The sequence below is a fragment of the Burkholderia sp. A2 genome (assembly GCF_001729305.1).
In the GTDB taxonomy this organism is placed as follows: domain Bacteria; phylum Pseudomonadota; class Gammaproteobacteria; order Burkholderiales; family Burkholderiaceae; genus Burkholderia; species Burkholderia sola.
Genome location: NZ_LZXX01000090.1, coordinates 169,511 through 284,853, shown reverse-complemented (window position 1 = coordinate 284,853; position 115,343 = coordinate 169,511). Strand labels below are relative to the sequence as shown.

Genomic DNA, 115,343 nt, shown 5'->3' with positions numbered 1-115,343 from the left:
GGCGCTCGACGTGTGGCGCCGGTACCGCGCGTATCTCGATGCGCTCGCCAAATTGAGCGATGCCGGTGCGGTCGACAAGGCTGACCTGGGCGCGTTGCAGCTCGCGCTCGACCAGCGCGCGTCGATCGCGTATCGCACGCTCGGCGACTGGAGCCAGCCGTTCTTCGGCGCGGAGCAGTGGCGTCAGCGCTATGACCTCGCGCGATTGAAGATTGCCCAGGATCGCTCATTGACCGACGCGCAGAAGGCCGAGCGGCTCGCGGCGCTCGAGCAGCAGATGCCGGCCGACGAACGCGCGGCGCGGCAGCAGGTGGACCGGCAGCGCGCCGCGATCGACCAGATCGCGCAATTGCAGAAGCGCGGCGCGACGCCCGACGCGATGCGCGCGCAATTGACGCAGACGCTCGGCCCCGAAGCCGCCGCGCGCGTCGCGCAGATGCAGCAGGACGATGCATCGTGGCAGAGCCGTTACTCGGACTACGCGGCGCAGCGTGAGCAGATCGAGTCGGCCGGCCTGTCGCCGCAGGATCGCGACGCGCAGATCGCCGCACTGCGGCAGCGTGTGTTCACGAAGCCCGGCGAAGCCGTGCGCGCGGCGTCGCTCGATCGCGGAGCGGGCAGCGCGCATTGACGAACCGGGCGCCGCCGTGTGCGGCAGGCTTCACGCGGCGCGTGTGACGTTCCGCGGCAGATGTTGCTCGATGGTATCGGCGAGCGTGTCGAACGCGGGGCGGATGCTTTCGTGCGCGACGCATGCATAGCCGAGCAACAAACCCTGCCGCGCGGTATCGAGGTTGCTGTAGTAGCTGGTGAGCGGGCGCACGATCACGCCCGCGTCGAATGCGCTCTGCGTGACCGCGCGATCGTCGCACGCGTCGGGCAGGCCGAGCACCAGATGCAGGCCGGCCTCGTCGCCCATCACCGGCAGCGCGTCGCCGAAGCGCGCGCGGATCGCGTCGATCATCAGTTGCCGGCGCTCGCCGTACAGCGTGCGCATTCGTCTGACGTGCGAAGTGAGGTGGCCGTCCATGATGAATTCGGCGAGCACGGCCTGCTGCATCAGCTGGCCTTCCCGATACAGCTCCGACAGCCCGGTGCGGAAGGTGTCGACCAGATGCTCGGGTACGACCATGTAGCCCATCCGCAACCCCGGGAACAGCATCTTGCCGAGACTGCCGACATAGATCACGCGGCCACCCTCGTCGAGCCCCTGCAGCGACGCGAGCGGGCGGCTGCCGTAACGGAATTCGCTGTCGTAGTCGTCCTCGATGATCCAGCAGCGGTGCTGGCGCGCATATTCGAGCAGCATGCGGCGCCGCGCGAGGCTCATCACCATCCCGAGCGGGTACTGATGCGACGGCGTGACGAGCACGAGCCGCGGCGGATGCTGCATGTCGCTCGCGCGCGGGTCGAGCCCTTCCTGGTCGACCGGCACCGGCGCGAGCGTGAGGCCGGCCGCCTGCAGCACGCTGCGCACGCCCCAGTAGCACGGTTCCTCGACCCACGCGCGATCGCCGATGTCGGACAGCAGCCGCACCGCGAGATCGATCGACTGATGAATACCGGTCGTGATGATCACCTGGTCCGGCGAGCATTTGACCGAGCGCGCGACGCGCAGGTAGTCGGCGAGCGCGCGCCGCAGCGGCCGGTAGCCGCCGCCCGGCGCATACGTCAGCAGTTCCGGATTGGCCTCCTTCCACAGCCGCGCCTGCAGCCGGCTCCACGTGCGGCTCGGGAATTCCGCCACGTCCGGCACGCCCGGCATGAACGCCCCCCACTGGCGCCGCGACACGCCCGCATGCTCGACCAGTTGCCGCCCGCGCATCGACAAGCTGCCCTGTGCGTCGGGCGGCGGCAGTTCGTCGACGGCCGGCGGCGGCGGCGCGGCGCCCGGCGCACGGATCGCCGCGGCGTCCGGCCGCGTGTCGGCCACGTAGGTGCCGCTGCCGGTCGTCGTCAGCACGTAGCCTTCGGCCGTCAACTGGTCGTACACGTGCAGCACCGTATTGCGCGCGATCGACAGGTCGCCCGCGAGCGTGCGCGAACTCGGCAGCTTTGTGCCGGGCCCCAATTCCCCGGTCAGGATGGCCTGCTGCATCAATTGCAGCAGTTGCCGGTACATCGGTTCGGGCGAGTTGCGGTCCAGACGGGCGGACAGCCAGTCGGCGAGGATCACGGTATCCAAAGTGGTCCTACTAGGAATATTGAAATGGTTCCCTAGTATAGAACCGTGCGGGCCGTATAGTCGGTCCGTCTCACAAGAAAACGCCGGGCCGCCCCAAGTTTTCTTGACCCCTCGGGGGGCCTGGCGCGCAGCGACAGGTTTGGGGGCGTTCATAAACGTTTTGTTGCGCAGCAAGGGGACAGCCACGATGAAGTCCGATGATGTGATCGTCAGCTTTCGCGGCGTGCGGAAGACCTACGACGGCGAGACGCTGGTCGTCAAATCGCTCGACCTCGACATCCACCGAGGGGAATTCCTGACGCTGCTCGGGCCGTCCGGCTCGGGCAAGACGACCTGCCTGATGATGCTCGCCGGCTTCGAATTCCCGACCGGCGGCGAGATCCGCCTCGACGGCGAGCTGCTGAACAACGTGCCGCCGCACAAGCGCAACATCGGCATGGTGTTCCAGAACTACGCGCTGTTTCCGCACCTGACGGTCGAGCAGAACGTCGCGTATCCGCTGACGGTGCGCAAGCTGCCGCCCGCCGAGCGCGCGGAGCGCGTCGCGCATGCGCTGAAGATGGTGCAGATGGAACGCTTCGCGAAACGCTATCCGGCGCAACTGTCGGGCGGCCAGCAGCAGCGCATCGCGCTGGCCCGCGCGCTCGTGTTCGAGCCGAAGCTGGTGCTGATGGACGAGCCGCTCGGCGCGCTCGACAAGCAGCTGCGCGAACACATGCAGTACGAACTGAAGGCGCTGCACGAAAAGCTCGGCGTGACCTTCGTGTACGTGACCCACGACCAGGGCGAGGCGTTGACGATGTCCGATCGCGTCGCCGTGTTCGACAAGGGCATCGTGCAGCAACTCGACACCGTCGACCGCCTGTACGAATCGCCATGCAACGAATTCGTCGCGAACTTCATCGGCGACAGCAACCGGCTGCGCGGCACCATCGCGCGCGTCGACGGCGAATTCTGCGAATTCCGGCTCGACGACGGCACGAAGCTCGTCGGCCGCCATATCGGCGAAGCCGCCGAGGGCGCATCGGCCGTCGCGTGCATCCGCCCCGAGCGCATGAGTCTTGCCACACACGGCGCGAACGGCGCGAATGGCACCGCCGCCAATTGCGTGAGCGGAGAGGCGCGCAGCCTCATCTATTTCGGCGATCACGTGCGCATGCGCTGCGCACTGCCGGGCCAGGACGAATGCTTCGTGAAGGTGCCGCTCGGCACCGGCGCGCTCGACGCGTTCTCGCCCGGCGCACCGGTCTCGCTTGCGTTCTCGCCCGAACACCTGCGCGTGTTCGCGTGAGCATGGTTTACCCGGTTTTCCGCAGCACGTCGTCAACAACAAAGCCTACTTCCACCACGAGAGGAGAGGAACCATCATGAAACGAGCAAGCTTTACCGCCCGCCGCACGGCGCTCGCGCTGGCACTGGTCGCGTTCGGTGCATCGGCCACCGCCGCCGAGCTCACGGTCGTCAACTTCGGCGGCGCGAACGGCGACGCGCAGAAGGTCGCGTTCAACCAGCCGTTCGAGAAGGCGACCGGCAACAAGGTCACGGCCGTCGAGTACAACGGCGAGCAGGCGAAGGTGAAGGCGATGGTCGAGGCGAAGCACGTCAACTGGGACGTGGTCGAAGTCGAATCGGGCGACCTGAACCGCGGCTGCGACGAAGGGCTGTACGAGAAGCTCGACTGGTCGAAGATCGCGAAGAAATCCGACCTGATTCCGGAAGCGCCGCAGGTGTGCGGCGTGGGCTTCTTCGTGTGGTCGACCGCACTGTCGTACAACGCGGACAAGCTGAAGTCGGCGCCGACCGGCTGGGCCGATTTCTGGAACGTGAAGAAATTCCCCGGCAAGCGCGGGATGCGCAAGGGCGCGCGGTACAACCTCGAATTCGCGCTGATGGCCGACGGCGTCGCGACGAAGGACGTCTACAAGGTGCTCGGCACGAAGGCCGGCCAGGATCGCGCGTTCAAGAAGCTCGACGAGCTGAAGCCGTACATCCAGTGGTGGGAAGCGGGCGCGCAGCCGCCGCAGTTCCTGGTGGCCGGCGACGTCGTGATGTCGACCGCGTACAACGGCCGCATCGACGCCGCGCAGAAGGAAGGCAAGAACCTGAAGGTCGTGTGGAACGGCAGCATCTACGACCTCGACTACTGGGCGATTCCGAAGGGCTCGCCGAACAAGCCGCTGGCCGAGCAGTACATCGCTTACTCGCTGACGCCGAAGCCGCAGCAGGCGTATGCGCAGCACATCGCGTACGGCCCGACGAACGTCGCCGCGATCAAGTCGCTCGACGCGAAGACGCTCGCCAACTTGCCGAACTCGCCGGCCAACGGCAAGAACGCGGTACTGGAGGACATCGGCTTCTGGACCGACCACAGCGACGAGCTCGAACAGCGCTTCGCCGCGTGGGCAACGAAGTAACCGGTCAGGCATCCTCACGGGTGTCGTGATGCAACCGGCCGCGCGACGCGTCGATCGCGTCGCGCGGCATTCCGCCGGAACGTGCCCGGCCGGAGAAAACCGTTGGATACGATGACGATCGCGCCTTCCTCGCCGTCGACCGCCGCGCTCAAGCGCGAGCTGAAGGCCGCCGAGTCCCGCAAGCGCACGATGGCGCTGCTGCTGATCGCGCCGCTCGCGATTTTCCTGCTGCTGATTTTCGTCGTGCCGATCGGCACGCTGCTCACGCGCGCGGTGCAGAACCCGGAGATCGCGACCGCGTTGCCGAACACGGTCGCCGCGTTGTCGGGATGGGACCGCAAGACGCCGCCGGCGGATGCGGCCTATGTCGCGCTCGCGGCCGACATGACGAAGGTGGCCGACAGCGAGGCGATGGGCGCGCTCGCGCGGCGCCTGAACACCGAGATTCCCGGCTATCGCTCGCTCGTCGCGAAGACGGCGCGTGCGATGCCGCTGAAGGGCGACGGTAACGCGGGCGACGCGGCGCTGACGCCCGCGCAGACCCGCGCGAAATTCATCGATCTCGATGCGCGCTGGGGCGACGTCGCATACTGGCAGTCGATCGCGAAGAACGGCAGCCAGGTGTCGCCGTTCTACCTGCTCGCCGCGCTCGATCACAAGCAGGACGGCTTCGGCCATATCGTGCAGGCCGATCCCGACCAGTCGATCTACCTCGCGATCTTCGGGCGCACGTTCGTGATCGGCGTGGCCGTCACGCTGTTCGCGCTGCTGCTCGGCTATCCGCTCGCGTACTGGATCTCGACGCTGTCGGAACGGCGCGCGAACCTCGTGATGATCCTCGTGCTGATTCCGTTCTGGACATCGGTGCTCGTGCGCGTCGCCGCATGGATCGTGCTGCTTCAAAGCGAAGGGCTCATCAACACGGCGCTGCTCGGCAGCGGGCTGATCTCGCATCCGCTGACGCTGCTGTTCAACCGCGTCGGCGTGTACATCTCGATGACGCACATCCTGCTGCCGTTCATGATCCTGCCGCTCTACAGCGTGATGAAGTCGATCCCGCCGACCTATCAGCGCGCGGCGGTGTCGCTCGGCAGCCATCCGTTCGCCGCGTTCTGGCGCGTGTACGTGCCGCAGACCTATCCGGGCGTCGGCGCGGGCGCGCTGCTCGTGTTCATCCTCGCGATCGGCTACTACATCACGCCCGCGCTGCTCGGCGGGCCGAACGACCAGATGGTCAGCTACTACGTCGCGTACTTCACGAACGTGACGATCAACTGGGGCATGGCGTGTGCGCTCGGCGGGCTGCTGCTCGCGGCGACGCTCGTGCTGTATGCGGTGTACGGGCGCTTCACGCGCACCAACGTGAGCCTCGGCTGAGCGCCGGGCACAGGGAAACGGGAAGGGGATGCCGATCATGAAACTCGCCAGGCCGCTGTTCGCGCCACACATGTCGTTCGTCGAGCGCGCGTGGTACGTCGCGCTGCGCGTGCTCGTCGTGCTGACGCTGCTGTACCTGATCCTGCCGGTGCTCGCGATCGTGCCGCTGTCGTTCTCGTCGAGCACGTTCCTCGTCTATCCGATCCCGGGTTTCTCGACGCGCTGGTACGAGAACCTGCTCGCCTCGGACGAGTGGCGGATGGCCGCGAAGAACAGCTTCATCGTCGCGCCGTCGGCGACCGTCGTCGCGACCGTGCTCGGCACGCTCGCGGCCATCGGCCTGACGAAAGCCGACTTCCGCGGCAAGGGGCTGCTGATGGCCGTACTGTTGTCGCCGATGATCGTGCCCGTCGTCGTGGTTGGCGTCGGCATGTACCTGTTCTTCGCACCGCTCGGGCTCGCGAATACCTACACGGGGCTGATCGCCGCGCACGCGGCGCTTGGTGTGCCGTTCGTCGTGACGACGGTGGCCGCGACGCTGCAGGGCTTCAACCATAACCTCGTGCGCGCGAGCCTGTCGCTCGGCGCGAATCCGGTCACGACCTTCTTCCGCGTGACGCTGCCGGTGATCGCGCCGGGCGTGATGTCGGGCGCGCTGTTCGCGTTCGCGACGTCGTTCGACGAAGTGGTCGTCACGCTGTTCCTCGCGGGCGCCGACCAGACGACGCTGCCGCGCCAGATGTTCACGGGCATCCGCGAAAACATCAGCCCGACGATCGCTGCGCTCGCAACGATCCTGATCATCTTCTCGACGAGCCTGCTGCTCGCGCTCGAATGGCTGCGCGGCCGCAATGCACGGCGTGCGGTGTCGTAAATAGCGGCGGCCGGCCGAACGCCGTCCGGCAGGCCGCGAGCCCGCCGATCGTTGCTTCTTCGATGATGCCGCGCGCGCGGCGCGGCGTGCCGAAGCTTTCGTTTCGCTGACTGACGAAGCGCTCGCCTGCACGTTCGATACGGCTCTGCAACAATACGGGTCGCGGTGCCGCGTACTCCATCGCTGCTGCACGGAGCATCCGGTGCCGCGCCGCTCAATCCGCGGCGCCACGCGTCGCTCGTCAGCCGAGCCCATCTTGTCCGAATTCGCTTCCCCCGCCGGCGCGCGCGAGCCGGCCGTCAACTGGCGCGCGATGTCCGCCGTGCTGCTGGCCGTCGCGCTCGCGACGCTCGACACCGCGATCGCGAACACCGCGCTGCCCGCCATCGCGACCGACCTGCATGCGTCGCCGGCCGCGTCCGTATGGATCATCAACGCGTACCAGCTCGCGATGGTCGCGACGCTGCTGCCGTTCGCGTCGCTCGGCGACATCGTCGGCCACAAGCGCGTGTATGTCGCCGGGCTGGCGGTGTTCACGCTGGCGTCGCTCGGATGTTCGCTCGCGGCGACGCTGCCGATGCTGACGGCCGCGCGCATCGTGCAGGGCTTCGGCGCGAGCGCGATCATGAGCGTCAACGTCGCGCTGATCCGCGGCCTGTTTCCCGCGCACCGGCTCGGGCGCGGCGTCGGCTTCAACGCGCTCGTCGTCGGTGTGTCGTTCGCGGTGGGGCCGACGATCGCGTCGCTGATCCTGTCGGTGGCCGCGTGGCCGTGGCTGTTCGCGATGAACGTGCCGCTCGGCGTGTTCGCGCTCGCGGTGGCGATTCCGTCGCTGCCGCAGACGGCGCGCGGCAAGCATGCGTTCGATCCGGTGGCCGCGCTGTTCAACGTGATCACGTTCGCGTCGCTGATTTTCGCGCTCGGCGAATTCGCGCAGCGCGGGCCGCTGTCGGTCGTGTTCGCGGCGGCCGCGGTGGCATTCGCATTCGGCTGGCTGCTGATCCGCCGCCAGGCCGGGCATCCGGCGCCGATGCTGCCGGTCGACCTGTTCCGCCGGCCCGTGTTCACGCTGTCCGCGCTGACTGCCGTGTGCGCGTTCGCCGCGCAGGGGCTCGCGTTCGTGTCGCTGCCGTTCTATTTCGAAACCGTCCTGCATCGCAACGCGGTCGAGACGGGATTCCTGATGACGCCGTGGTCGGCGATCGTCGCGCTCGCCGCGCCGATCGCGGGGCGGCTGTCGGATCGTTACCCGCCCGGATTGCTCGGCGCGATCGGCCTGGCGTTGCTGAGTGCGGGCATGGTGTCGCTTGCCGCGCTGCCGGCGTCGCCGGGCGTCGTCGACATCGGCTGGCGGATGATGCTGTGCGGCGCGGGCTTCGGCTTCTTCCAGTCGCCGAACCTGAAGGCGCTGATGTCGAGCGCGCCGCCCGAGCGCAGCGGCGGCGCGAGCGGGATCATCGCGACCGCGCGGCTGATCGGTCAGGCGACGGGCGCGGCGCTGGTGGCGCTGTCGTTCGGGATCGCGGGCCGCCACGGGCCGACGCTTGCGTTGATGCTCGGTGCGGGTTTCGCGGGCGCGGCGAGCGTCGCGAGCGGGCTGCGGCTGTTCGCGCCGTCGCATCGGACCGGCGCGCCGGTCGTGTCGGAACGCGTGGAGGAACCGGCGACGGAGTAGCGTGCGGGACGATCACAACCGGCGCGCGGCAAGCCATCGCCGCGCGCCGGTCTTCATGCATCGCTCAGAACCCGCCCGACTTGATCAGCTGGTTGAGGTTCGCGATGTTCAGGCTGCCGAAGCCGGTCGTCAGATCCCAGCCGGTGCCGGCCTTGTAGCCATACCCCTGGTAGCCGTTGTTGCCCGACACGACGTCATAGCGCACGAGCGACGGATGCGACGGAATGTCCGCATAGAAGTTGGCGGCCGGGAAGCCGAGGCCCGTGCCGTTCGCCGCGAGCAGGCGTGCCCAGAAGCCCGTGAAGATCGGCGCGGCGAGGCTCGTGCCGCCGATCTGTTGCAACTGGCCGTAGTTGTAGATGTACGCGCCCGTGCTTTGCGCGGCATCGAACGCGACGTCCGGCAACTGGCGATTGCTGCCCGACTGCCACGACGGCGCGGGCAGGATCGTGCTGACGCCGCCGCCCGTCGCCCACAGCTTGCCGTTCGAATCGAGCCCTTCGTTCCACACCGTCTCGTTCGAGAACGCGCCGGCCGACGTCGTGTAGAGCGTCGTGCCGCCGATCGCGAGCACGTGCGGCGACGAAGCCGGCCACGACACCGTGTAGTTCGAGCCGTCCGGATAGCCGCGGTTGTTGCACTCGTACACGCCTTCGTCGCCCGACGATACCGAGAACGTCTGGCCTTGCGCGGCTGCCGTCGTGAAGATCTGCTCCTCGGCGTCGAGCGTGCCGTCCGCGTCCGCATCGGTTTCGCACCAGCCGAGCGACACGTTGATCACCTTCGCGGTGTTGTCCGACACCGCGCGGTTGAACGCCTGCGTGAGGCCCGTGTTGCCGGCGGCGTTGAGATCCGCCATGTAGAACACGAGCTTGCCGACCTGGCCGCCGGCCGAGCCCACGATCGACTGGCTGTCGAGATCCCATTCGCCCTGGCCGTCCTGATCGTCGCTGTAGCTGCCGCCCGTGCCGTTGGTCTTGACGGTCTGAGTGGTGACCGTGCCGTAGCCGTTGCTCGACGTGAACTGCTTCAGGTCCTGCAGCGTTTGCGACACGCCGCCGATCGTGATGATGCCGACGGTCACGCCGGCCGCGGTCGGCACGCCGGTCGCGTTGTAGAGGCCCGGAAATTCCTTCGGATAGTGGCCCGTCGCCGTACCGGCCGCGAGCGCCTGCGGCTTCGCCACGTTGCCGATGCGCAGCATCGGCCGCGCCCGCGCGACACTTTGCAGCCCGAGCACCGAGCCGACCACGTCGCCGAGCGCGCGCGGCACTTGCGCGGTCGACGTATTGGCGAAGCCCGAACGGCCCGCGTACTCGAAGTGCACGAGCGACGTGTTGAACGCGGCCTTCACCGTGCCGGCCGTGCCGCTGGCGGAGATCAGCAGCCGGTTCGGCGCGACCTCGACATTCGTGAAGCCGCTCTTGTGCAGATAATCGACGACCGACTTCACCTGCGCGTCGGTCGGCGCGTAGTTCGCGAGGAACTGCTCGTGCGTCAGGTACTGGCGGTAATGCGCGCTGCCGGGCCGGTTCACGTCGCGCGCCAGTTGCTTGAGCTGCGCGGCGTTGCGCAGCTTCAGGCTGACGACGACGTTGGTCGTTTCACCGGCTGCCAGTTCGAGCGACGGCGCTGCACTGCGCGCCATCAACTGCGGGCCGGTCAGAAAGGCCTTCGTATGAGTATCGACCCAATCCGTCGCCGCGTGCGCTGCTGCGGCGGCGAACACGAGCGGTGCCACGCACGCGAGGCGGCGGGGCGACGGAAGGGGAAGGGCAAACCAGGCGTTCCTTTTCATCGGGAGTCCTTTTTAGGAGAGGCGACGTTACTGGAACCCCCGGCCCTTGTGGGGCCGCGAGCGGTGACGAGCGTAGGGCGTCGGTGCCGTTCGGGTAGCTGCCATTTTCCATAGCTGTCAGTTCTGACAACGGAAGGCATGACTGCATGCACGGCGTCGGACGCGCCGGCAATGGCGAAGCCGATGCGCGGAACCGGTTCGCGGTACGACGGCGCGGCAACGCGCGTCGCTCACACGCACGACTCGTTCGTTGCGGCAGCGGAATGTGCGCGGTCGTGGAAGGAAGGGGCGCGTGGATGCATGGCGTTTGCGTGTCAATGGCGACACGCCGTATCGCACTATGTGGTCATTGGAAGCGACTCGTCAGGAACGGTTGCGCGCATGCACAACAACGGGGCCGGCGAAGCTCGGACGTTTCCCGAACTGTGGAACAGCGCATCGGCCAGTCTTGCAGGCCGCTTTCGGATCGAGCGGCGGCATCGCGGATTAGAGGAAATGCTCGAATCGGGCGTCGACGAGAGCCGGTGCGACGCACGCGCCGGTCGCTTGGGATCGGGCCACGTCATTCATGAAATCCCGCCTTGACGCGGGCCGATCAGCGCATATCCTTCAATCCATAANNTTATGGATTGAAGGATATGCAAAACGCTCAGGACACGCTTTTCCGGACACTCGCCGACCCCACGCGCCGTGCGCTTTTCGAGCGACTCTGCGCGGAGGGCGAACTGACGGTTGCCGCGCTGACCGCCCATGCGGGCGTGTCGCAGCCGGCGGTATCGAAGCATTTGGGCGTACTGAAGCAAGCCGGGCTCGTGAACGACCGTCACGAAGGCCGGCAGACGCACTACAGCGCACAGCCGCAGGCGCTGGCCCCGCTGATCGACTGGACGAGCCAGATGGCAGGCTTCTGGCAGAACCGGTTCGATGCCCTCGAAGATCTGCTCAAAAGGATGGATCAGTAATGAACCAAGCCTCTACCGAAACGCGCTCCGTCGTCGTCGACCGGGAGCTGGCGCATCCGCCGGAGAAGATCTGGCGCGCGCTCACGCAACCGCACCTGATCGAGGCGTGGCTGATGAAGAGCGACTTCGAGCCCGTCGCGGGCCGTGCATTCACCTTTCGCGCGGACTGGGGCTCGGTCGACTGCACGGTCCTCGCGATCGAGCCGCACCGTACGCTGTCCTATTCGTGGGCGGCCCACGGCCTCGAAAGCGTCGTCACGTGGACGCTCACGCCGACGCCGGCCGGCACGCACCTGCGCATGGAGCAGGTCGGCTTCCGCCCCGACCAGGAGCAGGCGTACCGCGGCGCGCAGTATGGCTGGGTACGGTTCTTCGAGTCGCTCGAACAGGTGTTGTCGCGTCCTGACACGCAAACGGAGGCCCGCGCATGAGTGCAACGGAGCTGCAACCGTCCGAGCGCATCGACGCACTGATCGCCGGCATCACCGACTGGCGCCGCAAGACGTTCGCCGAGCTTCGCCAGACGATCCTCGCGGCCGACGAAGGCATCGTCGAGGAATGGAAGTGGATGGGCAGCCCCGTGTGGTCGTGCGACGGGATGATCGCGGTCGCGAACGCGCACAAGGGCAAGGTGAAGCTGACCTTCATGCACGGTGCGAAACTGCCCGATCCCGACCAGTTGTTCAACGATGGTCTCGAAGGCAATGCGCGGCGCGCGATCGATTTCTTCGAAGGCGACAACATCGACAAGCGGGCGTTGAAGCACCTCGTGCGCGCGGCGATCGAATACAACCGCACGCATCTGAAGAAGAACGCACGAGGGGCCGCCGCGAAGGCGCGCGGCGACAAGGCGGCGTAAGGCCGCATCAAGCGCAGGCGAAAAAAAGCCCGACACGAGGTCGGGCATCCAAATCGGCCGCAACCGCCCGCGAGGCGGCTGCGGCACCTGCAAAAGCCGCGCGCTTACGCTGCGAGCAGCGAGCGCAGCACGAACGGCAGGATCCCGCCGTGCTTGTAGTAGTCGACTTCGATCGGCGTATCGATGCGCAGCAGCACCGGCACGCGCTGCGTTTCGCCGTTCTTGCGGTGAATCACGAGCGTGACGTCCTGCTGCGGCTTGAAGTCGTCGCCGAGGCCTTCGATGTCGTACGTCTCTTCACCGGTGATGCCGAGCGACTGCACGCTGTCCGAGCCCTTGAACTGCAGCGGCAGCACGCCCATGCCGACCAGGTTCGAGCGGTGGATCCGCTCGAAGCTGCGTGCGATCACGGCCTTCACGCCGAGCAGCTGCGTGCCCTTCGCGGCCCAGTCGCGCGACGAGCCCGTGCCGTATTCTTCGCCCGCGAACACGACGGTCGGCGTGCCGGCGGCCACGTACTGCATCGCTGCATCGTAGATCGACTGCTGTTCGCCGCTCGGCTGGTGGATCGTCAGGCCGCCTTCGACGCGCGTGCCGTCCGCCTTCGCCGGGATCATCAGGTTCTTGATCCGGACGTTCGCGAACGTGCCGCGCATCATCACGTCGTGGTTGCCGCGGCGCGAGCCGTAGCTGTTGAAGTCGGCCTTCTGCACGCCGTTTTCCTTCAGCCACTTGCCTGCCGGCGAGTCTTCCTTGATCGAGCCTGCCGGGCTGATGTGGTCGGTCGTGACCGAATCGCCGAAGATGCCCAGTGCGCGCGCGCCCTTGACCGTCGGGATCGACGCGGCCGGTTCCATCGAGAAGTCGTTGCCGAAGAACGGCGGCTCGGCGATGTACGTCGACTTCGGCCAGTCGTAGACCTCGCCCGTCTCACCTTCGATCTTGCTCCAGAGGTCGCCCTTCTTGGTCAGCTTCGAGTAGTTGTCCTCGAACTTCTTCGGATCGAGCGCGAACTTGAGCAGCGCGTGGATCTCTTCGCTGGTCGGCCAGATGTCGCCGAGGTAGATGTCGCGGCCGCCCTTGCCCTTGCCGACCGGCTCGGTCATCAGGTCGCGCGTGATGTTGCCGGCGATCGCGTACGCGACGACGAGCGGCGGCGACGCGAGGAAGTTCGCGCGGATGTTCGGGTGGATACGCGCTTCGAAGTTACGGTTGCCCGACAGCACGGCCGCCGCGACGATGTCGTTCTTCGTGATCGCTTCGTTCAGCTCCGGCGTCAGGTCGCCCGCGTTGCCGATACAGGTCGTGCAGCCGTACGCCGCGACTTCGAAGCCGAGCTTCGACAGGTAGGGCAGCAGGCCCGTCTTCGTCAGGTACTCGGTGACGATGCGCGATCCCGGCGCGAGCGAGGTCTTGATCTTCGGATCGACCGTGAGGCCGGCCTCGACCGCCTTCTTCGCGAGCAGGCCGGCGGCCAGCAGCACGCTCGGGTTCGACGTGTTCGTGCACGACGTGATCGCGGCGATCAGGATGTCGCCGTTCTTCACGTCGACGCCGTTGCTCGTCGTGTATTGCACGTTCAGGTCGTCCGCCTTCTTCGCGAAGCCGTTTTCCGCGACCGGCTTCGAGAACAGGTCGGTGAACGTCGACTTGACGTTGCCGATCTCGATCCGGTCCTGCGGGCGCTTCGGGCCGGCCAGCGACGGCGCGACCGTCGTCAGATCCAGCGTCACGACCTTCGTGTAGTCGATGTCGCCTGCCTTCGGGATGCCGAACAGGTTCTGCGCCTTGAAGTAGTTTTCGAACGCGGCGATTTCGGCCTTCGTGCGGCCCGTGCCTTCGAAGTAGTCGATCGTCTTTTCGTCGACCGGGAAGAAGCCCATCGTCGCGCCGTATTCCGGCGCCATGTTGCCGATCGTCGCGCGGTCCGGCAGCGACAGCGAGCGCGTGCCTTCGCCGAAGAATTCGACGAACTTGCCGACGACCTTCTCCTTGCGCAGCATTTCGGTGATCGTCAGCACCAGGTCGGTGGCCGTCACGCCTTCGCGCAGCTTGCCTTTCAGCTCGACGCCGACGACGTCCGGCGTCAGGAAGTACACCGGCTGGCCGAGCATGCCGGCTTCGGCCTCGATGCCGCCCACGCCCCAGCCGACCACGCCGATGCCGTTGATCATCGTCGTGTGGCTGTCCGTACCCACGAGGGTGTCCGGGTAGTACACGGTGTCGGCGCCGTCGGTCTTCTTGTGGACGCCGCGCGCCAGATACTCGAGGTTCACCTGGTGGACGATGCCCACGCCCGGCGGCACGACCTTGAACGTGTCGAACGCCTGCATGCCCCACTTCATGAACTGGTAGCGCTCGTTGTTGCGCTGGAATTCCAGCTTCATGTTCAGGTCGAGCGCGTCCTTCTGGCGGAAGTAGTCGATCTGGACCGAGTGGTCGACGACGAGATCGACCGGGACCAGCGGTTCGATCTTCTTCGGGTTCTTGCCCGTGCGCTCCGCGACGCCGCGCATGGCCGCGATGTCGGCGAGCAGCGGCACGCCCGTGAAATCCTGCAGCACGACGCGCGACACGACGAACGGGATCTCGTCGACGCGCTTCGCGGTCGGCTTCCAGTTCGCGAGCTGCTCGATGTGCTCCTCGGTGATCTTCTTGCCGTCGTAGTTGCGCAGCACGGACTCGAGCACGATGCGGATCGACACCGGCAGGCGTTCGATCTTCGTCTTCAGTTCCTTGCCGAGCTGCGGCAGCGAGTAGAACTTGCCTTTGCCGGAACCGCTGTCGAATTCCTTGAGGGTCTTGTGGAGATTGTGGGCCATGGTGATTTTCCTGGGTTTAAGGCTAGGAAACTACGTGTCCTGTATCTGACGGCTATATCACATACAAGTCGACGTACTCATCGACCGGCATCGCTTCGAGCTTTGCCTGGTCCAGCGACACGTCGAGAATCGCTTGTTGCTGCTTGGCCGGGAAGCGGCGGGCGAGGTTGGTCCTGAACTTCTCGACCAGGAGCGGGACGCCTTCGGCCCGGCGCCGCCGATGGCCGAGCGGATACTCGACCGCCACTTCGGCAAGCTTCGATCCGTCCTTGAACTCGATCGTCAGCGCATTCGCGATCGATCGCTTGTCCGGATCGTGGTAATCCTTCGTGAACTGCGGATCCTCGACGCACACGGTTTTCGCGCGCAGCGCGTCGATGCGCGGGTCCGCGGCGGCCGCGTCTTCGTAGTCGGCCGCGGTCAGCCGGCCGAACAGCAGCGGCACGGCGACCATGTACTGGATGCAGTGGTCGCGGTCGGCCGGATTGGCGAGCGGGCCCTGCTTGTCGATGATGCGGAGCGCGGCCGCGTGCGTGCGGATCGTGATCCGGCCGACGTCGTCGGTCGTGCGGCCCGCCGCGGCGAGCTGCGCGTGCAGTTGCAGCGCGGCCTCGGCGGCCGTCTGCGCATGGAATTCGGCGGGGAACGCGATCTTGAACAGCACGTTTTCCATCACGTACGTGCCGTACGGGCGCTGGAAGCGGAACGGCTTGCCGTCGAACAGCACGTCGTAGAAGCCCCAGGTCCTGGCGGTGAGCGCCGACGGATAGCCCATTTCACCCGTCTTCGCGATCAGCGCGAGGCGCACCGCGCGGGACGTCGCGTCGCCGGCCGCCCAGGATTTGCGCGAACCGGTGTTCGGCGCATGGCGGTAGGTCCGCAGCGCGTGGCCGTCGACGAACGCGTTGGACACCGCGTTGATCAGCTCGTCGCGCGTGAGCCCGAGCAGGCGCCCGACGACGGCCGTCGACGCGACCTTCACGAGCAGCACGTGGTCGAGCCCGACCGCGTTGAACGCATTCTCGAGGGCGAGGCAGCCCTGGATCTCGTGGGCCTGGATCATCCCGACCAGCACGTCGCGCATCGCGAGCGGCTTGCGGTCGGCCGCGCGGGCCGTGCGGGAGAGCCAGTCGGCTGTCGCCAGGATTCCGCCGAGGTTGTCGGACGGATGACCCCATTCGGCGGCGAGCCAGGTGTCGTTGAAGTCCAGCCAGCGGATCATCGCGCCGATGTCGAAAGCGGCCTGGACGGGATCGAGCTGGAAGGACGTGCCGGGCACCTTCGCGCCGTTCGGCACGATCGTGCCGGGCACGACGGGGCCGAGCAGCTTGGTGCAGGCAGGGTAGGACAGCGCCTCGAGTCCGCATCCGAGCGTGTCGATCAGGCAATGACGCGCCGTCTCCAGCGCGAGCGCGCTGTCGATGCCGGTGTTCAGCACGTAGTCGACGATGTCGACGAGTACCGAATCCGGCGCGGGGCGGACGTTGGAGACCGGGGCGGACATCGAGGGGCCGGGGGGAACGCGCTTAGTTCGTTGCCGGCTTCAGCTCGTTCGACTGCGTCGGTGCTGCCGTGCCTTGCGCCATTTCCGGCGTCACGCATTCGTCCGCGAGGCGCTCGCCGCCGTTGGCGTCGGAGAACAGCATCGCCTTGGTCGGGATCACGACCAGCTTGAAGCCTGCGGCCGGATCGTAGAACGTGTCGGCGCCCGTCGTCGTGGCTTGACGCGGCAGCTTGTAGTTCTTCTTCGCCCAGTGAACCGTGACGACCTGGTCGCGCTTCATGTCGCCGGCGAGGTCGAACGACAGACCTTCCTTACAGGACCACTTGACCGCGCCGTCCGGTACCGGATCGACCTTGGCGGCCGCGCGTGCCTGCGCCTTCTTGCTGCGCGGGATGATGCGCTTGGCCGGCGCCGGGCGCTTGGCCGTGGCCTTCTTCGCGGTCGTGGTGGCCGTACCCTGGGCAAACGCGCTCGGAGCCGACACCAGCATCGTGGCGGACAAGGCGCCGATGGCGGTAGCGATCAGGAGTTTCTTCATGGAGTCAGAACCTTTCGATAATCAGTTGACAAGGGCCGGCAATCGAAACTGCCGGCCGGTTTGAAACTGCACGCGCCCCGAAAGCGCGCAGCGGCCGCTATTTTCACCTATTTGGCCGCGCATATATCAGGTTTTCGGGCTCCGTTACGTTTTTTGTCGTTTCGCAAACGTCTGTCCGGTTTGCGAAACGTCGAATGCATGGACCGCGTGTATCGACGGGCGGCGCGTGCTTACGGCGCGACGCCCGCGGCGGCCCGGTCGAACAGCGGTGCGGCCTCGTCCGGTACGGGCTGGCCGGTGGCCCGCGCACGGCGCAGCACCGACCAGTAATAACGATAACTCGCGCGATCGTGCAGCGTATCACCGTGGCGCGTCGGGCCCCAGTCGGCGGCCTGCGCGGCCAGCAGGATCTCGGCGGCCAGCGTGACTTCGTCGATGCGCGGCGCGAACGCGTCGACGATCGGGCGGATCTGCGCCGGGTGGATGCTCCACATCCGCGTGAACGCGAATTCGTCGCGCGCGCGGCGGGCGTCGCCGGCGACGACGGCCATGTCGCGTACTTCCGTGGTCACGTTGTGCGACGGCGTCTTGCCGTGCGCGTGACAGGCGGCGGCGATTTCGAGCTTCGCGCGGCGCACGAGCGGGTGATCGAACTGGCCGGGCGAGCGCATCGCGGAATCGGGAATCGCGCCGTGGTGCGCGGAGACGAAATCCATCAGCCCGAAGCTCAGCGTGCCGACCGTCGGCAGCGCGGCGAGGGCGGCCGCCTGCGCGAGCGCGCCGTGCGTCTCGATCAGCACGTCGACCGGGATCGGCTGCGCGATGCCGAGCTCGCGGCGCGTGCCTTCGATGAACGCGGTCATTTCGGCCGCGTCGGCGGCGCTCGCGATCTTCGGCAGCGTGATGTAGGCGGGGGCGCGCGATGCACGCAGCACGATGCGCACGTCGTCGCGCCAGTGCGGGTGGGAAAAGTCGTGGATGCGGACGCCGACGCGGCCGAAGCGGTTCTCGGCGCTGCCGAGCAGGTCGGCGACGAGCGCCGCGTGCGCGGCTTCCTGGCCGACGGCCGCGCCGTCCTCGCAGTCGAGCGTGAGGTCGAACACGGGACCCAGCTCGGCCTGCAGCGCGAGCGACTTGCGCATCAGCTTCTCGCTGCCCGCGTAGTGATCGCAGCAGGGCAGGATCGCGGGCGGGGACGCCCCGTCGTACAGCACTTGTGCAGGAGTGAGCGCGGCCATTTCTTCTACGTCAGGGAAGCGGGTCAACGTGGCGGAAATCGGATTCGGGCAGGCTCTGGGCCGGTGCGCGGCGGCAAAACGTGCGCGAATCGGATCGGTCGGCAGGGCCGGCAGCATGCCGGCCCTGCCGAAGCCGGCGCCCGAAGGCTGCCCGGCTCGATGCGTGATGCTTAGTTCTTCAGCAGGTGGGCGACGCCGTCGCGCTCTTCGAGCAGCTCGGCCAGCGTGCCGTCCATCTTCTCGCGCGAGAACGCGTCGATTTCCAGGCCTTCGACGCGCTTGTATTCACCGTTTTCGCAGGTGACCGGCACGCCGTAGATGATGTCTTCGGGGATGCCGTACGAGCCGTCCGACGGGATGCCCATCGTGACCCACTTGCCGTTCGTGCCGAGCACCCAGTCACGCACGTGGTCGATCGCCGCGTTGGCTGCCGATGCGGCCGACGACAGGCCGCGCGCTTCGATGATCGCCGCGCCGCGCTTGCCGACGGTCGGGATGAACGTGTCGCGGTTCCACACGTCGTCGTTGATCAGCTTCAGCAGCGATTCGCCTTCGGCGGTCGCGAAGCGGAAGTCCGGGTACATCGTCGGCGAGTGGTTGCCCCACACGGCGAGCTTCTCGATCGACGCGACCGGCTTGCCCGACTTGGCGGCGAGCTGCGACAGCGCGCGATTGTGGTCGAGGCGCAGCATGGCCGTGAAGTTCTTCTTCGGCAGATCCGGCGCCGACTTCATCGCGATGTACGCGTTCGTGTTCGCCGGGTTGCCGACGACCAGCACCTTCACGTCGCGGCTCGCGACTTCGTTCAGCGCGGCGCCCTGAACCGTGAAGATTTCGGCGTTCGCCGACAGCAGGTCCTTGCGCTCCATGCCCTTCGAGCGCGGACGCGCACCGACCAGCAGCGCGACGTCTGCATCCTTGAATGCAACCTTCGGATCGTCGGTGATCACGACGCCTGCGAGCAGCGGGAACGCGCAATCGTCGAGTTCCATCACGACGCCCTTGACGGCGCCTTGGGCTTGCGGGAGGTCGAGCAGTTGCAGGATGACCGGCTGGTCCTTGCCGAGCAGGTCGCCGTTCGCGATGCGGAACAGCAGGGAGTAAGCGATTTGACCTGCGGCGCCGGTGACGGCAACGCGCTTTGCGGGCTTAGCCATTGAAAATCTCCAGGACGGGTGAAGCGTTGGACGCGAGCGAAAACGCCATTCTATGCGCGTTGTGCGTAGCGTTGCATTGAAGCAGGGCGGAGGACTCGCGATGGCAGACGCGGTGAACCTGGAGACGGCCGTGGCACGTAGCCGGGGACGCGCTGTTGCACCCGCGAACCCTTGCTCGACCGGGAGTGTAGGAGCCGTCACGCGCAAAGTCAAACGGTATCATATGTCTTATATAAGACAGATGTTTTGCGGAAATTGAGTGGACGAAAAAGTGCGGTTTGTGATGAAATGCGCGCCATGACATCGAACCAGGCGAACACCGCGAATCAGACCGGCGCAGGCGGCCCAGGGCAGCCGGGCGCGGGCGATCCCGCAGCCTCGCCCGCGGCCTCCGCGTCGCCGACGTTCAGCCCGTTATACCAGCAGATCAAGTCGTTGATCACGCAAAGTCTCGAATCCGGCGAATGGAAGCCCGGCGAGATCATCCCCAGCGAAGTGGAGCTCGCGGCCCGTTACAAGGTCAGCCAGGGCACCGTGCGCAAGGCGATCGACGAGCTGGCCGCCGAAAACCTCGTGGTGCGGCGGCAGGGCAAGGGCACTTTTGTTGCAACGCACAACGAAGATCGCGCGCAATTCCGCTTTCTGCGCCTGCTGGCCGACGACGGCGCCGAGCACCCGCACGTGAGCCGGCTGCTCGAATGCCGGCGCCTGCGCGCGCCGGCCGAGATCGCGCGGCAGCTCGACCTGAAGCCGGCCGATCCCGTCGTGCAGGTGCGCCGCCTGCTGGAATTCGACAGCGAGGTGACGGTGCTCGACGAGATCTGGCTGCCGGGCGCGATGTTCCGCGGGCTGACGTTCGAGCGGCTGAGCGAGTACAAGGGGCCGCTCTACGCGATGTTCGAGACGGAGTTCGGGACGCGGATGATCCGCGCGACGGAGAAGATCCGCGCGGTCGCGGCGGATCCGGCGGTGGCCGACCTGCTGCACGTGCCGGCGGGCTTCCCGCTGCTGTCGGTCGAGCGCGTGTCCTATACATATGGGGACCGGCCGGTGGAAGTGCGTCGCGGCTGGTATGTCACAACCGGGTACTACTATCAGAATGACTTGAGCTGACGACGTTCGGCTCAGCCGCGTGCATTCGCGTTTCCCACGCTCGCGAAGCACGTTTCGGGCCGCCTTTGTTCGTGTTCGCGCAATTATCCAGAGCAGACTTTCGCTGCAGCGCGATATAAAAAGGCGCTAAAATCGCGGATTAGTGTGACAACATAGTAGGGGTCTAGCATGACTGACGCAGTAAGAAAGCCGAGGCCGGAATACCGGAACATCGGAATCGGCGACATCACGTTGAAATATCGCATGCCCTTGGCGGCGATATTGTCGATTCTCCACCGAGTCAGCGGCGCGCTGCTGTTCCTGTTCCTGCCGTTCCTGCTGTTCCTCTTCGACCAGAGCCTCACCTCCGAGCTCAGCTTCGAAGTCTTCAAGGCTTTCCTCTCCAACATCGTCGTCAAGCTGATCGTCCTCGCGTTGTCGTGGGCCTTCTTTCACCATTTCTGCGCCGGCATTCGCCACCTGCTGATGGACGTCAACCACGACGCCGTCTCGAAGGAAGGCGGCAAGCGGACGGCCGTCGTCGTCTTTGTCGTCTCGATCGCGCTGACGATCGCCATGGCACTCAAACTGTTCGGAGCATTCTAAGAAAATGGCAGCCAACAACCGAATCGGCTCGAAGCGCCTCGTCGTCGGCGCTCACTACGGCCTGCGCGACTGGCTCGCGCAGCGCGTCACCGCCACGATCATGGCGGTCTACACGGTCATTCTGCTCGTCCTGTTCTTCGGCGCGCACGATTTTTCGTACGAAGGCTGGGCATCGATCTTCGCCGCGCAATGGATGAAGCTCGCGACCTTCGTGATGCTGCTCTCCCTCTTCTACCACGCATGGGTCGGCGTGCGCGACATCTGGATGGACTACGTGAAGCCCGTCGGTGTGCGCCTGCTGCTGCAATCGCTGACCATCGTCTGGCTGCTCGCATGTGCGGGCTACGCCGCGCAGATTCTCTGGAGAGTGTAAAGAATGGCTGCAATCAAAACTTCCCTCCCGCGCCGCAAGTTTGACGTCGTGATCGTCGGCGCAGGCGGCTCCGGCTTGCGCGCAGCGCTGCAACTGTCGCGCGCGGGCCTGTCGGTCGGCGTGCTGTCGAAGGTGTTTCCGACGCGTTCGCACACGGTGGCCGCGCAAGGCGGTATCGGCGCGTCGCTCGGCAACATGAGCGAGGACAACTGGCACTTCCACTTCTACGACACGATCAAGGGCTCCGACTGGCTCGGCGACCAGGACGCGATCGAGTTCATGTGCCGTGAAGCGCCGAACGTCGTGTACGAACTCGAGCACTTCGGCATGCCGTTCGACCGCAACGCGGACGGCACGATCTACCAGCGCCCGTTCGGCGGCCACACCGCGAACTACGGCGAGAAGCCGGTCCAGCGCGCTTGCGCGGCCGCCGACCGTACCGGTCACGCGCTGCTGCACACGCTGTACCAGCAGAACGTCGAGGCGAAGACGCAGTTCTTCGTCGAATGGATGGCGCTCGACCTGATCCGCGACGCGGACGGCGACGTGCTCGGCGTGACGGCCCTCGAGATGGAGACGGGCGACGTCTACATCATGGAAGGCAAGACGACGCTGTTCGCGACGGGCGGCGCTGGCCGGATCTTCGCGGCGTCGACGAACGCGTTCATCAACACCGGCGACGGCCTCGGCATGGCGGCCCGCTCGGGCGTCGCACTGCAGGACATGGAGTTCTGGCAGTTCCACCCGACCGGCGTGGCCGGCGCGGGCGTGCTGATCACCGAAGGCGTGCGCGGCGAAGGCGGTATCCTGCGCAACGCGAACGGCGAGCGCTTCATGGAGCGCTACGCGCCGACGCTGAAGGATCTGGCGCCGCGCGATTTCGTGTCGCGTTCGATGGACCAGGAAATCAAGGAAGGTCGCGGCGTCGGTCCGAACAAGGATCACGTGCTGCTCGACCTGTCGCACATCGGCGCCGAGACGATCATGAAGCGTCTGCCGTCGATCCGCGAAATCGCGCTGAAGTTCGCGAACGTCGACGCGATCAAGGAACCGATCCCGGTCGTCCCGACGATCCACTACCAGATGGGCGGCATCCCGACCAACATCCACGGTCAGGTCGTCGGCACGTCGCGCGATCACAAGGAACCGATCAACGGTTTCTACGCAGTGGGCGAATGCTCGTGCGTGTCGGTGCACGGTGCGAACCGTCTCGGCACGAACTCGCTGCTGGACCTCGTGGTGTTCGGCCGTGCGGCCGGCAACCACATCGTTCAGCACGTGAAGAACCAGAAGGAACACAAGCCGCTGCCGGCCGATGCGGGCGAGTTCTCGCTGGCGCGCCTGAACAAGCTCGACAAGTCGAGCTCGGGCGAGTACACGCAGGACGTCGCGAACGACATCCGCGCGACGATGCAGAAGCACGCAGGCGTGTTCCGCACGTCGGCGCTGCTGAAGGAAGGCGTCGACCAGATGGCCGGCCTGAAGGCGCGCGTCGACAACATCCACCTGAAGGACAAGTCGAAGGTGTTCAACACCGCGCGCGTCGAAGCGCTCGAGCTGGAGAACCTGATCGAAGTGGCCCGCGCGACGATGGTGTCGGCGGAGGCGCGCAAGGAAAGCCGCGGCGCGCACGCGCACAGCGACTACGAACACCGCGACGACGACAACTGGCTGCGCCACACGCTGTGGTACAGCGAAGGCGATCGCCTCGACTACAAGCCGGTTCAAATGAAGCCGCTGACGGTCGAATCCGTGCCGCCGAAGCCGCGCACGTTCTAAGCCGAGTCAAAGGAATCCGAAATGGCAAAACGCATTTTTGAAGTCTACCGCTACGATCCGGACAAGGACGCAGCGCCGCGCATGCAGACGTACGAGCTCGATATCCAGCATGAGCGCATGCTGCTCGACGCGCTGGTCAAGCTGAAGGCACTGGACGAGACGCTGTCGTTCCGCCGTTCGTGCCGCGAAGGCGTGTGCGGTTCGGACGCGATGAACATCAACGGCAAGAACGGTCTCGCGTGCCTGACGAACCTGAACGACCTGCCGCAGAAGATCGTGCTGCGTCCGCTGCCGGGCCTGCCCGTCGTGCGCGACCTGATCGTCGACATGACGCACTTCTTCAACCAGTACCACTCGATCAAGCCGTACCTGATCAACGACGCGCCGCCGCCGGAGAAGGAACGCCTCCAGTCGCCGGAAGAGCGCGACGAGCTCGACGGCGTGTACGAGTGCATTCTGTGCGCGAGCTGCTCGACGTCGTGCCCGAGCTTCTGGTGGAACCCGGACAAGTTCGTCGGCCCGGCCGGCCTGCTGCAGGCTTACCGCTTCATCGCGGACAGCCGCGACACGGCTACCGGCGAGCGTCTCGACAACCTGGAAGACCCGTACCGTCTGTTCCGTTGCCACACGATCATGAACTGCGTCGACGTTTGCCCGAAGGGCCTGAACCCGACGAAGGCGATCGGCAAGATCAAGGAACTGATGGTTCGCCGCGCGGTATAAAGCTCGATGAGCGACGATTCGCATCAATCCGACCCGCACCGCCGCGCGCGCCTTCGCTGGCGCGCGCGGCGGGGTCTGCTGGAGAACGACATCGTATTCGAGCGTTTCTTCAGCCGATACGAGCATGACCTCACCGATGCAGACGTAGGCGCGTTGTCGCGCCTGCTCGATCTGAGCGACAACGACCTGATGGACTTGCTCCTCGCGCGCAAGGAACCAGAGGGCGACCTAGACAGCCCGGAGATTCACCGGCTGTTGGAGATGCTGCGCAACGTGTAACGCCAAGGTGTAACACGCTGTGCCCGTTATCGAATCCCGTTTCTTTATTTCGATTGAGGATGTGCCATGACTCCGTCTGATGTTAAAGCCACGCTATCGTTCAGCGACAACTCGCCGAGCGTCGAACTGCCGATCTACAAGGGCACGATGGGCCCGGACGTAATCGACATCCGCAAGCTGTACGGCCAGACCGGCAAGTTCACGTACGACCCGGGCTTCATGTCGACGGCAGCTTGTAATTCGGCGATCACGTACATCGACGGCGACAAGGGCGAGCTGCTGTACCGCGGTTACCCGATCGACAACCTCGCGCAAAACGCCGACTTCCTCGAAAGCTGCTACCTGCTGCTGAAGGGCGAACTGCCGAACGCGGCGCAGAAGAAGGAGTTCGTCGACACCGTCACCAAGCACACGATGGTGCACGAGCAGATGCACTTCTTCTTCCGCGGCTTCCGTCGCGACGCGCACCCGATGGCGGTGCTGGTCGCGGCCGTCGGTGCGCTGTCGGCGTTCTATCACGACTCGCTCGACATCAACGACCCGCGTCACCGCGAAGTGTCGGCGATCCGCATGATCGCGAAGCTGCCGACGCTCGTCGCGATGGCATACAAGTTCAGCATCGGCCAGCCGTTCGTCTATCCGAAGAACGAACTGTCGTACAGCGCGAACTTCATGCACATGATGTTCTCGAACCCGTGCGAAGAGTACAAGGTCAACGACGTGCTCGTCCGCGCGCTCGACCGTATCCTGATCCTGCACGCCGATCACGAGCAGAACGCATCGACGTCGACGGTCCGCCTGGCCGGCTCGTCGGGCGCGAACCCGTTCGCGTGTATCGCCGCCGGTATCGCGTGTCTGTGGGGCCCGGCGCACGGCGGTGCGAACGAAGCCGCGCTGAACATGCTCGAGCAGATCGGTTCGCCGGACAACATCCCCGAATTCATCAAGCAGGTGAAGGACAAGAATTCGGGCGTGAAGCTGATGGGCTTCGGTCACCGCGTGTACAAGAACTACGACCCGCGTGCGAAACTGATGCGCGAAACGTGCTACGAAGTGCTGAACGAACTCGGCCTGCACGACGACCCGCTGTTCAAGCTCGCGATGCAGCTCGAGAAGATCGCGCTGGAAGACGAATACTTCGTGTCGCGCAAGCTGTACCCGAACGTCGACTTCTACTCGGGCATCGTTCAGCGCGCGCTGGGCATCCCGACGTCGATGTTCACGTGTATCTTCGCAATGGCGCGTACGGTCGGCTGGATCGCGCAGTGGAACGAAATGATTGCGGATCCGGAGCAGAAGATCGGCCGTCCGCGTCAGCTGTTCATCGGCGACACGCCGCGCGAAGCGAAGCCGCTCAACGCACGTTAAACCGTGCGCGGCGCGAACGGCCGTCAGGCCGCTCGCGTCCGGCAATCGCCACGCCACGACACCCCGACGGGTCATCCCGCCGGGGTGTTTTCATTTGTGCGGCCGACGCTGGTGCGAGGTAAGCGCTCGATGCACACCGTCTGTTCATGAGCGTGCGACACGGGCAATCTGATTCCCATCAGAGGTGCAATGGAATTGACATCCTCCGCTGCCTTCGGGCAGGGAGGATGTCAACGCCATGCTTTACGCTCCCAACGTTCGTTGCCGATTCGCTAAAGGCGTTCTTACCATTCGCGCCGAATGCCGGTCTTTACGATGTGCGCGTCATAGTCGGCCTCGGAACTGAGCTGGGTTCTAAGGGCATTGTAATAGTCAGGAGCTTGAACACCATGGACCTGATGCTGGCTACCATTTGACGCCTGATAATATGGGTTCATTCCGGGTTGATCCGGCACGGCCACGGCCGGCGGATATACCGGCTGACGCGCGGCTAATTCCCGATCAACCTGACGAGCGGTGTGCGCATGCGATTGCGGGACGTAAACGCCACGAAACTCTGACGGCGGAATACTGCGACGGGTGTCTTCGTACGGGGATGCGTAGGCCGCTGGGGCACTGGCGTGCGCTGTTACCATAAAAGTACTCTGCATCCGATGGTAGGCCTGCGATTGCCCCTGCGGCGACAAACTTGTTGTTCGTTGATCCGTCGCCATCATCTTGAGAAGGTCCTCAGGCGTCATACCGGACTCCTTCGCGTACTCCTTCGCTGCCTCAAACTCTTGACGTTGTTGGGGACTCAACGAGCGAAGCACCTCTTCGGTTGATGGCGCGTGTGTTTCAGTATGCAGCGGGCCGTATCCATGGCGCTCGAGCGCGACGGACAGCGCCCCATGCGCAGGGTTTTCCACGGCCATGCGCGCGGCGCGCGCCCTCTGTTGAGGATCCGGGCTACCGTGTATCCGGGTAACATCGATATCGCTCCGCGCCACTTGACCGTCGTGTGATTGATTAAATGTAATGTGCTGATCTCGCATCTGGTCTTGAGAAAGGATACCGTGTCGCCTTACGCTGCCATAGGTGCCGGCAAACGCGGGATTAGTCGTCGTTGGCGCGGAAGATGGACGCCCGTTGAATGCCGGAGGCATCCCATGGATAGGAGGCTGCGTGTGAGAGGCGGGCCCGGTCCCCGACCCTGCCCCCGAGCCGGGCGCTGGGTACGGTTCATGAAAATCAGTCGTGTAAGCGCTGTTGCCGTACGTAACTCGAGACAAGTTGTTGCTGCTCGTCATGTGGTTTCTCCGGTTAACACAAGGTGTAGCGCCGATATTAATGATGTACGCCGACCCGGAAGCCTCACTCACGCGCAATAAAAGCATGAAACGCGAACCGGAGAACGCTTCAATCCGGAAGCGGTAATTGACCGGGAGGAGTGCAACTAAAGATTGCGCCTGTGAAGGCATTCTTCCGCATGCGCGATGAGCTGGGCCGGCGCGAGCAGAACCTCTGGCAGCAGATGCGCGCTGATCGCGCGCGAAGTCGAATCGAAGGTGCGGGCGCCATTTGGCTCGCACTCGTCGGGATCGAGGCCGTTCAGGCGTGCGGTGCCGATCAGGCGATACGCGATCCGGCGCGGCGCTCCAGCGACGGCGGCCGTGTGTCGAGCGCGGGCGCTTCGTCGTCGGGGGCGTGGCCGTGCTGCTTGAAGAACTGCCGGTACGCACCGGGCGTCATGCCGCGTGCGGCGAGGAACTGGCGGTTGAAGTTCGCGGCATTCGGAATGCCGCAGCGCGCGGCCACCGTCGCGATCGGCCACTCGGTGCCGACGAGATGGCGGCACGCGTGCGCGAGCCGCAGCCGTTGCACGTAGCGGCCGACGCTTTCGCCGAGATGGCGCGCGAAGAGCCGCTGCAGCGTGCGTTCGGACAGGTGTGCGACGGCCGCGAGCGCGTCGATGCGCAGCGGTTCGTGGAACTGCCGGTCGATCGCGTCGAGCACGCGGTCGAGGCGTTCGGCTTCGGGGGCGGCCGGGTCGGCGGACGAGGCGGCGCCGTCGGGCCGGTCGTACGCCTGCGCGGTGGCGAGCGGTTCGCCGCCGGCTTCCGCGAGGTCGGCAAGCGTATCGAGCGTCGCCGCGAGCCGCACGCGCGGCGATGGATCGAGCAACCGCGGCAGCCGCGCGCGCATCGCGCGGGCCGTCTCCACGTCGAAGCGCAGGCCGGGCGCCGCGCGCCGCAGCAGCGAGCGCAGCGGTGCGTATTCGGGGCAGCAGTCGGCCAGCCGCCGTACCCAGTCTCCGTCGAACCAGACGACGAGCGCGACCTCGGGCGCGTCGCGATCGATGCGCGCGTTCGACGACCACGTATGCGGCAGGTTCGGCGGCACGAGCACGAGATCGTCATCCGCGTAGCGCGCGACGTGATCGCCGATGAAGCGCTGGCCGCGGCTGTTGAGCGTCAGCGTCAGTTCGTACTCGGGATGGCGATGCCACTCGAACGGAATGCGCGCGAGCTGACGGTGATACACGCGGATCGAACAGCCGGACGCGAACGTCACGTGCTCGTATTGCGGTTTCATCGCGGCCTCCGGTAGGGACGGGCAGCGCGTCGTGGCATGATCGTGAGCGATCGTCACCACGGAGCGATGCCATGTTTTCACATGTTTGCGTGGGCGTCGGCGATACGGCGCGCGCCTACGATTTCTACGCGCCGCTGTTCGCCGAACTCGGGCTGCGCGTCAAATTCCACGAACCGGACGGCTGGTCGGGCTGGATGCCCGCGGACACCGACCGGCCGCTGTTCTTCTTCGGCAAGCCGCTCGACGGACGCGCGTCCGAACCGGGGAACGGCCACACGATCGCGTTCGATGCGCCGACCCGCGATCACGTCGATCGCTGCCATGCGCTCGCGCTTCAGCACGGCGGCGCCTGTGAGGGACCGCCGGGTCTGCGACCGCACTATCACCGCGACTACTACGGCGCGTATTTTCGCGACCCGGACGGCAACAAGCTGTGCGTGGTCTGTCATCGTCCCGAGTAACGCGCGGTTGTCAGAATTGTATCTATTGTTGGCCGGATAGTGTCGATGGCGATGGCGACGGCGGGGCGGCCATACGCTGAGTGCTCATCAAAACGCATTCAGCGAGGAGACAAACGATGCATCTGACGATTGACGATCTGCCGGACGCGATCCGCGCGGCGAAACGGGCGCTGCGCGCCGACCTGCCAGGCTACGCGGCCACGTTCCGCGAAGCGGAAGGCGACATCGCGCGACAGGTTGACGCGATCCGCCGCGCGCACGCGCACGGCGAAGACGTGATTCCGGTCGTGCCGTTCGCGGATGTCGCGGCGGGGACCGTCGATCCGCTCGCGATTGCCGCGATCCGCACGCACGGCGCGGTCGTGATCCGCGGCGTGTTCGACGCGCGGCAGGCATGCGACTGGAACGACGAGATCGGCGCGTATCTGGAGGCGAACCGTTTCACCGACCGGCTGCACGCGCGCGCGGAAGACCGCTATTTCGGCAATCTCGCGTCGGGCAAGCCGCAGATCTACGGCGTCTACTGGTCGAAGCCGCAGGTGGCCGCGCGCCAGTCGCCGGCGCTCACGCAGGCGCGGGTGTTCCTGAACCGTCTGTGGCGGCATGCGGACGGTACGCGCACGCATTTCGATCCCGACCAGGTGCCGGCCTACGCGGACCGGATTCGTCGCCGGCCGCCCGGCTCGACGTCGCTCGGGCTGTCGCCGCACGTCGACGGCGGCTCGGTCGAGCGCTGGCTCGGCGCGAATTTCCGCCAGGTTTATCGCCACGTGCTGGCCGGCCGCTGGCGCGATTACGATCCGTTCGATGCGGCGTTCCGCCCCGACGTCGAGGAGATTCCGTCGCCGGCCGTGTGTTCGATGTTCCGCACGTTCCAGGGCTGGACCGCGCTGACGTCGCAGGGGCCTGGCGACGGCACGCTGCAACTGATCCCGGTCGCGAACGCGATGGCCTATGTCGTGCTGCGCGCGCTGCAGGACGACGTCGCCGACGACGACCTGTGCGGCGCGCGTCCCGGCCGCGCGCTGTCGATCCGCCCCGAATGGCACGCGCTGCTGCTCGACGCGCTGGTGCCGATCCCGCACATGGAACCGGGCGACGCGGTGTTCTGGCACGGCGACGTCGTGCATGCGGTCGAGGATGCGCATCGCGGCAGCGGCGACAGCAACGTGATGTACATCGCGGCCGCGCCCGGCTGCGCGAAGAACGATGCGTACCTGCAGCGGCAGCGGCTCGCGTTCCTGCGTGGCGACAGCCCGCCCGATTTCCCGGCCGACCATTTCGAAGTCGATTTCGACGGCCGCGCCGCGGAGGGCGATCTCACGGCGCTCGGCCGTGCGCAGATGGGATTCGAGCCCGGCGCGTAATGCGCGTGCGGCCGGCAAAAGCGGCCGTTCGCGACACGGCGGCCGGCCCGTCTGCCGAATCCGCTGCATGGTGCGCGCAATTCGACGCAATCGGCTGTCGGCGCCGCCGAAATCGACGCGAATTGCGCAAATTGGCTTCCGATAATGGTCCGGACACAACGCCGCCGGCCCGTGCGCCGCACGAAACGCGGCGCAGATCATGGAGGAGTCGATGCAATTCACGCAAGCGATCGTTCGCCGTCCCGCGCCGTCCTGCGGCGCGGGCCTGACCACCGCCGAACTCGGCGCACCCGATTACGACAAGACGCTCGCGCAGTTCCACGCGTATTGCGACGCGTTGCGCATGCTCGGCGTCGAACTGACCGAACTGCCGCCGCTCGATGCGTTTCCCGATTCGCATTTCGTCGAGGACGTCGCGGTCGTCACGCCGGAATTCGCGGTGATCACGCGCCCCGGCGCGCCCGCGCGGCGCGGCGAGACCGCGCACATCGAAGCGGCGCTGCGCGTGCATCGCGAACTGCTGCCGATGCAGCAGGGCCGCCTCGACGGCGGCGACGTGATGCTGGTCGGCAAGCGTTTCTTCATCGGCCTGACGAGCCGCACCGACGCGCAAGGCATCGCCGCGTTCGAGTCGCTGGTGTCGCGCCATGGCTATTCGGTCGTCGCGGTGCCAGTCGGCGCCGGCCTGCACCTGAAATCGGTCGTCAACGCGCTCGGCGACGACACGCTGCTCGTGACCGACGCGCTGGCCGCGCACCCGGCGTTCGCCGACTATCGCCGGATCGCGATCCCGGCCGCCGACGAATATGCGGGCAACACGCTGCGCGTGAACGGCACGCTGATCACGCCGGCAGGCTATCCGCGCGTGCATGACGCGATCGCGTCGCTCGGCATGCCGCTGCACGTGATCGACACGAGCGAGTTCCGCAAGATGGACGGCGGCCTGACTTGCCTGTCGCTACGGTTCTAGCCGATTGGCGCGCGGCGGCTTCGGCCGGATAATGTGGGCCGCGCGCGGAACGGCAGACGTTCCGTGCGGAGCCACGACCCGACCGGAGCGAACGCGGATGACCGACAAGAAGATGCAGCTCGACAAGATCGATCTCCGGATCCTCGACATCCTGCGTACCGACGGGCGGATTTCCTACCGGAAGCTGTCGGAGCGCGTGAACCTTACGCCGCGGCCGTGCCAGGCGCGCGTGGAGCGGCTCGAGGCGCTCGGCGTGATCGAAGGGTACCGCGCGGTGATCAAGGCGCCGCGCGCGACCAAGCCGATCGTCGTGATCGCGCAGATCGTGCTGGCCGACCACGGGCGCTCGCAAGCGCCGTTCGAAGAGGAAATGCGCGCGAATCCGGCCGTGATCGATTGCTGGCTGGTGAGCGGCACGTTCGATTTTCTCGTGCGGCTCGCGTGCGAGGATCTCGACGAGTACCGGCGGATCGCGAACACGTGGCTCGAAAGCCCGCGGTTCCGGATCGAGAAGATCGTGACGACGGCCGAACTGCAGGCGATCAAGCGCAGCCTCGTGTGATGCGACTGGCCCGGCAGGGGCCGGTTGCGATGCGAATGACCGGGTCAATCGATTTGCATCCCGAATCAAATGGGCTGGCCGGCTCACAATCAGGGTGAATACTATGGATGCCATGCAAGCGGCAGCGCAGACGGCCGCGCCGTCCGGGACGACGCTGAAGCGCCGTCTGCAGGGCCGCCACATCGCGATGATCGCGATCGGTGGGTCGATCGGCACGGGGCTGTTCGTCGCGTCGGGCGCGTCGGTCGCGCAGGCCGGGCCGGGCGGGGCGATCGCCGCGTATCTGGCGATCGGGATCATGGTCTACTTCGTCGTCACCGGGCTTGGCGAGATGGCCGCGCTGATGCCGGTATCGGGCTCGTTCGCGATCTACGGCGAGAAGTACGTCGATGAAGGCTTCGGCGTCGCGCTCGGCTGGACCTACTGGTACAGCTGGGCTGTGACGATCGCGATCGAGCTGGTCGCCGCGCAGATCGTGATGCGCTACTGGTTTCCGTCGGTGCCGGGCGTGTGGTGGGGCGCGGGCTTCCTCGTGCTGATCTTCCTGCTCAATACGCTGTCGGTGCGCGGCTTCGGCGAATCGGAATACTGGTTCTCGCTGGTCAAGGTCGTCACCGTGATCACGTTCATCGCGGCCGGGCTGCTGATCGCGGCCGGCGTGCTGGGCAACGGTCATACCGGCTCCGGGCACCCCGTCGGCTGGCGCAACTTCACGACCGGCGACGCGCCGTTCGTCGGCGGCGCGCACGCGATGATCAGCGTCGCACTGATCGCGGGCTTCTCGTTTCTCGGCACCGAGCTGGTCGGCATCACGGCCGGCGAATCGGAAAACCCGCGCAAGACGATTCCGCGCGCGGTGAAGCAGATCTTCTGGCGGATCATGCTGTTCTACGTGCTCGCGATCTTCGTGATCGGCCTGCTCGTGCCGTACACCGATCCGAACCTGCTGAAGAGCGACGTGACCGACATCGGCGTGAGCCCGTTCACGCTGGTGTTCAGCCACGCAGGGTTCCCGCTCGCGGCCGGCGCGATGAATCTGGTGATCCTGACGGCCGTGCTGTCGGCCGGCAATTCCGGCACCTACGCGGCGACGCGGATGCTGTACAACCTCGCATCGGAAGGGCGCGCGCCGGCCGTATTCGCGACGCTGTCGCCGGGCGGCGTGCCGCGCAACGCGCTGTACGCGACGATGGCGGTCGGCGGGCTGTGTTTTCTCACGTCGTTGACCAACAACCAGCGCATCTATCTGTGGCTGCTGAATACGGTCGGCATCACCGGCTTCATCGCGTGGCTCGGCATCGCGGTCTGCCATTACCGGTTCCGCAAGGGATTCCTGAAGCAGGGTTATCGGCTCGATCAACTGCCGTATCGCGCGAAATGGTTTCCGTTCGGGCCGGTGTTCGCGATCGCGGTCTGCATCGTGATTTCGCTCGGCCAGGATTACCAGGCGTTCTTCGCGGCGCGCATCGACTGGATGGAAGTGCTGTCGATCTATGTATGGATTCCGCTGTTCGTCGCGATCTGGTGGACGTATCGCCGCGCGCGCAAGAGCCGGCTCGTGCGCTACGAGGAGATGGACATCGGGCCGTGGCTCACGCGCTCGGTGGAAGCCGTCGACGCAGCCGCCGCGCAGCACGGGCAGCCGCACTGATCCTGCGTGAAATCCGCCCGTGCGCGCACGTTCCGCGGCACGTGCCGGGCCGTCATTTGTCCAGTTCCGGATAGTGCCGGAAGATCCCCATGTCGTTGAACGGGATGCGGCGTTTCGACTCGAGGTAGCGCGCGACGGGCGGATGCCGCGCGACGCGATCGTGCAGCGCGACGAGCGCCGCAACCTTGCGCTCCGCGCGTTTCATCGCTTTCGGGAACGCATAGCGCAGACCTTCGATCAACTGGAACATCGTCAGGTCCGCGTAGCTGAGCGCGCTGCCCGCGATATAGCCGCTCTTGTGCGGGTTCTGTTCGAGCACGCGATCGAAGTAGCCGAGGAATTTCGGCAGCCGGTTCTCGAGGAAATCGGCCGCACGCTCGGCCGCTTCCGCCTGCTGGTCCTCGTAGTACAGGCCGCTGCCGATCGGATGGTGCGTGTCGTGGATCTCGGTGATGAAATCGGCGGCGGTCAGCTGGATCTGATGGACCCACAGCCGGCCGGCTTCGTCGTCGGGCGCGAGCCCGAGCCGCGCGCCGAGAAACAGCAGGATGTTCGCCGTCTGCCCGACGACCACGTCGCCCGCCTTCAGGAACGGCGGCGCGAACGGCACGCATTCGGCCTTCGTGCTGTCCATCATGCGCATCATGGCCGACACGCCCATCCCGCGCCCCGATTCGCGCGCGACGTCGACATAGTCGGCTTCGGCTGCCTCGAGCGCGAGTCGTACGTATTCGCCGCGGCCCTGGATCTCGGGCCAGTAATAGAGTTCGTATCGCATGCAATGCTCCTGTCCGTCGATGCGTCGGTCGATGCCGGCATCGTGAAATTGGGAGGGCGGCCGCGCGCCGCCCGTTGCGAATAGACAGTCTATGAAATCGAGTGCGAAATGCCAGTGGCGCCTGCACGGCTCGGATTACTTGATTTGGAAATGATCGTTTCCTATAATGCCGCATGGCTACGAAAATGGCATCGAACGTTGGCAGGCCGCGAGAATTCGATATGGATGAAGCGCTGGACGGCTTCATCCGCGTCTTTCGCGAGCGTGGCTATCATGCGACTTCCATCGGCGATCTGTCGCGGGAGACGGGGCTCACCGCCGGCAGTCTTTACAAGGCCTTTCCCGACAAGAACGCCATATTCGTTGCCGCGTTGAGCCGGTACATCGATCGGCGCGCAAGCGAGCTCAACATGATCCTTGCCGATGAAAAAAACGGTCGGGACAAAGTGCGAGCGCTCCTGCGCTTTTACGCGGACGTCTCGCATGGAGACGAGGGTCGAAAGGGCTGTCTGGTCGTCGCCGGCGCCATTGTTCTGAGTACGTTGGATAGCGAGATCGCCGGCATCGTCCACAAATCGATGCAGAGGATCGAGCGTCTCCTTCGCGATTTGATCAAGCAAGGGCAGGCCGATGGATCCGTCGATGCCGCGCTGAACGCGCAAGCCACGTCGAGCTGTCTGTTCGCCATGGTGCAGGGGCTTCGAGTGGTGGGGAAGCTCGGCCAGAGCCGGAGCGACATGTCGATGCTGGTGGACGAGGCAATGCGGCTGCTCGACTAAGGTTTCCGCGTTACCCGACAGGTGATTCGATGTGAAGTGACGCGCGAAATCGCGCGTGCGCGTGAGGCGGTTTCGCCGAATTTGGAAATGAATATTTCCGAATTAAATTGCTCCCACTGCACGGGGGGGCATCATCCAGGACAGTCGATTCTGTAGAGAGGACGAACTTATGCACCAGCATCAATCAACCGCGGATGCCTCGCACCTCGAGGCCGCGCCCTATTTTCGGGAAGACCCGCAGCTCAGCGGCTTTCGTCATCGGTTCGATACTATAGACGGGGTGCGCCTTCATTTTGTCGAAGGAGGCCGCGCCGACGGCGAGACCATTGTCCTGCTCGCAGGGTTTCCGGAAAGCTGGTACGCGTGGCGGAGAATCATGCCGCTTCTCGCGGACGAATTCAGGATCGTGGCGCCGGATCTTCCCGGGCAAGGCGATTCGGACCGTCCACTCGTCGGTTACGACACGCAGACCGTCGCGGCAACGCTTGCGCGCCTGCTGGAGCAGCAAAATATCGCGCGCTTTTACCTGGCCGCTCACGACGTCGGGGCGTGGGTCGCCTATCCGTTTGCCGCGATGTATCCCGATTCAGTGAAGCGATTGGCGTTGCTCGACGCGGGGATCCCCGGCATCACGCTGCCCGCCGCGCTGCCGATCGAGCCTGGTAAAGCATGGCGGACGTGGCACTTCGCATTTCATGCTGTTGCCGATTTGCCGGAGACGTTGATTGCCGGCAAGGAGCGCGCGTATCTCGACTGGTTCTTGCGTCGCAAGGCGGCCAATCCCGAGTCGTTCTCCGACGCGGATGTCGACGAGTATCTCCGGGTGTTCACCCGGGACGGCGGGTTGCGAGCGGGGCTGGCCTTCTACCGGGCCGTGTCGGAGTCGTCGGCGCAGAACCGCAAGCTGCAGGCGCTGGGGAAGCTGAAGATGCCCGTGCTCGCTGTCAGTGCGGAGCAGGGATCCATACCCGACATGGCGGGGCCGCTCGAGCATGTCGCGGAAGATGTGACGGCCGCGACGATCGCGTATAGCGGGCATTTCATTCCTGAGGAACAACCGCACGCGCTGGCGCGCGAGCTGCGCAGTTTCTTCCGGTAACACGCCGCCGCAAGTCGATTGCAATGCCCCGGCGCGGCCCGCGACGGTCGAGAAACCGCGCCGCGCAAGCCGCATGGGTGCGTCGCACGCGCTGGCGCGTTTGGCCGGGTTGGGCGCATGACGCGCGACAACCTGCGCCAGGTGCGTATCCCGAGCGCCCGATTGGTCCGCGTGCGGCTGCCGCGCTTGCCGGGTAATGCTTATCCGGGTATCGCGTGTACCACCCAACCCACTGTTTTTATTCACTTTTTTCGTTATCGTGGTACTCCGTGGGCCGCTTTTGCGTGGCATAATCGACCGCATCCGCAAGGCTTGTAGTCACAACGACCCCGCATACCCATGGCACAGACTCTCTACGACAAACTGTGGAACACCCACGTGGTCCACACCGAGGAAGACGGCACGACCCTGCTCTACATCGACCGTCAGCTGCTGCATGAAGTCACGAGCCCGCAGGCATTCGAAGGGCTGAAGATCGCGCAGCGTCCGGTGTGGCGCATCAGCGCGAACCTCGCCGTGTCGGACCACAACGTGCCGACGACGGACCGCAGCCACGGCATCGCCGATCCCGTCTCGAAGCTGCAGGTCGACACGCTCGACGCGAACTGCGACGCGTTCGGCATCACGCAGTTCAAGATGAACGACGTGCGCCAGGGCATCGTCCACATCATCGGGCCGGAGCAGGGTGCGACGCTGCCGGGCATGACGATCGTGTGCGGCGATTCGCATACGTCGACGCACGGCGCATTCGGCGCGCTCGCGCATGGCATCGGCACGTCGGAAGTCGAGCACGTGCTCGCGACGCAGACCCTGCTGCAGAAGAAGAGCAAGAACATGCTCGTGAAGGTCGAGGGCGCGCTGCCGCGTGGCTGTACCGCGAAGGACATCGTGCTCGCGATCATCGGCAAGATCGGCACCGCGGGCGGCACGGGCTACGCGATCGAATTCGGCGGCTCGACCATTCGTGCGCTGACGATGGAAGGCCGCATGACCGTGTGCAACATGGCGATCGAGGCCGGCGCGCGCGCAGGCATGGTCGCGGTGGACGACACGACGATCGATTACCTGAAGGGCCGTCCGTTCGTGCCGACCGGCGCGGAGTGGGATCAGGCCGTCGAATACTGGCGCCAGTTCAAGTCGGACGACGGTGCGCAATTCGACCGCGTGGTCGAGTTGAACGCCGCCGAGATCGTTCCGCAGGTCACGTGGGGTACGTCGCCGGAAATGGTCACGTCGATCGACGGTCGCGTGCCCGATCCCGAGCGCGAGAAGGATCCGGTCAAGCGCGACGCGATGGAGCGCGCGCTGGCGTACATGGCGCTCGAGCCGAACACGCCGATCGAATCGATCAAGGTCGACAAGATCTTCATCGGCTCGTGCACGAACGCGCGCATCGAGGACATTCGCGCGGCCGCGTACGTCGTGAAGAAGCTGAACCGTCGCATCGCGTCGAACGTGCGGCTCGCGATGGTCGTGCCGGGCTCGGGCCTCGTGAAGGCGCAGGCCGAGCGCGAAGGGCTCGACAAGGTGTTCACCGATGCGGGCTTCGAATGGCGCGAGCCGGGCTGCTCGATGTGCCTCGCGATGAACGCCGACCGGCTCGAGCCGGGCGAGCGCTGCGCGTCGACGTCGAACCGCAACTTCGAAGGGCGGCAGGGCGCGGGCGGTCGCACGCACCTCGTGAGCCCCGCGATGGCGGCGGCCGCGGCGATCGAAGGTCATTTCGTCGACATTCGCCAGCTGGGGTAACACGTGACGGCATCGAAGGTCATCGCGCGGCTGGTTGCCGTGCTGGCGCTGGCCGGGTTGGGCTTCGGCCTGGCCGGCTGCAATACCGTCCGAGGCTTCGGGGAAGACGTCAACGCCGCGGGCAGCGCGCTGAAGCGCGCCGCGGAGTGACGTTTCCCGCCGAGAATTTGTCGATGTGCGCCGGCTGACTGCCGGCCCTTCAACCGGATAGACGGATCATGGAAAAATTCACTGTACATACCGGCGTCGTGGCGCCGCTCGATCGCGAGAACGTCGACACCGACGCGATCATCCCGAAGCAGTTCCTGAAGTCGATCAAGCGCACGGGCTTCGGTCCGAACGCGTTCGACGAGTGGCGCTATCTCGATCACGGCGAGCCGGGCCAGGACAACTCGAAGCGCCCGCTTAACCCGGACTTCGTGCTGAACCAGCCGCGCTACCAGGGCGCATCGGTGCTGCTCGCCCGCAAGAACTTCGGCTGCGGCAGCTCGCGCGAGCACGCGCCGTGGGCGCTGCAGCAATACGGCTTCCGCGCGATCATCGCGCCGAGCTTCGCGGACATCTTCTTCAACAACTGCTACAAGAACGGTCTGCTGCCGATCGTGCTGACCGAGCAGCAGGTCGATCACTTGTTCAACGAGACGGTCGCGTTCAACGGCTTTCAACTGACGATCGATCTCGACGCGCAGGTCGTGCGCGCGGGCGACGGCCGCGAGTATCCGTTCGAGATCGCCGCGTTTCGCAAGTACTGCCTGCTGAACGGTTTCGACGACATCGGCCTCACGCTGCGCCACGCGGACAAGATTCGCCAGTTCGAGGCAGAGCGGCTCGTGAAGCAGCCTTGGCTCAACACCAAGCTGGTCGGCTGACATCGCCTTCGGGGCGGGCGCGCTTTGCGCGCGCTCGCCGGCCTGCCTCCATCACACTCTACCCAGTCAGGAATTTCGCATGAAGATTGCAGTGCTGCCCGGCGACGGCATCGGTCCGGAAATCGTCAATGAAGCGGTGAAGGTGCTGAACGCACTCGACGAGAAGTTCGAACTCGAACAGGCGCCGGTCGGCGGCGCGGGCTACGAGGCGAGCGGCCATCCGCTGCCCGACGCGACGCTGGCGCTCGCGAAGCAGGCCGATGCGATCCTGTTCGGCGCGGTCGGCGACTGGAAGTACGACTCGCTGGAACGCGCGCTGCGCCCCGAGCAGGCGATCCTCGGGCTGCGCAAGCACCTCGAGCTGTTCGCGAATTTCCGTCCGGCGATCTGCTATCCGCAACTCGTCGATGCATCGCCGTTGAAGCCGGAGCTGGTCGCGGGCCTCGACATCCTGATCGTGCGCGAACTGAACGGCGACATCTACTTCGGCCAGCCGCGCGGCGTGCGCGCGGCGCCGGACGGCCCGTTCGCCGGCGAGCGCGAAGGCTTCGACACGATGCGCTATTCGGAGCCGGAAGTGCGCCGCATCGCGCACGTCGCGTTCCAGGCCGCGCAAAAGCGCGCGAAGAAGCTGCTGTCGGTCGACAAGTCGAACGTGCTGGAGACGTCGCAGTTCTGGCGCGACATCATGATCGACGTATCGAAGGAGTACGCGGACGTCGAGCTGTCGCACATGTACGTCGACAACGCGGCGATGCAGCTCGCGAAGGCGCCGAAGCAGTTCGACGTGATCGTCACCGGCAACATGTTCGGCGACATCCTGTCGGACGAAGCGTCGATGCTGACGGGCTCGATCGGCATGCTGCCGTCGGCGTCGCTCGACAAGCACAACAAGGGCCTGTACGAGCCGTCGCACGGTTCGGCGCCGGACATCGCGGGCAAGGGCATCGCGAACCCGCTCGCGACGATCCTGTCGGCCGCGATGCTGCTGCGCTACTCGCTGAATCGCGCCGAGCAGGCCGACCGCATCGAGCGCGCGGTGAAAACGGTGCTCGAACAGGGCTACCGCACCGGCGACATCGCGACGCCGGGCTGCAAGCAGGTCGGCACGGCCGCGATGGGCGATGCGGTGGTCGCCGCGCTGTAAGCGCGTCGCAATGAAGTGCGGTAATTAATGTGGAAAAGGGCGCGAACGGGCCGGGAAAATCGGCCGGTTCGCGCACGGTTGGCCGTTGTGCGGGCCACCGGCTTTGTGTAGACTCGAACGATGGCGCTGATTTCCCTGATCTCCCCGGTCCTGAAACTCCACGGCAACACTGCCCGTGCGGGTGCGCGCGCCATCGTCATCACGAAAACCATTACCACGAAAACGATCATTAAACGCTGATCGCCGTCGTGCCCGCCTGTTTCCCCGCGCGGTCACGCGGGGACGGAAATGGCGGGGAAGCTCCATTCAAAGCAAAGGGTTAGTCATGAACGTAGGTCTCGTAGGTTGGCGCGGCATGGTCGGCAGCGTCCTGATGCAGCGTATGCAGGAAGAGGGCGATTTCGACCTGATCGAACCGGTGTTCTTCAGCACCAGCAACACGGGCGGCAAGGCGCCGTCGTTCGCGAAAAACGAGACTACGCTCAAGGACGCGACCAACGTCGACGAGCTGAAGAAGTGCGACGTGATCATCACGTGCCAGGGCGGCGACTACACGAACGACGTGTTCCCGAAGCTGCGCGCGGCCGGCTGGAACGGCTACTGGATCGACGCGGCATCGTCGCTGCGGATGCAGGACGACGCGGTCATCATCCTCGATCCGGTCAACCTCGACGTGATCAAGGACGCGCTCGTCAAGGGCACGAAGAACTTCATCGGCGGCAACTGCACGGTCAGCCTGATGCTGATGGCGCTCGGCGGCCTGTTCCGCGAGAACCTCGTCGACTGGATCACCGCGATGACCTACCAGGCCGCATCGGGCGCGGGCGCGCAGAACATGCGCGAGCTGCTGTCGCAAATGGGCACGCTGAACGGCGCGGTGCAGGAACAGCTCGCCGATCCGGCTTCCGCGATCCTCGACATCGACCGCCGCGTGCTGGCCGCGATGAACAGCGACGCGATGCCGACGAGCCACTTCGGCGTGCCGCTCGCCGGCTCGCTGATTCCGTGGATCGACAAGGATCTCGGCAACGGGATGTCGAAGGAAGAGTGGAAGGGCGGCGCGGAAACCAACAAGATCCTCGGCAAGCCGGCGATGGGCGAGCCGGGTTCGATCCCGGTCGACGGCCTGTGCGTGCGGATCGGCGCGATGCGCTGCCACTCGCAGGCGTTGACGATCAAGCTGAAGAAGGACGTGCCGCTCGACGAGATCAACGGCATCCTCGCGTCGGCGAACGACTGGGTGAAGGTCGTGCCGAACGAGCGTGAAGCGTCGATGCGCGACCTGTCGCCAGCGAAGATCACCGGCACGCTGACGGTGCCGGTCGGCCGCCTGCGCAAGCTCGCGATGGGCGGCGAATACCTGTCGGCGTTCACGGTCGGCGATCAACTGCTGTGGGGCGCGGCCGAGCCGCTGCGCCGCATGCTGCGCATCCTGCTCGACAAGTAAGCACGCTGGCTGTCCGGCCCGCGAGCCGGGCCGCACGATACGACGCGCCGCGTCGGCCTTGAGATTCAGGGCTGGCGCGGCGCGTTTTCATGTGGTTCAGCGCAGGTTCAGCAGCGTCTGGTCGACGGCCTGCTGGGTCTTGATCGTTTGCGCATTCGCCTGGTAATTGCGCTGCGCCGTGATCAGGTTCACGAGCTCGGTCGTCAGGTTGACGTTCGAGTTTTCCAGTGCGCTGCCCTGCAGCGTGCCGTGATTCGTACTGCCCGGCGCGGAGATCTGCGGCACGCCCGACGCGGCCGTCTCCGCATACTGGTTGCCGCCGATGTTCACGAGCCCGTTCGGGTTGTTGAAGTTCGCGAGCGCGATCAGGCCGAGCACCGCGCTCTGGCCGTTCGAGTAATTGCCGGTCAGCTTGCCGTCGGTGCCGATCGAGAACGTCGTCAGCGTACCGCTCGCGAAGCCGTCCTGCGCGAGGTTGTTCACGCCGTCCTTGCCGCCATACTGGGTTGTGCCGCCCAGGTCGAGCGTCAGGTTCTGCGGATTCGCGCCGCCCGTCGTATTCGGGATCGAGAACGCGAACTGGCCCAGGCTCGGGGTCGGCTGGCCGGTCGCGGCCGACGTCGTCGAGCTGATCCGGCCCGATGCGTCGAACGTGACGGTGCCGAGATTCGTCGGCGTCTGGCCCTGCGCGCCCGCGTAGGCCTGCCACGTGCCGGCCGCCGACTTCACGAAGTACATGTTGACCGGTTGCGAACCGCCGAGCGAGTCGTAGACCTGGATCGACGTGTTGTAGTTGTACGTCGTGTTGTCGGTCGCGTTGAACGGCGTCTTGGCCGGCACCTTGTTCTGCGCGTTCAGGTTGAACTGGCCGGTGATCTTGTTCGTCGCGCGCGGCGCGATGTTGCTGGTCGGCGCATGCAGCGGCACGGTCTGCGCGGTGTTGATCACGCTGCCGGCGCCTGCCGCATAACCCATCAGGTTGCGGCCTTGCGCGTCGACGATCGCGCCGTTCCTGTCGCGGTGGAACGTGCCGTCGCGCGAGTACGTGGTCACGCCGTTGCTCGACATCTGGAAGAAGCCGTTGCCGTTGATCGCGACGTCGAGCGACGACTTCGTCGAATTGATCGTTCCCTGGCTGAAATGCTGCTGCACCGACGCGAGCCGCGTCCCGATGCCGATCTGCGTGTTGACCGACGTCGCGACGGAATTCGCGTACATGTCGGCGAAGTTTGCACGCCCCTGCTTGAAGCCGACCGTGTTTGCGTTCGCGATGTTGTTGCCGATGACGTCGAGATTGCTCGACGCGCCGGCCAACCCGCTCAAACCCTGTTGATAGCCCATGTTCGTCCCCGTAACAAGCTGGTGAGTGATGCAGTCGTGCGACTGCGCGATGGCCCTCCGGTACTTCACGGCATCAGCCTGGCCGCGCGCTCCCGTCTTTCCGGCATGGGCGAGCGCGACGTCGAAATGTGCCGATTCGTGTTTGAAGGCGATCGTATCGACGGCAGTTACAGGGTCTGTGTAATTTTGTGTAATGTAATTGAATTGATGCAGAAACAATCGCTTTTGTATGAGCAATGAAGCGAGCGAGAGGCGGTCAAAGCCTTACGGGGTGGGGCTTTGGTAATGTGGATTTTCATTTCTCTGATAAGAGAGGGAAATTGCCTTCTTATCGGGGAATTGGAATCAATTGGAGCGGAATGGGTGGCCGGTCAGCATGCGTTTTGATTTTCCGGCTATTAATTCATTAACGGCGGGCGGGATGGATTGTTGAGGGAGTGGTTGCGATTCTGGCGCCGTGATCCTGCGTCGACGCCCGCTGAGCGCCAGAAAGTCGCGTCATTCGAGCGGGGCGCGCGGCTGCCGCCGCCGGCTTTCAGCTGCGGCATGCAGGTTCGTTTGGCCGATCGGATGCATCGGCTGCGGGCAGGCGGCCCCCCGCGATACGAGCGCCCGCCCGGGCCCGGTGACAGCTGTCGGCGACGAATTCGGCCGGAACCCGATCGTGTGAAGTAAACTACGCGGTTACGACGCACAGACCCGCCGAAAGCGTCGCGTTCCGCGCGACGCTTTTGCATTTCTGCAGCACTTTATTGACGCTTCCAACCGCGAATCCGAGCCGCGCCCGTGCGCGGCGATAGAGCCAACGATGTCCCGAATTTCCTTGTTTCCGCGCCAGTCCCGTCTGTCGCGCGCCGTGCGTGGCGCGCTGGCGATCCTGGCACTCGGCGCAGCCGCATCGGTGTGGGCAGTCGGCGTCGGCGATCTGCCGGCATCCGCTGTCGGCGCCGCCGCACCGCTTACCGTGACGGTCCAGCCGGGCCAGTCGTTGAACGACATCGCGAAAGCGGCCACGCAATCGCACGATCCGGCCGTGCTCGCGCGCGCCGCTCGCGCGCTGTTCGACGCCAATCCGCAGGCGTTCATGAAGCGCGACGCGAGTCGTTTGAAAGTCGGCGCGACGCTGACGGTGCCCGCGCTCGACGCAACCGGCGCGGCGCTCGCGCCGGCCGGCGCATCCGCCGCGTCCGGTACGGCAGCCGCGTCCGCGCCCGTCGTCGCATCGGGCGGGTCGGCGATCGCGCAGTACGGCGCATCCGCGCCGCATCCCGGTTCGGCCGTGCAACCCGCGCCGGTGGCGCCGGCCGTGCATGCGGCTCCGGTGAGCGGCGCGAGTGCCGCGACGGCGGCGGGGGCGTCGGCTTCGGTCGGTGCTTCGGCTTCGAGCGGGGCGTCCGCCGCCCATGGCGCGTCGTCTGTCGACAGCACGCAGCCGGCGGCGCCCACGGGCGGTGCGAGCGGTCCGCATGTATGGAGCGGTGCGATCCAGGCGGCGCCGTCGTCCGCGAGCGAGGCCACGGCGCAGTCGGTGCCGGGCAACCCGGTTTCCGGCGTGCGCGAGCCGGCCCGCGCAGCGCCCGCTGCGGGTGCGTCGCAGCCGCGGCCGTCGAGCCTGCAGCAATTGCTCGCGTTGAAGAACCGTGTGCTGATGGAGTTGCAGAAGCACGGCATTGGCAAGCCGGCGACGACGACCGGCATCGCGCCTGCTCCGGCGCCTGCCGCGCCGCGTGCGGCCGGGAATGACGCGGGTGCATCGGCCGCCGCATCGACGGCGGACGAAGCCGCGTCGGGCGTGGCAGCCAGTGCGTCGCAACCGGCATCGGCTCCCGCGCAATCGGTCGCACCCGTCGCGACCCCGGCACGTCGTACCGAACAGATGGACTGGCGCCCGGCCGCCGCGGCCGGCGCTGCCGTGATCGTGCTCGCTGCCGGTTTCGTATGGCGCAAGCGCCGGAAGGGGCGCCGCGCGGATGAGGCGGGTGCTGCTGCGACTGTGGCCGCAGCAGGCGGCGACGCGGCGGGAGAAGCGAAAGCCGCGCCGTCCATCGAGCGCGAACTGCCGATCACGCCCGAGATGCCGATCGCACGCGATGCAGCATCCGACTTGAATCTCGCCGCGGCGACTGCCGCTGCGGCGGAGACGATCGAGCCGCCCGCAGCGGATACGTCGCCCGCGCCGGAAATGACGGCGCCGCGCGTCGAGTCGCCCGAATTGCCGCCTGCTGATACTGTCGCGCCGGCCACGAACGACGCGACTCCGGTTCCGGCCGAGGCTTCGCACGAAGCAGAACCGGCGGAAGAACCCTCTGCCACCGACAAGCCGGCCGAGCCGACCGTCGCACCTGCCGCGCCTTCGAGCGCCGAAGCGCAGCATGCGGCACTGATGCAGAACGCAATTAGCGCGCTCAACAGTCTCGACATGCCGTTGCCGCCGCGGACGGCGGAGGAACCGTCGTCGACGGCGGAGGAACCGTCTGCGCGCACACCGCAGTCCGACGTCGAAGAAATTGCAACTAACGGTCAATCCGCCCAACACCCGCCGGTGGGTTCGGCTGAAACGACGGCGGAACATCCGGCCGACCAGGACGACGAGTTCGACTGGGATCCGGACGCGGCGACGCCGGCCGGCCAGGCCAGCAGCCCGCCTGCGACGTCGTCGCTGCCGCCGCTCGGCGGCGCGCAGTTCGGCGCGCTGAAGCTCGACTTCGATCTCGACCTGCCGTCCACGCCGGGCGCCGCGCTGCCTGCGCTCACCGCGGACGAGCTCGCGCGCATCGCCCGCAACAAGCTCGACCTCGCGACCGAATACGTCGAACTGGGCGATCTGGCCGGCGCGCGGACGTTGCTGCAGGAAGTGATCGACGCGAACGACGCCGCGACGCGCGACGACGCCCGCGCGTTGCTCGCGAAACTGGCGGACGAGGCGTGATGCGGATCGCGCTGGGCATCCAGTACGACGGCGCGGCGTTTTGCGGCTGGCAGGCGCAGCCGCACGGCAAGACCGTGCAGGACCGGCTCGAACATGCGCTGGCCGAGTTCGCGCGGGTGCCGCTGCACACGACGGTGGCCGGGCGGACCGATACCGGCGTGCACGGGCTCGGGCAGGTCGTGCATTTCGACACGGACCTCGAACGCGAGGTGTTCTCGTGGGTGCGCGGCACTAACGCGTTCCTCCCGCCGACCGTGTCGGTGCAGTGGGCGAAGCCGATGCCGGACACGTTCCATGCGCGCTTCTCGGCGTTCGAGCGCACCTATTACTACGCGCTGTACGTGCACCCGGTGCGTTCGCCGATGCTGGCCGGGCGCGCGGGCTGGATCCATACGCCCCTCGACGACGATGCGATGCGCGTCGCCGCCGCGCATCTGATCGGCGAGCACGATTTTTCGTCGTTCCGGTCGTCGGAATGCCAATCGAAGACGCCGGTCAAACACCTGTATCAGATCGACGTGCGGCGGGTGGGGCATTTCATCCATTTCCGCTTCCGCGCGAACGCGTTCCTGCATCACATGGTGCGCAACCTGATGGGCTGCCTCGTCGCGGTCGGGCGGGGCCGCTATCCGGCCGACTGGCTCGCCGACGTGCTGGCCGGCCGTGACCGCAACCTCGCGGCCCCGACGTTCATGGCCGACGGGCTGTACCTCGCCCACGTCGGCTACCCGGCGGAATTCGCCGTCCCGCCCGCGCAGCTCGGCAGCGTGCCGTGGAGCAGCGTCTGGGCGGATCTGGACCCACAACCATGACGGAGCACGCCGTGTCTTCTTCGACTTCCGCCGCGGCCGGCCTGTCGCCGCGCACGCGCATCAAGCTGTGCGGGCTGTCGCGCCCCGAGGACGTGCTGCATGCGGCCGCGCTCGGCGCCGATGCGATCGGCCTCGTGTTCTACCCGAAGAGCCCGCGCGCGGTGACGATCGCACAGGCGGCCGAGCTGGCAAGCCTCGCGCCGCCGTTCGTGTCGGTGGTCGGGCTGTTCGTGAATGCGACCGAAGCCGAGATCGAGGCCGTCGTGCGCGACGTGCCGCTCACGATGCTGCAGCTCCATGGCGACGAGACGCCGGCGCAGTGCGAGGCGCTCGGCCGCGCGGCACGGCTGCCGTGGTTGCGCGCGGTGCGCGTCGGCCCCTCGACGCAGCGTGCCGATTTGGTAGAATCGGCTCTTCATTATTCGAAAGCGCGCGGCCTCCTGTTCGACACCTTGGTGCCGGATTACGGCGGTAGCGGCAAGGTCTTCGATTGGTCTCTTATTCCCGCAGAGCTCGCGCGTCGGGCCGTTTTGAGTGGTGGCTTGAACGCGCAAAACGTCGGTGATGCGATCCGCCAGCTGCGTCCGTTTGCTGTCGATGTCTCGAGTGGCATCGAAGTGGAGGGCGCGAAGGGCGTGAAGGATCACGCCCGGATGGCGGCGTTCGTGCGCGCGGTGCGCGAAGCGGACGCCGGGTGATGCAAGCCGGTGCGGCCTGACAAGCGGGGCGCACCGACCGATCGAGAGAGACACCATGTACAACCTTCCTGACGATCGCGGCCACTTCGGCCCGTATGGCGGCGTGTTCGTCGCCGAGACGCTGATTCACGCGCTGGACGAACTGCGCGCGGCGTATGAAAAGTTCCAGAACGATCCCGACTTCGTTGCCGAATTCGAGCGCGAGTTGAAGTATTTCGTCGGCCGCCCGTCGCCGATCTATCACGCGCAGCGCTGGAGCGAGATGCTCGGCGGCGCGCAGATCTACCTGAAGCGCGAAGACCTGAACCACACGGGCGCGCACAAGATCAACAACGTGATCGGCCAGGCGCTGCTCGCGAAGCGCATGGGCAAGAAGCGCGTGATCGCGGAAACGGGCGCCGGCCAGCACGGCGTCGCGACCGCGACGATCTGCGCGCGCTTCGGGATGGAGTGCGTCGTCTACATGGGTTCGGAGGACGTGCGCCGGCAGGCCGCGAACGTCTACCGGATGAAGCTGCTGGGCGCTACGGTCGTGCCGGTCGAATCGGGTTCGCGCACGCTGAAGGACGCGCTGAACGAAGCGATGCGCGACTGGGTCACGAACATCGAAAGCACGTTCTACATCATCGGCACGGTCGCGGGCCCGCACCCGTACCCGATGATGGTGCGCGACTTCCAGCGCGTGATCGGCGACGAGTGCAAGGTGCAGATGCCCGAACTCGCCGGCCGCCAGCCGGATGCGGTGATCGCGTGCGTCGGCGGCGGGTCGAACGCGATGGGCATTTTCTATCCGTACATCGACGATGCGTTGGTGCAGCTGATCGGCGTCGAAGCGGCCGGCGACGGCCTCGACACGGGCCATCACGCGGCCTCGCTGATCGCCGGCAGCCCGGGCGTGCTGCACGGCAACCGCACGTACCTGCTGCAGGACGACAACGGCCAGATCATCGAGACGCATTCGGTATCGGCGGGCCTCGACTACCCGGGCGTCGGCCCCGAGCACGCATGGCTGAAGGACAGCGGCCGCGCGCAGTACGTGCCGATCACCGACGACGAAGCGTTGAAGGCGTTCCACGACTGCTGCCGGATCGAGGGGATCATCCCCGCGCTCGAGTCGAGCCACGCGATCGCGTATGGCGTGAAGCTCGCGCCGACGTTGCCGAAGGACAAGATCCTGCTCGTCAACCTGTCGGGTCGCGGCGACAAGGACATGCACACGGTCGCCGAGCGATCGGGCATCGAGCTCTGACCCCGACCGATGCGTGACCTGATCGAAGAGCCGGGCGGCGGCGCCGCGAGCGACGCGGAGGCGGTTCAGCCCGCCGCTGCGGTGCCGCGCGCGCTGCCGTCCGGTATCGAGCTGCACAACCGCGATTTCCTGACCCACGCCGCGTCCCTGCCGGATGCGTCGATCGACCTGATCGTCGCCGATCCGCCGTACGGGCTCGGCAAGGACTACGGCAACGATTCGGACAAGCGTTCGGGCGACGATTTCCTCGCGTGGACGCGCGCGTGGCTCGAACTCGCGATTCCGAAGCTGAAGCCGAGCGGGTCGATGTACATCTTCTGCACGTGGCAGTACGCGCCGGAAATCTTCAGTTTCCTGAAGACGCAGCTCACGATGGTCAACGAGATCATCTGGGACCGGCGCGTGCCGAGCATGGGCGGCACGACGCGCCGTTTCACGTCGGTGCACGACAACATCGGCTTTTTCGCGGTTTCGAAAGCGTATTACTTCGATCTCGATCCGGTCCGCATCCCGTACGACGCCGATACGAAGAAGGCTCGCTCGCGCAAGCTGTTCGAAGGCAGCAAGTGGCTGGAGATGGGCTACAACCCGAAGGACGTCTGGTCGGTCTCGCGCCTGCATCGGCAGCACGCGGAGCGCGTCGATCATCCGACCCAGAAGCCGCTGGAAATCATCGAGCGGATGGTGCTCGCGAGCTGCCCGCCGGGCGGCCGCGTGCTCGATCCGTTCATGGGCAGCGGCACGACCGCGGTGGCCTGCGCACGGCAGGGGCGCGACTTCGTCGGCTATGAGATCAACGAAAGCTATTGTGCGATCGCGCACGAGCGCGTGAGCGCGCTCGCCGCGCCGGCGTGCGCGTGAATCGCGCCGCCGCATCGCCGAATGCTACTTTGTATGGGATCGGAGCAAGCGCTGAAGCGCTCACTCCGATCGACATAGGAAAAAATTGCCATGTCCCGTATTCAGCAGACCTTCGCCGCACTCGCCGAACAAGGCCGTAAGGGCCTGATCCCGTTCATCACGGCCGGCGACCCCGATCCCGCGAAAACCGTCGAATTCATGCACGCGCTCGCCGCCGGCGGCGCGGACGTGATCGAACTCGGCGTGCCGTTCTCGGACCCGATGGCCGACGGCCCCGTGATCCAGCGCTCGTCGGAGCGCGCGCTCGCGCGCGGCGTCACGTTGAAGAGCGTGCTCGCCGACGTGAAGCGGTTTCGCGAGACCGATCCCAAAACGCCCGTCGTGCTGATGGGCTATGCGAACCCGATCGAACGGATGGGTGTCGATGCGTTCGCGGCCGAAGCGCACGCGGCCGGCGTCGACGGCGTGCTGGTGGTCGACTACCCGCCGGAAGAGGCGGGCGTGTTTGCGGAAAAAATGCGGGCCGCGCAGATCGATCCGATCTTCCTGCTCGCGCCCACGTCGACCGACGAACGCATCGCCGACGTCGGCAAGATCGCGAGCGGCTACGTGTATTACGTGTCGCTGAAGGGCGTGACCGGCGCCGGAAATCTGGATGTTTCGAGCATTGCGGGTAAAATCCCGGCCATCAAGTCGCGCGTGCCGGTTCCGGTGGGCGTCGGCTTCGGCATCCGCGACGCCGAAACGGCGCGCGCGGTGGCCGAAGTGTCGGACGCCGTCGTGATCGGCAGCCGTCTCGTGCAACTGCTCGAGAGCGCTGCGCCGGAAGGTGCCGCCGCCGCGCTGAAGTCGTTCATCGCCGAGCTGCGCGCCGCCCTGGACGGTGCCGGCAACACGGCGCGATAAACACAACACAGGAAGCGGGAACGGGCCGGTCGGCCCGCCCCGCCACGGAACAGGAAACCATACGATGAGCTGGCTCGACAAACTGTTGCCGCCGAAGATCAAGCAGACCGACCCGAAAAGCCGCAAGGGCATTCCGGAAGGCCTGTGGGTCAAGTGCCCGTCCTGCGAGGCCGTTCTCTATCGCAACGACGTGGACGCGAACCTGCACGTGTGCCCGAAGTGCGATCACCACATGCGCATCGGCGCACGCGAGCGCCTCGACGGGCTGCTCGATCCGGAAGGCCGCTATGAAATCGGTCAGGAAATCGTGCCGGTCGACTCGCTGAAGTTCAAGGACAGCCGCAAGTACCCCGATCGTCTGAAGGAAGCAATGGACGAAACCGGCGAGACCGACGCGATGGTCGTGATGGGCGGCGCGATCCACACGCTGCCCGTCGTCGCCGCGTGCTTCGAGTTCTCGTTCATGGGCGGCTCGATGGGTTCGGTTGTCGGCGAGCGCTTTGCGCGCGGTGCGCAGAACGCGCTGGAGCAGCACGTGCCGTTCATCTGCTTCACCGCGTCGGGCGGCGCACGGATGCAGGAAAGCCTGCTGTCGCTGATGCAGATGGCCAAGACTACCGCGATGCTGACCAAGCTGGCCGAAGCGAAGCTGCCGTTCATCTCGGTGCTGACCGACCCGACGATGGGCGGCGTGTCGGCGAGCTTCGCGTTCCTCGGCGACGTCGTGATCGCCGAGCCGAAGGCGCTGATCGGCTTCGCCGGCCCGCGCGTGATCGAGCAGACGGTGCGCGAGAAGCTGCCGGAAGGCTTCCAGCGCGCCGAATTCCTGCTGAAGACGGGCGCGATCGACATGATCGTCGACCGTCGCAAGATGCGCGACGAGATCGCGCAGTTGCTCGCGCTGCTGCAGCGACAGCCGGCCGACGCGCTGGCCTGACCGGCGCAAGGTTGTGACTCCGCGCGTCGCCTGGCTTCAGCGTCAGGCGGCGCGCTTCGTTTTTTGGCGTAGTGGCGGTACCGATCCAGATTTGATCCGATGAGCACTTTTCCCACTCTCGACGCGTGGCTTTCGCATCTCGAACGCGCGCACCCGGTCGGCATCGACATGGGCCTGACCCGCATCGGGCAGGTCAAGGCGGCGCTGCAGCTCGAATTCGCGTGCCCGGTGATCACCGTCGGCGGCACGAACGGCAAGGGCTCGACCTGCGCGTTCCTGGAGACGATCCTCGTGCGCGCGGGCTACAAGGTCGGCTGCCACACGTCGCCGCACCTGCTCGAATTCAACGAGCGCGCGCGCGTGAACGGGCAGAACGTGACCGACGACGAACTGCTGCCGCACTTCGAGGCCGTCGAAGCCGCGCGCACGTCGCTGCCGGAACCGGTCTCGCTCACGTATTTCGAGTTCACGACGCTCGCGATCCTGCATCTGTTCGCATCGCGCGGGCTCGACGCGGTGATCCTCGAAGTCGGCCTCGGCGGCCGGCTCGACGCGGTGAACATCATCGATACCGATTGCGCGATCGTCACGAGCATCGACATCGACCACACCGAGTACCTCGGCGATACGCGCGAGAAGATCGCGTTCGAGAAGGCCGGGATCTTCCGCGCGGGCAAGCCGGCGATCTGCGGCGATCCGGCCGCGCCGCAGACGCTGATCGACCACGCCGAAGCGATCGGCGCCGACCTGTGGCTCGTCGGCCGCGATTTCCGCTACGAGGCGCAGGCGGGCGCCGAACGCCAGCAATGGAGCTACCTCGGCCGCGAGAAGCGCTATCCGGCGCTCGCGTATCCGGCGCTGCGCGGCGCGAATCAGCTGATCAATGCGTCGGCCGCGCTCGCGGCGCTCGAGGCGCTGCGCCCGATGCTGCCGGTGTCCGCGCAGGACATCCGGCTCGGGCTGGCGAACGTCGAGCTGCCGGGGCGCTTCCAGGTGCTGCCCGGCAAGCCGGCGATCGTGCTCGACGTCGCGCACAACCCGCATGCATCGGCCGTGCTCGAACAGAACCTCGGCAACATGGGCTTCTTCCCGTACACGTACGCGGTGTTCGGCGCGATGCACGACAAGGACATTGACGGCGTGCTGCAGCACCTGAAGGGCGAGATCGACCACTGGTGCGTGACCGACCTGCCGCTGCCGCGCGCGGCCTCGGCGGAGCAGCTCGAAGCCGCGCTGCGCAAGGCCGGCGTGGAGGACGGGCCCGATTCGAGCGTGACGCGCTACGCGTCGCCCGCGGAAGCGTTTCGCGATGCACTAAAAAGAGCATCCGAGAATGATAGAATCGTGGTTTTCGGCAGTTTCCATACGGTTGCCGGCGTGCTGGCCTACCGTAAATCGCAGCAACACTGACTGACGGGCAGTTTCGGACTCAGCCATTCATGGGAATTTTCTCGTTCGGCAAGAAAGACGACGACGCGCCCCCGCGGCGCGGCGGTCGCACCGGGGCCTCCCGGAACGTGCGCACGGAGCGCACTGAACGCGTCGAGCGACGCTCGCGCCGTACCGAGCGTCCGGAATCGGATGCACTGCTCCTCGATCCGACCCTTCCAGAAAAGCAACGCGCGCGCCGTCGCCTCGTCGGCGCGATCGCGCTCGTCGTGGCCGCGGTGATCGTGCTGCCGATGGTGCTTGATTCGCACCCGAAGCCGGTCACCGACGACATCGCGATCGACATCCCGAACCGGCCCGCGCACCAGGCAGTCGCGCCGCGCGACGACGATGTGTCCGACGTGCAGGCAGGCGTCGCGCACGACGAACCGCCGGCCTCCGACACGGCCGTTGCGGCCGCACCGGCGCCCGCGCCGAAGGATGCGGCCAAGCCGGTCGCGAAACCCGAACCGACCACCACCGCGAGCGTGACGCCGCCGAAGCCCGCGCCGAAGCCGGCTGCCGCACCCGCGCCGAAGCCGGCCGCGCCGAAGCCTGCGCCCGCAACGGTCGCGAATGACGGCGCCGCGAGCCCGGACAGCGGCGACGCATCGTCGCCGGCGTCGCCGGCCGGTGCGCGCTTCGCGGTGCAGCTCGGCTCGTTCAAGGACGACGCGACGGCCCGTTCGTGGGCGACCAAGTTGAAATCGGCGGGCGTGCCCGCATATGTCGAGCATCGCAAGCAGGCAGACGGCAGCACGGCTACACTGTTGCGTGCCGGCCCGTTCGCGGATCGCGCGGCGGCTTCCGCCGCGATCGCGAAGGTGCGCGAAGCCGGTCTGACGCAGTAAGGCCACGATGCTGACGGCTTTCGACTACGCTGTATTGGCGGTGATCGTGTTGTCGGCGCTGCGCGGTGCGTGGCGCGGCTTCGTGTCCGAGATTTTCGGGCTGATCGGCTGGATCGCGGCGATCGTGATCGCGGGCCGCTACGTCGGGCTGGTCGTGCCGTACATTCCGGCGAACTGGCCGGGCGGCGCGCTGACGCAGTGGGTGATCGCCTTCGCGTTGCTCGTGATCGGCGTCGTGCTGGTCGCCGGCGTGGCGAACGCGCTGCTGTCGCGGATCGCGCAGGCGAGTGGCCTGGGCGGCGTCGACCGCTCGCTGGGCATGATGTTCGGGCTCGTCCGCGGCTGCGTGCTGGTGGTGCTGCTGGTCGCGGCGGCCGGGCTGACCGAACTGCCCAAACAGGATTTCTGGCGCAATGCGCTCTTGCGTCCTTTTGCCGAGCAGGGCGTGCACGAGCTGAAGCAGCTCCTGCCCGACGGCATGGCCCAGTACGTACGCGTGTGACGACGCGGCCGGGCAGGACGGAACCGATTTTGTCATTCTGAAGGACATGCCATGTGCGGCATCGTAGGCGTTATCTCCCAATCCCCTGTCAATCAGCTGATCTATGACAGCCTGCTGCTGCTGCAGCATCGCGGTCAGGACGCGGCGGGCATCGCGACGGCGGACGGCAGCAATTTCCACATGTACAAGGCGAACGGCATGGTGCGCGACGTGTTCCGCACGCGCAACATGCGCAGCCTGCCCGGCACCTACGGCATCGGCCAGGTGCGCTACCCGACGGCCGGTTCGGCGTCGAGCGAGGCCGAGGCGCAGCCGTTCTACGTGAACGCGCCGTTCGGGATCATCCTTGCGCACAACGGCAACCTGACGAACTGGATGCAGCTGAAGGACGAGATGTTCCGGATCGACCGCCGGCACATCAACACCAATTCCGACAGCGAAGTGCTGCTCAACGTGTTCGCGCACGAGCTGCAACTGTCGACCACGGGCCTCGAGCTCGATCCGGCGTCGGTGTTCAAGGCGGTCTCGGGCGTGCATCGCCGCCTGCAGGGTTCGTACGCGATCGTGTCGCTGATCGCCGGCTACGGCCTGCTCGCGTTCCGCGACCCGTTCGGCATCCGCCCGCTCTGCATCGGCAAGCTCGAAACCGAACACGGCACCGAATGGATGGTCGCGTCGGAGTCGGTGGCGGTCGAAGGCATCGGTTTCGAATTCGTGCGTGACCTGGAGCCGGGCGAAGCGGTCTTCATCGACAAGGCCGGCAACTTCCACAGCCAGCAGTGTGCGGAGAACCCGACGCTGAATCCGTGCATGTTCGAATACGTGTATCTCGCGCGTCCGGATTCGTGCCTCGACGGCGTGCCGGTCTACAACGTGCGCCTGCGCATGGGCGACTATCTCGCCGAGAAGATCAAGCGCGAACTGCCGAACGTGCCGATCGACGTCGTGATGCCGATTCCCGATTCGTCGCGCCCGGCGGCGATGCAGGTCGCCGCGAAGCTCGGCGTCGAGTATCGCGAAGGCTTTTTCAAGAACCGCTACGTCGGCCGCACCTTCATCATGCCGGGGCAGGCCGTGCGCAAGAAGTCGGTGCGCCAGAAGCTCAACGCGATGAGCATCGAGTTCAAGGACAAGCACGTGCTGATCGTCGACGATTCGATCGTGCGCGGCACGACCTCGCACGAAATCGTGCAGATGGCGCGCGATGCGGGCGCGAAGTCGGTGATCTTCGCGTCGGCGGCGCCGCCCGTGAAGTTCCCGAACGTGTACGGCATCGACATGCCGACGCGCGGCGAGCTCGTCGCGCACGGCCGCACCGACGAGGAAGTCGCGAAGATCATCGGCGCCGATCATTTGATCTATCAGGACGTCGACGATCTGCGCCGTGCGGTGCGCGACATCAACCCGAAGCTCGAGCGCTTCGAGGCGTCGTGTTTCGACGGCAACTACATCACCGGCGCTGTGACGCCCGAGTACCTCGATGCGATCGAGCGCGCGCGCCTCACGCCGGCGTCGCAGGCCGATCGCGACACGGCCGGCGACACCGAGCGTTCGCAGATGAACCTGCAGCTGTCGGTCGAGTAACGCCGGCGCACGCTTTTATCGAGGCGTGATAGGATGTGGCCTTGCGTCGATTTGATATCAGCTTGCGGACGCGGGGCAACTTCCCAAAACAGCTAAAGCGAAGGCCGGCGGCAGCCGGCCCGAGTCGATCGCTGTCGTACCGCACCGAAGCCCGCTGATGCCGACGCATAGCGGGCTTTTTTGTTTTTGGCCTCGGTTTTGACCGGGTCCGCGCCTCATGCACGACCGTCGGCGCGGCCATCGAATACGGAAAACGGAACATGGACGACTCCCTCAACTTCGACACGCTTGCGGTGCGCGCGGGCACGCTGCGCAGCGACTTCAACGAGCATTCGGAAGCGCTGTTCCTCACGTCGAGCTTCTGCTTCTCCAGCGCGGCCGACGCGGCCGAGCGCTTCGCGAATTCGGAAGACTATTTCACCTATTCGCGCTTCACGAATCCGACCGTCACCATGTTCCAGGAGCGTCTCGCGGCGCTCGAGGGCGGCGAGGCCTGCATCGCGACGGCGTCGGGCATGGCCGCGATCATGTCGGTCGTGATGTCCGCGCTGCAGGCGGGCGATCACCTCGTCAGCTCGCGCAGCCTGTTCGGCTCGACGCTCGGGATGTTCTCGCAGATCTTCAGCAAGTTCGGGATCACGACGACCTTCGTCGACCCGACCGACCTGAACGCATGGCAGGAAGCCGTGCGGCCGGAAACGAAGATGTTCTTCCTCGAGACGCCGTCGAACCCGCTGACCGAACTCGCGGACATCGAGGCGATCGGCAAGATCGCGAAGGCGGCGAATGCGCTGTTCGTCGTCGACAACTGTTTCTGCAGCCCGGTGCTGCAGCAGCCGCTGAAGCTCGGCGCGGACGTCGTGATGCATTCGGCGACGAAATTTCTCGACGGGCAAGGCCGCGTGCTCGGTGGCGCGCTGGTCGGCTCGAAGGAATTCATCATGGGCAAGGTGTTCCCGTTCGTGCGCAGCGCGGGCCCGACGCTGTCGGCCTTCAACGCGTGGGTGCTGCTGAAGGGAATGGAGACGCTGTCGCTGCGCGTCGAGAAGCAATCGGCGAACGCGCTGGAGATCGCGCGCTGGCTCGACTCGCATCCGGCGGTGGCGCGCGTGTTCTATCCGGGGCTCGAATCTCATCCGCAGCATGAACTCGCGAAGCGTCAGCAGAAGGCGGGCGGCGCGATCGTGTCGTTCGAGCTGAAGGGCGACACGCCCGAGCAGCAACGCGCGAACGCATGGCGCGTGATCGACGGCACGAAGCTGGTGTCGATCACCGGCAACCTCGGCGACACGCGCACGACGATCACGCATCCGGCCACGACGACGCACGGCCGCATCACGCCGGAAGCGCGGGCGGCGGCGGGGATCACCGAGGGGCTGATTCGCCTGGCGGTCGGCCTCGAGCATGCAGCCGACATTCGCAACGATCTGGCGCGGGGCCTGGACGGCTGAGCGATACCGCCGGTTTTCGCTCGGCATCAATGAAACGGGCCGCTCGAGAGAGCGGCCCGTTGTCGTTTCGGCGCATGCCGTCGCGCGCCTGTTGTGCCGTCGTTCAGCCGGCGGCGTGCGCGGACGGTGCGGCACGCATCGCGTCCACCATCCAGCGCAGCGTTTCGTCGAGCGGCGTGACCGGTAATTCGCCCACCGCGCGGCGCAGCTTGTCGCGCGACCCGCTCAGGCTTTTCACTTCGTTGTGCCGCACGAAGCGCGGATCGATCGTCACGTCGATCACGTAGCCGGCGATCCGCGACAGCATCGCCAGCACTTCCTTCAGCGAATACGCGCGCTCCGAGCAGACGTTGAACGTCTCGCCGGCCGGCACGGCTTCGACCAGCTTCAGATAGGCGGCCGTCACGTCGCGCACGTCGGAAAAATCGCGGCTCACGTCGAGGTTGCCGAGCGAGATCCGCGGCGCGTTGCTCGCATAGTGCGCGACGAGCTTCGGCAGCAGATACGCATCGCTCTGGCCGACACCCGTGTAGTTGAACGGCCGCGCGATCACGATCGGCAGCCGGTCGGACCATAGCTTCGCCGCATATTCCATCGCGAGCTTGCTGACCGCGTAGTCGTTCGCCGGCGCGGGCGCGACGGTTTCGTCGAGCACGCCGGCCGTCGAGTTGCCGTAGATGTTCGCGCTGCTGGCCAGCAGCACTGCCGACGGACGGCGGTCGAGGCCGGCCAGCGCCGCCAGCACGTTGCGCGTGCCGACGATGTTGACCGCGTAGGTGGACGACGGCTCGTCGTCGGCGACATGCGCACGCGCGGCGAGATGCACGACCGCGTCGGGTCGTGCGTCGGCCGCGGCCGCGCGCATGGCATCCGCGTCGAGCAGGTCGACGGGCAGCAGCGTGCAGTGTGCGAACGCCGGATCGGCGGGGGGCGGCGTGCCGGGCGCGACCGTGCCCCAGACGTCATAGCCGGCCGCCTGCAGGCGTTCGGCCATGTAGCGACCGGTGAAGCCCGTCAGGCCCGTGACGAACGCACGGCGCGACGGACGCCCGGTTTCAGAACGTGTCATGGTGTTGGTTCCGCGTCAAATCCGCTTCGACCATCATCTGGCAAAGTTGTTCGAGCGTCGTCTTGGGTGTCCAGCCCAGTTTGCTTTTCGCCTTGTCCGCGCAGCCGATCAGCAGGTCGACTTCGGCCGGGCGATAGAACTTCGGGTTCACTTCGACGAGCACGTTGCCGGTCGATGCGTCGAGGCCGCGTTCCTGCTCGCCCTTGCCGGTCCATTCGAGCTGGTAGCCGGCCGCCGCGAACGCCATCCGCACGAAGTCGCGCACGGTTTCGGTGCGGTTGGTCGCCAGCACGTAGGTGTCGGGTTCGTCGGCCTGCAGCATGCGCCACATGCCTTCGACGTATTCGAGCGCGAAGCCCCAGTCGCGCTTCGCGTCGAGATTGCCGAGCTCGAGCTTGGTCGCCTTGCCGAGCTTGATCTTCGCGATCGTGTCGGTGATCTTGCGCGTGACGAATTCGCGGCCGCGCAGCGGCGATTCGTGGTTGAACAGGATGCCGCTGCTGCCGAACAGGCCATACGATTCGCGGTAGTTCACGGTCATCCAGTGCGCGTACAGCTTCGCGACGCCGTACGGGCTGCGCGGATAGAACGCGGTGGTTTCCGTTTGCGGGATCGCCTGCACCTTGCCGAACATCTCGGACGTCGACGCCTGGTAGAAGCGCGTCTTCGGGCTCACGACGCGAATTGCCTCGAGCAGGTTCAGCGGGCCGATGCCGGTTACTTCGGCGGTCGTCGCCGGCTGGTCGAACGACACGCCGACGAAGCTTTGCGCGGCCAGGTTGTACAGCTCGTCCGGCTGCGTGCGTTCGAGCAGGCGCAGGCTCGAGCCCGCGTCGGTCAGGTCGTGTTCGACGAGCGTCAGGTTCGGGTGCGTGTCGACACCCAGCTCGGCGATGCGCCAGAAATTCACCGAGCTGGTGCGGCGGTAGGTGCCGGTGACCTCGTAGCCCTTGTCGAGCAGCAGTTTGGTCAGGTACGCACCGTCTTGCCCCGAAATTCCGGTGATGATGGCCTTCTTACGCGTTTGGCTCATGGCGTTGTCCTGGTAGAAGCGATGGATGATGAAAGTCAGGCGGTCGTGCCGGCGGCGGTCGGCACCGCGCGGCGCGCAGGCCCGCGCGTCAGGCGTCGTTCGAAGCCGTACCAGCTCAGGGTCGCGTACGCGAGCGTGATCGCGAGCGCGAGCGCGGCCGTGACGAAGCGGTTCAGGTGCAGCGGCCACAGCGCGTACAGCACGCTCAGGTGAATCAGGTAGACGGTGTAGCTGACGGTGCCGACGTAGACGAGCATCGGGTTCGTCAGCACGCGCTGCACGAGCCCGCGGCCGCGCAGCGCGATCACGACGATCGACGTGCACAGCAGCAGCGAGATGCTGTAGAGCGCCGCATTCGACAGCGGCGTGTTCGCGGCGCGAAAGCGCGGGAACGACAGGTGCAGCCAGCCGAGGATCGCGAGCGACACGAGCGCGCCGACGATCGCGAGCGGATAGAACGGCTCCAGCGCCCGCCGGTCGCGGCGCAGGACGATCGCGAGCAACGCGCCGGCCGCGAGCAGGTCCATCCGGAACGGCGTCAGGTAGTAGATCGGCCAGAACGAATCGAACCACGGCGTCGCGATCGCGCGCAGCACCGGCGCCGCGACGATCAGCGCGGCGGCGACCCACAGCAGCGCGCGCTCCGAGCACCACAGCACGACGAACGGCCAGAAGATGTAGAACTGCTCCTCGACCGCGAGCGACCACAGCACGTTCAGGCTGTCATGGCCGATGCTGCCGAGCGACAGCCCGATATTGGTCGAGAAGAACGCGAACCACGGCCAGTGCGGCAGCCAGCTCGCGCCGAACAGCAGCGTCGACACCACCAGCAACAGCACGTACGGCGGCAGGATGCGGCGTACGCGGCGCGCGTAGAAGTGGCTGAAGTACGACTGTCCGCGCGCCTTGCGATCGAGCAGGATGCCGGTGATCAACAGGCCGCTCAGCACGAAGAACAGATCGACGCCCATCCACAGCGGCGCCTTCAGCGCGTGTTGCAGGAATACGGCGCCCACCGCGATCGCGCGCAACCCGTCGAGCTGCACGATGCGGCCATGTTGCGGGGCGAGGTCGGCGGGGCGCGACAGGGCCGTCATCGCGCGGCTCCTTCACGACCCGCATCCGATGCGTGTACGTATTGCATGCCTTTAAATGAAATATGGAATCGAAATCGATTCTAGGGAAAAGAAATCGGTAAAAAAACGCGTGCCATTTATCTGACGACAAACAGGCAAATGCCGATTATTACGATCGCGAGGCGAAAGGTTTGCTCCCGGACAGGCATGACAGGCGGCCTGGGGCGGAATTTTCTACGTGATGGCGCGGGAGGGGCGGTCGTTATTGCCGTTTTCCGCGGTCATTTACTCGCTGTTCCGGTTCGATATTTCACGCGGAAACATCCCCAAATATTTCCAAATTTCTTGTGATTATTTTTGCTTGTAACCTGCATCGCGACGTTTGAAACCCATTTAGCGACAGCGCGCCGCCGCGGGCGATCCGAGGCGGCGCCGGTCGCTGTTGCATCGACATCGAGTCTGGAGAAGTGCATTGCGACGTCTGATTCTGGTTGGCATGACGGTATGCGCGGCACTGCTGACGAGCGCCGTGCCGGCCGAAACGGTGTTGCCCGCGACGACGTCGTGGATCGGCAACACGTTCGGCTATGGCGACGGCACGTGGACGCAGATCGACATTCGCGCGATCGCGGTGACGCCGGAGGGCAAGGTGTATACGAATGCGCCGTGGGACGAGAGCGGCGCCGAGGCGAGCGTCTACCAGGACGGGAAGATGCTCGGCTTCGCGGGCGGCACGCACGGCTGGGGTAACCTCGGCGGCAGCGCGATCGCGGTGAACGGCAAGTACGCGTATGTCGCGATCGGCGTCGGCAACGAGCGCGGCCACCTGCAGTCGCCCGGCATCTGGCCGGACAAGGGCAAGCAATGGTTCGGCATCTCGCGGCGCACGATCGGCGACATGAAGCAGCCCGCGCCGTTTCGCGCGGCGCCGCAGGTCGCGCCGGGCGGGCGCGCCGATACCGGCCGCGCACGGATGGCCGCGAGCTTCATGATGATGAACGAGGTGCCGGCGCCCGCGCGCTCGGAAGTGGGTGAGGCGAAGGCGGAAGTGGGCGGCCTCGCGGCCGACGACAAGACGCTGTTCGCGACCAATCCGTCGCGCAACGTGGTGGACGTGTACGACGCGGAGACGATGCAGCAGAAGGGCACGTGGAACGCGCACGAGCCGGGCCGCATCGCGCTGGCGGGCGACGGCACGCTGTGGCTGCTGACCGATACGCTGGGCGGCCCCGCGCATCTCGTGCACGTGCGGCCCGACGGCCGCAAGCTCGACGACGCGCCGGTGCTGCCGGAGGGCACCGACGCGGTGGACGTGGCGGTCGACGCGAAAGGGCGCGTGCTCGTCGCGGACAACGGGCCGCGCCAGCAGATCCTGATCTTCTCGAAAGGCGGCAAGGGCTATGCGCCGTCGGGCACGCTCGGCGAGCGCGGCGGCATCTTCGCGGGCCCGGTGCCGGGCCGGCCGGGGCCGCAGCGTTTCAACGGGCTGACGGGCGTCGGCGTCGACCGCGCGGGCAACATCTATGTGTCGATGAACGGGATCGGGCCGCGCCACGACACGATCGGCGCGGGGCTCGGCGCGGTGCTGGAAAGCTACACGCCGGACGGCAAGCTGCGCTGGCAGGTGCAGGGGCTGCTGTTCGTCGACGGCGCGTGGCTCGACCCCGCGCGGCCGAACAGCGTGTACACGGGCAACAAGCGCTTCGAGCTCGACCTGTCGAAGCCGCCGGGCCAGGACTGGAAATACGTCGGCTTCCTGTCGAACCGCTTCAAGTATCCGGACGACCCGGTGTTCCACACCGACCAGTATCCGGGCATGCCGATCGCGCGGCGCGTCGACGGGCGCACGTTCCTGTACCTGACCGACATGTACGCCGATCACCTGAAGATCTACCGTTTCGACGCGAAGCGCGACGGCGAGGTCGCGATTCCGTCGGGCCTGATCGCGGGCCGCGCGCGGCCGGTCGACAAGGTGCCGAACAAGCCGCCGGGCGGCGACTGGCTGTGGCGCGACGCGAACGGCAACGGTCGGATCGATGCCGACGAGTCCGAGATCAACACGACAGGCAAGGCAAAGGCGGGCGGTTGGGGCTGGTGGGTCGACACGAAGGGCGACATCTGGCGCACGAGCGACGTGCGAGGGATTCATCGTTTCGGCTATGGCGGCATCGACAAGGCCGGCAACCCGATCTATTCGTACGACAAGGTCACGACCTACCCGATGCCGCAGCCGTTCACGCAGCTGCGCCGCGCGATCTACGAGCCGCAGACGGACACGCTGTACGTGACGGGCTATACGGCCGACGCGCCGCCGCAGCCCGGCATCAACAAGGAAGTCGGCCGCGTGCTGGTGCGCTTCGACAAATGGTCGAGCGGCTCGCCAGTGGTGCGCTACCAGGTCGCGCTGCCGTGGCAGCTCGACGCGAAGCCGATCCTCGACCTGATCGGGATCACGGTCGAAGGCCGCTACATCTTCACCGTGGAGCCGGTCGGCAAGATCCACGTGTACGACAAGGAAACCGGCAAGGAAGTCGGCGTGATGAGCCCGGGCGCCGAGGTCGGCAAGGCGTCGGGCTGGGTCGACGTGCCGTTCGGCATCAGCGCGTTCCGGCGCGAGAACGGCGAGTACCTGGTGTTCGTCGAGGAAGACGCGCGCGGCAAGGTGCTCATGTACCGCTGGAAACCGTAACGGGCCCCTGGGCTAAAGCATGGACAAAGGCATACTCAAGAACGTTTCGATCAACTTCATCGGGCTGATCCTGCCGACCTTCGTGTCGCTGGTGACGGTGCCCGCGTATATCCACGCGCTGGGCGTCGAACGCTACGGCGTCGTCAGCCTCGTGTGGACGCTGATCGGCTATTTCGGGATCCTCGATCTCGGGATGAGCATGGCCGCGCAGAACCACATCTCGAAGGCGCGCGCGAGCGGCAACGCCGACGAAAGCGCGCGCGTGTTCTGGAGCGCGTTCTGGCTGAATCTCGGCACCGGCATCGTCGGCGGCCTGCTGATCTATTTCGGCGCGTTCGTCTACACCGCGTATTTCACGAAGGTGTCGGCGGCGATGCAGCACGAGGTGTATCTGGCGCTGCCGTGGCTTGCGCTCGCGATTCCGCTCGCGAACGTGTCGTGGGTGTTCGCCGGCGCGATCAACGGCGCCGAACGGTTTGGCGTGTTCAACACGAACCAGACGATCGGCACGTTCCTGTTCCAGCTGCTGCCGCTCGGCGCCGCGTGGTGGATCGCGCCGAACCTGCAGACGGTGCTCGCCGCGGCGGTCGTCGCGCGGCTGATCGCGGCGGTGATGCTCGGTCAGGCCAGCATCAAGGTGCTCGGGATCCGCCGCATCGATCCGCCGCAGTGGGGCACCGCGAAGGGGCTGTTCAACTTCGGCGGCTGGATGCTGATCGCGAGCACGACGAGCATGATCGCCGACACGCTCGACCGCGTGATGCTCGGCGCCGGCATGGGCGCGAAGTTCGTCACGTACTACACGGTGCCGCAAAACCTCGTCACGCGGCTGAACATGCTGCCGAACGCGCTGGTGCGCACGCTGTTCCCGCGCCTGTCGGCGGTCGGCCGCGATCACGCGGATACGCTCGCGCGCCAGTCGCTCGAATTCCTGAACGGCGTATTCACGCCGGTCGGCATCGTCGCGATCTTCGCGCTCGCACCGTTCCTCACGCTGTGGGTCGGCGCCGATCTCGCCGCGCATTCGGCGCCGGTCGGGCGCGTGCTGGTGATCAGCGTGTGGCTCGTCGGCCAGGCGAGCGTCACGCGCATTCTGATCCAGTCGCAGGTCAACCCGGCCCGCGCGGCATTCGCCGGGCTCGTCGAGATGCCGTTCTTCGTCGGCGGCCTGTGGTTCGGCATTCATCACTTCGGGCTGATCGGCGCGGCGGTGGTCGTCGCGGCGCGCGCGCTCGTCGACTACGGCGTGCTGCTGTACCTGTCGGCGATCCGGATGCGCGCGATCGTACTCGACATGCTCGCGCACCTCGCGTTTCTGCTGGCGAGTCTGTTCCTGGCGCAGGCATGGCCGGGGCTGGTCCAGTCGATCGGCATGTGCGCGGTCGTGCTGGTGCTGAACGTCGCGTGGTCGCTCACGATGACGCCGGGATTGCGCGCACTCGTGCGCGACCTGTTTGTCCGTCTCAATGCGAGGAGAACTGCATGAATCGCGATCTGGCGGAACACGCCGTCCTGAATCTCACCACGGCCGATGCCGTCGTGGTCCACGCCGGCGACGCCGCCGCGCTGCACCCAGCCGAGCGCGCCGGCGCGCGACAGCCGGCGCGTGCGCTGCGCGTGGCGATCGTCCACGACTGGCTCGTCACCTACGCGGGCGCGGAGCGCGTGCTCGAACAGATCGTCGCGTGCTTTCCCGACGCGGACCTGTTCAGCCTCGTCGATTTCCTCGACGATCGCGCGTTCGTGCGCGGCAAGCCGGTGACGACGTCGTTCATCCAGAAGCTGCCGTTCGCCCGCACCAAGTACCGCAGCTACCTGCCGCTGATGCCGCTCGCGATCGAGCAGCTCGACGTGTCCGAGTACGACCTCGTGATCTCGAGCAGCCACGCGGTCGCGAAGGGCGTGCTGACCGGCCCGGACCAGGTGCACATCAGCTACGTGCATTCGCCGATCCGCTATGCGTGGGACCTGCAGCACCAGTATCTGGAACAGTCGAATCTCACGCACGGGCCGAAATCGCTGCTCGCGCGGATGATTCTCCATTACATCCGCAACTGGGACACGCGCACCGCGAACGCGGTGGACGGCTTCGTCGCGAACTCCGCGTTCATCGCACGACGCATCAAGAAGGTTTACCACCGCGACGCGGCGGTAATCTTTCCGCCGGTCGACGTCGACGCGTTCTCGCTCAACGCGGCGAAGGAGGATTTCTACCTGACCGCGTCGCGGATGGTGCCGTACAAGAAGATCGACCTGATCGTCGAAGCGTTTTCGCGCACGCCCGAGCGCAAGCTCGTCGTGATCGGCGACGGCCCCGAGATGCAGAAGATTCGCGCGAAGGCCGGCCCGAACGTCGAGATCATGGGCTACCAGCCGTTCGCGGTGCTGCACGACCGGATGCGACGCGCGAAGGCGTTCGTGTTCGCGGCCGAGGAGGACTTCGGGATCTCGGTCGTCGAGGCGCAGGCGTGCGGCACGCCGGTCATCGCGTACGGCAAGGGCGGCGCGCTCGAGACCGTGCTCGACCCGCAGTCGAACCTGAACCCGACCGGCCTTTTCTTCGACGAACAGACGCCGCACGCGATCGTCGCGGCCGTCGACGATTTCGAGCGCGCGCCGCAGCGCTTCACGCCTGACGCGTGCCGCGCGAACGCGGAGCGGTTTTCCGCCGACACGTTCCGGCGGCGCTTCCTCGACTACGTGGAGCAAGCGCTGCCCGGCTCGACCGCGCAGCGCGGCACGGCGGCCCCGCTGCCGGTCGCGCGCGGCCCGGCGACGCTCGTGCTCGACCAGAGCGGCGTGCTCGGCGGCGCCGAGCTGTCGCTGCTCGAGATCATGAAGCACATGCGCGCGAACGCCGACGTGCTGCTGTTCGACGACGGCCCGTTTCGCGCGGCGCTCGACGAGATCGGCGCGCGCGTCGACGTGGTCGAGCAGGGCGCGCTCGCGGGCGTGCGCAAGCAGGGCGGCGTGTCGTTCGGCGCGGTGAAGCAGCTCGTGCGGCTGGTGCGCGACGTCGCCCGGCGCGCGCGCCGCGCCGAGGTGATCTACGCGAACACGCAGCGCGCGATGGTGGTTGCCGCGCTTGCCGGGCGGCTGGCGCGCAAGCCGGTCGTCTGGCATTTGCGCGACATCGTCAGCACCGACCATTTCGGCGGCAAGCAGTTGCAGGCGATCAAGTACTGCGCGCGGTTCGGCGTCACGCGCGTGATCGCGAACTCCGACGCATCCGCGCAGGCGTTCCGCGCGCTGACCGGCTTTACGCCGCAGCACGTCGACGTCGTGTTCAACGGGATTTCGGCCGAACCGTTCGATGCGCTCGACGGCGTGAGCCAGGCCGCGCTGCGCGCGCGCCTCGGGTTGCCCGCGGACGCATGGCTGGTCGGCTCGTTCAGCCGTCTCGCGCGCTGGAAGGGGCAGCACGTGCTGCTGGAGGCCGCCGCGCGGCATCCCGACATGCACGTGGTGCTGGTCGGCGCGCCGCTGTTCGGCGAGGACGACTATGCGGCGCAACTGCACGAATACGTCGCGCAGCACGCAATGGACGAGCGCGTGCATTTCCTCGGGTTCCAGCGCGACGTGGCCGCCTGCATGACTGCGGTCGACGTCGTTGCGCACACGTCGATCACGCCGGAGCCGTTCGGGCGCGTGATCGTCGAGGGGATGCTCGCGCGCCGGCCGGTCGTCGCGGCGCGCGCGGGCGGCGTCGTCGAGATCATCGAGGACGGCGACAACGGACTGCTCTGCGAGCCGGGCGACGCGGCCGCGCTGGCCGATGCGCTGGCGACGCTCAAGCGCGACCGCGCGTTGCGCGAGCGGCTCGTCGCGAGCGGTCGCGCGACCGCGGTGCGCCGGTTCGGGACTGAAACCTACGTGGAGCGGGTCGAGAAGATTCTCGCGGATACGGCCAAGGCCGCCAAGGCGGCGAGCGCGAAGAAGTAGCGGCCGGCGGGAGCTGGCGGGAAATGGCGGAAAACGGGCCCCCATGCGGCGTTGCGCTGCGCGGGGGCTTCGCTTTTCAGCGGGCGACGCGTCTGGTTGGGACGGACGGGCTGGTTTGCGCCCCGGGTCCGGGTCGGGCGCGAGCGTGGCCGAGCGTCATCTGGAACAGGATCGGGCCGTCAGGAACGTGAAGCGAGCAGCCGACACCGTCGCACTCGTGCTTCGGCAACCGCGCGGAAGGGGCCCGTGCGGGCCGTGGCGCCGTCGGAGGGCGGCAGGCTGCCCCACTCGTTGTCGACCCGGCCTGCAACCGCGTGCCGGCCATGAAAAAGCCCCCGCGCAGCGACGCGCCGCGCGGGGGCTCCGGGACCGGACGGCTGATCGAGCCGTCCGGCCCGCGTCAGGCGGCCTGTTCGGGCGTCGACGCGACGACGCGGGCCGAGCGGGTCGGCTTGAAGCTGGCCGACCACATCATCGCCGGCCGTTCGAACATCCGGTAGAACAGGTACGCGACCGGAACCGCGACGGCCATGAACGCGAACGACGGCCAGATCGACAGTTGCAGTTCGGAGTGGAACAGCACCGAGCCGAGGCACACGAACAGCGGCAGATGGACGAGATACAGCGAGTAGCTGAAGTCGCCGAACCAGCTCAGCACGCGCAGCGGCGGCGTCGCGCGCGGCGGCCGGGCGAGCGCGCGGTACAGGAAGCATGCGAAGCCGGCCGACCACAGCTGGAACGCGCCGTACTGGCCGAAATGGAACGCGCCGCAGCCGGCGGCCAGCAGCACGGCGGCCGCGACGTACCACGCGCGCGACGGCACGACGGCCGTGCCGCGCGACTGCTGCGCGCGCACGTCGGCGATCCATGCGCCGATCGTCCAGGACAGCCAGTACGACGTGAAGAACTGCAGGTCGTGCCGTTCGAGCAGCCACGCCGACGCGACGTTGACGAGCGCGACCGCGGCCACGACGGCCGGCATGCCGATGCGCCGGCGCAGCGCGAACAGCAGCGGGTAGATCGCGTAGAACTGCACTTCGAGCGACAGTGTCCACAACGCGCCGTTCGACCCGTACGTGTGGCCGGCGACGCCCTGCAGCGAGAACAGGTTCACGAGGAACGCGACGAGGCCGACGTCGCGGATCTTGTGGCTGACGGGCTCGATCTGCAGACTGACCGCATCGAGCGCGAGCGTGAACAGCAGTGCGGCGAGCAGCACCGGGTAGATGCGCGCGAAGCGGCGCACCCAGAAGTTCGGCGCGTCGAGCCGGTACGCGGGATTGGCCGCGAGCTTGAGCGCCGCGTTGCGGTGGATGCAGTAGCCGCTGATCACGAAGAAGATCGGGACGCCGGCCGAGCCCCACGCGAACGGGAAGGTCAGGTAGCCGGCGATCGCGCCCGGGCTCAGTGCGTGACCGTAAGCCTGATGGAAGCTCTGCATGCCGACCCAGACGACCTGGCGGCAGTGGAAATAGGCGACGAGCAGCGCCGCGAAGCCGCGCATCGCGTCGATCACGTGTTCCTTGTGGTCGGCGACGGGCGGCGCGGCCAGAGACGATCCGCTGAAAGCTTGCATGCGATTCGATTCCTTGCGACGGATGGACGGGAAGTTTCATCCAATCGTAATGCGCAAGAATTCGGTCAATGAACAAAAAAATCTCGCCTGCAAATATCGGTATTCCACATCATGGATTTATCGCGGCCCGAAAGCGGTTCCGCGACGGGTGCGAATTATTTGCCGATTTTTTTCTGATAGTTTGAAGCTCCAGTTGATTGATGCAAGGAGCGGCAAGATGGACATGCATTGGATCGCGAGCGCTGCAGTACTGCTGGTCATGGCCGTGCTGTCGGCGTACCGCGAGGCGCTGAAGAACGAACCGATCCGCCCGGGCCTCGAGCGGGGCGGCGTGCCCTATATCGAGGAATTCGAATCGTAAGAATTTGTATCCGGAAAATCGGTAATTTGTTTCTGCTCCAGCAATCGGTTCGGAAATATCGACCGGGTTGAAGCGATTATATTTTTTCCGGAATAATTGGGCAATCAGTTCATATCGAAAATGAGCGGAGCGGAATTGGCAGTGCCGTCGATTCTCGATATGCCGTTCGGAACACAATCGCGCCGGGTCGCAGGTCGACGCGGCGCAGTCAACGCTATCAGGATGCGAACATGTTGAAAGTCACCAAGGCCGTGTTCCCCGTTGCCGGTCTCGGCACGCGGTTCCTCCCGGCAACGAAGGCGAGCCCGAAGGAAATGTTGCCCGTCGTCGACAAGCCGCTGATCCAGTACGCGGTCGAGGAGGCGATCAACGCCGGTATCACCGAAATGATCTTCGTCACCGGGCGCAGCAAGCGCGCGATCGAGGATCATTTCGACAAGTCGTACGAGATCGAGGCCGAGCTCGAGGCGCGCGGCAAGGAAAAGCTGCTGGAGCTCGTGCGCGGCATCAAGCCGAGCCACGTCAACTGCTTCTACGTGCGCCAGCCGGAAGCGCTCGGCCTCGGCCATGCGGTGCTGTGCGCGGAGAAGCTCGTGCACGGCGAGCCGTTCGCGGTGATCCTCGCCGACGACCTGCTGCACGGCGAACAGCCCGTGCTCAAGCAGCTCGTCGACGTGTTCGACCACTATCACAGCTCGGTGATCGGCGTCGAGACGATCCCGCGCGAAGATAGCCGCTCGTATGGCGTCGTCGAAGGCCGGGAGTGGGAAGAGGACATCATCAAGCTGTCGGGCATCATCGAGAAGCCGGCGCCCGAGGATGCGCCGTCGAACCTCGGCGTGGTCGGCCGCTACGTGTTCATGCCGACGATCTTCGATCATCTGCGCAAGCTCAAGCCGGGCGCGGGCGGCGAACTGCAGCTCACCGACGCCGTCCAGTCGCTGCTCGCGAACGAACAGGTGCTCGCGTATCGCTACTACGGCACGCGTTTCGACTGCGGCAGCAAGATCGGTTATCTGAAGGCAACCGTCGAGCTCGCGCTCCAGCATCCGGAAGTGAGCCGCGAATTCGAGGCGTACCTGCGTACCTGCTTGCCCGCGCTGGCTGCCGTCGCTTAAGCGGCCGCGCGCTCCGTCGTTTCAGGTGGTGGTTGTTCCGTTGGCCCCGGCCGCTCGCGCGCCGGGGCTTTTTTGTTGTTGGCGGGCGTCCGGACGTGGTGCGCGACGTCCGGATGTCGCACTTCGAATGTGCGGAGGGCGGCGCCGCGCGACGGGGAAAGTATGCCGATGAGGCGGGACGTCGCGCGTGACACCGGTGCCGAAGCATTCGTCGCGTGACCGGATCGGTGGATGGGTTGCGCGGGTTGCACGACGCGCGCTCGGGTGTCGCGCGATGACGTGGCATCGGCTGCCATGCCGCCGGCCGCCGGGGGCATCACCGGTATCGACGCGTTCCGATCCGGTTCGCGCCGCGCACCGCTCAGCGCGGCGACGCGCTCGGCTGCGCGGCGAAGTGCCGGGCCAGCATCGCGGCGATCGGCTTCTTGAAGTCGAGCAGCCGCTTTTCGAGATAACGCCAGGACAGGTGCGCGAGCAGCACGGCGAGCGTGAATTGCAGCATTTCCGGCAGCGCGTCGCGGACGATTTCCGGCATCGGCACGTGCGCGAACGACGCGGGCAGCGCGCCGAAGCGCGCCGGAATCAGGTTGTGGAACAGGTAGAAGCCGTAGCTGATCGTGCCGAGATACGCGAGCGGCGCCCAGTCGAGCAGCGCGACGGCGGGATGCTCGGGCGCGCTGACGATCCACAGCATCAGCGCGCCGAGCGACACCGACAGGCCGAGATCCGCGAGCCCCGCGACTGCATCGGGCAATGCGGTGCAGGCAGGCAGCACGAGGAAGAAGGCGACGCCGGCCGCACCGAGCCAGCCGGGCGGCACGCGGCGCTCGGCGGCCGCGCCGCGATCGGCGAGCGCCATCGCGCCGACGCCGCCGAGCGCGATCAACGCGAAATTCCACGGGGAAAACGCGTAGATCAGCACCGGCGACGCGTCGGACAGGTAGAGCGCGAGATGCGCGAGCGCGCACAGCGCGACGGCCGCGATGCCGAGCGCGACGTGTCGCGCGGCGGGCACCGCGAGCAGCACGAGCGGGGCGATCAGATAGAACTGCTGTTCAACGGCGAGGCTCCAGAAGTGCGACGTGGAGCCCGGCCAGCCGTCCTTGACGACGCCGATCCAGTAATTCGACAGGAACACCGCGTGCCATGCGAGCCCGAGGTTGACGCCGCGCTGATAGAACAGCGCGTGCGCGATCGCGAGCGCGGCGAGCAGCAGGTAGTAGACGGGGAAGATCCGCAGCGCGCGCTTCGCGAGGAACAGCGCGAGCGCGTGGCGACGCGTCATGGCGCCGCGCTCGACCGCCTGGCGGTTGCGATGCAACTCGCCGACGATCAGGAATCCGCTGATGAGGAAAAACGTCCACACGCCAAGCTTGCCGACGTCGACGGCAAGGACATGGCCCTTGTGGGACAGGAAAACGAGGATGACGGCGAGGGCTCGCAGGCCGTCGAGTCCTTTGACGTATCTGACTTCGCGCATGGAGGCATCCGGGCATTGAGCACGCCCAGTATAGGTGCGCAAATATCGAACGTAATTCGCGTTCGGACGTATACGTGAAGGCGTTTTTTCACGTTCGAGCGTCGATGAAGTCGGTCGCGCGCAACAAAACCTGCGGGAAACCCCGTGAAAACGCATAAAAGTACTGCACGAAGCGTCAAGGCGCTTGTAGAATCCGGCGTTGAAGCGCGCGCGTTGCACGCTTCGTGTATCCAACGACCACACCTGGTAGGAGAAACATGGCGACTTCCGCAAAAAAGGTGGCCAAGAAGGCTGCCGCACCGGCGACCAAGAAAGTGGCTGCCAAAAAGGCTGCGCCCGCGAAGAAAGTAGTGGCCAAGAAGGCTGTCGCAAAGGCAGCACCGGCTGCTCCGACGCCGCTGAAGGACAAGTTCACGAAGGCATCGCTCGCAACGCACATCGCTGAGCGCGCAGCTGTCGAAGTGAAGGCGGTCAAGGCAGTGCTCGTCGCACTCGAGAACGTCGTGCTGGGCTCGGTTCACAAGAAGGGCGCAGGCGAGTTCACGCTGCCGGGCCTGCTGAAGATCACGGCACAAGTCGTGCCGGCGAAGAAGAAGCGCTTCGGCAAGGATCCGTTCACGGGCGAAGAGCGTTGGTTCCCGGCGAAGCCGGCCAGCGTGCGCGTGAAGGCACGTGCGCTGAAGAAGCTGAAGGACGCGGCAGCGTAATGCCGCGCAACGACTGCCGAATGCATGTCGGCAGCCGTTGCGATGTCCCGAAATCCCCGTACGCGAAAGCGTGCGGGGATTTTTATTGGTGCGCCCGGCAGGGCGCACTCGCTGCGGGGTGAAAGTCCCCTACACACCCGGCAAGGGGACGTGTTAGCCGGAGGCAAGGGTTCCCCGGACGACCTGGTGCCGTGGCGTCATCCGGCGCGACGCGAGTTGCAGTTCGGCGAATGGCTGCGCGGCGATCTGGAGGCCGGCATCGTCGAGCCGCCGCTGGTCGTCACGATCTGACCATCCTGTTGACGAAGGCGCGACAGCACAGTGTCGCGCTGATCGGTCCGCCCGCCGACGTGCTGTTCGAGCCGGCGCCCGCACGCGACTTCGTCGCCGCGCTGCTCGCGACCGTTGCGCAGTGGAAGGCCGAACCGGACTGGCGCGGCGACGAATGCAACATCGTGCTCGCGCTCTCACGCATCGGGTACAGCACCGCGACCGGCAGGATCGCGCCGAAGGGCGTCGCCGCGACGTGCGTGCTGGCGCGCTTGCCGGACGCGCACCGGCCGGTCGTAGCGGTTGCGCGTGCTGCCTGTCTCGATGGCGAAGCGGGCGCGGCGATCGTGGCCGGCGAGCCGCTGGCCGAATTCATCGGCTACGCGCGGCGCGCGATCGAGTCGATGCTGTCGGCGTAGCAGCGGCCGCCGACGAGCCACGTTAACGGCATACGGGCCGCCCGCCGCGGATGGCGAACCCGTTCGAGCCGGCTGCATGCGCAACCCGTCGAGCCGGGTGCGTGCAGACGGCGATCCGGCGCGGCATCACGCATGCGCAGCCGGACGCCTGTCGTCAGCTCGCGGTGCCCGCAAACGCGGCCTTCAGCGCGGCGTCGTCGAACTTCGTCATCTGCATCATCGCGGCGGCCACGCGTCCCGCCTTGACCGTGTCGCGGTCGGCCATCATCGGGATGAGCGCTTCCGGAACGATCTGCCATGACACGCCGTAGCGATCCCTCAGCCAGCCGCAGCCGTCGGCCGTGCCGCCGTTGTCGAGCAGGGCGCTCCAGTAGCGGTCGAGTTCCGCCTGGTCCGCGCAGCTGACGAGCAGCGATATCGCGTGATTGAACGTCTCCGTGCGCGGGTGGCTCATCGCAAAAAATGGCTGCCCGAAGAGCTCGAATTCGACCATCCGCGTGCCGTCGGTGCCAGGCACCGCCGTGACGCGCACGATGCGCGAGTCCGGAAAGATGCCGGCATAGAAGGCCGCGGCTTCTTCGGCTTCCGTCGAATACCAGAGAAAAGGCGTGATCTTCTGAATCGTCATGACGAGTCTCCTGTCTGTATGGGTGCGGGGCAAACCGTACGCCGCCATCGATACGACGGACGACGCCCGCCGAAATCGACACATGGCGCAAACAAATCCTGCGTCGGTCGCACCGGGCAGCGCCGGCTGTGCGGATGATAGGCGCTCAACGGAGAAACGGCGACCTCTCCGGCCATCGGAAACGGGGTTGCGGGTGCATTGCAGCCGCCAGGCGCCGCTCCCGGCGCGCCGACCTGTGTCGGTCCCGGCTTCGCCGCGGAGGCGCTGCAGGCGAGGTTGGCTCTACCTGCCGGAGGCGGACGAAAAAAAGCCAGCCGCGGCCGAAACCGGGGCTGGCTTTCCAGGTCGGCGGCAAGGCGTCGGAGACGCCATGCACACCGGATACTTCGTTTTTAGAACTTGTGACGCAGGCCGAGAGCGACGATTTCCTGCGAGCTCTTGCCGGCGATGCCGTACGAGCCGATCGACGCTTGCGCATCGGTGCCGTCGGCGTTGTGGCCGCTTGCGTGCTGGTATGCGCCAACCAGGTACACGTCGGTGCGCTTCGACAGCGAGTAGTCCGCGCCGAGCGAAACCTGATGGTACTTGGCGTTGTTGTCGCCGCTACCCTTCGTGTAGATGTAGCCGAGGCCGAGCAGCAGCGGTGCCGATGCCTGGTACGTGACGAAGCCGCGGCCCGTGTTGTACTTCTGGTTCGTACCGAACGTCGACGCGCCGTCCGCCTTGTACTGCGCGTTGCTGTAGCCGGCACCGACCGTCACCGGGCCGAATGCGTACTGGGCTGCCACTTGCGCGATGCCGATCGACGTCGACGACGTGAACGCGTTGTTGATGAAGGTCGTGCCCGAGTCGCCGTCGAAGATTGCGTCGGACGTACCGGCCCAGCCGCCGCGCTTGCCGTTCGTGAGCGCGGCCGCGTTGTTTGCGTGGAAGTAACCTGCAGCCACGCCCAGCGGGCCGTTGTTGTAGGCTGCCGCTGCCGCCCACGTCTGACCCTTGCCGGTCGAGCCGGCGACGCCGCCGAGAGCGTACATGCCTTCGAACTGGAGGCCGGCGAACACCGGCGACGTGTACTTGATCGCGTTGCTGACGCGCAGGCTGTTGTCGTTGTTGTCGACGTCACCCGGCGTGGCGAACACGCTGCCGAAGTAGTTGTCAGCCGTGACTGCCTGAACCAGGTCGACGAGCGGGTCGTACTGGCGACCCAGCGTCAGCGTACCGTACTGGTCGCTTTGCAGGCCGACGAATGCTTGACGGCCGAACATGCGGCCACCCTGGCCCAGTGCACCCGATGCCGAGTTGAAGCCGTTTTCCAACTGGAAGATCGCCTTCAGGCCGCCACCGAGGTCTTCGGAACCCTTCAGGCCGAAGCGGCTGCCTTGCAGGTTGCCGCTACCCATCGACCACGAATTGTTACCTTGACCGGCGTTACCGTGAACGTACGTGATCGACGTATCGATCACGCCGTACAGCGTCACGCTCGACTGAGCCTGAGCAGCACCAGCGGCGCCCAGCAGGGCGAGCGAGAGGGTCGAGAGAGCAAGTTTCTTCATCGTTGAGTTTCTCCACGCAAGTGATTCATCGTTATTTGTTGCGGATTGGAGAATAGCTCAGTGCCATACACGCAAGAAAGCTCAAAAAATAAAGTGTCTCGAAAAGGTAACAGCGGGAAAAAGTCCATATAGATCAAGCACATCAGCAACTGTTCCTGTTTATGAAACAGTTGACAATTGCTGCGCCGCGATTGTTTCAATAGTTGATGCTCATGGCCGCAGATCCGTTGTTTTAGCCCGTTGCAGCAACGAAACGAGGGTGTGCAAACGTTTGCCGTTGCAGGTGTGTGCATGTCGGCGTGTAACGCATGCGTCGACGCCGCGCGCATGCGCGGCGGGACGACGGGGTTGTAAAGGGGGAGGCGTGTGCCGGGCGCGCGCGAGACCGATGCGCGGCCGCTTGCAGAGGGCGGGTGAATCAGTCGTCGCGCGGGCGATCGTCGGCGTGACCGGGTTGAACCGCCTGAGCAGACGCGGCCGGCGCCGGATGCTCGGCCGGCCGATGCGCGTCGCCGCGGGCCGCCGCGAATTCCGCGCCGAGCAGCAGCACGATCGCGGAGAAGTACAGCCACATCAGCAGGACCGCGAACGATCCGGCCGCGCCGAACGCACTCGCGGTGCCCGCATGCGCGAGATACAGCGCGAACAGCTTCTTGCCGCCGGAGAACAGGATCGCGGACACGATGCCGCCGATCGCGGCGTCGCGCCATGCGACGCGTGCATCGGGCAGGAATTTCATCAGCGACGCGAACGCGGCCGCAAGCACCGCGATGCCGACGAAGAACTGGATGAGGTTCGTGACGACCACGTACGGCGAATCGCCGAGCAGCCATGTGCCGACGAAGGTGATCGCGGTGTCGAGCACGAGCGACACGATCAGCAGGAATGCGACGCCCAGCACGAGCCCGAACGAGATCAGCCGCACGCGCACGAGGCCGAGCATGCTCGACCAGCGGCTTTCGGTGGCCGGCCAGATCACGCTGAGCGCCGCGCTGAGCGACGCGAACGTGGCCGACGCGCCGATCGCGAGCGCGGCGAACGAGATCAGCGTGGCGAGGCCGCCGCGTTGGCCCGCGCGGTGCGCGTTCTGCACGATCGTCTGGATGCTGGCCGCCGCGTCGTCCCCGATCAGCTGGTGCGCCTGTTCGAACACCTGGCCGCGCGCGGCGTCGTCGCCGTAGAACCAGCCGGCCACCGCGATCACCATCACGAGGGTCGGCGCGAGCGAGAACGCGGAGAAAAACGCGATGCCCGCGGCCATCGCGGAGCAGCGGTCGGACGAGAAGCGCTTGAACGCGGTGAGGGCCCAGTTGGCCTGCTGCTGGGCGAGACGGGTTGCTTCGGAAGTGATCTGTCGTTTCATGACGGTTCGGTTGCGCGCGGAACGCGGATCATCGCGGGTTGGTCGGACAAATCGGTATTGATCCGAGGATTCGATCAGAGTTGCCTGAACTGTCTATAATTCCTTTCAGTCGTACCCCACCCCACAATAACGCCGAGACCGCCATGCTACAAATGTCCCGGCGCCAGTTCCTGAAGGTGACCGCCACGTCGCTTGCCGGATCGAGTCTTGCCCTGATGGGCTTTTCTCCGTCCGAAGCGCTGGCCGAAGTCCGACAGTACAAACTGGCGCGCACCGTCGAAACGCGCAACACCTGTCCTTACTGTTCAGTAGGTTGCGGCATCCTGATGTACAGCCTCGGAGACGGCGCGAAGAACGCGCAGCCGAGCATCATCCATATCGAAGGCGATCCCGACCACCCGGTCAATCGCGGCACGCTGTGCCCGAAGGGCGCGAGCCTGATCGACTTCATCCACAGCCCGAACCGCCTGACGCACCCCGAGTATCGTGCGCCCGGCTCGGACAAGTGGGAACCCATCTCGTGGAACGACGCGCTCGACCGCATCGCGAAGCTGATGAAGGCCGACCGCGACGCGAACTTCGTCGAGACGGCCGAAGACGGCGCGAAGGTCAACCGCTGGCTCACGACCGGCATGCTGGCCGCGTCGGCGGGCAGCAACGAGGTCGGCTACCTGACGCACAAGACCATCCGCAGTCTCGGGATGCTCGCATTCGACAATCAGGCGCGTGTCTGACATGGCCCGACGGTGGCAGGTCTTGCCCCGACGTTTGGCCGTGGAGCGATGACGAACCATTGGGTCGACATCAAGAACGCGGACGTGATTCTCGTGATGGGCGGCAATGCAGCCGAGGCCCATCCGTGCGGTTTCAAGTGGGTAACGGAGGCGAAGGCGCACCGCAAGGCGCGGCTGATCGTCGTCGACCCGCGCTTCACGCGTACGGCCTCGGTGGCCGATTACTACGCGCCGATCCGTACCGGCACCGACATCGTCTTCCTGGGCGGCGTCATCAATTATCTGCTGACGAACGACAAGATCCAGCATGAGTACGTGAAGAACTACACGGACTTCTCGTTCATCGTGCGCGAGGATTTCGCGTTCAACGACGGCATCTATTCCGGTTACAACGCGGAGAAACACGCGTACCCGGACAAATCGAGCTGGGACTACGAGCGCGGCGACGACGGTTTCGTCAAGGTCGACCCGACGCTGCAGCATTCGCGCTGCGTCTACAACCTGCTGAAGCAGCACTACGCGCGCTATACGGCGGAGATGGTCCAGCAGGTCTGCGGCACGCCGAAGGACAAATTCCTGAAGGTGTGCGAGATGCTCGCGACCACGGCCGTTCCCGGCCGCGCCGGCACGGTGCTGTACGCGCTCGGCTGGACGCACCACTCGATCGGCGCGCAGATCATCCGCACCGGCGCGATGGTGCAGCTGCTGCTCGGCAACATCGGCATCGCCGGCGGCGGGATGAACGCGCTGCGCGGTCACTCGAACATCCAGGGGTTGACCGATCTCGGGCTGATGTCGAACCTGCTGCCGGGCTACATGACGCTGCCGATGCAGGCCGAGCAGGACTTCGACGCGTACATCAAGAAGCGCGTGCAGCAACCGCTGCGGCCGAACCAGCTCAGCTACTGGAAGAACTACAAGGCATTCCACGTCAGCTTCATGAAATCGTGGTGGGGCGACGCGGCCACCGCCGAGAACAACTGGGCGTACGACTACCTGCCGAAGCTGGACAAGCAGTACGACCTGCTGCAGGCGATCGAGCTGATGAATGCCGGCAAGATGAACGGCTACATCTGCCAGGGCTTCAATCCGCTCGCGGCGGCGCCGTCGAAGGTGAAGACGGCGGCGGGCCTCGCGAAGCTGAAGTGGCTCGTGATCATGGATCCGCTCGCGACCGAGACGTCCGAGTTCTGGAAGCATCACGGCGACTACAACGACGTCGATGCGTCGAAGATCCAGACCGAGGTGTTCCGCTTGCCGACCACCTGCTTCGCGGAGGAAAACGGTTCGCTCGTCAGTTCGAGCCGCGTGCTGCAGTGGCACTGGAAGGGCGCGGAGCCGCCGGGCGAAGCGAGGAGCGACCTCGAGATCATGTCGGGGCTGTTCCTGCGCATGCGCAAGCTGTACCAGAAGGACGGCGGCAAGTACCCGGACCCGATCGTGAACCTGACCTGGCCGTACGCGAACCCGGAAAGCCCGACGCCCGAAGAACTGGCGATGGAGTTCAACGGGAAGGCGCTCGCCGATCTACCCGATCCGAAGGACCCGGCCAAGACGCTCGTGAAGAAGGGCGAGCAGCTCGCCGCGTTCGCGCAACTGAAGGACGACGGCACGACCGCGAGCGGCTGCTGGATCTTCTGCGGCGCGTGGACGCAGGCCGGCAACCAGATGGGGCGGCGCGACAACTCGGACCCGACCGGCATCGGCCAGACGCTGAACTGGGCGTGGGCGTGGCCCGCGAACCGGCGGATCCTGTACAACCGTGCGTCGTGCGACGTCGCCGGCAAGCCGTTCGACCCGACCCGCAAGCTGATCGGCTGGAACGGCAGCGCGTGGAAGGGCGCCGACGTGCCGGACTTCAAGGCGGACGAACCACCCGAAAACGGGATGGGTCCGTTCATCATGAACCCGGAAGGCGTCGCGCGCTTCTTCGCCCGCGCGGGAATGAACGAAGGCCCGTTCCCCGAGCACTACGAGCCGTTCGAGACGCCGCTCGCGGCGAACCCGCTGCACCCGAACAACCCGCTGGCGCTGAACAACCCGGCTGCCCGCGTGTTCCCGGACGACCGTGCGTCGTTCGGCAAGGTGGCGGACTTCCCGCACGTGGCGACCACGTACCGGCTGACCGAGCATTTCCACTACTGGACCAAGCATGCGCGGCTGAACTCGATCATCCAGCCCGAGCAATTCGTCGAGATCGGCGAAGACCTCGCGAAGGAAGTCGGCGTCGCGCATGGCGAGCGCGTGAAGGTGTCGTCCAAGCGCGGCTACATCATCGCGGTCGCCCTCGTCACGAAGCGGATCAAGCCGCTGACGGTCGACGGCAAGAAGGTCCAGACGGTCGGCGTCCCGTTGCACTGGGGCTTCAAGGGCCTGACGAAGCCCGGCTATCTCGCCAACACCCTGACTCCGTCCGTGGGCGACGGCAACTCCTATACACCGGAATTCAAGTCGTTCCTGGTGAAGGTCGAAAAGGCGTAAGGGGGAAGAGATGGCATTGCAATCGCTGGATATCAAGCGGGTCTCGGCCACCACGACGCCACCGCCCACGGTGCGCGAACCGGTGACCGGGAGCGTCGCGAAGCTGATCGACGTATCGAAGTGCATCGGCTGCAAGGCATGCCAGACGGCGTGCATGGAGTGGAACGACCTGCGCGACGAGGTCGGCACCAACGTCGGCGTGTACGACAACCCGGCCGACCTGACCGAGCATTCGTGGACGGTCATGCGGTTCTCCGAATACGAGAACCCGGCCGGCGACCTCGAGTGGCTGATCCGCAAGGACGGCTGCATGCACTGCGAGGATCCGGGCTGCCTGAAGGCGTGTCCGTCGCCGGGCGCAATCGTGCAGTACAACAACGGGATCGTCGATTTCCACGAGGAGAACTGCATCGGTTGCGGCTACTGCGTGACCGGTTGCCCGTTCAACGTGCCGCGGATCTCGAAGAAGGATCATCGCGCGTACAAGTGCACGCTCTGCTCCGACCGCGTCGCGGTCGGCCAGGAGCCGGCTTGCGTGAAGACCTGCCCGACGGGCGCGATCGTGTTCGGCACCAAGGAGGACATGAAGCAGCACGCGGCCGAGCGGATCGAGGACCTGAAGGAGCGCGGCTTCGAGCATGCGGGGCTGTACGACCCGCAAGGTGTGGGCGGCACGCACGTGATGTACGTGCTGCACCACGCGGACAAACCGTCGCTGTACCACGGGCTGCCCGACAACCCGTCGATCAGCCCGATGGTGAAGCTGTGGAAGGGCATCGCGAAACCGCTGGCGGTAGCCGGCCTCGCGCTGACCGCGCTGGCCGGGTTCTTCCACTACACGCGGGTCGGTCCGAACGAGGTCACCGACGACGAGGAAGCCGCCGCCCGCGACGAGGCGCGACGCATCAAGGAGGACGCGAAATGAACCACGACGACCCCAACCTGATCGTCCGCTACACGCCGAACGAGCGCACGAACCACTGGATCACCGCGATCACGTTCGTGTTGCTCGCGTTGTCCGGGCTCGCGCTGTTTCATCCGTCGATGTTCTGGCTGACCGCGCTGTTCGGCGGCGGCCAGTGGACGCGGATCCTGCATCCGTTCGTCGGCCTCGTGATGTTCGTGTCGTTCGCGATTCTCGTGGTGCGCTTCTGGCACCACAATGCGCTCGACGCGGACGACCGGCAATGGCTCAAGCAGATCGGCGACGTGCTGACCAACCAGGAAGACAAGCTGCCGCCGGTCGGGCGCTATAACGCCGGGCAGAAGCTGCTATTCTTCACGCTGGTGGCGTGCCTGCTGCTGCTCCTGCTGTCGGGAATCGTGATCTGGCGGCGCTACTTCTCGTTCTACTTCCCGATCGGGGTGATCCGCGCGGCCGCTGTCGTGCATGCCGTGGCGGCCTTCGTGCTGATCGCGAGCATCATCGTGCACATTTACGCGGCGTTGTGGGTGAAGGGTTCGATCGGCGCGATGGTGCGCGGCACCGTCACGCTGGGCTGGGCCCGCAAGCATCACCCGAAGTGGTTCCGTGAAAGCGTGAAGTAACGCACCGGAGCGGGGCGGTACGCCGATTGCGGCGTGCTGCTCCGCCAACCGTCGGAATCGCCCGAAAGCGCCGATTCGTCGGCGCTTAGTTTTTTGGAAGACATTGTCGTGACACAACGCATTCTGGAGCCGACCGAGATCTCGGCACTCGATCATTCGGCCATTCCGCGCTTTCGTCTGCCGGATCGCACGACCGCGTTCGCGGCGCGCGCCGCGCGGCTGCGCAAGCTTGCCGACCTGAACCCGATCAGCGGCTATCTGCGGTTGATGGCCACCGTCGCCGATGCGCAGCACGCGACGCTGCAGACGCTGGAGCTGCCGCTGCCGTCGAAGGAAGCGATCGCACGCGCGCAGGAACATTCGATGCCGCCCGTGCCGGCGCTCGACGGCGAGCGCGATTCGCGCTGGCGCGCCGTGCTGTATGAACTGCTCGACCGCGTCGAAAGCGCCGGGCTCGTCAATCCACCGCTCGCGAAGCTGCTCGACCGGCTGCGCCTGATGGCGCCCGCCGAGCTCGACGCGCAGGCCGACGCGATCCTCGCGCTGCGCTTCGCCGAAGTCGACCCGGCCACCGCGCCGTTCCTGATGGCCGCGCTGCAGGTCGTGTGGACGGACCTCGCGAGCCGGGTGACGCCGTCCGACGTTCCGTATCTCGATCAGCCGGGGCTGTGCCCGGTGTGCGGCACGCATCCGGTCGCGAGCGTCGTGCGGGTCGGCGGCCAGTATCAGGGCTACCGTTTCCTGCAGTGCGGGCTGTGCACGACCGAGTGGCACATGGTGCGTACCAAGTGCTCGCACTGCGATTCGACGAAGGGCATCGCGTATCACGGGATCGAAGGCGGCAGCGAAGCCGTCAAGGCCGAATCGTGCGACGAATGCAAGACCTATCGCAAGATCGGCTATCAGGAGAAGGACTACGAGTTCGAGCCGCTGGCGGACGATCTCGCGAGCCTCACGCTCGACCTGCTGATGAACGAGGCCGGCTACCAGCGCAGTTCGCCGAACCCGCTGCTGTGGCCGGACGTGTCGCGGGAAGCGGACTGACGGTACGGGCCGGGACGGTGCGCGAGCGTCGGCCCGGCCGACTGCGAAGCATGAGACTGGAGCGATAACGACGTGACCGAACCGGGTGTGAATGAATTGAATGCCGTGCTGGCGCGTGTGCCGTCGGTCGAGCGCGTGCTGTCGTCGGCGCCGCTGCAGCCGCTCGTCGCCGACTACGGCCGCACGCGCGTGCTGAACGCCGTGCGCGCGGAACTGGAGCGCTGGCGCACGGCCGCGCAGCATGACCCCGCCGCGGCCGAGCCGCTCGACGAGCCGCGCATCGCCGCTGCCGTCGCGCATACGTTGGCCGCGCAGAGCGCCGGCGCGGTGCGGGCCGTGTTCAACCTGACCGGCACCGTGCTGCACACGAACCTCGGGCGCGCGCTGCTGCCCGACGACGCGGTGCGTGCCGTGGTCGACGTGCTTACGCGGCCCGTCAACCTCGAATTCGATCTCGCCACCGGCCGCCGCGGCGATCGCGACGACCTGATCGACGCTCTGCTGTGCGAACTGACGGGCGCGGAAGCCGCGACCGTCGTCAACAACAACGCGGCGGCCGTGCTGCTGACGCTGTCCGCGCTCGCGACGAAGCGGGAAGTCGTCGTATCGCGCGGCGAGCTGGTCGAGATCGGCGGGGCATTCCGTATTCCCGACATCATGAGCCGTGCCGGTGCGAAGCTGCGCGAGGTCGGCACGACCAACCGCACGCATCTGCGCGACTATGCGGACGCGATCGGCCCGCGCACGGCGCTGCTGATGAAGGTGCACTGCAGCAACTACGCGATCAGCGGCTTCACGAAGGAGGCGACGCTCGCCGAACTCGCGCCGCTCGCGCGCGAGCACGGCGTGCCGGTCGCCGTCGATCTCGGCAGCGGCACGCTGGCCGACCTGTCTCGATGGGGTCTGCCGCACGAGACGACCGTGCAGGAAACCGTCGCCGCCGGCGCAAACGTTGTCACGTTCAGTGGCGACAAGCTGCTCGGCGGCCCGCAGGCCGGCCTGATCGTCGGCGATCGCGCGCTCATCGCGAAGATCAAGAAGCATCCGCTCAAGCGTGCGCTGCGCGTCGGCAAGCTGACGCTCGCGGCGCTCGAACCGGTGCTGCGCCTGTATCAGTCGCCCGAATTCCTGCGCGACCGGCTCACGACGCTGCGTCTGCTGACGCGCCCGCAGCGCGAGATCGCCGACGCGGCCGAACGCGTGCGCCCGGCGTTGCAGGCTGCGCTCGGCAGCGGTTTCGACGTGACCGTCGAGCCGATGTTCAGCCAGATCGGCAGCGGCGCGCTGCCGGTCGACCAGTTGCCGAGCGCCGGGCTCGTGGTGCGCTCGGCGGACGGCAAGCGCAGCGGCCGCGCGCTCGCGCAGCTCGAGAAGCGGCTGCGCGAATGGCCGCGGCCGGTGATCGGCCGCATCGCCGACAACGCGCTGCGGCTCGACCTGCGCTGCCTCGAAGCGGCCGACGAAGCGGCGTTCGTCGCGCAATGCGTGCCGCTCGCGGGGCCCGCCGCATGATCGTCGGGACCGCGGGGCACATCGACCACGGCAAGACCACGCTCGTGCGTGCGCTGACGGGCGTCGACACCGATCGCCTGAAGGAAGAGAAGGCGCGCGGCATCTCGATCGAGCTCGGCTATGCGTATACGCCGCTCGACAACGGCGACGTGCTTGGCCTGATCGACGTGCCGGGCCACGAGAAGCTGATTCACACGATGGCGGCCGGCGCGTGCGGGATCGACTTCGCGCTGCTCGTGATTGCCGCCGACGACGGCGTGATGCCGCAGACGCGCGAGCATCTCGCGATCCTGCAATTGCTCGGCGTCACGCATGGCGCCGTCGCGCTGACGAAATGCGATCGCGTCGATGCCGCGCGCGTCGCCGAGGTCCGCGACGAGATCGCCGCGTGGCTGCACGACTCGACGCTGGCCGGCGTGCCGATCTTCGAAACGCGTGCGACCGTGACCGACGATCCTGGCGTCGCCGCGTTGAAGCAGCACCTCGCCGACGCGGCGATCGCGTGGCGCGCGCGTCGCGACGACGGGCTGTTCCGGCTCGCGGTCGATCGCGTGTTTACGCTTGCCGGGCAGGGTACCGTCGTGACGGGTACCGCGTTCGCGGGGCGCGTCGCGACGGGCGACACGCTCGCGATCGTGCGCACGGGCGGCGCGGCCCGCGTGCGCAGCATCCATGCGCAGAACCGGCCGGTCGAGGCCGGCCGCGCGGGCGAGCGTTGCGCGCTGAACCTGGCCGGCGTCGACAAGGCCGACGTCGAGCGGGGCGACACCGTCGCCGACGCGCGGCTCGTCGCGACGTCGCCGCGCCTGGACGTCGAGCTGACGTTGCTCGCGGACGCCGGGCTGACGCTGACCCACTGGGCGCCGCTGCATGTGCATCTCGGTACGCTGCATCGCGTGGCGCACGTCGCGCTGCTCGACGGCGACACGCTCGCGGCCGGCCAGCGGATGCGCGTGCAACTGGTATTCGACGAGCCGGTGTTCGCGCTGCCGGGCGACCGCTTCATCGTCCGCAATCCGCAGGCGACGCGCACCGTCGGCGGCGGCCGGGTGCTCGATCCGTTCGGGCCGGCTCGCAAGCGCCGCACGCCCGCGCGTCGCGCGTGGCTCGATGCGCTCGCGGCGTGGCTCGACGAAGGGCGCGTCGATGCGCTGCTCGCGCAGGCGCCGCTCGGCATTGCGCGCGCGACGCTCACGCATCTGACGGGGTTCGCGCCGAATGTGCTGGCGTTGCCGGACGATGCGCTGGCGATCGGGCAACGCGACGCCGCGTCGAACGAAGGGGCCGTGATTTCGCATGCGCGCTGGCGGGCATTGCAGACGCGGGCGATCGAGACGCTGCGCGCGTATCACGAGCGCATGCCGGACGAGCAGGGGCTCGACGCCGCACGCCTGCGGCGGATGGCCGCGCCGCTCGTCGGCGATGCGCTGTGGCGCGCGCTCGTCGACGCGCTGGTGTCCGGCGGCGAAGTCGTGCGCAGCGGGCCGTGGCTGCATCTGCCGTCGCATTCGGTGAGCCTCGATCCGCGCGAGGAAGCGCTGGCGCGGCAACTGCTGCCGCTGATTCACGCGGGGCGCTTCGATCCGCCGTGGGTGCGCGACCTGGCGCGCGACACGGGCACGGCCGAGGACGCGGTGCGCGCGCTGCTGCGCAAGCTCGCACGGCGCGGCGACGTGCAGCAGGTCGTGCGCGACCTGTTCTATCATGCGGACGTCGCGCGCGAACTCGCGGAACTGGTCGCGCATCTCGCGCCGTCGCGCGGCGGCGGGCTCGATGCGGCGACGTTCCGCGACGCGACGGGGCTCGGTCGCAAGCGTGCGATCCAGATTCTCGAGTTCTTCGATCGGGTTGGGTATACTCGCTTCCACCGCGATCTTCACTACCTGCGGCCTGACAGCGGTTGGATGGGTATTCAGGCGTAGGCGCTCGTCGTTCTTCGGTTTCTTTTTCCCACGGAAGGCATTCGTATCCGGTGGTACGGCTGGACTTCAAATCCAGTTGGGGGTGTCAGACACTCCCGGGTCAGTTCGACTCTGGCTGCCTTCCGCCAGTCATGGCTTCCCGCGTATTCCGTAACCGGCCCGCAGACCGCTGATTTTGAAGCGATTTGGGGGGGCGGTGTGTTCGTGGCTTCCCCGGGGCGATTCGACGGGCAGCCATGGCCGATGGCCGGCAGCGCGTCGACCGATGGCGGACCTTCTTCGGCACCGACCATCGAGCAAATCCCCGCCTTTCGATACCCAGCGCGCGATCCGGCTTATCGCACCGATCGATCCCATCGCCGCGGTCGGTTTTCTTCTCCGCTCTCTCTTCGCATCCCGATCGTTCCGTTCGCATCGCGTCGGCGAAAGCCGACCCGATACAAGAGACTAACCGCCAGGGGACGTCCACCGCACGAGCCGGCAGCAAGCACGGCACGGCCGTGCGCGGCGCCGCCGTGCGCTTTTTGATTGCAGCACTCCAGCAGACGAGGACATCGTGACTTACACAGGATGCAGGGATGAGATTGCCGGCGGCCTAACCAAGGTGCTGTGGACGGCTTCGCAGCTCGACGACGAAGCCGACTTCGAGGATCTCCTCGAAGCGATCCGCGTGCTTTGGCCCAGGTGGCCCGGGGCGGGGACGGTCGCCGCGTGGCGCTACGTCCGGCGCCAGGCATGGGGCGACGCGCGCCGCGTGCTCGAAGACGACGACACCGAAGCGAAGCGCTCGGGGCTTCATGCCGCACTGATGGCGGTGTGTCTGTTCGGCCTCGAAGACCCGCTGTGGCACAGCTATGCGCTCAGCGCGGCCGACCAGCGCGAAAGCATCGAGGGCGCGAAGATCGGCGCGCGTCTGCTCGAGCGTGCCGCAAAGCTCGACATCGGCGTTCAAGCGCCTGCGTCCACCGACGCACCGGCGAGCACGCACGGCGTGCCGGCCGACAACAGCGGATTCTCCGCGTCGATGACGTGGGTCCGCGCATGAGCATCCGTTTTCACGTTTTCCGCGCGCCGGGCGATTCGCATTTCAATTGCAGCCTTCGCATCGGTGCGCTTGTAGCAGCGACAGCAACCTAGACTGACTTTGCCTCGTAGTACCGACGGTCACGCAAACACTTACCCGACAGGAAGGAAACATCATGAATCTGAACGTTCCGAATATGACCACCTACCCCACCGATCCGGCGAGCTACCTGCAACGGCTGACCAACGGTGCCTCGACGGGCTCGACGCAGGACGTGCTCAAGGATCTCATCGGCCTCATCAGCCAGTTGCTCAAGCAGATGCAGAGCGGGCAGAACGGGCAGGCCGGCGGCATGCCGGGCGGCGCCGGCGGTGCTGGCGGCATGCCCGGTGGCGGCGCGGGCGCAATGCCCGGCGGTATGGGGGCTGCGCCCGGCGGTGTGGGGGCGACGCCCGGCGGCGTGGGGGGCGCAGGCGCCATGCCGGGCGGCACCGGCGGGATGACGGTGCAAAACGCTGCGGGCGTGCTGGCCTCGTACATGGGGCAGCATGGCATCAACGCGTCGGACCCGAACACGATGTACAAACTCGCGACGAACGCCGACGGCGGCACGCCGCCCACGGTGCAGCAAGCGGCGCAGACCATGCTCGCGAACCCGGGTGCCTACCAGCAGATCGAGACGCACGACGTGGCGGGCACCGACGGCAAGTCCGCGGTCGGCAATTTCCAATGGGCGGCTCAAGGTGGACTCGGCGCGGCGGGCAACGCAACGGGTGGCGCGGCTGGCGCAGGCGGCGCGGCGGCGCAGCCGGGGACGACCGGCGGCTTGCCCGGCACGGGCGGTTTTCCGGCGAACACCAGTACGCTGCCGACGACGGGCGGCTTGCCGACAACGGGCGCGACGGCAGGCTTCACACCCGGTACGGGCGATCTCTTGAAGGACGGCAAGCCGCTGCAGATGGCCGACGAAGGCAAGGCGCTGGCCAATTTCAACGCGCAGGATGGCGCCGACTTCCAGGCCATGGAAAGCGCGTTGTCGCACGGCGACGGCAATGCCGCGGCGAAGACGCTCGCCAACGCGGTGAAGTCGGGCAAGCTGAGCCAGTCGGATGCGGCGGCGATCGGCGCACAACTGCAGCAGACGGCGAACGCGCATGGCGGTGGCAAGATCAGCCACGACGCGAGCAAGGCGCTTTCGGATGCGCTGGGCGGCGCGAACGTGCTGACGCCGGGCAAGACGCGCGCCGCGGTCGCTTTCGAGAACATCACCGGCATTCACACGGGTACGATCGCCGGCGTCAGCACGAAGTAACGTCGCCGGCCGTTCCGGCGATCATCCCGATCGGCGACCCGAGCGGCCGCCGATCGGGGGCTGCAGGAAGCAACAACCGGCGACAATCGGCGGCCGTGCTGCGAAACACCGCAGCACGGCCGCATCGTTGTTTACCGGCGCAACCGATGTCCCGATTCAGCCCGCCATCTGCTGACGAAGGGACGCGTTCAGCGGGCTCCATTCGAGCAAGGCGACGAAGCCGTCCTGCGCGGCGACCACGACCCAGCGCCGGTACTGATGCACGATCTGCCCGGGCGCGTACGTGTGTGCTTCCTGCCAGGCGGTGGCGCGCCGCACGTGGACGGTCGTGCCGAAGAGCGGCGCGATCGATTCGACGTTCCCGCAGGCCCGCACGACGCGCATCACCTCGGCCACGGGCCGCGCGAAATCGATCGTGCGCTCGGCATCGGCAAGGCGCGGCCAGTAGCTGCCCGCACTTTGCGGACGCCGTTCGTTCCAAAGCCGATCGAAGTCGCCGGCCACGCGCGTGGCCAGCCGACGGGCGGCCATCAGCAGCTTCAGCTGCAGCGTCTCGTGCCATTCGTCGGCATCGAGCGGAAAGCATTCGGAATCGATGATGTCCCCGGTATCGAAATCGGCATCGATTCGATGGCAACTGATGCCCCATTCGCGCCGCCCCTCGAGGATGGCGCGCATGGCCGGGTACGGGCCGCGCCCGTCGGGCAGCGGCGACGGATGGAAGTTCGCCGCATGGCGCAGATAGGGCTGCCACGCCGGAATCTTCCAGTTGTAGCCGGCCACGATCAGTGCCTCGCATTGCCGTTCGGCGAGCCAGCGCAGATCGTCTTCGTCGATGCGTGACAGCTGCACCGGAATGCGCAGCTTGTCCGCGCGCTCGACGAGCTCGCTATTGAAGTCGAGCCGGTTGTCGACCGGAATCGAGTAGAGCGCCACAGGCTCCCAGCCGGCGGCCACGAACGCGTCGAAGACGACACGCCAGCGATCGAAGCCGGCGAACGCGAATCGCATGATCGGTTCTCCCTTTCGCATTGAAGGTCATGGCGGCATGGACGGCGATGACGGCCGACGGCCACCCCGCTTCACGGTAAGCGCGCACGGTGGAGGACAACCTGCGCATTCCGAAGTTTCGTCGAGTGCCGCGAACCGGCAAATCAATCGCCGACTGCGCGCCGCGGCGAGGGCGTCGCTATTGCGCCCTACGCCGCGCCGCGCGTCAAGACCTCAGCCCGAGGTTTTTCTTGATGGCGTCCTCCGCCGTCTTGGCGGCGGTTGCCGTGAGGCCGGGCTGTCCGATGATGTTGGCGATCTGCTTGAGCCGCTCGCTTTCGGTCAGCGGTGCGGCGCCCGGGCTGGAGGCCGATGTATCGCGCGGCGCCGACGCCTCTTGCGGTTTTTCGCGCCGCGCGCGGGCAAGCTGCGAAAGCAGCAGCGCCGCTTCGCCCTTCGGAATGCCGCTGTCTGTCAGCAGCGTGTGCGCGGCGATCAGATCCTGATTGCGGCTCGCGCGCGGATGGTTGCCCACGATCGCGAGCGCCTGCCTGGCGCGCTGCGCGCCTGATGCATCGACTGCCATGTCGGCGCCCGCGAGCGCCGCAAGCGAGACTGGATCGAGGCGCCCGATGCTCTTCGTGACCATCGACAGAATGTGCTTGACCACGATGTCGCGCTCGGCGTCCTTGTGTACCTTCGCCTTGTCTTCGGCGTGCATGCCCGAGATCAAGCGCTTGCCGAACGACGTCGTGCTGTTGGCGTAGCGGCGTGCATCGTCATAGAGCGACGCATAGACACCGGCCTGCGCCTGCGGGCTGCGCAAGTCCGCAGGCAGGCCTTCGTCCTCCGGCCGCGCCTCCATGGCGCGCAGATCATCGATCTTCGCGCGGCTCGTTTGCAGCGCCGCGCGCAGGCGCTCGTCCTGCGTCTGGCCGGTGTAGTCGTGCGGGGCTAATACCGTGTCGACGTAGCGTTGAATCGTGGCGGCCTTCGCATTGCGCAGGTTTTGCCGTCCTTCGACAAACGGCTTCTTCAAATCGAGCGCTTCCTTGACTGCGTTGGTCAGGTGCCCGGATGCCGCGAGCGGTGCCAGCGCGCCATGCGAGCCGCCTACGAGCAGCCCGCTTGCGGTCAGACCGATGGCGGACGTGACCGACTGGTAGAGCGCGCCGTTACGTTGCTTGCCCTTGTTCTCCGCGATGCTCATGGCGGTCAGTACGTCGCGGGCATGCTGCGTGAGCGGGTGCGCGTCGTCTCGCGCCATGCGCGAGAGCTTGCCTTTGTCGTATTGCCATTCTCCGTTGCTGTTTTTCGTCAGCAGGAGATTGTCGACCTGGTTGGGCATCGGCGCGCCCGGAGGGCGTTTTTCGGGATGCTCGAAGCGTTCGACGTCGGCGGCGAGCATCGCCTTGACCTTGTTTTCGTAACGGCTATGGATCGAATGCGCGGCGGCGGCGTTCGAGCCCGAGGCCAGCGCGTTCACGAGGTCGGTGGCGGGCGCCGCGTCGTAGCCGAACTGTCCGTGCGCCGCCGTCGACACGCCGTTCAGGCCGTCTTTCGCGGGCCGCTTGGCGGCGAATGCCGTCAACGTCATGCCTTTGCGGTTGACGCCCATCGCGTGCGCGAAATCGGCGAAGCGCCGGCCTTTGCCGCCGGCACCCGGCACGAATGCGCCGATGTCGTCCACACCGGGCTTCTGCGGCGCGATAGCCGTTGCCGGCTTGGGAACAGCGGGCGCGGCGGGCGGACTTTCCGCGCGCGGGCGCTTGCCGAGGCTGCCGAGTTCCTCGATGAGCGCGCCGGCACTCGCGCGCCGGGTCGGCGCCGGCGCGGATTTCGTGCCCGTGGAGGGGCCGGGGTCGCTCGGCGTGCGGGCGAGGGAGGCGGATTCGATCGCATGCGACCGGGGCTCGATCTTGGGTGGGGGCGCCATGATGTTCTCGACCAGGAGACAAGATGGACTGCACTGTGCGAGCCGGTCATGACACTCCGGTGAACCGCGCGAAGCGTCGTTCGGATTGGCGAAGCAGGTTCGCGGCGGCATACCGCCGAGCCGTCTCGCGGGTGTCGCGCATTCGGCTTTCGCGGTGCGGCTTCGCGCGCGCGAACGCTTTCGCATCCGCATTCATTAGATTGGAACGAGGGCCGCCTTCATGCGGTTCGGCTTCGCGCGTTTCATCGAACGCGCGTTTCGTTCACGATCAAGGAGAAAACGAATGAGCTTCATCGGCAATATTGTGAAGAGCGTAGTGGGGGATGTCACCAAGGCTGCAGGGGATGTTCTCCATGGTGTCGGCAACGCGCTGCACGGCGCGGCGACGTTCGGCAAGGGGCTGCTGAGCGGCAACCCGAAGGAAGCCCTTGCGGGGGCGGGGGCCATTGCGAAGGGTGGGCTCGAGGCGCTCGAGGGCGGCACGGCGGTCGCGGAAAACCTGACGCCGGAGGGCGCCGCTACCGCGCTCGCATTGGCGGGCGGCAAGGAGGCGGTGCGAACGCTGACCTCGGGCACGGGCGCCGCCTGACGCACGGACGGTGACGAGCATGATGGAGCTTCTTACCGAACTGCCGGCCGATGCGCCGGCCATCGCGCAGGCGATCATCGAGCATATCGAGGCCAACGAGCTGGACGAGGCCGAGGCGCTGCTGGCGCGCATGCACGATGTCTACCCCGAAACGCGCGAGGTGCACGTGTTTGCCGTGACGATCGCATTGGTGCGCGGGCGTCCGCACGAAGCGTGGCAGATCGTGAACGGATTGCCCGACGATCGCGCGCCCGAACTGAAGGCAATCTGCCTGAAAGTCCTCGATGATCCGTCGTGGCATGGCTATGCGACGGCACACGAGGACAGTACCGATCCCTACGTGCGCCTTGCCATGCGGCGCCTGCTCGAAAGAGACTGATGGCCGCTGCCGGGGCCTTCGGCCCCGCTCGGCGAGCCCATCGAGTCGTTTCCCCTGAATCAGGATAGTCCGTGTATTGCCGATGAGCGGTGTTTTCGCGCGGCGGAACATGCCGCGCAAAAAAATCCCGCCCGGACATCGGGCGGGCTTCAAACGCCCCGGGGGGCGGACGCGTTCGCGTTCAGAGACCTTGCGCGAGGAATTGCTCGGCGTACTTGTTGCGGTTTTCCATTTGCGGATCGGTGGCCTGTTCGTAGTCCTTGTCCCAGACCAGTGCCGCCTGGTCCGCCGTCGTCGTCTGCTTGATGTCGGTGATCGTCTTGCTGTACGTCGTGTCGAGTTCCTGATTCATGAAGCCGATGTTGGCTTCGAGGCTGCCCGGGTCGAGCCCGTGCTCCTTCGCATAGTTGATTTCGCCTTGTTTGCGTGTGCCGCCCCATTGCGCAAGACCCCAACCGTTGGCGTTGTCGTCCGCGAAGTTGCCGGAGGGCGCGCCTGTCGCTCCGCCTTGATTGACGTTGCCTTGCAGCCCGCTTTCCTGCTGCAGGTTGCCGAGCACGCCGGCGACCTGCGCGTCGGTCAGGCCGTAGCGCGATTTGAGGTCCTGTGCGATGGCGTGCGCGGCGTCCCCGCCCGATACATTGGGCAGCGTGTTGCCGTGGCCGCCGCCACCGCTTCCACCGCCGCCTATTCCCGGCGATGCGCCGCCACCGCCCTGGCCGCCACCGCCGCCGCCGCTCGTGCCGGCCGGCGCGGCGGCGCCGCCGCCGGCATAGGCGGGCGGCGGGGAATACGAAGGCGTACCGCCGCCGATGCCGCCAACACCACCCGCATCGCCTGAATTCTGGCTGGAGGGGTCGAGAATCTGCTTGATTTCTTCGATGAGCAACTCGAGCAGTTGTGCGAGCTGCGATTCGTTCGTGCCGCCGATGCCGCCGACATCGTCGATGCCGTTCAGATAGCCGGCGTTATAGCCTTGCACTGCCGTGGTGGACATGATTTTCTCCGCGTGAGAATGACGGTATTCATCAGTTGCTGATGGAGGGCCGATAGCGGCCGCCTGCGAAACCTAATTTATTGCCCGGTGCTTACAGCGCCTTGACGGATGCGAAGCCGTCGCCGGATTGCCGAACCGCCGAACCGGGTGGCGGCCGCGATGTCGATGCAAGCGGCTTGCGGCAGGCGAGCCGCCGCGCCACTGATGCGGCCGCCTGCGCGAACCTTCGTCGTTTCGCTTGCTCGGCGCGGCCCGCGTGCTCAGGCGGTCGTGCGACGCATCATGCCCAGTTCCACCGCGTTGTCGGCGTCGGCCGTTCGCCCCTCGTTCGACCGGTTCGACGGGCTCGACGTGCTCGCGGCAAACGGCAGGCATCCCGCGATGATGAGCAGTGCGCCCAACGCGTTCTCCGTGAAGCTCTTGTGGCCGGCGGACCAATCGCTTCTACCCTCCACGGCGTGATTGACCACGGCGGTGGCGGCATAGAGGGAGAGGAACAGGCTGAGACGCGCGATTCCCGCGCCGGCCGCCTTGTCCCCGAGCTGCCTGGCCGTGCTGGTTTCGGAGGTGTCGATCTTGCCCCAGCTCAGGCGCAGCGTCTTCAGTTCATCGAGCGCCTTGCCCGTGAAGCCGTGCGTCGAGATTTCCGAGGCCACGCGTCCCCCGATCGCATCCAGCCCCTCGCCGGCGGCATTCGCTGCCGAATAGCCGAACAGGCCTTTGATCGCTGCGTTGCTCTTCGTGTGGTGAATGAGGCTGTCGACGTAGGACGTGGCCGACCATTGCGAGCTGCCCTGCGCGGTGTTCACCGCGAGCTGGTTTCCGAAATACGGAACGCCGTTGAGTGCCTGACCTCTGACGGGGCGCTCGTAGCCTGCGTCGTGATTGCCTTCGAGCGGGCGGAACACGTTGATCACGTCGCGCGCCAGGTAGGCGTACGATTTGATCGCGCTCGGCAGCATGCCGGCGAGTTGCCCAAGATGCCCGTTGCCCTCGTCGTTCTTGCCGGCATGGGCCGCGAGGCCCATCGTCGTGATCAGCGCGATGAGCTGCGCACCGTGGCCCGCGTAGGTCTTCTTGTCCGCGGTGCCGGTGTGATACTTGTGCAACATCGCGACCAGGTTGCCCATCGCCGCCGCAGTGAACAGCGAGGCCGTGATGACGCCGCGTGTTTCGGGCCCGGCGCCGGTCTTGTCGAGGACGGCTTCGGTCGCCATCGAGCACAACTCGCGGAAGAGCGTGGCGCCGCCGGTCGCGACGAATTCATGACTGAACGCGTTGACGAGGTTGGCCGTCCACCCTTTGAGCGGTTGCGCGGCGCCGTAGGGGTTCCGAGTCAGCATGTCGCCGACGTTCGAGATGAACGACCGGATTTGCCCCGGCCGGGACAGCGCGGCCGACAGGTGGCTGCTCATCTCGGCGGCCGATGCCGGACGTACGTCTTCAGGTTCCGCGACCGCCGAGATCTCCGCGGGCACCGATGTCCCGGCGGCGGCCAGCGTACGGGTTTCCGGCGCTACCCGGGACGACGAGCTCGGAACGGTTGCCTCGGGCTGGATTTCGGGATCCTGAATTTCGATGTCGTGCGCGACGCGGTGAGGCGCCGAGAAGCTGGCCGGATTCGGGGAGAGAGGGCTCCGGGACGTCGTGTCGTGCTCCTCGGGCACCGAAGGTGTCTCGGGTAGGCGCGACGATGACGCCTTCGCGAGGGAAGGCATCGTGAAAGTGCTTTTTTCCGGCACGGGTTTGTCTTCGGGGGGCTCGGAAACAGCTTTCCCCAGCGCAGCGTTGTGTCGATCGAGGGCGGGGCTGGACGGAGCGGATGAGGAAGCGTCCGATGCGGCGCGGTGGAGCAACGCCGGGTTCACCCCCTTATCGAGCGATAGCGGGCTGCTCGAGCGGGACGTTTCGGGTTTCGATTCGGCCTCGTTCGTCGTCGCGGTTGTCAGCCCCGTGGTTTCCTTCTCGTGCGGCAGCGGGCTACCCGAACGCGACGTGGCCGGTTGCTTGCCGGCAGCTTCCGTTTCCACCGGCTCCTGATGTCCAACGGGCGCCGCACTTTCCTGCGATGCAGGCGTGTGTGGCGGCGGTTCCTCGTGTACGGGCAATTCTTCGTTCGACTGCCCGCCCGCCGACAAGTCGAGCACCGGCACCGTCTCGTCTCCGAGAGCCGTACGTTGAGCGCCCAGCTTGCCCGAACCGGGCAGCGACCGTGAGCCTTCACCGTGGCGGCCGATCGCGGAGCCTGACGACGATGATGCGCGCGGCGGCAGCGAGTTGCGCCTGACCGGCAACGGTGCCGGCAGCGGCGGCGATGGGGGCTGCGCCGTCCCGGCCGGTTGCGATGTCGTCGAAAGCGGGCTCGCCGGCGCCGGTGCATCGGTGCCGGTGTGCGCCGGAAAGGCGGGTGCATTGCTCAACGCGCCGAGCAATGCGCCGCCGGAGGGGCGCGGGCCGGTCATCGACGCGCTTCGTTGGCGCGGGGCCGGCGCGGGCTGCGTGTCGTTGCGCGGGAGGTCGAGCGATGATGACCGTACTTGCGTGCTGGTGCTGATCGTCATGACGTTTCCTTTCAGTTGATTTCGATCGTTCGACGTCGCCTCGCGACAAAGGCCTTGATGGACTTGCGCGCTGCTTCATCGCGTCCAGGCGGTCGGCGCGCCTTTGCCGCCGATTCCGTCTTCGCGCTTTGCGAACGTGGGTTCTCGTGTTGGAAAGGTAAAACGACATAACGATGGCAGCCTGCCGATTCCGAAGTGGCGTGCAAAAAAACGCACGTCGATGCCGGCGCGGGCGCTGCGGCTTCGGATCCCTTTTGCGTATTTCATCGCATGTGCTGCATGCGCGCTTCGCAATTTCGCTCGCCGCGTCGCGTCGCTTGCGTGGCGCAATGCCGTGGCGCATAAGCTTGCGCTTGCATTCCTCGATATCGCTCCGCGTGAGTGGGATGCGGAGACCGTGCCGCACCGACATCGAGCGATGTTGCCGGCGACGGAAATCGTCATGTCACTCAAGGAGTTCGCCATGAACAACTTAGGTATTCGGCCGGGGCTCGTCCAGTCCCGTGTCGCGGAGTTCGAGAAGGGGACGAAGAACGGTGCGGCCGACGGCGCGCAAAAGCAGGCGCCCGCGCGCAGCAAAGGCCAACTGGACGGGCTGTCCAACTTCAAGGGGGCCGCCGGTGCGCCGCCGGCTCCGCCCGCGCCGCCCCGCAACTTTGCCAGCCTGCCGGGGCGCGCGGGGAACGTCGGCGCACAGTTTCTGAGTTCGGCGCTTCATGCCGGCAGTCACTTTCTGCCGCCCGGCGTCGCGTCCACCGCAATGCATGCGGCGGGTGACATCGTGCGTCCATCGGCCCTCGGCGCGGGGGACCCCGTGACGCAAATGGCCGCGATGCAAAACGACTTCATGAAGCAGCAAAACGAGATGACGCGGCTCAACAACGCGAACACGCTGGCGGCCGCGGTCAACCAGCAGTCGCAGGAGCTCACGTCGGCGCTGGCGTCGGTGGGTAACAAGGGCGCCAGCAACATTTCGAACGCCGCCAAGGGGCAGTAACGGCTACGGCGGGCCGCGGCTTTTCGCGCGCGGCTCGCGAACGCCCCGGTTCGTCCACGCTTCCTGCCTGCCTCGTTCCTGCTTCGTTCCGCTTCGCGCTTGCCTTGGCGCTCGCCATACGGGACGACTTCCCCATGCAACGTCGCTTTCTCTCTTGATGACGTGCGCGGGCAGCCGGGTCTCCCCGGCTGCCCGCGCACGTCCTACTGCCCGTCATCCGCCAGCTTCATGCGCTCGACGATGCGTTCCACCGAACGCGCGTAGCGGTCGCGCTCGGCAGGTGTCTCCGAATGGTAGGCGCCGATCGCCTCCCAGGTATTCCCGTACTTGACCATCATCTTGTGCAGGTGCCACGCAGCCACGTAGACGCTCGAGCATGGGTTCATGAGGTCGTCCGCCGAGACGCCGTAGCGCGACAGCAGCGGAAGGTGAATCGAGTTGATCTGCATCATGCCGTAATCGGTCGAACCGTTCCGGTTGCGATGGAGCGCGTTCGCGTTGCCATGCGATTCCTGCCACGCAATCGCGCGCAGCACGACGGGGCTCACATGTTGATAGGCCGCGGCCGCCGCAAAGCAGTCGGCGGTCTGCGCGCGCACTTCGGCGGGGCGCACGGACAGAACGGCAAGCGCCAGCGCGAGCGCCGGCTTGGGTGTGAATAGTCGCTTCATGGATCATCCGGTAAGAGAAGCGGTGCGGGAATCGCTTCGCACCGACGTGCGAATGAAAACGCCGTCCGACCCACGCGTGCGCGTTTCGTCGGACGGCGTGGGCGGAAAAAAGCCGCGGGGCGGCCGTGTTACCGATCGGTGGTGCAGGCGCTTTGGCGCCGCACACGCTGCCCTCAGCGGCCCATCGTCTCCGAGGGCGCTTCCTGGAACACGCGCCGGTAGCCGTTGACCAGCGTCGAACGATGGCGCACGCCCCACTTGTTCGCGACGTCGAGCACGCGCGTGGCCGGTGCGCCGTCGTCGAGCAGATCGCCGCGAATGCGCTCCATCCGCTGGCGCCGGATCAGCTCGCTCGGTGACAGCCCGAGGTGGTTCTTGAACGCTGCCTGCATCGCGCGCTCGGTCACGCCCACATGCGATGCCACTTCGCGCACCGAAAGGTCCTTTTGGTCGAGGTTGTCCATCAGGTAGCGATAGGCGCGGCGGTATTTCGCCGGCAGGCGGGCGCTCACGTCGTCGGAGCGCTGCGCCGTGCGCGATGCCTGCATGTGATCGGCCGCGGCGGCGGGCATCGACATGCTATCCGCGCGCACGTGCTGAATCGAGGCGAGCGCGTAGCGGCCGTAGAACTGCGCGAATTCCTGCGTGCGCATCTGCTGCTGCATGATCTTCGCGCGGCAGTAGAGATAGTCGAGGTACCAGCGCGCATGCTGGCTGCCTTGCGAGTTCGCCGCGCCGGACGCATCGAGCATCGCTTCGGCCAACGGCGTCGCGTGGCCGGCGATCGCGGCCAGCGTGATTTCGAGGCACAGGCTGCGGTGGTAATCGTTGAGGCCGGCCTGGCGGCTCCAGCTCACGTATTGCTTGAGCGTTTCGCCCGCGCTCGTCCGGCCGTCGGCCAGCGAAACGAGCCGGTCCAGGTGCGAGAGTCGTTCGGCCAGCAGCGGCAGCACGGTCCCGGCGGGCTGCGAGCCGGGTACCGGTGCCTCGCTCGGCTCGAATTCCGCGATAGCCGAGCGCCAGTAGATGTGGTCGGCGAGTCGCTCGGCACCGTGCAGTTCGTGCTGCGCGAAGAGGTCCCGCCGCAGCGCCTCCACGAGGTAGCTCCAGCGGCGATCGCCATGCGCTGCCGCCAGCGCGGCCAGTTCGCCGAGGCGATGGCACGCCGCCTGGATCAGGCCCAGATGAAACGAAACGAGTGTCGCACCGACGAGGCTGTCGAGCCGTTGGCGCGGCGTGGCCGCCTTTTCCTCACCGACGCGCTTGAAGCAACTGAGCGCGACGTTGAACTGGTTGCGGAACAAGGCTTGCCAGCCGGTATTGCGGCACGACGCGATACGGAGATCGTCGCGATGGGCGCGAATGGCTTTTTGCGCGCGGCGATACGTTTCCTCCGCTTCTTCATGGCGGCCGAGCATCAGCTCGAGGTCGGCGCAGACTTGCAGCAGTGCGTAGCCGGGCTGAGCTTGCGCCGTGTCGGTATCGGCATGGCGTGCGGCGTGGCGGACAGCGTCGAGAAACTGGCCCTGGAGCATTTTCGAGACGACGTCCGCAGGGGTGTCGTCGAAAGCGAGGGCCGAGGCGGCGGCGAAGTAGATCGTTGAGAACATGTCGTGCTCCTGACTCGATGAGCGATGCGTTAAGCGGCGTGAAACGATTCGTGAAGCCGTGAGCGCATGTTTTCATCGCGGGCCGATTTAGGCGCGTGTTTGTGATGGTTTGTTACCTTCGGTTTGGCAGCGGCATTGGCCGGAGAGGGCGGTGCCGCGGTGGATCTCCACGCACGCGCGGGAGGCCTGCGTCGCGGTTCTTTGATGATTTGTTACGTTTGCCGCCGCCGTGCGCTGTTTGGCGCGGCGCACGGCGAGCTTGTCCGGCTCTTGATGTCTTCGAACGCGCGGTGGGCGGCGAACTGATCCACCACCTGAACTACGGGAAGGGGCGACGCCGAGCCGGCTGGCCGCTCGAGCCGATGTACCCGGTCGTGTTCTTCGACGCCTTGCGAGTCAGGATCCGTCGAACGAGGCCGCGCTCAAACTGATCTGGCTGGCGCTGCGTAACGTCTTGGCGTCTTGGCCAAAGCGGACCGGTTCCCGGCACGGTTGGAAGAGCGGCATGAAGCAGTTCGCGCTTGTTTATCCGGAACGATTAAACATTGGAGTCTGAATCTCAATCCGCGTCACACACGGAATTCCGGATACTTCCTGAACGGGCACCCAATTGTCGGCACGCCCGCGAACGGCGCCGTAGCACATTATTGTATCTGGCATATTTCCACGGGCGGCCATTCCACGATTCGCGTCGAAACGTCAAAAAAAATGTGGCGACTGCCGCAGCGCCTTGCTGGGCGGGGCTTGTGGCGTGAGGACGACGTTCTCGCGCCAGTGCCTGTATCATCCATGCCGGCCGAGAAAGCGTGATTTTCCAGGATTATTTTTTACTTAAAGGTGCGGTGTACTTTGCCGTAAACACCCAATGAGCTGTAGTGCTATCCTTACGCGTCGTTACTGTTTTCTTACATAATTTCTTTCGAATTCCTGACGCCTTTCGGTACTGCTTTTAGGGCGGCTATCGGCATGGTTCAAGCAGATTGAAAAGAACGTGGCAACAAAAAAAATAGAGCTTCCGGTGCATCCGAGGTGCATGAGCGACAAGAGGTGGAACCGGGCGAGGGCGAATGTCTGGATAGCGGCGATGCCGCCGGCAATTCGGGCGCTGCTGTGCGGCGTCTGGTTCGCCTGCGCGGTCGCGCACGCTTCGGATCAGCAAGTCATCGTCGACGGCGGGCAGCGCCTGGGCGGCGCCGTGCGCACGGGCGGCCACGGCGTTCCGCTGCTGCGCGCGCTCGAGCAGATCATGCCGACGAGTTACAGCATCAATGTGCCGAACGCGGGCGCATGGGCCGACGCGCCCGTGAGCTGGCGCGCCGGCTCGTCGGTCGTGCAAGCGCTTGGCGAGGTGCTGTCGGTCGATCCTGCGCTGCAGGCGCGCATCGATACGGATATGCGTCTGCTCACGGTGACCGCGCATGCGCGGCGCGCAAACGTTGACGTGCCGCAGCCTTCCGCGCCGGCGGCCGGCGCGGCGTCGCGCATGAACAGTGCCGCCACGAATGCGTCTTCCACCTTGCCCGCGGGCGCGGCGGCGACGGCTCCCGCGGCGGGACCCGCCATTGCACGGGCGCAGACCGTGGCGCAGGCGCGCGTTTCGACGTCGATGCCCGCCACACCGGCATCGGCTCGCACACCGGCGGCAGCACTGGCGGTCCAGCCCGTGCCGGCATCTGCACCCGCACCCGCACCCGCACCCGCACCCGCACCCGCACCCGCACCCGCTCTGGTGATGTCGTCCGCACCGGCAGCCGGGCCGGCCATGCCGGCATCGGTACCGGCACGTGTTTCAGCACCGCCTCGAGCGCAGGTACCCGCGCCCGCAAAGCGGGACGCGATAGAGCCCCCGCTGCTCGCCGCCACGCAACTGGCGTTCCGCCCGGACTCGCCGGCGCCATTGGCGGCGCCCGCCGCGACGCCGGCGTTCGTACCCGCGGCGGCGCCCGAGCGCACGGAGTGGCAGATGCGCCTGTCGGACGGCTCCGTGCGCAATGCGCTCGCGCGCTGGGCGAGCGAAGCCGGCTGGCAATTCATTTGGGACGTACCGACCGATTTTCAGGTCGACGCGACGGCCACGATACACGGCACGCTCGCCGAAGCGCTGCGTCAGGTGACCAATGCGCTCGCCGGCTCGCAGGTGCCGATTCAGGTGGTCTTGTACCAGCGCAATCGCGTCATGCGCGTCGTTCCCAAAGGAGCAAGTTGATGAGCGTCCTCTGCCGTCCTTTCGTCATCCTCGCCGCGAGCCTCTCGCTGCTTGCGGGGTGCACGGGTCTCCTGGACAAGATCGAGCGCAGCTCGCAGGCCGATACCGCGCGTGCGGGGCAATTGCTCGGCAAGCTGTCGAACGGCGACAACCGCGCGGCGCCGGGCAGTGACGACGTCATCGTCAAGGACGAACTCTGGCTTTCGGGCAAGACGATCAAGATCGCGACGAAATCGACGCTGCCGAAGCTCTTCGACGAGCCGGCGAGCTTCGACGGCACGGTCGATTCGCTGCGCATGTTCGCCGATCGCATTTCGCGTCTCGCGCACCTGCCGGCCAAGGTTGCGCCGGGCACCAGCGAAGCGGCCGCGCGCGCGACGCAGGCCGCGGTCGATATGGGCGGCGCCGGAGCCTATCCCGGCGTGCCGCCGCTGCCCCCCGGCCTGCTGCAGGGGCCCGCGCCCAGCACGAGCGCCGCGACGGTGGCCGCGCGCGTGCCGGGCGTATCCTCGCCCGTGCGCATCGCGTATTCGGGCGGCACGCTGCGCGGGCTGCTCGACACGGCGTCGGCTCGCTTCGGCGTTTATTGGAAGTACGAGGACGGCGCGATCGTCTTTTTCTACACGGCCACGCGCGTCTATCAGGTCGTCGCCATTCCGGGCGACTCGAAGCTGGATACGAACGTCGTGAGCGGGGCGAGCAACAGCGGCGGCGCGTCGAGCAACAACGCGGGGGCCGCGGGCGGATCGGGCGCCGGTGGCGCGGGCATCGGCGGTGGAGGCGGCGGGACGTCCGGTTCGCCGTCGGTGTCGTCGGACAACACCGCGAATATCACGATGAACGCGCAGCTCTCCGTGTACAACGGCTTGCAGACGGCGATCAAGGCGATGCTCTCTCCGGTAGGCTCGGTCATCACCTCGCCAGCCACGGGCTCGATCTCGGTCACCGACACGCCCGATGTGCTCGAGCGCGTGGGCGAGTTCATGGAGCAGCAAAACCGCGTGCTCGCGCGGCAGGTGCTCGTCAACGTGACGGTGCTCTCGGTCACGCTTTCCGCGCAGGACAGCTACGGCATCAACTGGCACGCGGTCTATCAGGCGCTCGGCACGCAGTTCGGCATCACCACTGCGTTCACGAGCATGATCCAGAACCCGAGCGAGCTCTCGGCCACGGTGATCACGCCGTCGAGCCGCGCCTCGAGCACGACGGCCATCATCGATGCGCTTTCGACGCAGGGCACGGTGCACCGCAAGACCTCGGCCTCGATCACGACGCTCAACGATCAGCCCGTTCCCGTGCAGGTGGCCGAGCAGCAAGGCTATCTCGCGCAGATCTCGACGACCAACACCGTCAACATCGGCAGCCAGACGTCGCTCACGCCGGGCACGATCACGACCGGCTTCAACCTCACGGTGCTGCCGCACATCCTCGACGACGGCACGATCATGATGCAGTTCTACAGCAACATTTCGTCGCTCGTGAACCTTGCGCCGTTCGGCCCGGCGAACCAGCAGATCCAGCTGCCGACCGTCGATACGCGCAACTTCCTGCAGCGCATCGCCGTGAAGTCGGGGCAGACGCTCGTCATCAGCGGCTACGAGGGCATCACCGATCTGGATAACCGGCAAGGCGTCGGCCATCCGTCGAACTACGCGATGGGCGGGTTCAACGCCTCCGGCACGCGCGAGGTGATCGTCATCCTGCTCTCGCCGATCGCGATCAACGGCGCTTGACGCGCGCTCGGGCACAGGATCCGTCATGGCGACGCAAGTCATCCAGATCGGCCGCCAGCGTTTCATATGCGGCCTTTTCTGGCAATCGCTCTCGCGCCGGCACGCGCTGCGCGCGGAGGCCGTGGAACTCGCCGCGCGCCTGAATTTCGATGCGATGGTGCTGCGTATCGACCGCACCTTCGCGGGCGCCGGTTTCGCGAGCACGCGCGAGGGGGCGCAACTGGGCTTGCCGTCGCTCGGCGCGCTCGTGTCGAAGACGATCGCGGCCGAAGGCGCGTTTTACGACGGGCGCCAGCAGCCGGCGCCGAACTGGCTCGGTGCGTTCCATCTGCCCGACGGGCGCTGGGCCTACTTCGCGGTGCGCGACGGCGCGTTCCTGCCGAACGGCGACTGGATCGGCTCCAGCGAAGAAGTGTTCGAGCGGCTGCACAGCGATTACAGCCTCGGCGGCTGGAACGTCGTCATCGGCGATCCGCAGCTGGAAGTGCAGGGGTTCCACAACTTCTACGCACGTCGCATCGAGGACATGATCCCGCGCCGGGGCGGCAAGCCGCATTTGCCGCGCTGGCTCAACCTGTCGCGTGTCTCGCGGCGCGCGCCGCGGCGCGAGGTGCTGCTGGCCGCCGTTGCGATCGTGGTGGCGGCCGCGGTTGCGGCCGGCATCGTCGCGTACCGGCGCCACCGCATGGAACTCGAGCGGCAGCAGGCGTTCGAGCGGATGCGCGCGGAGCTCGCGCTGCATCCGCCCAAGCCCGCGGCACCGCCCGAAGCCGCGCACCCGTGGGCCGGCGAGCCGCGGCCCGATGCATTCGTTCGCGCGTGCCTCGATCACTTCACGCACATCGCGCCGGGCGGCTGGGAACTCGACGACTACGTTTGCCGGGCCTCGAACGTCAGCTACAGCTGGTCGCGGGGCGGATCGAACGTGGCGATGCTGATGGCGGCGGAGCCGCGCGCGACGATCGACGGCAACGGCGAGCATGCGAGCTACGTGGAGCCGCTGGCATTGCCCGTGGGGGGAGACGAAGTGCTCGATGGCGTGCGCGGCGTGCGCTTGCGCATGCTTTCCGCCTTCCAGTTGCTGGGCATCGGCCTGACGTTCACGCTGCAGCCGGCAAGCGCGCCGCAGCGCAGCCTCGCTTCGCAAACGCTGGACCGGCTGCATCCGGGCGGCGGCCCGCCCCCGGCGCCGAGCTGGCAGACCTGGCGCATGTCGGCGCAACTGGGCGACGTGCGGCCCGACAGCCTCATCAGGTACCTCGACGAGCCGGGCGTGCGCGTCGAGACGCTTTCATACAAATCCGGGCAGTGGACGCTCGACGGAGTGCTCTATGAGAAATGACGATGCATTGACTGTGCTGGTGCTCGCCTGCTGCTGGGCGTGGCCGTTGGCCGCGTTCGGCGAGGCCAGCGCCGCAGCTGCCACGGCCGCCGCGCCCGCTGAAGCGGCGCCGCGCATGAACGTCGTTCCGACGCCGGCCGCCGTGCAGGCAGCCAACGAACTGATGCGGCTACAGGAGGAAACGATGATCCTCAAGGCACAGCTGAAGAAGCTCGATGCGCAGGCGCAGGTGGCGGAGCGGCAAGAAGCGCTGCACCGGATGGGCAGTACCGTCTCCTCGTATTCGGACGTGTCGCTCGTGGCGACACAAGGGCTCGGCAAGAAGCTCGGCGCAACGGTGGCGACGAGCGACGGCGCGGAGTTCGACGTCGGGCCCGGCGATACGCTGCCCAACGGCATGCGCGTGGCGGCCATTCGCCCGGGCGCGATCGTCCTCGCATCGCAAGACGGACGGCGCACGACGCTGACCGTCTCCGCGAGCGCGCGGCAGCAGCCCGCGCGCAACGTGGCGTCGACAGGCTCGCCCGGCGTGCCGCCGGTGCCGACGCTGCCTGCCTTGCCGATGTCTGCGAGGTGACGCCATGAGTTCGTCTCCGACACCTCCGGGCAAGACACCCAACAGCGTGACGCCGCTGATTCTCTCGCGCGCCGTGAAGCCGATCGAAACCGATCCGTCTGTTACGCAGGTTCAGCCCACGGCCCCAGCCGCGCCGGCTCTCGCGCCCGTTGCGCGGCCACGCGAGCCGGTGCTGAGCGCCGTGGCCGCTGCCGCCGCCGCTTCGGTGCAGCCCGCGCAAACGGCGTCGCAAGGCCAGCCGCCGGGGCAGGCGCTGCCGCTCGCCGCGGTGGCGCGTCCGCTTTCCGACAGCGGCGAGTTCGCCGCGAGCGACGAGGAGCGCAAGTTTCTCTGTCTGCTCGACGACGGCACGCTGCTCGTTGCCGAAGGGCACGAAATGAATCCGTTCGTGCTGTCGTACTGCGCGAGGCTCGAACGGCTCAATTGCCGCTATACGACGCGGCTCGTGGCGCTCGATGCGATCAGGCGCAGCTATCAGGGCCCGCGCCGCGACGGCAGTGCCGAGCGCATCGATCACACGCAGATGCAGGTCGTCGCGAAGAACCTGATCACACGAGCGTGCGACGCGCGGGCCTCGGATATCCATATCCGTGTGAACCGCTTCAGCACGGAGATTCTTTTTCGCGTCCACAACGAACTCGTGCGCATGTCGGAGCAGACGCGCGAGTACGGCGAGCGGCTGCTCGCCACGCTTTATGCGGCGATGTCGAGCGTATCGGACAACACGTACAAGCCGAACGAGCGCCAGGACGCGGCCATCGGCGACCGCGACAAGCTGCCGGACCGGCTTTTCGGCGTGCGGATCGCGACGGCGCCCACGAGCGTCGGCAGCGTCATGGTGCTGCGGCTGCTCTACAACGATGCGGGCGAGGCGACGGCCCTGACCGAGCTCGGCTTCACGGTGGCGCAGGCGAACGCGTTCGAGCTGCTCGCGCAGCAGCCGCACGGCATGAACATCATCAGCGGCCCGACCGGCTCGGGCAAATCGACGACGTTGCAGCGCGTGCTGACGAAGCAATTGCGCGAGATGGCCGGCTCGATCCACGTCATCACCGTGGAAGACCCGGTGGAGTACCCGATCGAGGGCGCCGTGCAGACGCCCGTCGTCAACGCGCCGACGGAAGAGGCGCGCTCGCTCGCGTTCGCCGCCGCGATCGCGAATGCGATGCGGCTCGATCCCGATACGATCATGATCGGCGAGGTGCGCGATCGTGCGTCGGCGCAAAGCGCGTTGCGCGCCGCGATGACGGGCCATCAGGTGTGGACGACGGTGCACGCGAACGGCGCGCTCGCGATCGTGGACCGGCTCGTCGATCTCGGCTTGCCGATCGCGATGGTGACGGACGAATCGCTCGTCACGGGGCTCATCAGCCAGCGGCTCGTCAAGCTGCTGTGTCCGCACTGCTCGCGCCCGCTGGCCGAGTCGATGGCGCAGCTCGACATGGGGCTCGTCGCGCGCGTGAAGCGGGCCGTCGGCGCGCGGTTCGACGCGGTGCGCGTGGCCGGGCCCGGTTGCCCGCATTGCAAGAACGGCACGGTCGGCCGGACCGTGGTGGCCGAGGTCGTGCGCACCGACGCGACGTTTTGCGAATTGCTGCGCGCCGGGCGCAAGCCCGATGCGCAGGCGTACTGGCTTAGCGAGCTCGCGGGGCAGACGGTCGCGCAGCATGCGCTCGAAAAAGTGGCGGCGGGCCTCGTCGATCCGCGCATGGCGGAGCGCGTGGTCGGCCCGTTCATGCCGGGCAGCGGGGGGCGGCCCCAGCCGATCGGAAGCGGCTATGGCACTTGAGCTCAACCGGCGCTGGGCGCGCCTGCAACTCACGACGCAGGCACGCCTGCGGCTCTATCGCAAGATCGCGAAAATGCTCGCGAACGGTTTGCCGTTGCTCAAGATTCTCGAGGAGCTCGAGTTGCGTGCGTCGCACGAGGGCCGCAAGCCGAACGAGCCGCTGGCATTGACGCTCGCGGACTGGCGCAGCGTCGTGCAAAACGGCGGCATGCTGGCCGAGGCAATGGCGTGGTGGGTGCCGCATACCGAGCAGATGATCGTCATGGCCGGCGAGCAGTCGGGGCGCCTCGAGGCCGCGCTGCTGAACGTGTGCAACGTCGTGCAGTACAGCCGCCGGATCCGCACGGCCATCGTCGGCGGGTTGACCTACCCGTGCGTGATCGTGGCGATGACGATCGGGTACGTCTACCTCTTCGGCCAGCTCGTGATTCCCCGCTTCGCGTCGATCGTGAGCCCGGAGCGCTGGCACGGCGTGGCGAAGTCGCTCTACGAGCTGTCCCGGTTCGTGCAGGGCGGCATGATCTATTGCCTCGTGGTGCTCGCGATCCTCGTCGCGGCGCTCTTCTACTCGATGCCGCGCTGGTCCGGCAACGTGCGGGTCTGGCTCGACCGCTACCCGCCTTACTCGATCTATCGGCTCATTACGGGCTGCGGTTTTCTCGTCGCGTTTTCGTCGCTGCAGGCGGCGGGCTTCACGGTCGAACGCTCGCTCGCGCGACTGGCCACCGATGCGAAGCCGTGGCTCAGGCGGCGAATCGACGACATGCTCTTCGGCGTGAAGTCGGGGCTCAACGTCGGCGAGGCGATGAAGAACGCCGGCTACCGGTTTCCTTCGGAGGAGATCGTCGACGATCTGTGTGTGTATGCCGAATACAAGGGCTTCGCCGAGGCGCTGCACGCGATCGCCAACGAATGGATGACCGACGGCGTGGAGACGATCGAGGCGCAGATGCGCGTGGTCAACGGCGCGGCGATCGTCGTGCTCGCGCTCGTGCTGTCGTGGCTCATCAGCGGCTTCTTCGGAATTCAGCAGGAAATTGCGGCTTTGGCTCGGAGTCTGCATTGAGCCTGCCGTGTAATGGCGTGCAGGCGCAGTGCAAACGAACGGGTGTTGAAAGGAGAGGGCACGTGTTTGTCGAGTGCCGATTGAGGAAACCAAGGAGAGCAACATGAAGGTCAAGACCGTCGCATCGATTCGCGCCCGGGTGGGCAGCCGTGGGTCGCGGCGCATGCAGCGTGGCGCCACCCTGCTCGAAGCGATCGCCTATCTCGGGATCGCCGCCATCGTCGTCATCGGCGCCATTGCGCTGCTGCGCGGCGCATTCGGCAGTGCTTCGTCGAATCAGACGGCCGAGCAGGTGACGGCCATCCAGACCGGCGTCAAGAAGCTGTATATGGGGCAGACCAACGGCTACAACGGGCTGACGACGACCGTCGCCATTTCGGCCGGCATCATCCCGACGACGCTCGTCATCGACACCGCGGCAAATACCGTCACCGATGCGTGGGGGGGCGCAGTAACCGTTACGGGCACTGGCACCGGGACATTCACGATCGAATTCGATTCCGTGCCGACGGACGTATGCATCAACGCGGCATCTGCCGGCGGAACCTGGACGGCCGTCTCGATCGGCGGTGCGACGCAAACCGTGCCGGTAACGCCCGCCGCCGCTCAGGCGGCGTGTGCCGGCGGTGCGAAGAACATCATCTGGACCTCGGCCTGATCGCGGCCCGAGTATCGGCCTTCGCTCCGATTGACGCCACGAGCCGCCCGCCATGTTCCTGATCTGGATCGTCGCCGCCTTCGCGATGCTGACCGGTGCCTATGCGCTGCTCGGCGCCGAGGCGGCGCCGGCACCGCTCGCGCCGTCGGCGATGGCGCTCGCGGCGAACATGAGCGCCTACCGGCAGGCCGTGGTGGCCTACGCGCGCGCCAACCCGTCGTTCGCCGGCAGCGTGCCGGCGGCGAGCCTCGCGCCTTACCTCGGGGCGACCGTTCCCGATCCGATGTGGCGGAACTACGTCCGGCCCAATGCCGGCTATGCGGGCAGCCTGGTCGTGGTCTATGCGGCGTCGGCGTCGGCGTCGGCGGCAGCCGCGGCCGCGGTCGACGGCATCGAGCAGATTGCGCAGGGCTCGGCGCTGGCCGGCGTGGCGCTCGGCGCCAACCTCGTGTCCCCCGGCAACCCGGCGGTGCCGCTGCCGGCCGCCCTGGCGAACGCGATCCCGAACGGCATGCCGGTATGGATGGCGCAAGCGTATGACTGAGCGCACCCGTACCCTTGCCCGCACCGGCATGCGGCGCGCCGGCCCGCGCGCGCGGCCGGCTCGCCGCATGTCCGGCTTCACGATGGTGGAGATGCTGGCCGTGCTTGCACTTGCCGCATTGATGATGGCGGGCCTCGTCGCGCTCACGAACTCGTCGCTCGACGATACGCGCGCGCAGCAGGCCGCGCTTTATCAGTCGCAGCTGACGGCGGCTGCCACGCGGCTCATTCGGCAAAACTACACGGCGCTCGCGGCCCAGGCCACGACCACCTCGCCGGTGATCGCGAAAATGACCGGCTCGACGTATCAGCTGTCGACCTACCTTCCGAATGCGTTGAGCGGCACGAATCCCTACGGTCAGGCGCCGTGCCTGCTCGTCTACGCGGCCCCGGGCGGCGCCAGCCCGGTGGCGTTGCAGGCGCTGCTCGTCACGGAGGGCGGCCGGACCATTCCCGATCCCGAACTCGGCTACATCGCGGCGAACGCCGGCCCGGGCGGCGGATCGATCCAGGCGACGAACAATGCGATCGGCGCGGCCATCGGCGCCTTCGGCACGTGGAAGATCGATACGCCCAACCCGGCGAATACATCCTGCACAAACAAGAAAACGGGCACGGGCCATCTCGCGAGCCTCATTTTCTACGACGGCACGCAGGCGCAGAACGTCGACTATCTGTACCGCGTGGCCGTGCCGGGCAATCCGCAGGCGAACACGATGCAAGTGCCGATCGTGCTCGCGCGGCAGATCGACTATGCCGCCTGCACGCAGCCCGGCGCCATCGCGGCCGACGCTTCGGGCAACGTCCTGAATTGCGATGGAGCGCAGAACCTCTGGGTGCCGCAGGCGGCCTATCACTGGCGCGAACCGGTGGACGACGAAGCGGCGCTCGCGGGCGTTGCCGCGCATCGGGGCGACGTGCGGCTCACCGTCGCGACGAATCGGGCCTATGCGTACAACGGCGCCACATGGCAGGCGCTGGCGGTGGACGAAGCGGGCAATCTCGCGCTCGGCAACGCGCACGACGTCGGCGACCCATGCCCGCCCGCGCCGCAGAATTCGGCCATCGCCCCCGCGTCGGCGAGCACGACGCTCGTCTCCACCGATGCGAACGGGCGCGTGCTGTCGTGCCGCGGCGGCAGGTGGCAAACGCAAAGCGAAATCGAGCCGGCGTCATCGCTCACGGGGTGTCAGCTCGTGATGGCCAACCCGAACGGCGCGGGCGATTACTCGGCCTGCACGGGCCAGCCGGCGACGAACTTCCAGTCGGGCGCCTATTCGTACAACGGCAGCAACGGGACGTACTCGTATACGTTCAGGACGACCGTCAATCTCACCAAGCCGGGGATCATCGTCGCGTCCACGTGGGCGCACCTGAACGACGGCATGTGCAACGGCCCCACCGGCAACCGGGGGCAGCTCTCGCAGAGCATCGACATCATCGACGGCGGCAACCGCAACCTCGGGCATACGGAGAGCCAGACGCCGACGCTTCAGGACGATTCGGGCGGGATCAACAACGCGCTGTCCCAGGCGGGCACGCCCGGCACCTACACGATCGTCGTGACGACGAACTGGGCGACGTACGCCGGTATCACGACGCCGTGGATCAGCAGCTTTTGCGGGGAGTCCGGCCAGACGGTCTGGAACACGCCCGTCGCGGCGGGCTGGACGATCAACTCCTACTACTGAGCGCCCGACCGTGAGCCTATCCATACCGCACACCTTCGCAGCATCGTCACGCACGGCGCGACCGGCGAAAGCGGCGCCATTGCGCCGGCGCCGCCGTCGCGCGGGCTCAGTGCGGCGCGAGCGTCTGCAGCATTTCGTGCAGCTCGAGCCGGTTGTAGGTCGCGCGCAGCACGTCGCGCGGCAGGCATTGCTGCTTCGATACGAGGCTGAAGAGGTGATCGTTGAGCATGCGCGACATGTTGTCCTCCTTGCGTTTCATGAACTCGGCAAGGTACGGCAGCTTGCCCGGATCGGTCAGCAGGCCGCTGATCTGCTGATTGTTGTTGAAGAGCAGTTCGCTCGCCAGCACGAAGTTCTCGCCGTCCTCCGTCGGCACCAGGCATTGGCAGATCACGCCGATGAGGCAGTTCGCGAGCGCGGCCGCATAGCGCTCGCGCTGCTCGGCCGGAAAGAACGACAGCAGTCGCGTGAGCGTGCCGATCGCGCTGCCCGTGTGCATCGTCGCGAGCACGAGGTGGCCCGATTCGCCGGCCTGCAGCGCCGTCTCCGCCGTCTCGGGGTCGCGCACCTCGCCCACCATGATGACGTCGGGTTTTTGCCGCAGCGCCTCGCGCAGGCCGGCCGAGAAGCTCGGTGTGTCGGTGGGCACTTGCCGCTGCGAGACGATCGACGTGCGGCCCTCGAGTTCGTATTCGATCGGCTCCTCGATCGTGACGATGTGGCTGTTGCGCGTGCGGTTGATGTGCTCGAGCAGCGACGCGATCGTCGTCGTCTTTCCCGAGCCGGTCGGGCCCGTCACGAGGATCAGCCCCTTGGCGCTGTCGATCATCGAGCGCACGTACGCGGGCAGGCCGAGCTTGTCGAGCGCGAGCGGCTGCAGCGGCAGGCGCCGGATCGAGATGACGAGCTTGCGGCCGCCATTGGTGCGGTAGATGTTGCAGCGAAGGCGGCAGCGCGTGAGCACGAACGGGCGATCGATCGCGCCGTGCTGAAGCTGCGCCTCCCAGTCGGGTTCGATCGAGGCCAGCGTGGGCAGCATTTCGTCGTGCAGCACGGGCTCCTCGCCGACGGCGAGCCAGCCGCGCGGCGCCTTGATCATGATCGGCCGGTCCTGCTCGATATGGATGTCGGTGAAAGTCTGCCGCAGGTCGATCAATTCGAGAATCTCGCGCGTCAGGTCGCGACGTTCGTGACTCGGAGCGTTCATCGTCAGTGCCCTTCCTATGAAAGATAGTCGGAACTTACATGAAAATTTTGTCGATGTGTCGGAGAAGCACCCGGCGGCGGTGCGTACGTTTCATCGCGGGCGGCGCGTCATGAACTGGGCTCGCCGACTGGGCACCGTGGCCCTCGCCGCCGCGCTCGCATTCGGGGCGACCGCCCCCGTTGCCGAGGCGGCGGCCGTGCGCTGGAAGTCGTCGATCGTCGATTACGAAGCGCAGGGCAAGGACATCAAGGATGTGCTGCGCGACTTCGGCGCGAGCCAGGGCGTCCCGACGCGCATCGCCGCCGATGTGAGCGGCACCGTGAGCGGCAAGTTCCATCTGCCGCCGCGGCGCTTTCTCGATACGCTCGCGGCGTCGTTCGGCTTCGTGTGGTACTACGACGGCGAAGTGCTCGACATCACGACGGCCGCCGAACTGCAGAGCACGCTCGTGAAGCTCGATTCCGCCGATACGGGCGCGCTGCGCGACGCACTCGACCGCCTGCGCATCGCCGACGAGCGCTTTCCGATCGTCTACGACAGCGCGCAGGGCACGGCGCTCGTGAGCGGGCCGCCTCGCTACGTGCAGATGGTGACGAACGTGGCTTCGCGGCTCGACAACAACGCGGCGCATCGAAGCGGCACGCAGGTACGCGTCTTTCCGCTCTATCACGCGTGGGCGCACGACCGCACGGTGCCCATCGACGGCCAGCAGGTCACGCTGCAGGGCGTGGTGGCCGTGCTCAACGGCATCTACCACCCGGGCACGGCCAAGGCCGCCGACAAGCGCGGCGAGGGCGGCCGCGCGGCGAGCGGCGTGAAGCGCACCACGCCGATCAACGACGTGAACGGCAATGCGTACAACGGCCCGTACATTCCGCCGCCGGTGCCGTCGGGCGCGGCCGGCAAGGGCATGTTCGCCGGGCTCACCGGGCAGCCTTCGCCGGCCGTGGCGGCGGCGGTGGGCGAGCCGCCGCCGCCGCAGAACACGAGCACGGCGCCGGCGAGCGACGATCAACTGCCGGTCATCGTCGCGGACCAGCGCACGAACTCCGTCGTGATTCGCGATACGGCCGACCGGATGGATCAGTACGGCAAACTGATCGATCGCCTCGACGTCAAACCGCAACTGATCGAGATCGAGGCGCACATCATCGAGATCGACGACGACGCGCTGCATCAGCTCGGCGTCGACTGGACCGCGCACAACAGCCACGTCGACGTACAGACCGGTACCGGCACGCTCGCGCAGAGCACCTACAACGGCACGCTCTCGCAGAACTTCGGCCAGACGGCGCTGGCGGGCAACATGCTCGCGGCGGCGACGCCCGTGGGCGCATCGGTGGCCGCCGTGCTCGGCGACGCCGGCCGCTATCTGATGGCGCGCATCTCGGCGCTGCAGCAGACGAAGGCCGCCAAGATCGACGCGAGCCCGAAGGTCGTCACGCTCAACAACATCGAGGCCGTGATGGACAACCAGACGCAGTTTTTCGTGCCGGTGTCGGGATACACGTCGGGCGATCTCTACAGCGTGTCGACGGGCATCTCGCTGCGTGTGCTGCCGATGGTCGTGGAGGAGGACGGGCGCACGCGCATCAAGCTCGACGTGGCGATTCAGGACGGCCAGCTCACCGATCAGACGGTCAGCAACCTGCCGGTGATCCAGAACAGCACGATCAACACGCAGGCGTTCATCGAGGAGGGGCAGGCGCTGCTCATCGCCGGCTATCGCGCGGACAGCGCGACGATGGGCGTGACCGGGGTGCCCGGGCTCTCGAAGATTCCGTTGATCGGCGCGCTCTTCAGGACCGACAACCGCCAGAAGAGTCACATGGAGCGGCTCTTCCTGCTGTCGCCGCGCGTCATCTCGCCGTGATTCACCGCAACCGCCCGCACCGGGGAATGCAGGAGGCCATGTGAACGAATCCCATACTCAGCCGCATTCGCTGCCCGGCGTGCCGCCCGGGGAGCAGCCCGAGCCGCGGCCCACCCCATCGGGCTTGCCCGCCGACGCATGCGGCGAGGGCGCCGTCGATCGCCGCCTGTCCGACGACGACGCGCGCCGCCTGCGCGGGCTGCCGTGCGGGGTGATCGTGCTCGATCGCGCGGGCGCGGTCGTTCACGCGAACGCGCGTGCGCTCGAGATGCTGGCGATGACGCTGCCCGCGGGCGTCGATTTCAGCGTGGCGCTGAGCGAGCGCTTCGAGATGACGGACGTGCCGCGGCTGCGCGATCTCGAGGCGGGCCGCGAGGTACGCGTGGACGATTCGACCTTCTGGATCCAGGCGGGCCCCGCCGGTGCGGGGTCGGGCGAATCCGTCATCGCCGTGACGGACGTGACGCCGTTCGCGCGCTCGCTCGACGAGCGAGCCATGTCGCTGCGCTTCTTGCTGCACGATCTGCGCTCGCCGCTCAATTCGATCAGCGCGCTCACGCAGCTCGATGCGAGCGACCCGGAGGCGTTCGAGCGCTGCGGCGGCATGCAGCAGATCACCTCGCTCGCGCAGTACGTGCTCTCGCTCGGCGAGCAGTTCATCTTCTCGTCGGTGACCGAGCATTTGCAGGCGCGCGACTTCAAACGGTTCGATCTGCGCGCGACGCTGCGCCAGATCATCTCGCAGCTGGAGGTCACCGCCGTCTATTGCGGCGTCGCGCTACACTTGTGGCTGCCCGACAGCGCGCCGCTCTGGGTGAGCGGCATGCGCAACTTCGTGGCGCGCGCCGTCCAGAACGTCATCGACAATGCCGTTCGCGCGTCGCCGCGCGGCGAGGCGGTGACGGTGTCGATCCGGCAGGCCGGCGGTTTCGCCGAGGTGGTCGTCGACGATCGCGCGGGCGGGCTGCCGGGTCTCGTCGAGGGCGATCGGCTGACCGACTTCGAGAAGCTCGGCAAGCGGACGGCAACGGGCTTCGGTCTCGGGCTCAAGCTCGCCGTGCAGATCGTCGGCATGCACGGCGGCGCACTTTACGCCGAGCTCAACGGACAAGGCGGTACCATGTTCGTGCTGCGTCTGCCGTGCCTGAATCCTGTCGCCGCGAAGCCGCACGCGACATCGCTTGTCGATGCCGACCGCGCGTTGCGCGCGGCGCGCCGCGAGTGAGGCGCCAGCGCGCGGCCCGTATTCGTTTGACACGCGTTGCGCGGGCCGGGCGCCGACTCCCGCGCGGCCGTCAGAACCAAGAGTTCACATGAAATCGCTTGCAGGCAAACCCGTACGCATTCTGTTCGTCGAGGACGACGTCGCGCATCACGCGCTCATCCATTCCTGGCTCAAGAGCGAGGGCTACCACGTCGACGCTTTTCACAGCGGGCTCGACGCGCAGCAATTTCTGTCGGAGCAGTGGGCCGATCTCGCGATTCTCGACTGGGATCTGCCGGGCGTGTCCGGCGACAAGCTGCTGCAAAAGATCCGCAGCCGCTCGCAATCGATCATGCCCGTGATTTTTCAGACCGTGCACTCGGCGGAGTCCGACATCGTGCGCATACTCGATGCGGGTGCCGACGACTATCTCGTGAAGCCCTACGACAGGCAGGTGCTGCTCGCGCGCATGCGCGCCCTGCTGCGGCGCTTCGCGCCGATGAACGTGCAGGGCCGCAAGATGTTCGTCGACGACGAATGCGTGCTCGATCAGCAGGCGCGCTCGCTCGTGGTGGCGGGCGTGGCGCACAAGCTCGGCACCAAGGAGTTCGACATTCTCTGGCATCTCGCTCGGCACACGGGCGCCGTCGTGCTGAGGCAGGATCTGATGAGCGTGGTCTGGGGCTGGGATGCGGCCGTGCAAAGCCGCTCCGTCGACATGTACGTGAGCCGCCTGCGTGCGAGCCTGAAGGCGGCCGGCGTCGGCTGGACCGTGCAATCGGTCTATGCGACGGGTTACCGCTTGACCCTCAAGCCGGATAGGGATCAGTCGGGCGCCGATGCGTCGGGCGCCGATGCGTCGGGCGCCGGTGCGTCGCCGGAAGGTACCGCATGAACGCGGCACGAATGCGAGCGCTCGCGCGCGGCGCCGTCGCTGCCTTCGTCTGCGCGGCCACCGTGCATGCGCAGGCGGCGAGCATGGCGTGGGCCGGCGGCTCCGGCGCCCGTTTCGTCTACGCGACGAACGGCGCGGGCCTCGCGGAGGTCCTGAATGCCTTTGCGGCGGGGCAGCACGTTGCGCTGCGCATCGACGGTCAAGTGGAGGGCGCCGTGAGCGGCCGTTTCGCGATGCCGCCGCAGCGCTTTCTCGATGTCATGAGCCGTTCGTACGGATTCGTCTGGTACTACGACGGTGCGGTCCTGCATGTGTCGCCCGCGAACGAGCAGGCGCATATCGC

The 115,343-nt window shown here is 66.6% G+C and carries 101 protein-coding genes, 1 tRNA gene and 1 pseudogene (2 of these 103 running past the window's edge); 77 read left to right on the top strand and 26 right to left on the bottom strand.

Features of this window, described 5'->3' with window-relative positions; translation table 11 throughout:
* Nucleotides 1–631: the 3' portion of a lipase secretion chaperone gene (locus A9Z05_RS13315; protein ID WP_069618481.1), read on the top strand. 404 nt of this gene lie to the left of the window's left edge; only the last 631 of its 1,035 coding nucleotides appear in the window; the start codon falls outside the window, past its left edge; it ends in the stop codon at nt 629–631.
* A gap of 30 nt (nt 632–661) precedes the next feature.
* Here A9Z05_RS13315 and A9Z05_RS13310 read toward each other — a convergent pair whose 3' ends face one another.
* Entirely contained in the window at nt 662–2,185 is a 1,524-nt protein-coding gene (locus A9Z05_RS13310; protein WP_069618480.1) for a PLP-dependent aminotransferase family protein, read from the bottom strand.
* Between the two features lie 187 nt (nt 2,186–2,372).
* Between A9Z05_RS13310 and A9Z05_RS13305 the strand changes: the two genes are divergently transcribed.
* From A9Z05_RS13305 to A9Z05_RS13285, 5 genes are all read left to right on the top strand, one after another.
* The gene (locus A9Z05_RS13305; protein WP_069618479.1) at nt 2,373–3,476 is read left to right on the top strand and encodes an ABC transporter ATP-binding protein; all 1,104 of its coding nucleotides are present in this window, start codon (nt 2,373–2,375) and stop codon (nt 3,474–3,476) included.
* A gap of 76 nt (nt 3,477–3,552) precedes the next feature.
* Nucleotides 3,553–4,599 carry an ABC transporter substrate-binding protein gene (locus tag A9Z05_RS13300; RefSeq protein WP_069618478.1) on the top strand — a complete coding sequence of 349 codons (1,047 nt, stop codon included), beginning with the start codon at nt 3,553–3,555 and terminating at the stop codon, nt 4,597–4,599.
* A gap of 111 nt (nt 4,600–4,710) precedes the next feature.
* A complete protein-coding gene (locus A9Z05_RS13295; protein WP_069618665.1) occupies nt 4,711–5,976 on the top strand; it encodes an ABC transporter permease in 1,266 nt (421 codons plus the stop codon).
* Nucleotides 5,977–6,013: 37 nt separating this feature from the next.
* Nucleotides 6,014–6,850: an ABC transporter permease gene (locus tag A9Z05_RS13290; RefSeq protein WP_050011405.1), complete on the top strand. Its 837-nt coding sequence runs from the start codon at nt 6,014–6,016 to the stop codon at nt 6,848–6,850.
* A 256-nt stretch (nt 6,851–7,106) separates the two neighbouring features.
* Nucleotides 7,107–8,525, top strand: coding sequence for an MFS transporter (locus tag A9Z05_RS13285; RefSeq protein WP_084044230.1), 1,419 nt, complete (start codon nt 7,107–7,109; stop codon nt 8,523–8,525).
* Between the two features lie 64 nt (nt 8,526–8,589).
* Here the strand turns inward: A9Z05_RS13285 and A9Z05_RS13280 are convergent, their stop codons facing one another.
* The gene (locus tag A9Z05_RS13280; RefSeq protein WP_069618477.1) at nt 8,590–10,323 is read right to left on the bottom strand and encodes a protease pro-enzyme activation domain-containing protein; all 1,734 of its coding nucleotides are present in this window, start codon (nt 10,321–10,323) and stop codon (nt 8,590–8,592) included.
* Between the two features lie 381 nt (nt 10,324–10,704).
* On the opposite strand from A9Z05_RS13280, the gene A9Z05_RS36910 reads away from it, so the two are divergent.
* The 4 genes from A9Z05_RS36910 (at nt 10,705) to A9Z05_RS13265 (ending at nt 12,144) form a co-directional block, all read left to right on the top strand.
* Nucleotides 10,705–10,908 (top strand): hypothetical protein, encoded by a 204-nt coding sequence (locus A9Z05_RS36910; RefSeq protein WP_176730202.1) that lies wholly within the window; start codon nt 10,705–10,707, stop codon nt 10,906–10,908.
* A 53-nt stretch (nt 10,909–10,961) separates the two neighbouring features.
* Nucleotides 10,962–11,285 carry a helix-turn-helix transcriptional regulator gene (locus A9Z05_RS13275; protein ID WP_059837851.1) on the top strand — a complete coding sequence of 108 codons (324 nt, stop codon included), beginning with the start codon at nt 10,962–10,964 and terminating at the stop codon, nt 11,283–11,285.
* Complete coding sequence (locus A9Z05_RS13270) at nt 11,285–11,716, top strand: SRPBCC domain-containing protein (RefSeq protein WP_069618476.1); 432 nt, start codon at nt 11,285–11,287, stop codon at nt 11,714–11,716. Before A9Z05_RS13275 ends, A9Z05_RS13270 begins: the two co-directional genes overlap by 1 nt.
* Complete coding sequence (locus A9Z05_RS13265) at nt 11,713–12,144, top strand: DUF1801 domain-containing protein (RefSeq protein ID WP_069618475.1); 432 nt, start codon at nt 11,713–11,715, stop codon at nt 12,142–12,144. Before A9Z05_RS13270 ends, A9Z05_RS13265 begins: the two co-directional genes overlap by 4 nt.
* Nucleotides 12,145–12,248: 104 nt before the next feature.
* On the opposite strand, the gene acnA is transcribed toward A9Z05_RS13265, so the two are convergent.
* The 5 genes from acnA to A9Z05_RS13240 form a co-directional block, all read right to left on the bottom strand.
* The gene (gene acnA / locus A9Z05_RS13260; protein WP_069618474.1) at nt 12,249–14,966 is read right to left on the bottom strand and encodes an aconitate hydratase AcnA; all 2,718 of its coding nucleotides are present in this window, start codon (nt 14,964–14,966) and stop codon (nt 12,249–12,251) included.
* A 52-nt stretch (nt 14,967–15,018) separates the two neighbouring features.
* Complete coding sequence (locus tag A9Z05_RS13255) at nt 15,019–16,470, bottom strand: bifunctional 2-methylcitrate dehydratase/aconitate hydratase (protein ID WP_069618473.1); 1,452 nt, start codon at nt 16,468–16,470, stop codon at nt 15,019–15,021.
* 22 nt (nt 16,471–16,492) lie between these two features.
* Nucleotides 16,493–17,008 (bottom strand): hypothetical protein, encoded by a 516-nt coding sequence (locus A9Z05_RS13250; protein ID WP_050011294.1) that lies wholly within the window; start codon nt 17,006–17,008, stop codon nt 16,493–16,495.
* Between the two features lie 230 nt (nt 17,009–17,238).
* Entirely contained in the window at nt 17,239–18,246 is a 1,008-nt protein-coding gene (locus tag A9Z05_RS13245; protein WP_069618472.1) for a CoA ester lyase, read from the bottom strand.
* A gap of 170 nt (nt 18,247–18,416) precedes the next feature.
* Entirely contained in the window at nt 18,417–19,403 is a 987-nt protein-coding gene (locus tag A9Z05_RS13240) for a malate dehydrogenase (protein WP_006479357.1), read from the bottom strand.
* 288 nt (nt 19,404–19,691) lie between these two features.
* On the opposite strand from A9Z05_RS13240, the gene A9Z05_RS13235 reads away from it, so the two are divergent.
* The 7 genes from A9Z05_RS13235 (at nt 19,692) to gltA (ending at nt 25,623) form a co-directional block, all read left to right on the top strand.
* Entirely contained in the window at nt 19,692–20,516 is an 825-nt protein-coding gene (locus A9Z05_RS13235) for a GntR family transcriptional regulator (RefSeq protein WP_006479356.1), read from the top strand.
* Nucleotides 20,517–20,684: 168 nt separating this feature from the next.
* A complete protein-coding gene (sdhC, locus tag A9Z05_RS13230) occupies nt 20,685–21,101 on the top strand; it encodes a succinate dehydrogenase, cytochrome b556 subunit (RefSeq protein WP_059582807.1) in 417 nt (138 codons plus the stop codon).
* Nucleotides 21,102–21,105: 4 nt separating this feature from the next.
* Nucleotides 21,106–21,474, top strand: a complete 369-nt coding sequence (gene sdhD, locus A9Z05_RS13225; protein WP_006487767.1) for a succinate dehydrogenase, hydrophobic membrane anchor protein — start codon at nt 21,106–21,108, stop codon at nt 21,472–21,474.
* A 3-nt stretch (nt 21,475–21,477) separates the two neighbouring features.
* A complete protein-coding gene (gene sdhA, locus A9Z05_RS13220) occupies nt 21,478–23,253 on the top strand; it encodes a succinate dehydrogenase flavoprotein subunit (RefSeq protein WP_069618471.1) in 1,776 nt (591 codons plus the stop codon).
* Between the two features lie 21 nt (nt 23,254–23,274).
* Nucleotides 23,275–23,976, top strand: a complete 702-nt coding sequence (locus tag A9Z05_RS13215) for a succinate dehydrogenase iron-sulfur subunit (RefSeq protein WP_059237255.1) — start codon at nt 23,275–23,277, stop codon at nt 23,974–23,976.
* A gap of 6 nt (nt 23,977–23,982) precedes the next feature.
* Nucleotides 23,983–24,255, top strand: coding sequence for a succinate dehydrogenase assembly factor 2 (locus A9Z05_RS13210; RefSeq protein ID WP_050011290.1), 273 nt, complete (start codon nt 23,983–23,985; stop codon nt 24,253–24,255).
* Nucleotides 24,256–24,321: 66 nt separating this feature from the next.
* Nucleotides 24,322–25,623, top strand: a complete 1,302-nt coding sequence (gene gltA, locus A9Z05_RS13205) for a citrate synthase (protein ID WP_027782607.1) — start codon at nt 24,322–24,324, stop codon at nt 25,621–25,623.
* Nucleotides 25,624–25,907: 284 nt separating this feature from the next.
* On the opposite strand, the gene A9Z05_RS36145 is transcribed toward gltA, so the two are convergent.
* The gene (locus A9Z05_RS36145; protein WP_141723412.1) at nt 25,908–26,657 is read right to left on the bottom strand and encodes a hypothetical protein; all 750 of its coding nucleotides are present in this window, start codon (nt 26,655–26,657) and stop codon (nt 25,908–25,910) included.
* Nucleotides 26,658–27,231: 574 nt separating this feature from the next.
* Nucleotides 27,232–28,197 (bottom strand): AraC family transcriptional regulator, encoded by a 966-nt coding sequence (locus tag A9Z05_RS13195; RefSeq protein WP_069618469.1) that lies wholly within the window; start codon nt 28,195–28,197, stop codon nt 27,232–27,234.
* A gap of 71 nt (nt 28,198–28,268) precedes the next feature.
* On the opposite strand from A9Z05_RS13195, the gene A9Z05_RS13190 reads away from it, so the two are divergent.
* From A9Z05_RS13190 to A9Z05_RS13170, 5 genes are all read left to right on the top strand, one after another.
* Nucleotides 28,269–28,658 carry a VOC family protein gene (locus A9Z05_RS13190; protein ID WP_069618468.1) on the top strand — a complete coding sequence of 130 codons (390 nt, stop codon included), beginning with the start codon at nt 28,269–28,271 and terminating at the stop codon, nt 28,656–28,658.
* A gap of 116 nt (nt 28,659–28,774) precedes the next feature.
* Nucleotides 28,775–30,025 (top strand): DUF1479 domain-containing protein, encoded by a 1,251-nt coding sequence (locus tag A9Z05_RS13185; protein WP_069618467.1) that lies wholly within the window; start codon nt 28,775–28,777, stop codon nt 30,023–30,025.
* 211 nt (nt 30,026–30,236) lie between these two features.
* Nucleotides 30,237–30,995 carry a dimethylarginine dimethylaminohydrolase family protein gene (locus A9Z05_RS13180; protein ID WP_069618663.1) on the top strand — a complete coding sequence of 253 codons (759 nt, stop codon included), beginning with the start codon at nt 30,237–30,239 and terminating at the stop codon, nt 30,993–30,995.
* Nucleotides 30,996–31,092: 97 nt separating this feature from the next.
* Nucleotides 31,093–31,557, top strand: coding sequence for an Lrp/AsnC family transcriptional regulator (locus A9Z05_RS13175; protein ID WP_069618466.1), 465 nt, complete (start codon nt 31,093–31,095; stop codon nt 31,555–31,557).
* 103 nt (nt 31,558–31,660) lie between these two features.
* Nucleotides 31,661–33,208: an amino acid permease gene (locus A9Z05_RS13170; protein WP_069618465.1), complete on the top strand. Its 1,548-nt coding sequence runs from the start codon at nt 31,661–31,663 to the stop codon at nt 33,206–33,208.
* Between the two features lie 52 nt (nt 33,209–33,260).
* Here A9Z05_RS13170 and A9Z05_RS13165 read toward each other — a convergent pair whose 3' ends face one another.
* Nucleotides 33,261–33,986: a glutathione S-transferase gene (locus A9Z05_RS13165; protein WP_069618464.1), complete on the bottom strand. Its 726-nt coding sequence runs from the start codon at nt 33,984–33,986 to the stop codon at nt 33,261–33,263.
* A gap of 173 nt (nt 33,987–34,159) precedes the next feature.
* Here A9Z05_RS13165 and A9Z05_RS13160 point away from each other — a divergent pair, with 173 nt between their 5' ends.
* From A9Z05_RS13160 to asd, 8 genes are all read left to right on the top strand, one after another.
* Nucleotides 34,160–34,765 (top strand): TetR/AcrR family transcriptional regulator, encoded by a 606-nt coding sequence (locus A9Z05_RS13160; RefSeq protein WP_084044229.1) that lies wholly within the window; start codon nt 34,160–34,162, stop codon nt 34,763–34,765.
* Nucleotides 34,766–34,934: 169 nt separating this feature from the next.
* Nucleotides 34,935–35,864 carry an alpha/beta fold hydrolase gene (locus A9Z05_RS13155; protein WP_069618462.1) on the top strand — a complete coding sequence of 310 codons (930 nt, stop codon included), beginning with the start codon at nt 34,935–34,937 and terminating at the stop codon, nt 35,862–35,864.
* 339 nt (nt 35,865–36,203) lie between these two features.
* On the top strand, nt 36,204–37,613 hold the full coding sequence (leuC, locus tag A9Z05_RS13150) for a 3-isopropylmalate dehydratase large subunit (protein ID WP_059582772.1): 1,410 nt from the start codon (nt 36,204–36,206) through the stop codon (nt 37,611–37,613).
* 3 nt (nt 37,614–37,616) lie between these two features.
* On the top strand, nt 37,617–37,763 hold the full coding sequence (locus A9Z05_RS13145) for an entericidin A/B family lipoprotein (protein ID WP_027810579.1): 147 nt from the start codon (nt 37,617–37,619) through the stop codon (nt 37,761–37,763).
* Between the two features lie 68 nt (nt 37,764–37,831).
* The gene (gene leuD / locus A9Z05_RS13140) at nt 37,832–38,482 is read left to right on the top strand and encodes a 3-isopropylmalate dehydratase small subunit (protein ID WP_011548097.1); all 651 of its coding nucleotides are present in this window, start codon (nt 37,832–37,834) and stop codon (nt 38,480–38,482) included.
* 79 nt (nt 38,483–38,561) lie between these two features.
* On the top strand, nt 38,562–39,629 hold the full coding sequence (gene leuB, locus A9Z05_RS13135) for a 3-isopropylmalate dehydrogenase (protein ID WP_011548096.1): 1,068 nt from the start codon (nt 38,562–38,564) through the stop codon (nt 39,627–39,629).
* 120 nt (nt 39,630–39,749) lie between these two features.
* Entirely contained in the window at nt 39,750–39,869 is a 120-nt protein-coding gene (locus tag A9Z05_RS13130) for a hypothetical protein (RefSeq protein WP_006756675.1), read from the top strand.
* Nucleotides 39,870–39,954: 85 nt separating this feature from the next.
* Complete coding sequence (gene asd, locus A9Z05_RS13125; protein ID WP_069618461.1) at nt 39,955–41,076, top strand: aspartate-semialdehyde dehydrogenase; 1,122 nt, start codon at nt 39,955–39,957, stop codon at nt 41,074–41,076.
* Nucleotides 41,077–41,172: 96 nt separating this feature from the next.
* Here asd and flgE read toward each other — a convergent pair whose 3' ends face one another.
* On the bottom strand, nt 41,173–42,417 hold the full coding sequence (gene flgE / locus A9Z05_RS13120; protein ID WP_069618460.1) for a flagellar hook protein FlgE: 1,245 nt from the start codon (nt 42,415–42,417) through the stop codon (nt 41,173–41,175).
* A gap of 21 nt (nt 42,418–42,438) precedes the next feature.
* Between flgE and A9Z05_RS36140 the strand changes: the two genes are divergently transcribed.
* The 13 genes from A9Z05_RS36140 (at nt 42,439) to A9Z05_RS13060 (ending at nt 56,625) form a co-directional block, all read left to right on the top strand.
* Nucleotides 42,439–42,657, top strand: a complete 219-nt coding sequence (locus A9Z05_RS36140; RefSeq protein WP_141723411.1) for a hypothetical protein — start codon at nt 42,439–42,441, stop codon at nt 42,655–42,657.
* Between the two features lie 568 nt (nt 42,658–43,225).
* Nucleotides 43,226–45,346: a FimV/HubP family polar landmark protein gene (locus A9Z05_RS13115; RefSeq protein WP_069618459.1), complete on the top strand. Its 2,121-nt coding sequence runs from the start codon at nt 43,226–43,228 to the stop codon at nt 45,344–45,346.
* The gene (truA, locus tag A9Z05_RS13110; RefSeq protein WP_069618458.1) at nt 45,346–46,158 is read left to right on the top strand and encodes a tRNA pseudouridine(38-40) synthase TruA; all 813 of its coding nucleotides are present in this window, start codon (nt 45,346–45,348) and stop codon (nt 46,156–46,158) included. The genes A9Z05_RS13115 and truA overlap by 1 nt, the downstream gene beginning before the upstream one ends.
* Nucleotides 46,155–46,856, top strand: coding sequence for a phosphoribosylanthranilate isomerase (locus A9Z05_RS13105; RefSeq protein ID WP_069618457.1), 702 nt, complete (start codon nt 46,155–46,157; stop codon nt 46,854–46,856). The genes truA and A9Z05_RS13105 overlap by 4 nt, the downstream gene beginning before the upstream one ends.
* A gap of 55 nt (nt 46,857–46,911) precedes the next feature.
* Nucleotides 46,912–48,105 (top strand): tryptophan synthase subunit beta, encoded by a 1,194-nt coding sequence (gene trpB, locus A9Z05_RS13100; protein ID WP_069618456.1) that lies wholly within the window; start codon nt 46,912–46,914, stop codon nt 48,103–48,105.
* Between the two features lie 9 nt (nt 48,106–48,114).
* Nucleotides 48,115–48,966, top strand: coding sequence for a site-specific DNA-methyltransferase (locus A9Z05_RS13095; protein WP_069618455.1), 852 nt, complete (start codon nt 48,115–48,117; stop codon nt 48,964–48,966).
* A 90-nt stretch (nt 48,967–49,056) separates the two neighbouring features.
* The gene (gene trpA / locus A9Z05_RS13090; protein ID WP_069618454.1) at nt 49,057–49,872 is read left to right on the top strand and encodes a tryptophan synthase subunit alpha; all 816 of its coding nucleotides are present in this window, start codon (nt 49,057–49,059) and stop codon (nt 49,870–49,872) included.
* A gap of 64 nt (nt 49,873–49,936) precedes the next feature.
* Nucleotides 49,937–50,809 (top strand): acetyl-CoA carboxylase, carboxyltransferase subunit beta, encoded by an 873-nt coding sequence (accD, locus tag A9Z05_RS13085; RefSeq protein WP_009691548.1) that lies wholly within the window; start codon nt 49,937–49,939, stop codon nt 50,807–50,809.
* Between the two features lie 99 nt (nt 50,810–50,908).
* Complete coding sequence (gene folC / locus A9Z05_RS13080) at nt 50,909–52,219, top strand: bifunctional tetrahydrofolate synthase/dihydrofolate synthase (protein ID WP_069618453.1); 1,311 nt, start codon at nt 50,909–50,911, stop codon at nt 52,217–52,219.
* 29 nt (nt 52,220–52,248) lie between these two features.
* Nucleotides 52,249–53,088 (top strand): SPOR domain-containing protein, encoded by an 840-nt coding sequence (locus A9Z05_RS13075; protein ID WP_069618452.1) that lies wholly within the window; start codon nt 52,249–52,251, stop codon nt 53,086–53,088.
* Between the two features lie 7 nt (nt 53,089–53,095).
* Nucleotides 53,096–53,590, top strand: coding sequence for a CvpA family protein (locus tag A9Z05_RS13070; RefSeq protein ID WP_027782633.1), 495 nt, complete (start codon nt 53,096–53,098; stop codon nt 53,588–53,590).
* Between the two features lie 51 nt (nt 53,591–53,641).
* Nucleotides 53,642–55,174 (top strand): amidophosphoribosyltransferase, encoded by a 1,533-nt coding sequence (gene purF / locus A9Z05_RS13065; protein ID WP_069618451.1) that lies wholly within the window; start codon nt 53,642–53,644, stop codon nt 55,172–55,174.
* Nucleotides 55,175–55,434: 260 nt separating this feature from the next.
* Complete coding sequence (locus tag A9Z05_RS13060; RefSeq protein ID WP_069618450.1) at nt 55,435–56,625, top strand: O-succinylhomoserine sulfhydrylase; 1,191 nt, start codon at nt 55,435–55,437, stop codon at nt 56,623–56,625.
* Nucleotides 56,626–56,728: 103 nt separating this feature from the next.
* Here the strand turns inward: A9Z05_RS13060 and A9Z05_RS13055 are convergent, their stop codons facing one another.
* The 3 genes from A9Z05_RS13055 to A9Z05_RS13045 are packed head-to-tail and all read right to left on the bottom strand — an operon-like array spanning nt 56,729 to nt 59,824.
* On the bottom strand, nt 56,729–57,694 hold the full coding sequence (locus A9Z05_RS13055; RefSeq protein ID WP_069618449.1) for an NAD-dependent epimerase/dehydratase family protein: 966 nt from the start codon (nt 57,692–57,694) through the stop codon (nt 56,729–56,731).
* Complete coding sequence (gene gmd / locus A9Z05_RS13050) at nt 57,681–58,727, bottom strand: GDP-mannose 4,6-dehydratase (RefSeq protein WP_069618448.1); 1,047 nt, start codon at nt 58,725–58,727, stop codon at nt 57,681–57,683. Before gmd ends, A9Z05_RS13055 begins: the two co-directional genes overlap by 14 nt.
* Before the next feature lie 35 nt (nt 58,728–58,762).
* The gene (locus A9Z05_RS13045) at nt 58,763–59,824 is read right to left on the bottom strand and encodes an acyltransferase (protein ID WP_069618447.1); all 1,062 of its coding nucleotides are present in this window, start codon (nt 59,822–59,824) and stop codon (nt 58,763–58,765) included.
* 475 nt (nt 59,825–60,299) lie between these two features.
* On the opposite strand from A9Z05_RS13045, the gene A9Z05_RS13040 reads away from it, so the two are divergent.
* From A9Z05_RS13040 to A9Z05_RS13030, 3 genes are read left to right on the top strand one after another with little or no spacing between them, the layout of a single operon-like run.
* Nucleotides 60,300–62,492, top strand: a complete 2,193-nt coding sequence (locus A9Z05_RS13040) for a hypothetical protein (RefSeq protein WP_069618446.1) — start codon at nt 60,300–60,302, stop codon at nt 62,490–62,492.
* 19 nt (nt 62,493–62,511) lie between these two features.
* Entirely contained in the window at nt 62,512–63,978 is a 1,467-nt protein-coding gene (locus A9Z05_RS13035; RefSeq protein WP_069618445.1) for a flippase, read from the top strand.
* Nucleotides 63,975–66,434: a glycosyltransferase family 4 protein gene (locus tag A9Z05_RS13030; RefSeq protein ID WP_069618444.1), complete on the top strand. Its 2,460-nt coding sequence runs from the start codon at nt 63,975–63,977 to the stop codon at nt 66,432–66,434. Before A9Z05_RS13035 ends, A9Z05_RS13030 begins: the two co-directional genes overlap by 4 nt.
* 400 nt (nt 66,435–66,834) lie before the next feature.
* Here A9Z05_RS13030 and A9Z05_RS13025 read toward each other — a convergent pair whose 3' ends face one another.
* Nucleotides 66,835–68,010 (bottom strand): acyltransferase, encoded by a 1,176-nt coding sequence (locus tag A9Z05_RS13025; protein WP_069618443.1) that lies wholly within the window; start codon nt 68,008–68,010, stop codon nt 66,835–66,837.
* On the opposite strand from A9Z05_RS13025, the gene A9Z05_RS36135 reads away from it, so the two are divergent.
* Both A9Z05_RS36135 and galU read left to right on the top strand, forming a co-directional pair.
* Nucleotides 68,009–68,371, top strand: coding sequence for a hypothetical protein (locus tag A9Z05_RS36135; RefSeq protein WP_141723408.1), 363 nt, complete (start codon nt 68,009–68,011; stop codon nt 68,369–68,371). The genes A9Z05_RS13025 and A9Z05_RS36135 overlap by 2 nt on opposite strands.
* Nucleotides 68,372–68,601: 230 nt before the next feature.
* Entirely contained in the window at nt 68,602–69,489 is an 888-nt protein-coding gene (gene galU, locus A9Z05_RS13020; RefSeq protein WP_011548079.1) for a UTP--glucose-1-phosphate uridylyltransferase GalU, read from the top strand.
* 361 nt (nt 69,490–69,850) lie between these two features.
* Here the strand turns inward: galU and A9Z05_RS13015 are convergent, their stop codons facing one another.
* On the bottom strand, nt 69,851–70,969 hold the full coding sequence (locus A9Z05_RS13015; RefSeq protein ID WP_069618442.1) for an acyltransferase: 1,119 nt from the start codon (nt 70,967–70,969) through the stop codon (nt 69,851–69,853).
* A 257-nt stretch (nt 70,970–71,226) separates the two neighbouring features.
* Between A9Z05_RS13015 and A9Z05_RS13010 the strand changes: the two genes are divergently transcribed.
* The 3 genes from A9Z05_RS13010 (at nt 71,227) to A9Z05_RS13005 (ending at nt 72,365) form a co-directional block, all read left to right on the top strand.
* The gene (locus tag A9Z05_RS13010; protein WP_011548077.1) at nt 71,227–71,676 is read left to right on the top strand and encodes an HU family DNA-binding protein; all 450 of its coding nucleotides are present in this window, start codon (nt 71,227–71,229) and stop codon (nt 71,674–71,676) included.
* A gap of 150 nt (nt 71,677–71,826) precedes the next feature.
* On the top strand, nt 71,827–71,967 hold the full coding sequence (locus A9Z05_RS37760; RefSeq protein ID WP_256121982.1) for a hypothetical protein: 141 nt from the start codon (nt 71,827–71,829) through the stop codon (nt 71,965–71,967).
* Between the two features lie 8 nt (nt 71,968–71,975).
* Entirely contained in the window at nt 71,976–72,365 is a 390-nt protein-coding gene (locus A9Z05_RS13005) for an aminoglycoside adenylyltransferase domain-containing protein (RefSeq protein ID WP_249190508.1), read from the top strand.
* Nucleotides 72,366–72,519: 154 nt separating this feature from the next.
* On the opposite strand, the gene A9Z05_RS13000 is transcribed toward A9Z05_RS13005, so the two are convergent.
* From A9Z05_RS13000 to A9Z05_RS12990, 3 genes are all read right to left on the bottom strand, one after another.
* Nucleotides 72,520–72,993 carry a VOC family protein gene (locus A9Z05_RS13000; RefSeq protein WP_060212508.1) on the bottom strand — a complete coding sequence of 158 codons (474 nt, stop codon included), beginning with the start codon at nt 72,991–72,993 and terminating at the stop codon, nt 72,520–72,522.
* A 392-nt stretch (nt 72,994–73,385) separates the two neighbouring features.
* Nucleotides 73,386–74,546, bottom strand: a complete 1,161-nt coding sequence (locus A9Z05_RS12995) for a porin (RefSeq protein WP_069618441.1) — start codon at nt 74,544–74,546, stop codon at nt 73,386–73,388.
* Between the two features lie 418 nt (nt 74,547–74,964).
* Entirely contained in the window at nt 74,965–75,909 is a 945-nt protein-coding gene (locus tag A9Z05_RS12990) for a YihY/virulence factor BrkB family protein (protein ID WP_050011257.1), read from the bottom strand.
* 143 nt (nt 75,910–76,052) lie between these two features.
* Here A9Z05_RS12990 and fdnG point away from each other — a divergent pair, with 143 nt between their 5' ends.
* From fdnG to A9Z05_RS12940, 9 genes are all read left to right on the top strand, one after another.
* Entirely contained in the window at nt 76,053–79,124 is a 3,072-nt protein-coding gene (gene fdnG, locus A9Z05_RS12980) for a formate dehydrogenase-N subunit alpha (RefSeq protein WP_084044227.1), read from the top strand.
* Nucleotides 79,125–79,134: 10 nt separating this feature from the next.
* Entirely contained in the window at nt 79,135–80,049 is a 915-nt protein-coding gene (fdxH, locus tag A9Z05_RS12975) for a formate dehydrogenase subunit beta (protein ID WP_059783956.1), read from the top strand.
* The gene (locus A9Z05_RS12970; RefSeq protein WP_027805740.1) at nt 80,046–80,672 is read left to right on the top strand and encodes a formate dehydrogenase subunit gamma; all 627 of its coding nucleotides are present in this window, start codon (nt 80,046–80,048) and stop codon (nt 80,670–80,672) included. Before fdxH ends, A9Z05_RS12970 begins: the two co-directional genes overlap by 4 nt.
* 108 nt (nt 80,673–80,780) lie before the next feature.
* Nucleotides 80,781–81,716 carry a formate dehydrogenase accessory protein FdhE gene (fdhE, locus tag A9Z05_RS12965; protein ID WP_176730201.1) on the top strand — a complete coding sequence of 312 codons (936 nt, stop codon included), beginning with the start codon at nt 80,781–80,783 and terminating at the stop codon, nt 81,714–81,716.
* Nucleotides 81,717–81,788: 72 nt separating this feature from the next.
* Nucleotides 81,789–83,228, top strand: a complete 1,440-nt coding sequence (gene selA, locus A9Z05_RS12960) for an L-seryl-tRNA(Sec) selenium transferase (RefSeq protein ID WP_069618439.1) — start codon at nt 81,789–81,791, stop codon at nt 83,226–83,228.
* Nucleotides 83,225–85,150, top strand: coding sequence for a selenocysteine-specific translation elongation factor (gene selB / locus A9Z05_RS12955; protein WP_069618661.1), 1,926 nt, complete (start codon nt 83,225–83,227; stop codon nt 85,148–85,150). Before selA ends, selB begins: the two co-directional genes overlap by 4 nt.
* Nucleotides 85,151–85,182: 32 nt before the next feature.
* Nucleotides 85,183–85,278 (top strand) — tRNA-Sec (locus A9Z05_RS12950).
* Nucleotides 85,279–85,706: 428 nt separating this feature from the next.
* Complete coding sequence (locus A9Z05_RS12945) at nt 85,707–86,195, top strand: HrpB1 family type III secretion system apparatus protein (RefSeq protein ID WP_069618438.1); 489 nt, start codon at nt 85,707–85,709, stop codon at nt 86,193–86,195.
* A 154-nt stretch (nt 86,196–86,349) separates the two neighbouring features.
* A complete protein-coding gene (locus A9Z05_RS12940; protein WP_069618437.1) occupies nt 86,350–87,486 on the top strand; it encodes a hypothetical protein in 1,137 nt (378 codons plus the stop codon).
* Nucleotides 87,487–87,642: 156 nt separating this feature from the next.
* Here A9Z05_RS12940 and A9Z05_RS12935 read toward each other — a convergent pair whose 3' ends face one another.
* Both A9Z05_RS12935 and A9Z05_RS12930 read right to left on the bottom strand, forming a co-directional pair.
* On the bottom strand, nt 87,643–88,497 hold the full coding sequence (locus A9Z05_RS12935) for a methionyl-tRNA formyltransferase (RefSeq protein ID WP_069618436.1): 855 nt from the start codon (nt 88,495–88,497) through the stop codon (nt 87,643–87,645).
* A gap of 205 nt (nt 88,498–88,702) precedes the next feature.
* Complete coding sequence (locus tag A9Z05_RS12930) at nt 88,703–90,412, bottom strand: hypothetical protein (protein WP_069618435.1); 1,710 nt, start codon at nt 90,410–90,412, stop codon at nt 88,703–88,705.
* Between the two features lie 283 nt (nt 90,413–90,695).
* On the opposite strand from A9Z05_RS12930, the gene A9Z05_RS12925 reads away from it, so the two are divergent.
* The gene (locus A9Z05_RS12925; protein WP_069618434.1) at nt 90,696–91,001 is read left to right on the top strand and encodes a hypothetical protein; all 306 of its coding nucleotides are present in this window, start codon (nt 90,696–90,698) and stop codon (nt 90,999–91,001) included.
* A gap of 19 nt (nt 91,002–91,020) precedes the next feature.
* The gene (locus A9Z05_RS12920; protein ID WP_069618433.1) at nt 91,021–91,380 is read left to right on the top strand and encodes an HrpB1 family type III secretion system apparatus protein; all 360 of its coding nucleotides are present in this window, start codon (nt 91,021–91,023) and stop codon (nt 91,378–91,380) included.
* Between the two features lie 181 nt (nt 91,381–91,561).
* Here the strand turns inward: A9Z05_RS12920 and A9Z05_RS36905 are convergent, their stop codons facing one another.
* Together A9Z05_RS36905 and A9Z05_RS12910 are read right to left on the bottom strand one after the other, a co-directional pair.
* Nucleotides 91,562–92,377 (bottom strand): phage tail tip lysozyme, encoded by an 816-nt coding sequence (locus A9Z05_RS36905; RefSeq protein WP_069618432.1) that lies wholly within the window; start codon nt 92,375–92,377, stop codon nt 91,562–91,564.
* A 260-nt stretch (nt 92,378–92,637) separates the two neighbouring features.
* Nucleotides 92,638–94,938, bottom strand: coding sequence for a hypothetical protein (locus A9Z05_RS12910; protein ID WP_256121981.1), 2,301 nt, complete (start codon nt 94,936–94,938; stop codon nt 92,638–92,640).
* Nucleotides 94,939–95,041: 103 nt separating this feature from the next.
* Between A9Z05_RS12910 and A9Z05_RS37755 the strand changes: the two genes are divergently transcribed.
* Nucleotides 95,042–95,935: a hypothetical protein gene (locus A9Z05_RS37755; RefSeq protein WP_256121980.1), complete on the top strand. Its 894-nt coding sequence runs from the start codon at nt 95,042–95,044 to the stop codon at nt 95,933–95,935.
* A gap of 203 nt (nt 95,936–96,138) precedes the next feature.
* On the opposite strand, the gene A9Z05_RS12900 is transcribed toward A9Z05_RS37755, so the two are convergent.
* Together A9Z05_RS12900 and A9Z05_RS12895 are read right to left on the bottom strand one after the other, a co-directional pair.
* Nucleotides 96,139–96,606, bottom strand: coding sequence for a lytic transglycosylase domain-containing protein (locus A9Z05_RS12900; protein ID WP_069618431.1), 468 nt, complete (start codon nt 96,604–96,606; stop codon nt 96,139–96,141).
* 173 nt (nt 96,607–96,779) lie between these two features.
* A complete protein-coding gene (locus A9Z05_RS12895) occupies nt 96,780–98,216 on the bottom strand; it encodes a helix-turn-helix transcriptional regulator (protein WP_069618430.1) in 1,437 nt (478 codons plus the stop codon).
* 403 nt (nt 98,217–98,619) lie between these two features.
* On the opposite strand from A9Z05_RS12895, the pseudogene A9Z05_RS36130 reads away from it, so the two are divergent.
* The 10 genes and pseudogenes from A9Z05_RS36130 to pilV form a co-directional block, all read left to right on the top strand.
* Nucleotides 98,620–98,772 (top strand): annotated as a pseudogene (locus A9Z05_RS36130) (IS256 family transposase); the annotation flags it as partial.
* 477 nt (nt 98,773–99,249) lie between these two features.
* Complete coding sequence (locus A9Z05_RS12890) at nt 99,250–100,422, top strand: toxin co-regulated pilus biosynthesis Q family protein (protein WP_256121979.1); 1,173 nt, start codon at nt 99,250–99,252, stop codon at nt 100,420–100,422.
* Nucleotides 100,422–102,155, top strand: coding sequence for a PilN family type IVB pilus formation outer membrane protein (locus A9Z05_RS12885; RefSeq protein ID WP_069618428.1), 1,734 nt, complete (start codon nt 100,422–100,424; stop codon nt 102,153–102,155). Before A9Z05_RS12890 ends, A9Z05_RS12885 begins: the two co-directional genes overlap by 1 nt.
* A gap of 25 nt (nt 102,156–102,180) precedes the next feature.
* Nucleotides 102,181–103,497, top strand: a complete 1,317-nt coding sequence (gene pilO2, locus A9Z05_RS12880; protein WP_069618427.1) for a type 4b pilus protein PilO2 — start codon at nt 102,181–102,183, stop codon at nt 103,495–103,497.
* Between the two features lie 13 nt (nt 103,498–103,510).
* Complete coding sequence (pilP, locus tag A9Z05_RS12875; protein WP_256121978.1) at nt 103,511–104,074, top strand: type IV pilus biogenesis protein PilP; 564 nt, start codon at nt 103,511–103,513, stop codon at nt 104,072–104,074.
* Nucleotides 104,075–104,078: 4 nt separating this feature from the next.
* Nucleotides 104,079–105,863, top strand: a complete 1,785-nt coding sequence (locus A9Z05_RS12870) for a GspE/PulE family protein (protein WP_069618425.1) — start codon at nt 104,079–104,081, stop codon at nt 105,861–105,863.
* Complete coding sequence (locus A9Z05_RS12865) at nt 105,853–106,929, top strand: type II secretion system F family protein (protein WP_069618424.1); 1,077 nt, start codon at nt 105,853–105,855, stop codon at nt 106,927–106,929. Before A9Z05_RS12870 ends, A9Z05_RS12865 begins: the two co-directional genes overlap by 11 nt.
* A 103-nt stretch (nt 106,930–107,032) precedes the next feature.
* The gene (locus A9Z05_RS12860; protein WP_069618423.1) at nt 107,033–107,587 is read left to right on the top strand and encodes a type 4 pilus major pilin; all 555 of its coding nucleotides are present in this window, start codon (nt 107,033–107,035) and stop codon (nt 107,585–107,587) included.
* Between the two features lie 52 nt (nt 107,588–107,639).
* Nucleotides 107,640–108,131 (top strand): type IV pilus biogenesis protein PilM, encoded by a 492-nt coding sequence (pilM, locus tag A9Z05_RS12855; RefSeq protein ID WP_069618422.1) that lies wholly within the window; start codon nt 107,640–107,642, stop codon nt 108,129–108,131.
* Entirely contained in the window at nt 108,124–109,821 is a 1,698-nt protein-coding gene (gene pilV, locus A9Z05_RS12850) for a shufflon system plasmid conjugative transfer pilus tip adhesin PilV (protein ID WP_084044223.1), read from the top strand. Before pilM ends, pilV begins: the two co-directional genes overlap by 8 nt.
* Nucleotides 109,822–109,927: 106 nt before the next feature.
* On the opposite strand, the gene A9Z05_RS12845 is transcribed toward pilV, so the two are convergent.
* Nucleotides 109,928–111,034 (bottom strand): type IV pilus twitching motility protein PilT, encoded by a 1,107-nt coding sequence (locus tag A9Z05_RS12845; protein WP_371090891.1) that lies wholly within the window; start codon nt 111,032–111,034, stop codon nt 109,928–109,930.
* Between the two features lie 103 nt (nt 111,035–111,137).
* Here A9Z05_RS12845 and sctC point away from each other — a divergent pair, with 103 nt between their 5' ends.
* The 4 genes from sctC to A9Z05_RS12825 all read left to right on the top strand — a co-directional run.
* A complete protein-coding gene (sctC, locus tag A9Z05_RS12840) occupies nt 111,138–112,901 on the top strand; it encodes a type III secretion system outer membrane ring subunit SctC (protein WP_069618658.1) in 1,764 nt (587 codons plus the stop codon).
* Between the two features lie 40 nt (nt 112,902–112,941).
* Nucleotides 112,942–114,126 (top strand): PAS domain-containing sensor histidine kinase, encoded by a 1,185-nt coding sequence (locus A9Z05_RS12835; protein ID WP_084044222.1) that lies wholly within the window; start codon nt 112,942–112,944, stop codon nt 114,124–114,126.
* A gap of 88 nt (nt 114,127–114,214) precedes the next feature.
* A complete protein-coding gene (locus A9Z05_RS12830; protein WP_069618420.1) occupies nt 114,215–115,000 on the top strand; it encodes a response regulator transcription factor in 786 nt (261 codons plus the stop codon).
* Nucleotides 115,001–115,083: 83 nt separating this feature from the next.
* Nucleotides 115,084–115,343, top strand: partial view of a secretin N-terminal domain-containing protein gene (locus A9Z05_RS12825; protein ID WP_256121975.1) — the beginning only. The gene runs 1,081 nt beyond the window's last position; the window shows 260 of its 1,341 coding nt (coding positions 1–260); it begins with the start codon at nt 115,084–115,086; its stop codon lies off the right edge, out of view.

Bases quoted from the DNA above. Each gene is read 5' to 3' on its own strand.
- A9Z05_RS36145 (WP_141723412.1), bottom strand. From the start codon at position 26,657: ATGCGAGATCAGCACATTACATTTAATCAATCACACGACGGTCAAGTG.
- sdhD (WP_006487767.1), top strand. From the start codon at position 21,106: ATGGCAGCCAACAACCGAATCGGCTCGAAGCGCCTCGTCGTCGGCGCT.
- A9Z05_RS13170 (WP_069618465.1), top strand. From the start codon at position 31,661: ATGGATGCCATGCAAGCGGCAGCGCAGACGGCCGCGCCGTCCGGGACG.
- A9Z05_RS13305 (WP_069618479.1), top strand. From the start codon at position 2,373: ATGAAGTCCGATGATGTGATCGTCAGCTTTCGCGGCGTGCGGAAGACC.
- A9Z05_RS13040 (WP_069618446.1), top strand. From the start codon at position 60,300: ATGACGGTATGCGCGGCACTGCTGACGAGCGCCGTGCCGGCCGAAACG.
- A9Z05_RS12910 (WP_256121981.1), bottom strand. From the start codon at position 94,938: ATGACGATCAGCACCAGCACGCAAGTACGGTCATCATCGCTCGACCTC.
- pilO2 (WP_069618427.1), top strand. From the start codon at position 102,181: ATGGCGACGCAAGTCATCCAGATCGGCCGCCAGCGTTTCATATGCGGC.
- asd (WP_069618461.1), top strand. From the start codon at position 39,955: ATGAACGTAGGTCTCGTAGGTTGGCGCGGCATGGTCGGCAGCGTCCTG.
- A9Z05_RS12990 (WP_050011257.1), bottom strand. From the start codon at position 75,909: ATGAAACGACAGATCACTTCCGAAGCAACCCGTCTCGCCCAGCAGCAG.
- A9Z05_RS13055 (WP_069618449.1), bottom strand. From the start codon at position 57,694: ATGACACGTTCTGAAACCGGGCGTCCGTCGCGCCGTGCGTTCGTCACG.
- A9Z05_RS36905 (WP_069618432.1), bottom strand. From the start codon at position 92,377: ATGTCCACCACGGCAGTGCAAGGCTATAACGCCGGCTATCTGAACGGC.
- selB (WP_069618661.1), top strand. From the start codon at position 83,225: ATGATCGTCGGGACCGCGGGGCACATCGACCACGGCAAGACCACGCTC.
- A9Z05_RS13210 (WP_050011290.1), top strand. From the start codon at position 23,983: ATGAGCGACGATTCGCATCAATCCGACCCGCACCGCCGCGCGCGCCTT.
- sdhC (WP_059582807.1), top strand. From the start codon at position 20,685: ATGACTGACGCAGTAAGAAAGCCGAGGCCGGAATACCGGAACATCGGA.
- A9Z05_RS13165 (WP_069618464.1), bottom strand. From the start codon at position 33,986: ATGCGATACGAACTCTATTACTGGCCCGAGATCCAGGGCCGCGGCGAA.
- fdxH (WP_059783956.1), top strand. From the start codon at position 79,135: ATGGCATTGCAATCGCTGGATATCAAGCGGGTCTCGGCCACCACGACG.
- A9Z05_RS13250 (WP_050011294.1), bottom strand. From the start codon at position 17,008: ATGAAGAAACTCCTGATCGCTACCGCCATCGGCGCCTTGTCCGCCACG.
- sctC (WP_069618658.1), top strand. From the start codon at position 111,138: ATGAACTGGGCTCGCCGACTGGGCACCGTGGCCCTCGCCGCCGCGCTC.
- leuB (WP_011548096.1), top strand. From the start codon at position 38,562: ATGAAGATTGCAGTGCTGCCCGGCGACGGCATCGGTCCGGAAATCGTC.
- A9Z05_RS13070 (WP_027782633.1), top strand. From the start codon at position 53,096: ATGCTGACGGCTTTCGACTACGCTGTATTGGCGGTGATCGTGTTGTCG.
- sdhA (WP_069618471.1), top strand. From the start codon at position 21,478: ATGGCTGCAATCAAAACTTCCCTCCCGCGCCGCAAGTTTGACGTCGTG.
- A9Z05_RS13105 (WP_069618457.1), top strand. From the start codon at position 46,155: ATGACGGAGCACGCCGTGTCTTCTTCGACTTCCGCCGCGGCCGGCCTG.
- A9Z05_RS12865 (WP_069618424.1), top strand. From the start codon at position 105,853: ATGGCACTTGAGCTCAACCGGCGCTGGGCGCGCCTGCAACTCACGACG.
- A9Z05_RS13235 (WP_006479356.1), top strand. From the start codon at position 19,692: ATGCGCGCCATGACATCGAACCAGGCGAACACCGCGAATCAGACCGGC.
- A9Z05_RS12860 (WP_069618423.1), top strand. From the start codon at position 107,033: ATGAAGGTCAAGACCGTCGCATCGATTCGCGCCCGGGTGGGCAGCCGT.
- A9Z05_RS13240 (WP_006479357.1), bottom strand. From the start codon at position 19,403: ATGGCTAAGCCCGCAAAGCGCGTTGCCGTCACCGGCGCCGCAGGTCAA.
- A9Z05_RS13280 (WP_069618477.1), bottom strand. From the start codon at position 10,323: ATGAAAAGGAACGCCTGGTTTGCCCTTCCCCTTCCGTCGCCCCGCCGC.
- A9Z05_RS12930 (WP_069618435.1), bottom strand. From the start codon at position 90,412: ATGGCGCCCCCACCCAAGATCGAGCCCCGGTCGCATGCGATCGAATCC.
- A9Z05_RS13265 (WP_069618475.1), top strand. From the start codon at position 11,713: ATGAGTGCAACGGAGCTGCAACCGTCCGAGCGCATCGACGCACTGATC.
- flgE (WP_069618460.1), bottom strand. From the start codon at position 42,417: ATGGGCTATCAACAGGGTTTGAGCGGGTTGGCCGGCGCGTCGAGCAAT.
- A9Z05_RS13190 (WP_069618468.1), top strand. From the start codon at position 28,269: ATGTTTTCACATGTTTGCGTGGGCGTCGGCGATACGGCGCGCGCCTAC.
- trpA (WP_069618454.1), top strand. From the start codon at position 49,057: ATGTCCCGTATTCAGCAGACCTTCGCCGCACTCGCCGAACAAGGCCGT.
- A9Z05_RS13290 (WP_050011405.1), top strand. From the start codon at position 6,014: ATGAAACTCGCCAGGCCGCTGTTCGCGCCACACATGTCGTTCGTCGAG.
- A9Z05_RS12935 (WP_069618436.1), bottom strand. From the start codon at position 88,497: ATGCGATTCGCGTTCGCCGGCTTCGATCGCTGGCGTGTCGTCTTCGAC.
- A9Z05_RS13160 (WP_084044229.1), top strand. From the start codon at position 34,160: ATGGCTACGAAAATGGCATCGAACGTTGGCAGGCCGCGAGAATTCGAT.
- A9Z05_RS12890 (WP_256121979.1), top strand. From the start codon at position 99,250: ATGAGCGACAAGAGGTGGAACCGGGCGAGGGCGAATGTCTGGATAGCG.
- folC (WP_069618453.1), top strand. From the start codon at position 50,909: ATGAGCACTTTTCCCACTCTCGACGCGTGGCTTTCGCATCTCGAACGC.
- acnA (WP_069618474.1), bottom strand. From the start codon at position 14,966: ATGGCCCACAATCTCCACAAGACCCTCAAGGAATTCGACAGCGGTTCC.
- leuC (WP_059582772.1), top strand. From the start codon at position 36,204: ATGGCACAGACTCTCTACGACAAACTGTGGAACACCCACGTGGTCCAC.
- A9Z05_RS12870 (WP_069618425.1), top strand. From the start codon at position 104,079: ATGAGTTCGTCTCCGACACCTCCGGGCAAGACACCCAACAGCGTGACG.
- A9Z05_RS13155 (WP_069618462.1), top strand. From the start codon at position 34,935: ATGCACCAGCATCAATCAACCGCGGATGCCTCGCACCTCGAGGCCGCG.
- A9Z05_RS13295 (WP_069618665.1), top strand. From the start codon at position 4,711: ATGACGATCGCGCCTTCCTCGCCGTCGACCGCCGCGCTCAAGCGCGAG.
- galU (WP_011548079.1), top strand. From the start codon at position 68,602: ATGTTGAAAGTCACCAAGGCCGTGTTCCCCGTTGCCGGTCTCGGCACG.
- A9Z05_RS13095 (WP_069618455.1), top strand. From the start codon at position 48,115: ATGCGTGACCTGATCGAAGAGCCGGGCGGCGGCGCCGCGAGCGACGCG.
- A9Z05_RS13245 (WP_069618472.1), bottom strand. From the start codon at position 18,246: ATGGCCGCGCTCACTCCTGCACAAGTGCTGTACGACGGGGCGTCCCCG.
- A9Z05_RS12970 (WP_027805740.1), top strand. From the start codon at position 80,046: ATGAACCACGACGACCCCAACCTGATCGTCCGCTACACGCCGAACGAG.
- A9Z05_RS12995 (WP_069618441.1), bottom strand. From the start codon at position 74,546: ATGAAGAAACTTGCTCTCTCGACCCTCTCGCTCGCCCTGCTGGGCGCC.
- A9Z05_RS36910 (WP_176730202.1), top strand. From the start codon at position 10,705: ATGCACAACAACGGGGCCGGCGAAGCTCGGACGTTTCCCGAACTGTGG.
- truA (WP_069618458.1), top strand. From the start codon at position 45,346: ATGCGGATCGCGCTGGGCATCCAGTACGACGGCGCGGCGTTTTGCGGC.
- A9Z05_RS13180 (WP_069618663.1), top strand. From the start codon at position 30,237: ATGCAATTCACGCAAGCGATCGTTCGCCGTCCCGCGCCGTCCTGCGGC.
- A9Z05_RS13030 (WP_069618444.1), top strand. From the start codon at position 63,975: ATGAATCGCGATCTGGCGGAACACGCCGTCCTGAATCTCACCACGGCC.
- A9Z05_RS13185 (WP_069618467.1), top strand. From the start codon at position 28,775: ATGCATCTGACGATTGACGATCTGCCGGACGCGATCCGCGCGGCGAAA.
- pilM (WP_069618422.1), top strand. From the start codon at position 107,640: ATGTTCCTGATCTGGATCGTCGCCGCCTTCGCGATGCTGACCGGTGCC.
- A9Z05_RS13130 (WP_006756675.1), top strand. From the start codon at position 39,750: ATGGCGCTGATTTCCCTGATCTCCCCGGTCCTGAAACTCCACGGCAAC.
- A9Z05_RS13300 (WP_069618478.1), top strand. From the start codon at position 3,553: ATGAAACGAGCAAGCTTTACCGCCCGCCGCACGGCGCTCGCGCTGGCA.
- leuD (WP_011548097.1), top strand. From the start codon at position 37,832: ATGGAAAAATTCACTGTACATACCGGCGTCGTGGCGCCGCTCGATCGC.
- gmd (WP_069618448.1), bottom strand. From the start codon at position 58,727: ATGAGCCAAACGCGTAAGAAGGCCATCATCACCGGAATTTCGGGGCAA.
- gltA (WP_027782607.1), top strand. From the start codon at position 24,322: ATGACTCCGTCTGATGTTAAAGCCACGCTATCGTTCAGCGACAACTCG.
- A9Z05_RS13115 (WP_069618459.1), top strand. From the start codon at position 43,226: ATGTCCCGAATTTCCTTGTTTCCGCGCCAGTCCCGTCTGTCGCGCGCC.
- trpB (WP_069618456.1), top strand. From the start codon at position 46,912: ATGTACAACCTTCCTGACGATCGCGGCCACTTCGGCCCGTATGGCGGC.
- A9Z05_RS12940 (WP_069618437.1), top strand. From the start codon at position 86,350: ATGAATCTGAACGTTCCGAATATGACCACCTACCCCACCGATCCGGCG.
- A9Z05_RS12925 (WP_069618434.1), top strand. From the start codon at position 90,696: ATGAGCTTCATCGGCAATATTGTGAAGAGCGTAGTGGGGGATGTCACC.
- pilV (WP_084044223.1), top strand. From the start codon at position 108,124: ATGACTGAGCGCACCCGTACCCTTGCCCGCACCGGCATGCGGCGCGCC.
- A9Z05_RS13025 (WP_069618443.1), bottom strand. From the start codon at position 68,010: ATGCAAGCTTTCAGCGGATCGTCTCTGGCCGCGCCGCCCGTCGCCGAC.
- A9Z05_RS13075 (WP_069618452.1), top strand. From the start codon at position 52,249: ATGGGAATTTTCTCGTTCGGCAAGAAAGACGACGACGCGCCCCCGCGG.
- A9Z05_RS12920 (WP_069618433.1), top strand. From the start codon at position 91,021: ATGATGGAGCTTCTTACCGAACTGCCGGCCGATGCGCCGGCCATCGCG.
- A9Z05_RS12895 (WP_069618430.1), bottom strand. From the start codon at position 98,216: ATGTTCTCAACGATCTACTTCGCCGCCGCCTCGGCCCTCGCTTTCGAC.
- A9Z05_RS13060 (WP_069618450.1), top strand. From the start codon at position 55,435: ATGGACGACTCCCTCAACTTCGACACGCTTGCGGTGCGCGCGGGCACG.
- A9Z05_RS36135 (WP_141723408.1), top strand. From the start codon at position 68,009: ATGCGATTCGATTCCTTGCGACGGATGGACGGGAAGTTTCATCCAATC.
- A9Z05_RS12885 (WP_069618428.1), top strand. From the start codon at position 100,422: ATGAGCGTCCTCTGCCGTCCTTTCGTCATCCTCGCCGCGAGCCTCTCG.
- A9Z05_RS13035 (WP_069618445.1), top strand. From the start codon at position 62,512: ATGGACAAAGGCATACTCAAGAACGTTTCGATCAACTTCATCGGGCTG.
- A9Z05_RS13045 (WP_069618447.1), bottom strand. From the start codon at position 59,824: ATGACGGCCCTGTCGCGCCCCGCCGACCTCGCCCCGCAACATGGCCGC.
- A9Z05_RS13215 (WP_059237255.1), top strand. From the start codon at position 23,275: ATGGCAAAACGCATTTTTGAAGTCTACCGCTACGATCCGGACAAGGAC.
- A9Z05_RS13275 (WP_059837851.1), top strand. From the start codon at position 10,962: ATGCAAAACGCTCAGGACACGCTTTTCCGGACACTCGCCGACCCCACG.
- A9Z05_RS13010 (WP_011548077.1), top strand. From the start codon at position 71,227: ATGGCGACTTCCGCAAAAAAGGTGGCCAAGAAGGCTGCCGCACCGGCG.
- purF (WP_069618451.1), top strand. From the start codon at position 53,642: ATGTGCGGCATCGTAGGCGTTATCTCCCAATCCCCTGTCAATCAGCTG.
- A9Z05_RS12830 (WP_069618420.1), top strand. From the start codon at position 114,215: ATGAAATCGCTTGCAGGCAAACCCGTACGCATTCTGTTCGTCGAGGAC.
- A9Z05_RS13175 (WP_069618466.1), top strand. From the start codon at position 31,093: ATGACCGACAAGAAGATGCAGCTCGACAAGATCGATCTCCGGATCCTC.
- A9Z05_RS13195 (WP_069618469.1), bottom strand. From the start codon at position 28,197: ATGAAACCGCAATACGAGCACGTGACGTTCGCGTCCGGCTGTTCGATC.
- accD (WP_009691548.1), top strand. From the start codon at position 49,937: ATGAGCTGGCTCGACAAACTGTTGCCGCCGAAGATCAAGCAGACCGAC.
- A9Z05_RS13255 (WP_069618473.1), bottom strand. From the start codon at position 16,470: ATGTCCGCCCCGGTCTCCAACGTCCGCCCCGCGCCGGATTCGGTACTC.
- A9Z05_RS12900 (WP_069618431.1), bottom strand. From the start codon at position 96,606: ATGAAGCGACTATTCACACCCAAGCCGGCGCTCGCGCTGGCGCTTGCC.
- A9Z05_RS13000 (WP_060212508.1), bottom strand. From the start codon at position 72,993: ATGACGATTCAGAAGATCACGCCTTTTCTCTGGTATTCGACGGAAGCC.
- A9Z05_RS13015 (WP_069618442.1), bottom strand. From the start codon at position 70,969: ATGCGCGAAGTCAGATACGTCAAAGGACTCGACGGCCTGCGAGCCCTC.
- A9Z05_RS13270 (WP_069618476.1), top strand. From the start codon at position 11,285: ATGAACCAAGCCTCTACCGAAACGCGCTCCGTCGTCGTCGACCGGGAG.